We start from the raw sequence: 115343 nt of genomic DNA, 5'->3' as shown, positions 1-115343 counted from the left end.
CAGTTTAAAGCCATCACCAATAAGCATCCGTTGGAGTATCGGTCTTATTATTTGAATAAAGAACACCGGTTGATCGCCGTTTAACGCAATGAGTGAACGAAACCCAAATTGTCATTCCGACGGAGGAGGAATCTTCTTCGCAAGACGAAAGTCCTTTTCTGATAAAGAAGATTCTTCGCTATCGCTCTGAATGACAATCGGAAGGGAACCCGTTCATCAAAACTTCTTCACCGGCTCAATCGGCTTTTTAAAGTAATCATTATCTACAAACCAGTCTACCAATCTCGCGGGCCAGTTTTTGAGGGTTTGCAGTTTGGATCGATAACCCATGTTAAAAGCGTGGTTACCTTTAGAAAAAATGTGTGCTTCTACAGACACCCCTGCTTCGCGATACTTTTGCAGCAGCTTAATAACGGGTGGGGAACAACATTCGTCGTCATCGGCAACTACCAGGAAAGCAGGTGGCGAATCTGGTGGCACTACTTCGGGCACCCCTAGCGGGCCCGGGTAAACCATTATGGCAAAATTGGTTTTAAAACTCTCACGCTCAATTGGGTCAGCAGCTTTGGGGTCACCATCACCTTTTTCAAAGGCAACCCAATCCACTACTTCCCCTCCTGCCGAAAATCCCATAATACCAAGGCGATTAGCGTCGAAGCCCCATTTACCGGCATTGCTACGTACCGTTCTTATGGCGCGTTCGGCATCTTGCTTAGCATGCACCTGCAATTTATACGGCGAATTGGTGTCACGAGCTAACCTGTATTTCAACACGGCTACCACGAAACCCAGCTGCGTTAAAAAGTGGGCCGGTTCTGTACCTTCCGAATTAAATACCAGTATACGGTGCCCTCCACCAGGACAAACCACTATAGCCGCTCCGTTGGCTTTATCCTTTGGCGGCATATAAACTGTAATGGTTGGGTTATTTACATTGTAAGTGTATTTGCCACCTTTCTCGGGTTCATCCTTACGGTTTTCGAAACCCGGCGCACCGTTTTTCCAGAGCGGAATAATGGTCGAATCGCTTTGGGCAAAAACAGCAAAGGGCATTAAAGCGGCTATACATAAAATCAGCCTTAATAATCTGGTCATATCGCTATGGTTTATAACGGGCAGTGGGCTACAAATAACTACAATACCCTACAGCTAAAATTTTATTATCTAAGCATTTATTTGTAGTATATTGACTATAGCGCCGAACTCCATAAATATACATATTTCAATAATTCACAAGTCTGATAATTAACAAATTACGTATCCTGAAAGAACAACAAAAAAATATTAAAATTTTTCTCATTCGCCAGGCAACCTTTTGGAGCTTGCTTACGTGTTAACTACCGGATGAGTGTCATGAACCATAAAGCAGTAAGACCCCCTCTATGGGAGAAGCAGATTTACACCAACTAATTAGTGCCTGTATAGCCCAGGATAGAAAGAGCCAGAAAATGCTGTACAATGCATTTTACGGCTTTGCTATGGGCATCTGCTTACGATATGCCAATAATCGTTATGAGGCTTCTGAGATTATGAACCAGGGCTTTATGAAAGTGTTTACCAGTTTGCATAAGTACGATAGTTCGCGCCCGTTTAAGGCTTGGATGGGCCGGATAATGATGAACATGTCTATCGATTACTATCGCAGTAACCTCAAAATGGCCTATACCGACGACCTGGAAAAAGCCGAACATTTGGCCGACAGTGAGCTGCCCGATAGAAAGCTGAACTATAACGAATTACTGGCCATGATACAGCAATTGCCGCAGGCGGCGCGAACGGTATTTAACCTGTTTGCAATTGAGGGTTACTCGCACGATGAAATTGGCGAAATGCTGGGTATATCTGCAGGCACATCAAAATCCAACTTATTTAAGGCAAGAGAAAAACTAAAAAAAATGATATTGAAAGCTGCCGAGCTACCAAAAAACTTTAACGGCACAAGCGACACGCAGATTGTTGCAATAAGCAACGGCAATCTGTATCTGGGCTTCTTGAACAACGGAATAAGGTTATGAAAGACGAGGAAGACGACAATAACCTGGACCGGGTATTTAAAGAAGGCCTCTCCAAAGCCGAGGACAACATTGCCTTTCGCAATGATGACTGGGATGCTATGGAGCAACTTTTGGATGAGGAAAAGAAACGCCGCGGCATTATTTTCCGCTTGCCGGTTATTATTGGTGCAATTGCCGCCATGTTGTTGCTTGCCTTAGGGTTTTTCTTTTTACGCCCTGAGCTTAAACCAGATGCTGTTAAAAATACAGCTCGTGTAAAACCTTCAAAAGGTAACAGTAATCAGCCTACAGTTAATAACAATCCAATCGCTAGCAATCATGATAAAACGTCTACTTTAAACCCTACTAATACCGCGAAAAATACAACTAGCGTTGAACCGGAAAAAAGTCTGTCTGTTAAAGACTTACCTGCTACTCAGTTGACTGCTGCACAGCCGTTGCATCATAAAGGATTCAATGGAAATGGCAATACGCAACCCAAAAATAACGGCATAGATAAATTAACCGAGGGTTCATTAACAGTTGCTGAACAGCCAACAACCAACAATATAGGCAATACTAACCCGGGCGACATAAACACAGGAGATGAGTCTATTGCAAACAGAAAATCAACTGACCTACAAGCCGTTGCAGGCATAACTTTAGGCAATAGTACATTGAACAGCCAAAGTATTACCGATTTAAACCCAATAGATAAACAATTGGATGTTAGGTCTGACCGCTATGCCGCAGAGGTTAAGCAGAAACAGAAGATGGCGTATACTTCATCGTTTGGTTATAAACACCCGGTTGTATTAAGCGTATTGGCTGCGCCCGATTTTAATGGGGTAAATAGCTCTTTTGCCCGCACGCAAGTGGGTACTACCGTTGGCATGGCGCTATCAATCGGCTTAACCAAAAAGTTAACCATCAGCACCGGTGCACTGTATGCCAAAAAGCCATACATGGTGCCATTTAGCGAATACTCTACCAGCTATAACTTTAAAACCCAGCCGACAGATGTTTATGCCGACTGCCGTGTGCTGGATATCCCCATCAATATCGATTACAGCGTATATAATAAGGGAGCTAACCGGTTTAGCATAGGTACGGGCTTGTCATCTTACTTTATGCTGCGCGAAAACTACCACTTCGATTACGATAATACCGGCACTTACAACGGCCCGAGTGATTACGATATTAAAAACCAAAACAAGCATATCATGGGTGTGCTTAACTTAAACGCTGATTACCAAAGGCGTTTAAGTGCCAAGTTTGGCCTTAACATACGCCCTTATATGAAACTGCCGCTAACTGATATTGGTTACGGCAAGGTAAACCTGCAATCAACCGGTTTGGCGGTGGGCTTTAGCTGGTTTTTAACTTCGGCACAACCCAGATAAGATTATAAATATAGGTTCTCCATTACTTGCTTAATCAAGCAAGCCGGGAACACTTTTTTTAAATTTCGATAATAACAGTTGTGTATAACACCATTAAACATATTCGGTTGGCGCTTACACCGGCAGAAAGGCAAGGGTTAAATCGCCATGTTTTTTTTGGAATTTTAATCAGCGTGCTGGACATTGCTTTTTTGGGTGCTGTTGTTTGGATCGTAAATATTATCGCAAATCGCGGCCAGGTGGTGGGATTTGGTACGTCACTTTCCAATTGGATTACCGGCAATCTTTTAATGGTAGCCATAACAGCATTACTACTCTTCGCCCTGAAAAATCTGATTGGCTACTTGATCACACAATCACAATATCGCTTTAGTTACCGGGTTGCGGCGAGGCTATCCAATACCAAATTACTGCAATACCTGCATGGCGATTACTTCAACTTTGTTAATACCGACTCATCGGTGTATATGTACCAGATCGGGCAGCAACCGATAGAATTTTCTCAGTATATCCTATCGGGCTTGCACCAAATTATTGTGCAGGCCGCATTGATTGTGCTGGCGGTAGTAGCCATTTTGATTTATAATGCCAAGCTTTTCCTCATTATCACCGTATTTATTTTACCACCTGTTTTTATCGTGTCGTATTTTGTGCGTAGAAAGATCAAAACGGTACGCAGCACCACCCGCATTAATAGCGAGAAAAGCCTGCAGTACCTTAAAGAGTCGCTTTCGGCTTATATTGAAAGCCATATCTATAACAAATTCACTTTTTTCTCTGATCGATATATTAAACATCAGCAGCAATTGAATGCCAATCTTGCAGACCTGCAAAGCATCCAGGTTTTACCGTCGAGGCTGTTTGAGGTGTTTGCAATAGCTGGGATCTTCATTATCATTTTTATTAATTCGCACAATGGCAACGGCGATAACCTCATTGCCGTCGGCGTATTTATGGCGGCTGCTTATAAAATAATCCCAGGTTTAGTAAATATTATCAGTTATACCGGGCAGATAAGGGCTTACGAACATGTGCTGAACAACATGCTGCCTGAGGTTGAGCAAGCAGATATTACTGATTTTGAAGATCTAGAGCCAATCCACAAGATCGAATTTAAGGCAGTAAAATTCAGTTATAAAGAGCGTAAGATATTTGAAACCCTGAACCTCCAATTATCCGCAAGTGATTTTGCAGGTATCAGCGGATTTTCCGGCCGCGGTAAAACTACCTTAATTAATATGCTGCTGGGTTTTATTGAACCTCATGGAGGGCAGATCAGCTTCAACCAACAACCTGCCGACGCCTACCTGCGTGCCGCCTATCGCGAACGGATCAGCTACGTAAAGCAATCTGTTTTGCTTTTGCATGATAGCATTTTTAAAAACATCGTGTTAACCGACGGCTTATATAGTGAGGTGAGACTAAATAATGCCTTACGCATCAGCGGCCTCGATACGTTGATTGCCGAATATCCCGAAGGGATCCATAAACTAGTGACAGAGAACGGCAATAACCTAAGCGGCGGCCAGCGCCAGCGCATTATGTTGGCCCGCGCGCTCTATAAAAACTTCGACCTGCTGATACTCGACGAGCCCTTTAACGAACTGGACGATGAAGCCGAACAACGCATTTTAAACGCATTAAAACTATTGACACAAGACGGAAAAATGATCCTCTTCATTACCCACAATCAGCAGAGCCTTGCGTACTGCAACAAAATTATAACGCTCGATGAAGCCTAAAGCGCTGATAATATTAAGCCCCGGTTTTGCCGCTGATGAAAGTGATACTGCTTGCCTGCCGCCGCAGCAAGTATTTGTAAAGGCATTAAAACAAACCTACCCGGATACGCACCTAATCGTGCTCAGCTTCCACTACCCTTTTCGCAGGGATAATTATAACTGGCATGGTGTACAAATAGTGAGTTTTAATGGTAAAGATTGGGGCAAAGGATTCCGATTGCTTACATGGACCAGCGTTTGGCGACAACTGCAACTTCTGAATAAACAATATCGCCTGCTGGGTATCCTTAGTTTTTGGTTGGGCGAGTGCGCCTATGTGGGTAAGCGTTTTGCAAAAAAGCATCAACTCAAACATCATATTTGGCTATTGGGGCAAGATGCCAAAGCCGGGAACCGATTTTTTAAACGCGTTAATCCCATGGGCGACGATCTGATTGCACTATCTGATTTTGTAGCCGACAGCGTGGATCGCCACTACGGCATTCGTCCGCAACATACCATACCAGTTGGTATCGAAGCTGATTTATTTTCGGATACACCTGTAAAAAGGCACATCGATATTCTGGGAGCAGGCTCACTTATTCCTCTTAAACAGTACCATTTGCTGATAGAAACTGTCCGTCTTGCTGTACTTTATTTTCCTAAACTACGCGTGGTTCTCTGTGGTAAAGGACCCGAAGAAAACGCGTTGAGAGACTTAATATCGCAATATAAGCTCGAGAATAACATCAATTTGTTAGGTGAAGTTCCGCATCAGGAAGTGATCAGATTAATGGGGCAATCGCGGGTGTTTGTGCACCCTTCCGAATACGAAGGCTTTGGCTCCGTATTGGCCGAAGCCTTATATGCCGGCGCACACGTAGTATCCTTTTGCAAACCAATGAACGTTGTGGCCGATCAACATCACGTGGTAGCCGATATCAATGAAATGCAAAGGCGGGTAATTGGCCTGCTTCAACAACCAAAACTTAAACACGAACGAATCTTATTATATAGTATAGAAAGTATCGCACAGCAAGTTATGGAGCTATATCAAACAAATGACAAGTCGAGACAAACGAGCAAGGATACCGAAACCAATAACTCAATAACCTAGGAACCAACAACCATCCTGCACGCTTCATAAACATCTTCCGCTATCCTATCAAAAGAGAGACTTTCGTTAAAGTGGTTGATCACAGCTTCGGAAGTTAGCATTTGGGGCTGCTCCAGTTTGCAAAGCATGCGGTATAGATCCCAGCAATCTCCGGGTTTAAAAAGATACCCGTATTTGCCTTCAGCTGTTATTTTACGAAATGGTGGTATAGCTGTAACCACAGGGATGCATCCGCAGGCCATAGCTTCTAACAGGGCGTAACCACTGCCCTCCTTATGGCTGCCCGATAAATAATAATCTGCCGCACTAAACCACCATGGCAGGTCATTGTGCGTTGTTTTGCCCACCAATATAACTGCAGTTTTAAGCCGGGAATCATTTTCAAGCAACACGTTTATATCAGGAAGCAAATCATCCGTCTGGTAAATCATGTACAATAGTGCAGAGGGCTGCAGATTAAGATAGTGGCCAAATGCTTTTAATATACACAGCGGATCTTTATTGGCGTTAAGTCTGCCAACCCACAAAAATGTTTTAACACCCAGCGGAATATTTAGCTTTTTGCGGCTATTCTGTTTGTTGTAAGCCGAAACCTGCGCTGATGCCTCAAGCACTTCGAAAATCTGATGCCGTTTCTTGATTACGCCTTTATCCTGCCACGCCTCGGCATTACCTTCTGAGGTAAAAAGATATGCGTCTGTCATTTTCGCGGCCAACCTTTGCAGCCAGAGTTTGATGCCGGTAAAAGGTTGTTCGCCGTGGTGTTGTACCACAATTTTGCATCGCGATCCGCACTGCAACCGCAAAGCAATAACCTCCATCGGAAAACTCAGTCCCTGCACCAATACTACATCGGGTTCCTGATTGGCAATTAGCTTGTTGGCCCTTAAAGCCAGGTATCTGAATTTGTTAACACCCTTAAAAAAATAATAAAGCAGCCCATTATCGACACAAAATCCCTCAAACCCGGCATGTTTTAAAAACAGGATGTGCATTTTATCTTTCAACAAACCGGCGTAACGTGTAACCAGGTGATGGCGCTCTAATACCTGCTCGGGTTTTTGATACTCGAGGTGGCTATAATAGGTAACGTCGACCAGTTTTATCATTGTTGGTAGTGTTTTAATTGGCAATAACAGGAAATCGGGCTTCGGGATAATAAATTTTAATTTGCCCTATCAATGCGGCAATATTGCCCAGCACGTACTTGCTGGTATTACCAACATTAATGCAATTATATTGCTGCACCGGAAAATGCTGACCGGCCAGTTGCTGATATACTTCTTTATCAAACATACTTACGCGGCCGCGATGCATCACCAGCATTAACTGTTGAGGATCAATATCAAAAAGCGTATCTAATTGGTTATCCTTGGTTTTTGCAATTACAATATCAGCATCTTTTCCGGCATTAAGTACACCCGTGTTTAATTTCCATATCCATGCTGCGGTAGTGCTTAGGCTTTGCGCTAATTCTACCGCGGTTAATTGATTGGTTTTCAAACCCTGGCGCAAATGCTCCCAGATATTCCAGCTACCCGTAAGCGTAGAGTCCGTGCCTAACAATATGGGTGTATGTTGCTTCAGGGCTTCAATACCCGCTGTTTTATTCAGCAGAAAAAAGTTAGACTGCGGGCACCAAACCAATGCTTCAAGCTTTTCTGCCTGGTGCGTTTGCATGGCTACCCCATGTACGCCAATCAGTTTCTTGTTAAACAAATTCCATTTCAGCAATTCATCTATTTCCTTGCTTGCTGCATCATCAATGCCTTCGCCTGTATGAATCACGTAGGGCTTCCGCAAATTCATGGGATTGTTCAATCGCAGTTTCCAGCGCTTTTCAAACTTTACCGAATGCAGGCAGTGGTACTCGTTAACCACATGGATCAGGTCGCTTGTAAATTTGGTTCCGTCGCCGTGGTTAACCACTGTGGTTACCCCAGCCAAAAGGTTTTTATATATTCCCGATGCGGCCCGCAGAGGCTGCGGTACTTTTAACACCCGCTGAATTTCTTCTTGATAGTATTTATGAATATAGTTTCCCCATTCGGTATAGTTCTGATAATGCTTATCTCCAAGTTGCGGGAACAGGTTAAAATCCAGATGATCGTGCGAATTGATTAATCCCGGAAAAGCCAGTGCGCCATCAAAGTCGATCGACAGATCGTCCGTTCCCGAATTTTCGATAGAAACTTCCTTAATAAGGCGGCCTTCTACCTTTATATCAACAGGTGCGCTGCCGTTAATTAAGTGCAGGTTGCGGAGTATCATTTTTAGTTCTGCTTAAACACATGCCGTAAATAATAGGCCGACCTTTAAATTTTTCGTAAACCCCTAAAGCATTTTTCTTTTCGTAGTAATGCTTAACGCTTTCATCAACCAAACGCTCTTCCAGTGCGGTGATGCCAAAGCCATGAGCAGCCAATTTATTGATAAGCATGCTAACGGGATGTACGTTATTATGTATGGTGATTTTTTGGTTTTGTACACTAAAGGTACGTTTACCCCCCATGGCCAATGCTTCAGGATGGAAGTCGGTAATAATAACAGCAGCTTCCGGTTTAAGCGCTTTTACCCAGGCATTAACCACATCATCAATGTTATCAATATGCGCTACCGTAAGGGTCGAGACAATTATATCTAATGAGTTATCGTTAAGCTGAGGCACCAGATCGCCGGTTAATTTTACTATATCGGCCTGCGGATATTTGCGCTTCAATTCGTCGAGCATACCTCCCGAAACGTCGTAACCAGTTAAACGCGCAGGTTGCCCCTTAAACAATTTAGACCAGTGCCTGCCCGTACCGCAACCCATATCTGCCACTATTTTATCTTTCAGGTCGATGGTTTTCAGTAACGAGCCGAAGATCTGCTCGTCCAAAGCCAGCATCAGGTTATCGGGCTGACGGTCGTACTCGGCCGCCCACAAGTCGTAAGCTGTTTCAGATGGCGTGTCCGGAACAGGTTTAGTAAATCTGAAATGGTTAAGATAACCTTTGAGTTGAGCGATCATTTTATAGCGGCTTTACTCAAATAATACGACCCAAACGGGGTAATGGTTGCCATTTCAACGGCCATGGTGAAAAAAAGCGCGGCCTTGTGCGATTCCCTCCCTTGGGAGGGCAGGGAGGGGTGTCTGCACCAAGGCTGTTGAGAGACCCCTCCCTGCCATATTACGGGCCAACATACCCCTCCCCTGGGGAGGGAGTTTATTTAGGAGATTTGTCGCCCATTTTAATCATTCCACAAGGCAACCAATGCCAAAATCGCAGCGTAATCTTTATACAGAAGCTCGCTGAAAAATGAACAAAATATTGCTGTTTAACCCCCGTAGCGCCAATAACAAATATCGCATACCTAACTCCATCCTTAACATTGCCGCCTCTGTTGAAGGCAAGTACGAGTGGGTAATTGTAGATGGAAACTGCGAACACGATGCCCTTAAAAAAATAACCAGCTACCTAGATACCGGCGAATTTCGTTACCTGGGTTTCACGGTAATACCCGGCCCTCAGTTAAGGCAAGCAATACCCATTTCTAAACATATTAAAAAGCACTATCCTAACACCACCATGGTTTGGGGTGGATACTTTCCATCTATATACGATCAGGTTTCGCTAAACTCGGGCTATGTTGATTTTATTATCAACGGCCCTGGCGATCACGCCTTTTTGCAACTGGTGGATGCGCTGGAAAACTTTCAACCTTATGAGCTGATCAAAAACCTGATCTACAAGGTTGATGGCAAGATCTACAAAACCGCCAAAGCCGATCTGCTCGATCAGGACACTTTGCCGCCGCTGCCCTACGATAAGCTGAACGAATTTTATCCTATTCCGAAATTTCTAGGAAAAACCTACCTGGGCGATCATACGTTGGCCTATCACTCGAGTATTGGCTGTCCATTTACCTGTTCGTTTTGTTCTGTTGTGCCAATTTATGAGGCACGCTGGAAAGGGAAATCGGCCCAGAACATTTATAAGGATGTAAAATATATTAAAGAAAAATGGGGTGCCGATGCCATAGAGTTTCACGACAACAACTTCTTTGTTTCTGAAAAACGTGCGGTTGAATTTGCCAAACTGGTAATGAATGATAACATGACCTGGTGGGGCATGGCGCGCATTGATACCATGGATAAGTTTAAAGACGAGTCGCTGGAACTGATCCGACGGTCGGGTTGTAAAATTATTTTCTTTGGTGCCGAGAGTGGTAATGATGCGGTGTTGGAGCAGATGGATAAAGGCGGAACACAAAACGGCGCACAAATACTACGCTTTGCCGAGCGGTTAAAGAAATTTGACATTATCCCCGAATACTCTTTTGTGCTAGGCACCCCCGCCCCGACGCCCGAGGAAGTAATGAAGCAGATTGACTTCGATATAGACTTTATTAAAAAAGTAAAGGCTATTAACCCAAAAACAGAAATTGTGATTTATACCTATAGCCCGGTAGCCACAGAGGGGTCGGAATTGTATAAGCAGGTGGTGGAGGCCGGGTTTAAATTCCCCCAGGTTCTGGAAGACTGGATTAGCCCGGCCTGGGAGAATTTTGATCTTCGCAAAAACCCGTTAACGCCCTGGCTAAAGCCTGAAATGGTAGACAAAATCCGCAATTTCGAAACCGTACTTAACGGCTGCTACCCTACAGTTACAGATATTAAACTGAACGTTATTAAACGTAAGGCTATTAAGCTGTTGGCCAACCTGCGTTATCGCACCAGCTTGTACCACTACCCTTACGAGATTAAACTTTTACAAAAGGTTTGGCGCTACCGTCAACCAGAAATTCAGGGATTTTAACAACAGAACCCACATGCAACTCAAAAACATCTATCATACTGTGCAGCGCGTACGTACCCTCGAAACCGACAGGATACATGCCCTGCCCATTGCCATACTAATGCCTCATAGCGCCTGCAACTGCCGCTGCGTAATGTGCGACATCTGGAAGGACAACAAGAACCTGAAACAACTTACCGAAACCGATATTTCCGACCTGCTGGCTACTTTTAAAAAACTGGGTACGCAGCAAGTTGTAATGTCGGGCGGCGAGGCCTTGCTTAATCCACATTTTTTTAAGCTTTGCGAATTACTTAGGCCGCATAACATTAAAATTGTGTTGCTTACCACTGGCCTTTCTATCCGGAAACACGCCTATGATATTGTTAAGTACGTTGATGAAGTAATAGTTTCTTTAGATGGCGACGAGCAACTGCATGACCAGATCCGCAACGTGCCTGGCGCTTTCCGCAAAATGCGCGAAGGTATTGCCTTCTTGAAATCGTTAAAACCCGATTTCAAGATTACCGCCCGTAGCGTTGTCCACCGCCTTAACTTCCGTAAATGGCCTGATATTATCCAGGCTGCCCGGAGTATGGGGATACAGCAGATCAGCTTTTTACCTGCGGACGTAACTAGCCATGCCTTTAACCGCCAAATGGCTTGGGAAACACCGCGCCAGGATGAGGTATTGATACAAGAAAACGAACTGCCTGAATTGATTAAAGCCGTAAACAAGGTAGTGATCATCAGCCGCCGCCACCCAGGGCTGGTAGCCGAATCTGACGAGAAGTTGTACAACATATACCGGTATTACGCTGCGTTTTATGGCTTAAATCCATTTCCATTCAAAAAGTGTAATGCCCCTTGGGTATCAACCGTTATTGAAGCCGATGGCAGTGTGAAGCCCTGTTTCTTCCACGAATCTATGGGTAACATCCGCGACAAAAGCCTTAACGAAATCTTAAATACACCCGAGGCCATTGCCTTCCGAAAAATATTAAAGGAGGGGCAAAATGATACTTGTGCCCGTTGTGTATGCTCGTTAAACTTACCACCCACCGCTCATTTAAATTAAGTTATGGCTGCACATGTATTATTAACCCATTCCTATTTTCTGCGGTTTGATAAAAAACAGTGGCAGATCGGCCAGCCGTATGCTCCGCTGGCTACACTTTACGCGGCTTCTATTTTGCGTGACCGGGATTACGAGGTTACTTTTTTTGATACGATGTTTGCACACTGTCCGGATGATGTTGCCGCCTCGATACAAACCCGCCCCGATTATTTTGTGATTTACGACGATGGCTTTAACTATCTCACCAAAATGTGCCTCACCAATATGCGCGAGGCCGCTTTTGAGATGTGTAAAATGGCTAAAGCACAGGGCTGCACCGTAATTGTTTCCAGCTCCGACTCTACCGACCGTTATAAAGAATATTTAAACGAGGGTGCTGATTATGTTTTAATAGGCGAAGCTGATGAAACACTGCCCGAACTGATTGAAGCGCTTTCATCGGAAGAATTATTTAATCCACTGGATATTGCGGGCATAAGTTTCATTTTAAATGGTGCGCCCGTTAAATCGACGCCTCGCAAGGTTATCAAAGACCTCGACCACTTGCCCTTCGCTGCCTGGGATTTGATTGACATAACACCCTACCGAAATGCCTGGCTTAAAAGCAAGGGTTATTTCTCTATGAATATGAGCACCACACGCGGTTGCCCTTTCAAGTGCAACTGGTGCGCCAAACCGATTTATGGCAATCGTTATAACTCGCGTTCGCCAGAGCATGTGGTTAAGGAACTAACCTTGATGCAGCGGATGTTCAAATTTGATCATATTTGGTTCTGCGACGATATCTTTGGGTTGAAACCGGGTTGGGTACAAACCTTTGCCGATTTGATAGAACAATCCGGGCTTCAGTTTAAATTCAAGATCCAGTCACGAGCCGATTTACTTTTGGAAGACGCCGAAGTGGCTTCCCTTGAACGCGCGGGTTGCGAAAACGCCTGGATCGGTGCCGAAAGCGGCTCGCAGAAAATACTGGATGCTATGGATAAAGGTACCACCATAGAGCAGATCCATAAAGCAACTGCGCTATTGAAAAAGCATAATATTCATCCCTCCTTTTTTATCCAGTTTGGCTATCCGTCGGAAACTAAGGAGGATATTGGTAAAACGGTGCAGATGATCAACCAGTTGCTCCCTTACGAGATCGGCATTTCGGTATCCTACCCGCTGCCGGGTACGGTTTTCTTCGATCGCGTTAAAGAGCAGCTCAAAGATAAAACCAACTGGACTGACTCCGACGAGATGGCACTGATGTTCCGTAATACCTATCCGCCTGCATTTTATAAGCAGTTACATAAATACGTGCACCGCAATTACCACCGCCATCTGGCCCGCGCGGGGATGCTGCAGCTGCTGCGTTCGCCGCTAGCTGTTGACACGGGCACGATAAAAAAAGCGCTTTCTATTATCTATTACCTGCCGGCTACCTGGTTAGAAAAGATCAAACTTAACAACGCCGAAACTGCATGACATCCGTCTTACACGAACAACAAGCCGGTGCGGCATTCTCTAAGCAGTCGGCCATATTTGATGAGATCTATTCAGGCAATACCATTGTGCATTACAAGCGCAAACACGTGCGTGAACATTTTTTAAGCCGACTACAACCAGACAGCCACATTCTCGAACTCAACAGTGGTACTGGCGAAGATGCGATCTATTTTGCACAACAAGGCCATAGCATACACGCTACGGACATTTCCGAAGGTATGCAGCAAAGGCTAAAGCAAAAAGCCGCTTCGTTGATAAGCAATGCTCAAATCAGTACCGAGTTATGTTCTTTTACGCGTTTGGACAACTTGCAAAGCCGCGGCCCTTATGATGCCATATTCTCTAATTTCGGCGGATTGAACTGCACCGACGAATTAGATAAAGTACTGGCCTCTTTCAACGACTTACTAAAACCTGGCGGGATAGCAACCATGGTGATTATACCCAAATTTTGCCTTTGGGAGTCGCTGCTCATTTTTAAAGGAAAGTTTAGAACGGCAACCCGCAGATGGTTTGCCGGCAAAGGCCGTACCGCACATATCGAAGGTCAGTATTTTACCTGCTGGTATTATAATCCATCGTACTTAGTCAAACGAATGAAGAAAGACTATGATTTAGTGGGTTTAGAAGGACTTTGCACGTTTGTACCACCATCCTATATCGAAGGTTTTGCCGAGAAGCACCCCAAAAACTACCGCCTGTTGCAAAAGCTGGAAAACAGGTTTAAAAGTAGCTTTCCATTTAAATATTGGGGCGATTATTTTATTATATCGTTTAGGAAAAGGTAACTGAATGCGTTGTCGCATGCAGTTACCATGTTCGTTCCGCATAAGATCTCTCCTACTTCGAGATGACAAAATGTTATAATTGCGCAGCCTCAAAAAATATTCTGCTCCAGATCTTTAGTTACCCGCGCTACCTTTTCATTATAAAAAGTCATTATGCGGCTTTGAAAATTAACGGGATTAGGTTTTGCATAGCCTTTGGTAGCCATCATACTCATCAATACACCACGCTGATTTAAGCGGCCTTGTGCCGTCTTTTTGTTCCAGCTACGGGCGGTTAGGTTCATCAACCAGTTATCGAGCGCGTTGCCGATGGGATTGTTGAAGATAGTTTCGGTAAGTCTTTTTAGCCAGCCGCGTTTCACCGGTTCTGCATAGGCTACCCGCATCAGGTGATTAGGTAAATAGCTGCGCGTCCAGGTATTGGCATTAAAAAAGCGATTAAAGGTTACATCGCCTTGTAAGGGTATAAGGGTTACGGTTTCGGTTGCTGTAAACAGGTTTTGTTCCACAATTTCGGTACGCGCTTCATCCACAAAATAATTCATGCAGAAATAGTGCTGCTTGTTAAACAGAAACGTGAGCTTTTTAAACAGGTGCAGCAAGCTGCGGGCGATCCACAACCGGTTGGCCGCCGTTATTATGAAAAAATCAATATCCGACTGATCATCGGCATATTTTTTAGACAGCGAACCCGACACTGCAATCCCCCGCACATAGGGAAACTTCACCAAAAAACGACTTACTTTTTCGGCAATGCTTAAGAGCTCTTGCGCTTTTTTTGCGCCGACTTCGCGGCGGCTAACCATGTAGCTATCGTTCTTCAACGCGTAGTAATTACCCAACTGGTAAACAAGCCCATGATCTACCAGATATTCGAGGCAGTAGTGCACCTGCTCCAGTTTGCAGCGCACGGTCATAAATAAAAAAACCTCATCTTTTGTGAGCGGAAAGTTAAAAATATCATAATATGCCAGGGCCGATAAAACCTGTGTTTTAATGCCCGAAAAATCTGCGATATAACTGTGAGGTTTATACATAGATACTTGATTAGCAGCGTTACGATTGTATACTACTAACACGTTACTGCGGGCGTTAAGGTTGCCTCGCTTTGCACATTTTGCCTTTTAATATGCGCTTTGGGCGATGTTTTAATGCTTAGCAAAAGGAGTGAGAAAAACGCCCCGTAAAAGTAAATCCCTTTATTGGCATCAAGTGCATTCTCCGCTATAGATGTGCTGATCAGCAATATCACACATGTGGTTAAAAGTAAGTTATTATCCCTTACCGAAACAGTTAAACAATAGCCGAGCACAAATAGGTAAACGGCTAAACCTATGGCTCCACTTTTAATAAGGATACTTAGAAATTCGTTATGGGCATTCAGCCGGTGGATGAATGAGTGATATAACTTGTGTTTAAAAAATGCCTGTTGTACAACCTCATCTTCTGTACCTGTGCCGTAGCCCAATATTGGTTTCGCACGGGCGGTTTCCAGGGTAACTTTCCACCGGTCGAGCCGCGAATCAGTTACCAGTTCTATCCGGTTCATGTTAACGTCGGCTTCCATGTCAGAAAACAGCCTCGTTTTCAGGCTCTCATAGCGTAATACCAGCAACGCGCCCAATATAGTAAGCACTACCGAGCCAGCCAGCAACAGTACCCGCTTGCGGCCTTTAAACAGGTATAGCGGCACAAAAATATATCCCACAATTACGAGCGAAATAATGGCCGATTTGGACGACAACTGAATTAACGCCGCAAATAAAACGGCACCACCGAAAAGTAGTAGTGCCCTGGCTAATTTCCGCTTTTCATTTAGTAAATTCTGAAACAAGATGATTGTCGCCGCAACCAGCAATACCGAAAAAAATGTAGCGTGAATACCAACTGGTTTAGAGAAATTATGATTGACAAAACTAGATGAATACACTGCCCTTAACGGGAGATGAAAATATCTGATAGTACGAAACACCACCCCAAACAGCACCAATGATACTGCAACACAGCTAGCAGCAAAACCGTTTAGCAGTTGATCTTTATATTTTGTTACTAATGGCCGGTGCAAGGCAAACAGAAGGGGTATTAGAAAGATATCCACCTGCATTCCCCAGTCGTTAAATGCATTATGCAAATCGGTGGTGTAAACGGTACTGAACACGGTGACAAAGAATATAGACTGCAGCACCAAAACGCGACGATCATACGCGGCTTTCAAATCAGCTTTTTTGAGGTTGATAAACGTATGGATAGCCAGGCTGACAAGCACAATCTCGCTGAAAAAACGATCGAGCGGGAGGCAGATAAAAAAAAGCAGGATATGGTAGTAACTGATCTGGTTAACTGCCGAATCGTTAACACGCCAAAACTTTTTCATAATTCATGCTGCAATAACATTCACAAATAAACTCTTCGTAGGCGCCGATTATCTTATTCCAATTATAATGCTGACGGATTTTCCTGATGTTGTTCGCAATCATCATTTCTTCTGCGCTATTACGGCTAACCACTTCGGTAAGCCATGCCACATCTGCCGACGATCTGAAATAAAAAGCATTATGATTAAGCACCGAACGGTTAAAAGGGTTGTCGTGCGCGGCAATTAATGCCCCACCGGCCATGGCCTCTAAAAGCGACGGATTGGTGCCCCCCACACTATGTCCATGAAAGTACAGGTAGGCGTTATGTTGCAGGTGTTGTATGGTTTTGATATTAAAAATAGCATCGTGAAAGCACACGCGCTCATCATGGTTAAATTTCGCTTTAAGGTATTTGCCAAACTTGTTGCTGGTATTGCCAACCACTAAAAACTTTTTGGTTGATACACTTTTGGTAAAGCCTTCTAAAATAGTTTCGATATTATTCTCAGGCTCCATGCGGGCTACCATTAAAAAGTAGTCCTGCGGCTTCAGGTTAAACTTATTCATCAGCACACAATCATCGGCCACAAAGGGTTCGGCACCATAGGCTATAAAGGCACTGCCAATATTATATTTTTTTTTCAGGTACGATTGGATCACTGTTGAATCGGCAACGTAATAGTTGCTGTATTTTACGGCTAGGCTTTCGGCATATTTCAGAAACTGCTGCACGGGTTTTGAGTACTTAGAGCGCTTCCATTCCAACCCATCCATGTTAGATATAATGGTGGTATTGCGCTGAAACAAACTTCCCCATACCGAACTACTGGTATATCCCATAAACAATATCACATCGAAGTTGCGCTTGCGCATATCCTGTATACAATTATAATCGTACACAAACTGCCCGGCAGTGCCCAAAACATGTTCAGGATCGTAGCAGTGTACAATCTCAACCCCGCGCCAGGTATCACCCTGATATGGGTGGTTGTGCGAATTGTATACCGTTACCGAGTGGCCTTTTTCAACTAACCCTGGTGCCAGGTAGGCCGTGATCTGCTCAAAGCCACCATAATGATTAGGGATGCCGCGTGTACCGGCTACGGCAATTTTTAGCTTCATGATTGTAAAAGTTTATAGAGTGTATCTGCTGTTTGCTGCCAGTTGTATCGTTGTTGTATCTGTTCGGCAATATTTTCTAAAAAGGCAAAAGTTGGCGGGTTGCGTAATATGCTTTGCAGTTTAGCGGCAAACTCCTCTTCTTTATAGGGATCAAAGAAATAAGGTTCAAAAAAATCGAAGCTTTGCATGGCCGTGGCCGACGAGCACAATACCGGCACGCGGTGCATGGCCGCCTCCAGTGGCGGAATGCCAAACCCTTCTGCTACCGTAGGGTAAACAAACGCCCGGCAGGCCTTATAAAACATGGCCAGATCATTAGGCCCTACCTGTTCTATGGCATAGAAGTAGCGCTTTTGTTCTTCGGTCAGGCTGTTTACAATGGCTTGTAATTCGGCAACCGGCACAGATGTTTTACCAATAAACACCAGCGATATGTGCTGTTTATAAAGCTCGAGCTTTAACCAGGTTTTTAACAGCAGCTGATGGTTTTTACGCCCTTCTACACGGCTTACATATAAAAGGTAGTTTTTAATGCCATAGTTTTCGAACACATGTTTTGCGGCTATATCTTTATCAACCTGGTTAAAATTATTGACGGTTTCAACTCCGTTTGCCAGTATATTAATATCGCACTCATCGAGTTGATGGTAATTTGCAATACGCTCTTTAGAATATGCCGAAACCGTGGTTTTGATAGCCGCATTTTTAATGCTCCATGCAAAAAGATATTCTCTTCTTTTGCGATAGCGAAACGAGAAATACTGTTTAAAATCGTTAAAGACGTTATCGTGCAGGGTTACAATATAGCGGCAACGACCATTGCTGCGCGGAATGATATACTGGAAATGAGCAAAATCGAATTTATGAGTCTTAATATACCGGGGAATATCCGTGAGGTATCTGAGGATCCCCGGTTTAGCATTTTTGTAAGCTAGTATCCGGTCTTTCGATAGCTGCGGAAAAGCTGCAGCCAGTCTGTCGGGGTACGAAGTGCCAAAATAAACATCTACCTGAGGGTATTTAGCTAGCAGCGCCGTGTATAATCCATGCACAAACGTATAAGTACCCTGGTATTCTCTATCCATGGCATGTGCGTCTACAAACAATTTAATAGACTTAGTACTCATAGGTTGCGCCTCCTTTGGTTGTATGATATAAGCGGTGAACAACGCCGGCTGGCAGCAGTGTAAGCAACAATAACAAGTAGCTCTTAAAATGCAGTTTATTAATAGCTAATAGTTTAAACAAATTATACCGAGCTTTTTGCGGGTTATGATTATTCCATAGAAACTTTTTGGCGAGCAGACCATAGTAAGCTTCGTGGTTTATGTTGTTGTTTAATTGTTCGCTTCTAATGGATACCAACTCGCGGTACGCCTCAGGGCCGATATCGCCTTTGCGTAAAGCGTCAGATTTAATTTCGAGGAATCTCGGGTGGCACCATTTTTCGTCGATGGTAACCGATTCGGGATTTAGGCGCACCTTAATCAGTCGCTGCGGCAGGTTATACCCCGGATATTGTTTCAGCACCTTAAGCCACAGCAAATGATCTTCGAACGTATGGGCATAAATATTATAGCCGCCTTGTTCCAAAATGCTTGCTTTACGGTAAAATACACTCGAATGTATAAAAGGGCAGGTTTGATAACTGAGTTGGTCTACACCCTGCTTTGGTATTACCGGCGCCTTAAAATGGAAAATATGATTACCCTCCTTGTCTACATAATCGGTATCCGAACCGATAATATGGTATTGTGGACGGGCTTGCATAAAGTCATGCTGCACCTCTAAACGGGTTGGATAGCATATATCATCAGCATCAAAACGGGCTATAAACTGTGCCTTGGATAAACGGAGCCCGGTATTTAATGCACCAGCCACACCTTCATTTTTTTGATTGACGAGCCGGATGCGGTTATCTGCAAAGGAGTTTACAACCTCGATGGTATTGTCTGTCGAACCGTCGTTAATGATCAGCAACTCAAAATCGGTAAAAGTTTGCTCCAGCACCGATCTTATAGCCTCGGCAATGTAAAGCCCGGCATTATAGGCAGGCATTAACACAGATATTTGCGGGATATCACTCATGCCTGCATAGGTGTTAAAAGTTGATGTTCTTTAATATCTACCAGCAAAAGCAATTCAAACAGTACGACTATCGATAACTGCTCGAACCAGTAATCGGTAAAAAATACGCAGCCGATAAAAAGTAACATTGGTAACCCATAACTCAGGTAGCGGCGTTGTTTAAGAAAATATCCTACATAGAAAATCACAAATAACAGCCCCCCCGCAACGCCATACTCGCCTAATAATTGGTCATAAACCGAATCGGGACTGTTTGTTACCGAGTGCATGCCCGTGCGCCGGCTAAAGAAATTGAGGTAAACATCCAGGTGGTTCGACAAAAAATCGGGATTTATAGTGGCGTATTGTTGCGGATAGCCACCCGACATACCTAGCCCGGTTAGTTTAAAGGCCAACTTGGATGAGAAATTACCTACACCATCACCAGTGATCATTTTGCGTGGGTGGCTCGCAAAAAAATGAACCGTTTGTTTAAAAGTAATTAGCTTTCCGGGGATAATGCGTTGCGTGGTTTGCGGTTGGGTGGCTAAAGGCAGTTGAGCTTTATGAGTGACAATAAAAGCAATAAGCCTTTTCTGCATGCCATCTGTATCAGACCGTGGTTGAAAAGTTGCTGTATGGATAAGATCCTTAGGCAATTCGTATTTTACCATGCCTAATGGTTCCGGTACTTTAACGTGTTCTTCGCGGTATCGCTTCTCTAATATAACGCTGAGGCTGTCAAGATAAAGCTGAGCTATCTTATCCTGCTTCTCGCTTGGCGATAAGGTCGAATCGGGCCTATCGGTAATGCGTACTTCTTTCACTGGAACAGGGTCAAAAGACACGTTTTTATTGAACAGCATTTTGTTGTACATCTTATCGATGTAATACATATTCTGCGGTGTAACCTTCACCATAAATGTAACCAGCATCAGCAGACTGACCACAATCATGCTCTTTTGGGCGGCGGTACTACGGAAGATAAACACCAAAGCCAAAATCCCGAAAAGCATAATATTAACCGTATTACTTGTTGCCAATAGCAGGACCGCCAGGCAAAGCAACAGCATTTTATAATTATAGCGAAGGAGATAATAAATAACGCCCAAACCGGCAATCACGGCGTTGGTGATCGACACGTCGAAAGTAATACCCTTAATATAGTCGCCGGTATTTAAAAAGTACTGCTGATAATTCCCCTGGTAACTATAAGGGTTTATCTTCTTAATGTGAAGTATTATAAGCAGGATATTAACGAACGAAACTAAAGCATTGGCGAGAAAGAAAACGGTAATGGTTTTATGCAGTACAGAGGATTCTGTTCGTTCCGCCATCAGCTTAATTTGATGGATAGCCAGGATACAGAGACCCCAAAATAGTATTCCGGTTAAAAAGGCAAGATTATAAGGCAAAGAAAAAAAATAGCGGAACATCAGCCAGTTAATCATAGCAATTGCAATAACCCCGACGTAAAACAATGGTAAGCGCGAGTTCTTAATACGAAATCCGAACTTAAAATCGGGTTGCAGAATGTAGATAAATACAATGGCAAAAAGCTTCACAATTAGCTTTACATTCAGAAATAGCAAAAGGAAAACCAGCAACTGCCAGTTAATTCCTTTCACTAAATCCTTTAATTTAACTAAGACTAACTTTACCATTTAACCAACCCAACACAGCTTGTGTGAAGACCCTGTGTTGTATTAGAATTACGCCCGCACAAGCTTAATGGTTGCCTGTAGCGAAATCAAAACGCTAAATATTTATTCACTGACGGCAAGCCGCAAAGCATTCAGATTTTTAAAGGCAATTTGTTTGAAGATGAGAGACAACAGAGCATAGATAACCACAGCCGATAAAACGATTGGCACTACAGCATTGAATACCATACTTGCTATAAATCCACTTACCAAAGCGCAAACACAACAGATTAAAAGATTAAAAACCATTCGCATAGCTTGTTGTCTTTCTATCGCCAGTGCATATAAAACTGCCTGCGTAAGCATTGCAAAAAGGTAAGCTAATGCCGCGCCTACGTTGCCAATCAGCGGGATTAGCACTAAATCGCTAACCACATTTACCGCGAACGTTACGGCGAATACTTTGAAAATAAGCCGCAGTCTACCCTGAGCGAAACCGACAGTCCACAAAAAGTTGTTAAAGTACATGAGGGGCATACATATCGACAGCACCAGTATCACACTCGAATTCACTGCGCCGTACTTACCACCCGTAAACCAATCTACCAAGGGTGTCCAGCAGAGGTACATCACCATGGCAATCAGCATGGAAAACACTAACTCCAGTTTCAAAAGCTGAAAGATATGCGACGGAAAAAAGCCTCGCTCCTTAACAACCGATACAAACCGGGGCAGCAGCAAAGGCGCAACAGCTAATAGCGGCAGGGTGGAAATTTCGAATGCTTTGTAGGCAAAGCTATACTCGGCGAGCTTAGCGGCAGGAAGGTACAGCCCAATAAAGATCCAGTCGAACCGTGCCAGTGCCGATGTAAATAGTACCACACCTATTTGCGGCAGGGCTTCCTTCAGCAATTTGAAATAAGGTTTAGGGTTAAGATTTACGCGGAAAGGTAAGTGAATATTTACACGACAGAGGTAAAGGGTTGCCGCAAACTCTAAAGCATCACCTGCCAAAAAAATCAATACAACGTTGGTTAATGAAACAAGGTGCAATATGGCAAATACCATCAGCGCCACTCCCCTAACTATATTCGATACTACCGACATTTTAGCCAGCAACCCAAACTGCTCCTTACCGGAAGCCAGCTGCTTGTATGGCGTCGAAAAATAGATCATCAGCTTACCAGCTCCTATCAGCAGTAGCATCTGAAATATCGTCGATTGGTGAGGCATTACCCAACATACCAAAGCCAAAATCCCATAAAATACCAGTCCGGATAAAAGCAGGTGGCCGATGTAAATCGCCATAACCTGCGTTGCATCGTCGCCCTGGGCTATTTTTTTTATGGCGAGCTGGTCTATCCCGCAGGCCAGAATATTAAATGCAGTCATCAACACCGCCAGCACCCAGTTTAACTGACCAAAGCTTGTTTTATCCAGCCAAATGGATAGCACGTAAAAAATAGCCAGTCCAAAAACCTGGTTAACTATCAATTGAATAATATTGGCCGAAAGATTTCTGATATGCCGGGGTTTCACAGACTAATTTACTTTGCGTATTGCTTAAGCAATACGCGCCTGTTATGGAAACAGTTGCTTTTATTAATCAAGTATTTGCAGGGTTACAATGTTTATTCTAAATTGAGCGAAATATGCGCTCCCCAATTAATTCTGCTATTTCGTTCGGCATTTACAGCCTGAGCGAGCAATCCGTAACGCTCGAATTTGGGCACGAGATTAGCGAAGAGTTGCATCACCAAATCAGCAGTTTCGACAGGCTGATTCACAGTAATACATTTGCTGGTTTTAAGACCACTGTACCGGCTTACAGTACGCTTAGCATTTTCTATGACATATTGGAGGTTTCGCAATCAGATATGCCCGGCGAAGATTGTTTTACTAAAGTATCCAATTACCTCCACCAACTTCAAAGCGAACAACTAACTCAACCTAATACACCCAATAACTCAATAACCAATATCACCATCCCCACCTGCTACGGCGGTGAATATGGCGAAGATATTGCGGAGGTTGCCCAACTCAATAACCTGAGTATTGATGAGGTGATAAGCCTGCACAGTACCGCCATCTATAAGGTCTACATGATCGGTTTTGTACCCGGATTTGCCTACTTAGGTGGCATGGATCAACGTTTAGCAACACCGCGCAAGCCTTCACCCCGTAAGGCCATTCCTGCGGGATCGGTAGGCATAGCGGGCGAACAAACTGGCATTTATCCCTTAGAAACACCCGGCGGCTGGCAACTATTAGGCCGTACGCCCATCAAACTATTTGATGCCAACAAAGCTCAACCTTCCCTGCTCAAAGCGGGCGATCAAGTTAAATTTCAGCCCATAGATCACAACCAGTTTAACCAATACCATCAATAAATAATGCAGATCCGTATAGTTAAACCCGGTATATTGAGCACCGTACAAGATCTCGGCCGCATGCAATATCTTTCGCAGGCCGTGCCCGTTTCGGGTGTTATGGATAGCTTATCGGCCCGCACAGCCAACATGGCTCTTGGCAACCCCGATAATGCCGCTGTAATTGAGTTTACTTATGCCGATGCCGAATTTATTGCCGAAAGCGACTTGCTCCTGGCCTATGCGGGCGATGGCGCAATACTACAGGCCGGCGAAACGGTAATTCTCGAAGAACGCCCCTATTTTATCCCGGCCGGAACCTCGATACAACTCGTTAACAATCCCACTGGTAGCCGCACATACCTCGCTATTGCAGGGGGCTTCGATGTACCCGAAGTTTTGGGCAGCCGTAGCACTTACATCACGGCTGGCTTAGGAGGCTTTAAGGGCCGTGCACTGCAAATGGGCGATGTGCTGACTGCAAGCGATAACCTCAGCTATACCTCTACAAAAATATTAAGCAGCCTCAAAGGCGCTCATATCAATTTTGCGCACTGGAGCATCGCCCGCCGCATGTTTCAGCCCGCAGATAACAAGCGCATCCGTATAGTACCGGCGCACGAGTTTAACTGGTTTCACGGTATCTCTATTGTTAATTTTCTGTCCGAAGGTTATACTTTAGGACAGCGCAGCAACCGGATGGGTTATCATTTAGAGGGTGGACCAATTAACCGCATCATCAAAAACGAACTGCTTTCTACCGGCGTGACACCCGGCACCATACAGGTTGCAGGCGACGGCACCATGGTGATGCTAATGGCCGATTGCCAAACCACTGGTGGCTATCCGCGCATTGCACAGGTAGCCTCTGTTGATATGCCATTGTGTGGGCAGTTTAAACCCGGCGACACCATTTATTTTGAAGACATCAGCCGCCAAACTGCCGAAATGCTGTATATTGAACGTGAAGCCGAACTGCTGCAACTGAGAGAGGCCATACGGCTTAAATATTTATAATTATTGAAAAGTATACCATGCAAACCATCGACTTAAACTGCGATATGGGCGAAGCATTTGGCAATTACCCCATGCCCAACGATGAGATTTTGTTAGATCATATTACCTCGGCCAACATAGCCTGCGGTTTCCACGCCGGCGACCCGGAAGTAATGCAACGTACCGTAGCCATGGCTATTAAAAAAGGTGTGGCAATCGGCGCACATCCCGGCCTGCCCGATCTGCAGGGCTTCGGTCGCCGCGAAATGAAGATCACGCCTAACGAGGCTTACCAGATGACGGTATACCAGATTGGCGCACTGTATGGTTTTGTAAAAGCAGCAGGCGGCAAACTGCACCATGTTAAAGCTCACGGAGCGCTATATAACATGGCGGCAAAAGATGCAAGCTTAGCCAAAGCCATTGTAGAGGCCGTACATGATTTCGATCCGAGCCTCATTTTATACGGTCTTGCAGGCAGCCAAATGATCGATGCAGCTAAAAAAATCGGCCTGGCAACAGCATCTGAAGTATTTGCCGACCGCACTTACCAGGACGATGGTTTACTTACTCCCCGCTCGCAAAGCAACGCCATGATTACCGATGAAGCCCAATCCATTGCCCAGGTATTACAAATGGTGCAGCATCAGCAAGTGCAATCCGTCAGCAATAAAAATATCCCGCTAAAGGCTGAAACCCTTTGCTTGCATGGCGACGGCGCCCATGCGGTTGAGTTTGCCAAACTGATTAATGAACGGTTAAAGGCCGAAGGCATTATGATTAAAGCTCCGTCTGTATAAATGCTTAGGTTGAATCTTATATATAAAACATCGCAGCAAACTGATATGGAACAATCGGTTTTGATGAATAACATATCTAATTATGTCAGCAAAGAATATAGCATATTAAAAATTGATGACAACAAACTCGCAATCACTTTGATAAAACGGTTTAAATCGCGGTCTAAACAATTTAGAACAATATACAAGGGAAAATTCGAAGTTTACGATTCCAAAATCATATTGAGTTATGAGATAGATTTACTCATACCTCTAATAATTTCAATTATTGCAACCATATTCACCTTTCCGCACTTCTTCGGGTTACTGGTATTCGTTGCGCTCGGATTACAAGAGATAATCCGAATCAGCCTCTTACATGATACGAGCAAAAAAATGTTAAAAGGGATAACAAATAATACAAATCACCCCACAACCACTAAATTTAAATCCATTGCTTTCGGCTGAGAAAAAGTTTAACTGGAGTATTCTCATAGGCGCAGCTTTCCTGATGGCTAGTTCGGCTATTGGGCCGGGCTTTTTAACGCAGACTGCCGTTTTTACTGCTCAGCTTGGTGCAAGTTTCGGGTTTGTGATCTTACTCTCTGTTGTGTTAGATGCCATTGCCCAGCTTAACATCTGGCGTATTATTACTGTGGCCGATAAACCCGCACAGGATATCGCCAATGAGGTTTTCCCAGGGCTGGGGTATTTTATTTCTTTTTTAGTTTTTTTGGGCGGCATGGCTTTTAACATCGGCAATATTGCCGGGGCGGGCTTGGGGCTAAATGTGCTATTGGGGGTAAGCGTTGGTCAGGGGGCTATCATGAGCGCCATTGTGGCCATCGGCATTTTTGTTTACAAAGAAGCGGGCAAAGCCATGGATACCTTTGCTAAAACCATGGGCTGCATTAAAATATTACTTGCTTTATACATTGCTTACGTAAGTAATCCGCCACTGGCCGAGGCGGTTGTGCGCTCGGTTAACCCAACAAAATTCAGCTTTGGTGCGGTACTAACTATTGTGGGCGGTACGGTGGGTGGCTATATCACTTTTGCGGGGGCTCACCGTTTGTTAGATGCGCGGCAAACGGGCATCCAAAACCTGCCCGCTATTAACAAAGGAGCATTAAGCGCCGTTGGATTGGCTTCGTTAATGAGGTTATTGTTATTTATAGCTGCATTGGGCGTAGTGAGTGCGGGACATATCTTAAATCCGGATAATCCAGCTGCTTCAGTGTTTCAGTTCGCTGGCGGACAGATCGGATATAAATTATTCGGCCTGGTAATGTGGTCGGCAGGAATCTCATCTGTAGTGGGTTCTGCGTACACCTCGGTTTCGTTTATTAAAAGCTTCCATCCGGTTATCTTGAAATTCAACAGGCATATCATTATTGGATTTATTATCGTGTCGTGTTGTATATTTCTGGCAATAGGCAAGCCTGTAAAAACGCTTATTACTGTGGGTGCTATCAACGGATTGATCCTGCCATTGGCATTGGGTATTATGCTGATAGCCGCTTATCGTAACAAAATTGTAGCTAACTATAAACAACCGCTTTGGCTCACTATACTTGGTGTTGCGGTGGTAGTCACCATGACTTGGATGAGCTACGGTGCCATTGTTCAGTTAATGAATTGATATTAAAATGATCTCCAAACTAAAGATATACCTAACCTCGGCTTTATTATTAACCGGCTTAACTTCGGGCTTTGCACAGGGAGCTCGTCCCTTGGTAGAAACGGGAGTCTCCTTAAAACTGGCTACCTATAGGCGCACCGCCGTAAGTAATATTCAATACACTTTAAATTTGGATATCCCGGCTGATAAAGCACAGCTAATTGACGCTACGGAAAACATTAGCTTTACCTTAAAATCCCTAGTTCAGCCTTTGCAACTCGATTTTAAACAAGCGGGTGAGCGAATAACATCCCTCATAGTAAACGGAAAACCCATCGATGTAAATGCTTTTAACGAACATGTAATTGTCGACCAGCAACACCTTCATGCCGGTGTTAATAATATCGCGCTGAAATTTAAAACAGGCGACCAATCACTTAACCGCAACGACGATTATCTTTATGCGCTGTTTGTGCCCGACCATGCACGTACGGTATTCCCATGCTTTGATCAGCCCGATCTGAAAGCCCGTTTTTTGCTAACCATGCAGGTGCCTTCGGGATGGAAGGTATTGGCAAATGGCGCTAAAAAGGATTCAGTTGTGAATGGTAGTCGCACTACCTTTCATTTTGCTAATTCGGATAAACTGCCTACTTACCTATTTTCATTCACTGCAGGTAAATACGCGGATGTTAAGCAATCGGTAGGTAAGCATACGGCCGAATTTTTATACCGCGAAACCGATCCAACCAAAATAAAACTAAGTGTCGATTCGGTATTCATAGCCCATAAAAACGCCATCAGCTTTTTAGAGGGTTGGACAGGTATCCCCTTCCCTTTTCAAAAAGTAGGTTTTGTGGCAGTGCCCGATTTCCAGTTCGGGGGCATGGAGCATCCGGGCGAAGTGCAATACAAAGCATCGAGCTTGTTTTTGGATGATGGTGCTACGAAAGACCAGTTCATCAGTCGCTCGAACCTCATTTCGCACGAAACTGCACACATGTGGTTTGGCGATATGGTGACCATGGAGTGGTTTAACGACGTATGGATGAAGGAAGTTTTCGCCAATTTTATGGCCGATAAGGTGACCGAAAAAATGATGGGAACCGAAACTTTTAACCTCAAGTTTTTGCAAGACCACTATCCTGCCGCTTATGGTATAGACCGCACGCAGGGCGCTAACCCCATACGCCAACAGTTGGATAATCTACAGGATGCAGGCTCTATGTACGGCAACATAATTTATCACAAAGCCCCCATTATGATGCGCCAACTGGAGTTATTGATGGGGAAAGAAAACTTCAGACTTGGGATACAGCAGTATCTAAAAAAATACACCTACACCAATGCCACATGGAACGATTTGATCGCCATATTAAGCAAACACAGCAAAACCGACCTGTATGCCTGGAACAAGGTTTGGGTAAATCAGCCCGGCCGCCCGGTTTTTGATTATCATATTAGCTATGCTGGTAACAAGATTAGCCAGTTTACGATAACCCAGCATGCCGAATTTGGCGAACAGCGTGTATGGCCGCAAGCATTTAGCATTACATTGGTTTACCCCACCAACAGTAAAACTCTTACTGTAAACATGCAGGGCGATAAAGTGGCTGTTAAAACCGCAGAGGGCCTGGGCAAGCCACAATATGTAATCTTTAATTCTGATGGCATCGGTTATGGTTTGTTCCCTACCGACGTTAACGCTACAGGCAATTTATTTGAGATAGAAAGCCCCTTGCAAAGGGCTTCGCTTTATATTTCTGCTTATGAAAACATGCTGGCAGGGCGTTATTTCAAGCCCCATGAATTATTAAGTCTTTTTATGAAGGGACTTGTAGTTGAAAAAAACGAAATGAACCTGCGGATGCTTACCGGCTACATCGGCAGCATTTATTGGGAGTTTGTAACTCCAGCGACAAGGCAAAACCTATCGACCAGGGTAGAGCAATCTTTCTGGGAAGCTATGCAACAGCAGACAGCGGCCAATAACAAAAAGATACTGTTTAGGGCCTACCAGGATGTTTATTTGAGTGCAGCTGCCCAAAGCAATATCTACAACATCTGGCTGCAAAAACAACCACCTGCGGGGGTTAAATTAACCGAAGAAGATTATACCTCCTTAGCCTTTTCTGTAGCCCTGAAAAGCGACACCACAACCAGCATCTTAAAACAACAGGAAGAGCGTATTACCAACACCGATCGAAAAAAGCGCATAGAATTCATGATGCCTGCCTTGTCTTTAGACCCACAGGTGCGCGATAACTTTTTCAATAGCCTATCCGACCGAAAAAACCGGCAAAAGGAAGCCTGGGTTACCAGCGCATTATCTTATTTAAACCATCCGCTTCGTCAAAGCACATCAGTGAAATATTTGCCTAAAAGCTTGGAGCTATTAGAAGAAATCCAGAAAACGGGCGATATCTTTTTCCCTCAATCGTGGCTTGGATCTATATTCGGCAACTACCAAAGCAAGGAAGCGGTGCAGGTGGTAGCCGAGTTTCTGAAAAACAACCCCGGTTATAATCCGAAGTTAAGGGACAAGATCCTGCAGTCGACTGATAATTTGATGAGGGCAGAGCGGTTGCTGGGGAATTAACCCCGAACCTCAAAACATTGTCATTGCGAGGTACGAAGCAAACTCGTCGTAAGGTAAGCATATCCAACCTGTATAGTTACGAGATTGCTTCGTACCTCGCAATGACAAATTGGAATAAAAATGACTTAAAAGTAATTAAGAGTGGAACTTGTGCCGATTTTACCTACTTTAAAGTCATTCCCATAACTAATTAATTACCAACAAAATAAGCCAAAAAAAAATCAAAAACAATGACTTTTAAGTAGGAACACAGTGGTGCATGCGGTGCAATGCACCACATGCACCACTTTTAGGTGTGAATTACTCGTCGTTGGCGTAACGCATCCTTACCTTTTCTTCCTCAATATCAAGCAGGCTATGATACCGGCGAATCAGCTCTTCATCGGCCTGGGGCATTTTGTTAAGTTCTTCGAGGCAGGCCCGTTGGCGGTCGAGCAATTCATTATAAATGCGTTGGTATTCCTTTGATTTGCCGTCGTCGTCCATCGAGAAACATTGCTCATTTTCATACATGGTTTTCAACTGCTGCAAGGGCTTATTAGTTTTAAGCGCATCGGCATATTCTGCGTTGATGTAAGACAGGCTGGTCCGTGCCAGGGTTTTGCGGATAAGGGTATTGAGTTCGTTAGCAGGTAAAAGGTGGTCGGGGTCATCTAAATTAACCCATTTTACCACCCACGGAAGCGTTAACCCCTGTATCAAAAGCGTAAGCAAGATCACCGTAAAAGTGATAAACAAAATAAGGTTACGCTGCGGAAAGTGCTGCCCATTACTCAAATAAAATGGCACCGACAACGCCGAAGCAAGCGACACTACCCCACGCATGCCTGCCCAACCAAAAACCAGCGGCCCCTTCCATCCCGGGCGGTTATCAGCTGTGGTGATGTACCTGCTGATGAAAACCGTAAAAACAGATGCCCCAAATGTACACGCTACCCTTAACACCATTAAAAGCGCGGTTATAAGTACGCCATAACCGATAGCGGTCATTAAACTGATATCGCCCAACTGCCGGATGATTTCGGGTAGTTCGAGGCCGATAAGCATAAACACCACCCCGTTAAACAAAAAACCCAACGCCGACCATACGTTGCTAATAGCCAACCTGCTGGTGGTACTTAAAAACTGGTGACTTTTTGATGAGAGCAGCAACCCGCCGCTCACTACCGCCAACACCCCCGAAACATGCAGTCTCTCGGCCACGATGTACATCACATACGGAGTGGTGAGGGTAAGGATAATATCGATATTGGCATCGGTGGGTAACCATCTGTGTATGGCGTAGTAAATAAGCGCTATGCCTAAGCCAACGGCTACGCCCATTACCACAACCAGCACAAAGCTAAATGCGGCCTCATGAAACACAAACTGGCCTGAGGCCACGGCAATAAGCGCAAACCTGAATACAATTAAGCTCGAGGCATCGTTAAGCAGGCTCTCGCCTTCTATGATGGCCCTGGTGCGTTTGGGTACCTTAATATTCTTTAAAATGGCCGTGGCCGAAACGGCATCCGGAGGTGAAACAATCCCGCCGAGCAAAAAACCAAGCGCCAAGGTAAAGCCCGGTATCAAATTACTCGACACAATTGCCACCACCAATGCGGTAAGCAGCACAATTAAAAACGCAAAACTGGTTATGACCCTACGCCACTTCCAAAAGTCTTTCCACGAAGTTTGCCAGGCTGCTTCGAACAACAACGGAGGTAAAAAGATGATAAATATCAGTTCGGGGTTAATGCTCACCTTGGGTAAACCGGGTATCAGGCTTAGTACTAAACCACCAATCACCAAAACCATGGGATAAGCTAGTTTAAGCTTATGGGCGATCATTACAAAGGCAATAATAGCCAGTACCAATGCAATACATAAAATGGAGGTCTCTACTACCATATTTCGTAATCAAGGGTTTCAGTTAAGGCATAAGATACAACTTTGCTTTGCACCCAACAAAATTTACAGGGCATTGCTTACTTTCAAAAGCTCTTCGGCAAAAATTACCGCGGCCTTTTTGCGATAGGCTCCCTTGTTCCAAATGATGTAAGATTGCCGTGAAAGCTTATTACCCGTAATGGGTATTGCCACTAATTTATCCCAGCCTATGAGCGCCTTTTCATTAATAATGCTCACCTGTTCGCCGTTTTGCACTAATGATAAAAGTGAGTGCATATCATTTAGCTCCACTCGGATTGAGGGCTTGATTTTCTTTTTCTCAAACAGTTCGTCAACAAAATTGCGCGAGCTAAACCCTTTGGCCGGCAGGATAAGATTAAAGTCGAGCACATCTTTAAGGCTGATGCTTTTTAGCCTAGCCAGCTTATTGGTTTTAGCCACCACCATCACAATATTTGATTTAGAAAGTGGCTGCAAATCAAAATCGGGGTCGTTGCTTTGATTATGGAAAGCCAAAATAAGGTCTAACTCCGATTGCTTTAACTTTAACTCCAGATCTTCAGGCGCACCGTATTCGAGGTTGATCTTGAGTTTCGGGAACTTCTTGGAAAATATAGGCAGTACCGGCAAAATGAGTGACGTAAAGGCATAGGTTACCCCTATCCGCAGCTCACCGGCCAGCATATTGTTTAAATCGTTTATGGCCTGTCGGCCCTTGTCAACGTCGAGCAAAATGCGCCGGGCGTGGGTTAAAAATACGTTTCCGGCTTCTGTTAAACTTACATGTTTACCCAACCTATCGAACAATGGCATGCCTAGCTCCTGCTCCAATAATTTAATCTGTTGTGAGAGGGTCGATTGCGTGATATATACCGCTTCTGCCGCCTTTGTAAAGTGCAAAAGTTCTGCCGCCTTTACAAAATAACCTAATTGCCTTAGTTCCATTATTAATCGTTTTTACCTATCAATATCATTAAAACAATCTATTTTACAAATGTAATCATAATACCGATTTTTGTATCAACGAAAAGCAGCAACAAGCCCCCATTACCTCGCCGGCTTAAAGCTCAAATAAAATCGCTCGATATGAATGTACTCAGATCTTTAAAATACCGAAATTTTAAACTCTTCTTCTACGGTCAATCCGTATCACTTATAGGCACCTGGATGCAAAAAACAGCCGTTAGTTGGCTGGTTTACCGCTTAACCGGTTCGGCGGTATTGTTGGGTATTGTAGGTTTTGTAAGCTTAATCCCTTCACTGGTTTTATCTCCTTATGCCGGTAGTTATATAGAACGGCACAACCGTTTTAAGGTATTGGTATATACTCAGGTAATTTCAATGTTGCAGGCCGGTGCATTGGCTGCCATGATTTTCTTTAAATTTTATAGCATACCCGGGATTGTAATTTTAAGCTTAATTCAGGGTGTGATCAATGCCTTTGATATCACCTGCCGACAATCGCTAATGGTGGAAATGGTGGATAATAAAGAAGATTTGCCTAATGCCATCGCCCTGAACTCAACCATGACTAATATTGCACGTATTGCAGGTCCGGCGGTTGCGGGTATCATATTGAGTACGCTGGGCGAAGACTTCTGTTTCATTAGTAATTTCCTGAGCTATATCGCTGTACTCACTTGTTTATTTATGATGAAGCTGAACCTGACCGCTGTAGCTAAACCTCAAACAGATATCTGGACAGAACTTAAACAGGGCTTCAAATATGTTTCGGGAGATAAGGACATTAGCAGCCTGGTTATTATGCTGGGTATCAGCAGTATGTTTGTGATACCGTTTAATACCCTGATGCCAATCTTCGCCAAAGATATTTTTAACGGAAATGCCAAAACATTCAGCTGGTTTGAGAGTACCGCTGGCTTAGGCTCTGTAATCAGTGCCGTTTACCTCGCTAACCTCAAAAACAATAAGGGGTTAATGAAGATCATCACCATTGCCAGCCTCTTGTTCGGTGCAAGTGTACTATTCTTATCCTATGCTAAAATGCTCCCAGTGGCCCTCGTATTCATGACAATTACCGGCATCGGGATGATGGCGCAGACTTCGGCCATCAATACTTTTATACAAACTCATGCCGCACCTAACATGCGTTCACGAGCAATCAGTTACTACGTGATGGCTTACCAAGGCGTTATCCCGATAGGGAGTTTAATGATCGGCGTATTGGCCAGCTCAATGGGACCAAGAATAGCCATGGGGATTGAGGGTATTATCGGCATCCTATCTGCACTACTCTTTGTAGCTTACCGCAATCGCGCAGGCCAGGGTAATATATTTAGCAGAGCTAAAACAATGCTTGCGGGTAGATAACCGCAAGCATTACTTATTATATCAGATCCTGAAGTTAAAAGAAATATAAGGATACCAACCTTCCTTTGAGTGCCCTGCTAATACCTGAATAATAGTTACCCCGGCAGGCACAAAATAAAGCCCTCCGCCTGTGCCCTGGTGCCATTCGTTAGAGCTTTCTCCGTTTACCCAAACCCGGCCGACATCATAAAACCCGCCTATACCTAATTCGCCGGGTACAATGTAGCTTGCAATCTTAAATAGTTTTAACCTGGCTTGCAGGTTATTGTAAACCATATGCTGGCCTGCAAACCGATTTTGCAAATAGCCTAACAGGTTACCTTGGCCGCCCAAAAACATGGATTGATAAAACGCAGGTTTACCAATGCTCACACCACCACCAACACGGTCCGAGAGCACAAATGTGCCGCTCGAATTCAGTTTCTGATAGATAGTAAACTCAGGCTTGATCTGGGCAAAGGATTTCGCGTAATCATTCAATCCCTCATATCCTTGCAACAGAACGCTGAAATAGTAACCCTTATTTGGCAGCACCAGGCTATTTCTATGATTACTGATAAAGTTTACGATAACGCCCAAATGTGTTTTATTCTGATTAACGGTTGTGCTGTCGTACGAATTGATCCGGTTCGGAAAAGTGATCAGCCGGCCGGCATTCTTACTTTCGTCCATGTGATAGTATTGCAATGACGGACCAGCGCTAATGGTATTACCAACCCCTAAATGCCAGCGTAAAGCAGGGTCTACCTCATAAGTATTAAAACGCGTGCGGTAAAACCTGCGATAGTCATCGCCATCTTTATTCAGTGTAGTTTCGTTACCACGGCCGAAAAAGTTTGCTGTATTGGGTGCCTTGATAAACGCCGCTAGGGTAAAATCTGCCTTCCCGATAACCTGCGTCCATTCGCCAAGGTAGTTAATGCGGAATGCATCGGTAGCAAAAGCGTGAGTCAACATTAATTGCTGCACCGTAGTGTAGGGTACTTTGCGAAAGCCATCCTGACCGGTGTACTTAAAACCCAGACCTAACAAAAATCCATCATCAGCGTTGATAGAACCTGTTGCCAATGGCATCCACACGTTGTAGCCATTGCTTCGTACAAAATGCGTATTCGAGGTATCATTACTCAAATGCCTGTTCAGCCTGCTGGCATCCCCTGTAAATTGCACGCTATCTTTTCTGCTGTAAACATCTATGTTATTGCTCGCTTGCTTAACATCGTAAGTCTTGCTGCCATACTCGCCAACTATGCGTAATTTAACGTCGCAGGTATTAGTATTTACCTGCACCTTATCATCGCCTCCCGATATATATAATCTTACTTCCCTGGTAATTTCAGGAGCATAATTCGCATCCATAATTACTACACCTGGCTTGCCATTCTTATCCAGCTTGGTAATTACAACATGCATGCCGTTGTTCGGCCCATCAGATATGGTTACCAGCTCGTTTTTATCGCTGGTACGGATGTCGACATTTTTATTAACGAAATGATAGTACTCGTCCATCGCAACCGGGACATTGTCTCTACGTTTTTTAAGTTTGGCTATCAATTCATCGTGGCGCATCTTGTACACCTCGGGCGGTAGGCGGCGAAGCGCAGCCTCCAATACCTCATCAGTTTCTGCTTTTACAAACTCATTTGCCAATTGCATCCAATGCTCATAACCGATCTGGGCATCGGGGTATGGCCTCATAAAACGGGTTTTAAACAACGAGTATTGGGGACGAGGAATATCACCTTCAAAATCATCAAGCAAGGGGTCTATCCACGGCAAAGTTGCCAGGGTTGGGAATACACCTTGGGAAACGTGGAATACCTGATCACGGTCGCGCGGAACAGGTTCGTAAATTTTCTCTTTATTCTGTTTATGGCTTATCCATCGCCATTGATCTTCGTGGCGGTCCCAGTCGGCAACCAGCAGATCAAGCATACGGGCACGTAAAAAAGCATCACCATCGTAGCGTACATCATGATCGGCCTTGAGGTTATTTAACATCTTGATAGTATTATCCGATTCGCCTCCCGGTTCACGCTCCTCAAGCAAAACAACAAGGCCGGTAAACTTCGGGTTATACTCATGCAAAGCAGTGTCTGACGCTAAAACCCCTATCACCGGGTTTGCATGGCGCACATGTGCAGCTTCGGCCAATGGCGGCATCACTAAGGCCGAAAACGGGTGCTGACCGCTCATGGCGTCATCTAACCAGTCGATAGCAAAGGTTCCTCTAAAGTCTTCTGGTAATAGTTTATCGGGGGTTTTCTCTACACTGCGTATCACCCACTCGTCGCCTCTTTTATCTACCAATCGCAGCGATTTAGATTGCATGCCACCGCCCTCTCTTAGCGGATGCAGACCGCCATAAACCTGCGAAATATGTATCACAGGAAGTTTTACCGAAGCAGCCCACTCCTTACGATAATTTTCGCCAAAAAGCCAACGGTGTATGCCGGTTACATTATCGTAAGAGGGATGTACTTTAACAACAATACTATCGGGAAAAGCTTTGCCCGGAGCAGTTTGCGCCTGCACAGAAAACCATGCAAACGTTGCTATAATCAGTGTATATATTTTGCGCATAAGTAAGGTGTGTATTGTATTCCGAAACCATATTTCAGAGCGGGGTGCGCCACGGCGGCATCATCTATCGCAAGGCAAAATAAGTTTCGATGGATAATATTACGAATTTGTTTATCAAGGGTTAGTCCATTGCATTGAAATTAGCGTTTCAATTACATTGAGTTGATATTGGAGCTATAAATATTGACAATACGGTTTCCGGCCGCGCTTTTAGACACTAAACGTAAGACTCGCCACCGTTCATCTGGAAGATCACGGAGGCTACAATGAACGCGACAATAGCCACGATAAGGCCATACATAAAAATGTTGTATGCGTATCTGAGCAGGTGATATTTTCGTCCCAAAACCGCGCCTTGCGAGTACACATCTTTAACCAATGTACCATACAAAAAGTCCTTATCTTCCATAACCATTTTCATACCGTCGGCATACTTGTCGAGATCCATGCGATAAAAATTACCGAAGAATAAAAGGTTAACAGTATGGTTATCCAAATCATTTTGGTCAAAAGTTCCGTTGGGAACGGCAGGTCTTGTGGCCAGGATAGAGAACGTCATAGATGCCAAACTAACCAGCAATAATATTGACGAAGGAACCAGCAAAAAAGTACTTTCGTCCAGCTTCCTTAGCACCAGCGTAATAATAGCTGATAGAATAATAGAATTAACGGTGATCAGGATATGCGCTTTTTTATCTGCCATATCACTAAGTCGTTGATTATTGCTCGATGTTATCCTGAACATCGTTTCGATACCCTTCTCCGGGCGGTCTTTCTTTTTCTTTTTAGGTTGATCCTTCTCTGTAGCTATACCATCAGCCTTCAGTTCTTCTTCATGTTTTTGGTGAAGTTCTTCGATTTTGGTATTGGCTGCAATCTCTGCTTTCAGCAATGCCAGATTCTCAGCCTTTTTGTCTGCAAGTACCCTGCGGCCGTAATCGCTTGTGTAGGTATGGTGCTCCATAAAGGAAACCGTATCCGGCCACCATTGCTCCTGAGTTATGGTACGGTTAAGCACCGCTTCTAATTCCTGTCGAAGGCTTTCGCTTTTCTTTTTGAATGAATTCTTAGAAAGATGGTATAAGTCGGCATCGCACAAAATCTGGCCTAAAACCGTAGTTGGCTTTTGAGGCATACAAGTGGCCATAATTGTGGTTGATACCTGATCAATAATGGCGGGATCCACATCGTGTTTAGCTAAATACTCCTGTGCTACACGTGTGCTGCAATGTTCATGCTCGTGCTGTTGCACCAAATAGCCGGCATCGTGAAACCACGCTGCAGCGGTGAGAATAAACAGATCTTCATTACTTAACTGGTAGTGTTCTGCTATTTTGCAGGCCGCCTTAACCACGTATTCGGTATGCTCAAAGTTGTGATACGTTAATTCGGGACGAGGGTGCTCATCAAAATATTTCGCCACATATCTGGCTATTTTATCTACCAGTTTTTGATAGTTCATTCAGTTTATTTCGCTCTTAGGTATATATAAAGGATTACAACGGTTAGTTGTTTAAAATATCCTTTATTAATTGTGATGTGCTGTTCCGTGCTTTCTTTTACCGAAGCTATACACAAGGTAGAACAATGCAGGCAAAATAAACAAACTGCCGATCAATAATGCTATGCCAAGCGAATCAATTGTTTTTTGGGGAGCTTTATGATTTAAGAGCGACAGTTCGTCCCCATTTTTTAACAGTACGATGTTTGGGTAATGGGCATAAGTAACTGCAATAAGCAGCATAGTAACCATAAACCCGGCTATCAGACGCATAATCGCAACCTGGTCTTTAACAATAGCGATCCACAAAAACACTAAAGCGATTGCCGCGCTAATGATGGTGAGCAACGAAATAATATTGCCGAACAGCCAGTTTAAAAGCGGTATTCCATCTGCAATGGATGCTACAAACAAAATCACCGCCCATATCAACATTGCTACATTCATTTTCACTGCTTTACGACGGAAGGCTTGTTTAGAAATCTCATCCTTTACTTCGCCCACTAAAAATATGGCAGCCAAAAAGCCGCAAAGCGTAACGGTGAAGAATCCTACCGAAAATGAGAACCAGTTAAACCAATCGTATACATACGCCGAAAGGAAGGAATTTGATTCTGTATCAATTTTGCGCGAAACCGCGCTTCCTGCAATCACCCCCAAAAACAAAGGCGTAATAAAACTGGAGTACACATATATTTTGTTGTACACCCGCTGCATGTTGTCTTTAATAGCATCGTAATTCCGGAAAGAAAAGGCTGTGCCCCGGGCAATAATCCCCATCAGCATAATAACCAGCGGAATATGCAGATAAACCGAAACCGTTGTGTAAACCTGCGGGAAGCCAACAAATAATATAACTACAGCAATGATAAGCCACATGTGATTAGCCTCCCAAATTGGGCCAATGGCTTGATAAGATGTTTTACGCACGTGCGATTTATTATCTTTAGCGGTAAACAGCTCGAGGATACCGGCTCCAAAATCTGCCCCGCCCATCAGCAGGTATATTAATAGCGACACCCATAAAAAACCGATAATTACATAGATCATGACTGTAAGTTTAGGTTGGTGTGATCGTAAATTACTGGTACCATTTTAATTTGCCTTCCCAGCAAAAATGTAACCGCTACTGCCAGCGAAAAATATACCACGGTAAACAGATAGAATGAATACATAATACCGGGCATCGGCGTAACGGCATCGGCAGTGCGCATAACGCCTTGGATGATCCAGGGTTGGCGGCCAACTTCTGTAACCGTCCACCCGGCCTCTACAGCCAGGAAGCCTAAGGGTGTGGCCGCAACAAAGATCTTAAATAGCCATTCTTTACTGAGCCATTGCTTGAATTTAAATACGGCCAGTAGATACAATAAACTTATGCCCAGCATCACCATGCCAGCCGCTACCATAATCTGAAAAGCATAATGGGTAACTGCAACCGGCGGCTGATCTTTAACAGGTATTCTATCTAAGCCAATTACTTCCGAGTCAAACTTGTCATTCACCATCAAACTCAGCATACCCGGTAATTCAACCGCATACTTTACTTCCTGATTTTTGGTATCAGGTACGCCCCCAATAATTAATGGCGAATAAGTTTGGGTTTTAAAATGAGCTTCCATCGCCGCTAGCTTAGCTGGTTGATTTTTTGCCACAAATTTGGCCGAAATATCTCCGCTTAAAGGTTGCAAAATTGCTGCTACCACAGCAAACATCGCGGTAATACGAAACGCCGCAGCATGGAACCCTACGTTCTGTTTACGGATAATCATTAATGCATGGATGCCTGCAACAGCAAAACCGGTTGCGGCAAATGCGGCAATGGTCATGTGCAGGGCTTGCGAAAACCAGGCATCATTAAACATAGCTTTAATTGGATCGATATTGGTGTACTTACCGTTTATATAATCAAATCCCGAGGGACTGTTCATCCAGCTGTTAGCCGCTACCACCAATATACCCGATACAATACCGCTTACCCCTACCACTACCCCGGTAACCCAATGGAACCAGCGATTAAAGGTGTTCCAGCCGTAAAGGAAGAAACCGAGCGCGATGGCTTCTATAAAGAACGCAGTTCCTTCTAAAGAGAAAGGCATCCCGAAGATTGGTCCGGCGTGTTTCATAAACTCCGGCCACAGTAAACCTAGTTCGAAAGACAATACGGTACCCGATACTGCCCCGGTTGCAAAAAATATGGCAACGCCCTTGCTCCAGGCCTTGGTGATATTCTTATAGTTTTCGTTACCGGTTCGCAACCATAAAAAGTGGGCCACCGCCATAAAAAACGGCATAACCATACCGATACACGAAAACACAATGTGAAAGCCCAATGAAACGGCCATTTGCGAACGGGCGGCTAAAAAATTATCCATAGTTTAATGCGTTTAAGTGATGCCTCGTAAAGCCCATCCGGAACAAACCACTCACACACATCACCTTATTTTTAGCCCGAATAAATGGCTCTCGCTATTGCCGATAAATATAGTTGCTAATGTAACATAATGGCTACCGTAGTACAATTTGTAACGTATATAAATTATACACAGGTATTGATAATGCGTTAATTGATTTGCATTGAACAACCATCAAAACATTGATTATCAAACAACTCTCCTCCTACAGTAATACCATACAAAAATTTGTCGCGAAATAATAAATGACTAAGTTTTTGGTTTAATAGGAAAATTAACCTAAATCATGAAATCATCAACGGCGATTTTACTCGCCTTACTAACACTTTTCAGAACCGCGATAGCGCAAATACCCGATACGGCTAAACTTGTAATTCAGTATCAGTTTATTCATGTGTGCGATACCATGAACAGAGACAAACCCTACACCGAAAATATGATGATGCTCGTCGGTCGCAACGCTAGTGTATACAAAAGCCTGGATCGCAGGCGGAGGCTTGAGATGCTACAGGCAAACCTATTAAAACAGGGGACTGCAGGCGCATATTTTTCAAACGCTACAACTATGTCGTCGAACTCAACAACGGAGTGGTTCTATTATTTAAACGAGCACAAAACCTATCGAAAAGAAGTTGTCTTTAATACTTACCTAATTGAAGAATCTGCTAGTTCTCCCGTATGGAGAATAGCTAAAGATACCTTAAACATTGGAGGTTATAATTGCCAAAAAGCGAGCACCCATTTTAAAGGCCGCGAATATGTAGCCTGGTTCTGCGCCGATCTACCTTTTCATGCTGGCCCATGGAAGCTCAACGGCTTACCTGGATTAATTCTACAAGCCGCCGACTCTAAAAATGAAGTATTATTTAAATTTGACGGCATTTCACCAATTACAGCATCGATGCTAATCCCAGCAAGAAAACCTGCACCAATGCTAACCAGAACGCCGGGTGTAAGTGTAACAACAATTGTGCAGGGCATAGACTATAAAAATCCCGAGTATATTATTATGCTGCCCGAAAAAGGGATTAAAACCACTGAAAAGGAACTTGATCGACTTAAAAAGTTACGTGAAACAGATCCGGAAGAGTTTGTCAGAGCATCGATGATTGCATCCGGAGTACCTTCGCCCCCAGACGCTATGGTACAGTCGCTAGCCAAAATGCATTCAGATGAGACTAGTGCTCTAAAAATTAACAACCCTATTGAGCTATCCGAGAGGAAAAAGAAATAGCAAACACAGACCTTTCGAGCTAAACGAATTTCTTTTAACATTTTTTAACTAATTAATTAGTTGTATATAACTAAACAGTTAGTTATGTTTGATTATTCCTTAACTAATCAAACGTTATGAAACCGAAACATATCATTTTATCAGCTCTGCTACTGGCAGCTAAGGCAACATTTGCACAAAAAGCAGACACCGCCAAACTAATAGTCCACTACCAATTTACCCATGTGCGAGATACCCTGAATAAGGATAAGCCCTATACCGAAAACATGATGCTTTTAGTTGGTGCCAACGCCAGTGTATACAAAAGCCTCGACCGCAAATTGCGTTCGGCCCAAATGCAGGCCGACCTCGCGAAGCAGATGAAAGAAAGTGCCGGTGGACCGCAAAACTTCAACGTAAATATGAAAGGCAATGCCGGCACCACTACAGAGTATTTTTACTTTCTAAACGAACACAAGGCGTTCCGCAAGGAACAGGTGTTTAACAGTTACATTATCGAAGAACCCGCCGTCGCCCCTCAATGGAAAATAAGTAACGACACTTTAACCATTGGTGGCTACCATTGCCAAAAAGCAAGCACTCATTTTAAAGGCCGCGACTATACGGCCTGGTTCTGCGCCGACCTCCCCTTCCATGCAGGCCCCTGGAAACTGAATGGTTTACCGGGATTAATACTGCAAGCCGCTGACACCAAAAACGAGATTGTATTTAAGTTTGACGGAACTGAAACTGTAGACACTACCGTTAAAACCGCAGTTGCAGATGCAGCGCCTATGCCGGGCGTGAAAGTGTTTGTACTTGGCGACGCCAACAACGGCAACGGTAACATCCCAGATTATATGATTGCCCTTCCCGAAAAAGGCATCAGAAGTACCGAAAAAGAACTTGCCCGCTTAAAAGAAATGCGCGACAAAGATCCGCAGGCATTTATTCAGTCGGCAGTGGCGGGTTCTGGCATGGTGGTTCCGGGTGGCCAAGGTCCGGTAATTAAAATTCAGTCGGCGCCCAACTCCGTTAAACCTGTAAATAACAATCCTATAGAACTGGACGAAAAGAAATAATAACCTAAACCATAATCACTTTATGAAATCGCTATTTTATACGGTTATCGCCCTTTTATTGGCCGTCAGTTCTGTTTACGCCCAAAAACCAGAGCCTGCACAGGCTTTGGTTAAGTATCACTTTACGCATATTAGGGATACCACCCAGAGGGAAAAGCCTTACAAAGAGAATTTGGAGTTACTGCTCGGCCGCAACGCCAGCGCCTACATCAGCATTGATGCGCGGTTACAAATAGAGAGGATGAACAATGAGATCAGCCAGCAATTTAAAAATGCTCCCGATCCTAATCATGTCGACCTTACTATATCAGGTATGCGCACAGTTGCCGAGAATGAATACTTTCTGTTTACAGCAGAAAGAAAGATGTTCGTTAAGCAAAAACTGATCAACTTTTACCTGACAGAGGAGCCCCTCCCGGCTTTTAAATGGACAATAACTAATGATACAACAACCATCAATACCCTGCATTGCCAAAAAGCGACGGCACATTTTAAAGGTCGTGATTATGAGGCTTGGTTTTGCGCCGACCTGCCGTTTCATAGCGGGCCATGGAAATTAAATGGATTGCCGGGCCTAATTGTACAAGCCACCGACAGCAAAAAGGAAGTAATATTTGAGTTTGCAGGGATGGAAGATGTTAGCCAGAAAAATCTGACTGTTGCCCTGCCAAATGACGTAATCCGGACTACCGATAAAGAACTTGTTCGCTTAAAGGATCTGCAAAAAACCGACCCAGCGGCATTTAGCAAAATGCCATCTACTAAAAGCTCACGGTCACCAATGGATAATATTGATGTAAGCAAGATCAAGTCAATCAATATCACCAAAAGCGACAACACCTTTAGCCGCACTATTAATAATCCTATCGAATTACCTGAGAAAAAATGAAAGCGATAATCATATCGATCTTATTGTTTTTGTGGGCGCTTCTATCGGCACATACTATCTACGCGCAAACATTGCATGGAACGGTTAAAGATAGCCTGGGCAAGGTGGTATCGTTTGCAGGCGTTAACCTAAAAGCCGGTGGCAATACCATTATCGCCTATACGGTAAGTAATGATAGGGGTATGTACAGCCTCGCTGTACCTGCCGACGCAGACAAAAAGACCCTGATACTTGAAGTGAGTTGCATTGGCTTTACCAAACAAAGCAAACCTGTTACGGATCTTAACACACCCTATAATTTCGCCCTCTCGATGACTAACCATCAACTAAAAACGGTTACCGTCAAAGACAATCGCCCACGCTTACGCACCAGTGGCGACACGTTGAACTACAAGGTATCGGACTTCAGCGGTCCGCAAGACAGGGTGATTGGGGATGTGATTAAAAAGCTGCCAGGTATTGCGGTTGATGCCAACGGCAAGATCAGCTACAACGGCAAGTCTATATCCAATTTCTATATCGGTGGTGATAATTTACTAGATGACAAGTATAACATTGCCACAAGCACCATCCCCAGCGCCGCGGTTGATAAGGTGCAGGTAATGGAAAATCACCAACCGGTAAAGATGCTGCAGAACAAGGTACTGAGCGATGATGTAGCCTTAAATATCACCATAAAAAAAGAAGCCCAATTACAACTGATGGGACAGGCTACCATCGGAGCCGGCTTGCCGGGTAAATACGACGAAAATATTAACGCCATTATGCTGAAGGATAAATACAAGGCGATAAACTATCTGAAGGGCAATAACACTGGCAATGATGTGGCATGGGACCTCACATCGCATAATATGAGTGAGTATAACAGTCGTGTAGACAATAATAAACCTACTACTGAGCTTTCTTTGGGTGCGGCTGGTAACCCTAATCTGCCCACCAGCCGGTATCTATTCAATCAATCGGGCTTACTTAATCTCAACAACCTGGTGAACATTAAAAAAGATGTGCAATTAAAGGCTAATATATCTTACCTGCACGATACCCAAAAGCAGGACTACCAAAAGCTGACACAGACTTACCTACCCGGCGATACTATTACCTATACTGAAGTGCAGAAAAACAAGAAACGCCCAGACCTGCTGCATGCCCAGTTTAATTTGAACATTAACAAAGAAAAGTTTTACCTGAACGATGCTTTGATGGGCGATGTAAATTACAACACCAGTTACTCGGCACTAACTACTAACGGCAACAGCGCTAATCAAAAACTAAAGGATAACCTCCGCGATTTCTCCAACGAGTTAAGTTTTATGCAGACGCTGAAATCGGGCACTATTGTTAACCTCTACTCCTACATTGATCATATTACCGAACCCGAAATTCGCACCATTGAACCGGGGCTAAACGCTAGTATTTTTAACAACAGCCAACCTTATAAACAATTGGTGCAAACCGTTAACGTGCCTACGTGGGCAACTAACAACTATGTGCTATTTACACTACCCGGCGATTTGATCACGCAGAAATACAAGGCGGGTTTTAATATTCAGTCGCAGCAATTAAACTCTTTATTGTATACGGTTCAAAATGATCAAAGCACCCGTCCGGCGCTTGACAGCGCTGCCAACAATCTCGATTGGACCCGTAAAAAATTCTTTGCGGAAGCAGGGTTTGACATCCCTGGTAAAAAGTTAAAGCTTGCTGTTACCGTGCCTGTTACGCTACAGCAAACCAGCTATAAAGAACCGCTTTACCAGCTCGACGAATCGCTTACACGCTTATACGTAAATCCGCAGGTTTCCCTAAAATACTTAACCGGCATTGAAAACTACATCACCCTGAGCTACAATTATCGCAACAACATTGGCGACATAAATAACGTTTACCGGGGGTACATATTAACAAATTATCGCAGTCTGTATGCTAACAATGCCGGACTAACCGAAACCAAAACGCAAAACGCCGGGCTGGGCTTTAATTACCGTAAGGCTATCGATATGTTCTTCTTTGGCATTAACACCATCTACAGCCATACCGATGCCAATAATATTGCCTACAGCAACATTACGCCCAACTTTCAACAGCGAATTGTATTGCCTTATCAAAACTCGACTGATAGCTGGATGATTATGGGTAGCATTAGTAAATATAATTTCGATTTGCATACCACTTTTAGCGGCGGAGCATCATGGCAGTCGAGCCGCTCTAACCAGATCTTTAACGGTGAATTGTTACCTTATCAAAACAAGATCACAACTGTTAACGCAGGCATTGAAACCAAGGTAAGCAGCACCATAAATTTCAGCTACAAGATCAACTTCAGCCATAACGTCAGCCAATCATCGGCTGCACCGGGAAATGCTTTTAACCAGTTACAGCATAACGCGGCCATAACTTATGTACCGATAAGCAGTTTGTATTTCACGCTGTCGGGCGATAACTATTACACCCATCAGCCCAATATGAACGACCTTAATTATTCTTTCGCCGACTTTAACGGCCGTTATCGTTTTACCAAAAGTAAGATCGACATAGAGTTAAACGCACTTAACTTACTAAACACCAAAACATACAGTACAGCATACTTATCGGCTAATACCTATACCAATAGCGTATATAAAATTCCGGGGCGAATGATTGTAGCGAAGGTTACTTTCAATTACTAGCTTCTGTATCTATCCCTATGCGTTTGAGCAATAGCGATGCATTAAAGGTTTTACATTCACCATTCTTAATCTTGTAATCAAACAACATTTCACCATCTACCACCTGAATATCGAAATAGAAGTTACGCACATAATCGGGATATTTTTGTTCCAAATGGGCAATCTGTAAATCGTGGGTGGCAACAAGCCCCACTCCATTCTTGCTGATCAAACGTTCAATCACGGCCTTGGAGCCTAAATATTTATCTACTGAATTGGTACCGCGCAGCATTTCATCAATCAGGAAAAAGATCTTTTCGTCGCTTTCAACTGCGGCTAAAAGCATTTGTAAGCGGTCGAGTTCGGCTTTAAAGGTAGAGGTACTCTCGTTAAGCGAATCTTTGATACGCATATAACTTACCATAGTAATTACGGACACGGCCATACTCTCCGCACAAACAGGCGCACCGCATAAGGCCAGCACGGTATTGATGCCAATGGTTCGTAAAAAAGTACTCTTGCCGGCCATGTTAGAACCCGTAATAATATCGATCTTGTAGGTGTCCTCCAACTCATAATCATTTTTAACCGCGTAGTCGGGATTGATAAGCGGATGCGCGATCTGTTTGGCTGTTATGGAGTAGGCGGCACCATCGACAATAATAGGAAACGCCCATTGCGGGTTGTTAATGTGCATGCTCGATAAGCTGATCAGTGCTTCAAATTCAGCAATAACATCAAAGGCTTTCTCGAGGTTTTGGCGGTTGTTACGCTTCCAGTTTTCAATGGCGATAATCTGGCGAATATCCCAAAGCAGGAACAGGTTAAGGAAGAAACCGATATATGGATTAAGATGATAATTAAGCTTGTTGATCAGATGCGAAAGCTCCTTGATCCTTGCCGAAGTGCCGTCCTTTCCGATAAATGAAGCAAGATTGCTGTTGTAATCGGCATCCCAATCCTCCTGTTCTATCCCCTCAAATGCCGACGCATAGTTGCCCAATATCTTGCCTATTTTACCTGCAATAAGATCAGTTTTGGCAATTGCTTTGGCTCTCGAGAAGATGATACTCATGTTGGTAAGTCCTATCAGCACTGCCAGCATTTTAACCGGATAGTAAAACCAGGTACCAATAATTGCAGCCAATAATAACCAAGGGGCTATTTTAGCATATTTACTTAACCAGTTTTCACCCTTTAAATTGAGCGGAACGTTTAGATACGTAATCAGTTGCTCGAGGTGATTGCCCGGTTCCGCAATGGCGAAGACTAATCTTGCTTGCAGATCCAGTTTCCAGCTGTTTTTGGCGGCTATCTCTTTAACAGCATCCTGCCTATTTAAGATCACATATTTAACTGATGGCTTGCTCAACCAAAAGGCAAGCCTGCTCCTGCCCGCAAATGTAGCTGCCCTATTAAGCATTTGAAACAGGGATAAATGCCCGAAGATGTCCAGATCGGCCGTGTAGAAATGCTTATCGTCGCTAAAGCTGTTGCCGTTATCGTATAAGTTGGCACGGGTGGTTATCCCTGCGATTTCGTTCTCTGTTACTTTAGTAAGATCCTGATAATATTTTTTCTCCTCTTCGAAACCGCTTTGTTTTGATACCAACCAGGCAAAACCCAGGCCGAGGAGTATAAAGGCCACTATTACAATGGCAATATCATTGTAAACCACACCAAAATAAATGCCGACAACGATTAGCCCAAAAATTACCAATCGCAAAAGCGAATACTGGTTGGCCAGCTTTTCGTATCGGGTAAACTGGGTTTTGGCTTCGAGGGCACGCTGTTGGTAGTCGGCGATGATAGTAGGTTCCATATAAATTAGTTGGGGCTAAGTTAACATTTTGTCATTCTGAACGTAGTGAAGAATCTTCTGCGGTATAAAAGCGCGCAAGCATGGTTAAGAAGATTCTTCGCTGGCGCTCTGAATGACAAATTAGGCTTACAAACTAAAAAAGCGCCCTCATAACAGAAGGGCGCTTTTTCTCGATATATCTGGAGTTAATTTTGCTTATTTCCAACCACCGCCTAATGAGCGGTAAAGCTCAGACACAGCATTTAGCTGGTCTCTTTTGATGGTTGCCAGCTCCAGCTCACTTTGCAAAACGTTGCTTTGCGCGGTAATTACCTCCAGGTAATTTGCCAAACCATTTCTAAACAGCAGGTTGGCATTACCGGTGGCTTTTTGCAGCGTACTTACTCTATCAGCAGCGATAGCCTGTTGTGCTTTGAGTTTTTCGATACTCACCAAAGCATTAGACACTTCGCCAACAGCATTTAATACCGACTGGCGGAATTGCAACACTACTTTCTCACGATCAACCTTGGCCACTTTATATTGCGTACTCAGTTGTTTATGGTCAAGCAAAGGTGTTACCACGCTGGCGCCTACTATACCAAATAGCGAAGCAGGTATATTAAACCAGTTGCTGGATTTGAATGAGTTTAAACCTCCGCTCGCAGTAATCCTTAAAGCCGGATACATGTTCGCATTGGTAATACCAACGTTGGCGTTGGCTATATTCAACGCTAACTCTGCGCTGCGCACATCGGGTCTGCGGCTTACTACCGCCGTTGCTACGCCGGTACTGATATTGTCTGGAATAGTGATTTGATCCAAACTTGCAGTTCGTTCAATTTTATCTGGCAAGGCACCTGTTAAAATTCGAAGCGCGTTCTCTTGTATGGTAATGTTCTGCTCTAACTGTGGCACCAAACCTGCAGCAACTAATCGCTGTGCGTCGGCTTGTTGTACCGCTAACGAAGTAACCTGACCAGCGTCATATTGCAGTTTGATAATACGCAAAGTACTGTCGTTCAACCTTACGTTTCTTTTTGCAATGTCCAATTGTGCATCAAGCATCAGCAGGTTATAATATCCTTGTGATACCCCTGCCACAATATTGGTTTGGATCAGCTTTTTAGCCTCGTTAGTTTGCAAGTAACTTGCCAACGCACTTTTTTGCTGATTGCGGATCTTACCCCAAATATCTGCCTCCCAAGAAAGGGAAAGATTAGCAGAGTAATCCTCAATATGATGTGTACCAATGTTGTATTGATTAATACTTAAACCGGTGATACTATTATCAGATGGACGCTGCGAATTAGCTGTTACATTCAGCGCAACTTCGGGAACGTAATTCCATTTCACCTGTTTAAATAATAATTGTGACGACTCGATATTTTTAACCGCGATCTGCACATCATAGTTTCTGATGATAGCACTGTCGATCAGCTTTTGCAAAACAGGTTCGGTAAAAAATTGCCTCCACTGGATATCGGCTATGCTGCTGGTGTCGCCAGTAGTTACCGCCGCTGCGTTACGAAACGTAGCAGGTACCTCTGGTGCTGGTGCTTTGATATCTTTCGATACCGAACAGGCGCTTAATAACACTGCTACTAAGCCAAGCCCGCTTATATATTTTTTCATTTTCTTATTTCTTTATTTGATCAATACTGGGTTGATACCTCATCATTAACCGTTATACTCTTCTTGTAACCTGGCTGGCTGGCCATCAACGTGATTGGTATTTTCACCATCAAGCAATACTGCTACCGGCACACCACTTACTTTCTCTTGCAAAGCCTGGAAAATCACAAACAGAACCGGGATAATGAATAAACCAAGCAATACTCCCGACACCATCCCCCCGGCTGCACCGATACTGATAGAGTGGTTACCCTGCGCAGATGGACCAGTTGCAATACTCATCGGGAATAAACCGAATACGAATGCCATCGAAGTCATGATGATTGGCCTGATACGGAGCCTTGCTGCCTCGATAGCTGCATTGGCTAAACTGAGCCCTGCCTTTCGTTTCTGCACCGCGAACTCGACGATCAGAATGGCGTTCTTAGCTAACAAACCGATGAGCATAATTAAGGCTACCTGTACATAGATGTTGTTTTCTACACCGGTTAAACCTAATACAATAAACACACCGAATATACCTGTAGGGATAGATAAGATTACCGCCAGCGGAAGGATATAACTTTCATACTGCGCTGATAATAAGAAATATACAAACACCAAACACAGCATAAATATCACACCAGACTGTCCGCCTGATGAGATCTCCTCACGTGTTTGACCAGAGAACTCATAAGCAAAACCGGCAGGCAATTGTTCTTTGGCAGTTTCTTCGATAGCTTTAATAGCATCACCCGAGCTATAACCTGGTTTAGGTATAGCGTTTACCTCAATTGAGTTAAACAGGTTATAACGTGAAGCAGTTTCTGAACCGTAAACACGGGTTAGCTTAACCAAAGTGTTGATAGGTACGCTTTCCCCGCTTTTGTTTTTAACAAATACACGGTCGATAGCTGTAGGGTCGGTTCTGTCGGCAATATCAGCCTGAACAACCACACGGTAGTATTTACCAAAGCGGTTAAAGTCTGACGCCTGAGCTGTACCAAAGTAAGCCTGCATGGTTGAGAGGATGTCTTTAACGTTTACACCCAACTGGTTGGCTTTCTCATCATTAACCTCTAATTGCAATTGAGGGTAATCTGCCTTATAAGAAGTAAAGGCGTAAGCAACAGCAGGTTTCTGCATCAGCTTGGCAATAAAGTTATTAGCTATGCCGCTAAATTTATCTAGTCTGCCGTTGGTTTTATCCTGTAGCATTACGTCCAAAGCCTCTACGTTGCTAAAGCCCGGAACAGTTGGGAAACTGAACACGAAGAACGTACCGCCCGGGATGCCGCCTAATTTACCTCTTACAATATTCTGGATGGCATCGATATTTTTAACCGCGCCCCTTTCTTCTGTAGGTTTTAACAAAAGGAATATAACACCCGCAGATGGACTGCTTGATTGTGTAAGGAAGTTGAAACCAGATAAGGCCGTTACAAATCGGGCCGATTCTAAGGTATTCAACTGCGCCTCCGCTTGTTTAAATATCTTATTAGTACCGCTCAATGACGTTCCGGATGGGGTATTAACAGCAATCGCCACGAATCCCTGGTCCTCAGTTGGGATAAAGCCTGTTTTGGTTTTGTTAACCATATAAACAGTAGCCAGCAACACCACCAAAAGGCCGCCCATGCTTAACCATTTATGTTTTACCAAGAATTTCAGGCCACCAACGTATCTATCGGTAACATAGTTAAAGCTGCCGTTAAATCCTGCGTAAAACTTCTCTACAAAACCTTTCTTAGGCGCATCATGGCCACCTTCGGTATGTTTATTTTTTAAGAATAAGGCAGCCAAAGCCGGACTTAAAGTTAAAGCGTTAACAGCCGATATGATGATAGCAATAGCCATGGTTAAGGCAAACTGCCTGTAGAATATACCTGTAGAGCCCGTCATGAAACTAACCGGTAAGAATACCGCTGCCATAACCAATGTAATAGATATAATGGCGCCTGTAATCTCGTGCATGGCTTCTGTGGTTGCCTTTTTAGGTGTGAGGCTCGGGTTGTGCTCCATTTTAGCGTGTACCGCCTCTACTACCACAATGGCATCATCCACAACAATACCTATGGCCAATACCAATGCAAACAAGGTTAACAAGTTAACAGAGAAACCAAACAGGTTCATGAAGAAGAACGTACCGATGATAGCCACCGGAACGGCAATAGCAGGAATTAGGGTTGATCTGAAATCTTGCAGGAATATAAATACCACGATAAATACCAACACGAAAGCCTCTACCAAGGTATGTTCAACCTGGTTAATAGACTCATCTAAGTCGGTTTTGGTACGATAGAACTGATTGTATTTAATGCCGACAGGAAAATCTTTCGACGCTTTTTCCATCAGCTTATCAATAGCAATCTGAATTTCGTTGGCGTTTGAGCCAGATAGCTGGATGATACCGATAACAATACCATCGTGCCCGTTAAGATTACTGTAGCTGTTATAAGAGTAAGCTCCCAGTTCAACACGTGCTACATCTTTCAAGCGTAATACCGAACCATCGGCATTTGCGCGGATAGCAATGTTCTGATATTCTTCGGGTGTGGTAAGCTTCCCTTTGTATTTAATTACATACTCAAATGCTACGTCGCTGCGCTCGCCAAATTTACCGGGAGCAGCCTCTAAGTTCTTATCTTGTATAGCCGCGTTTACTTCGGCAGGTGTAACATTATAAGCTGCCATTTGAGTTGGATTAAGCCAAATGCGCATAGAGTAATCCTTAACCCCACCAAATATTGATGCAGAACCCACACCGGGAATACGTTTAATTTCAGGGATGATATTGATCTGTGCATAGTTGGCCACAAAGGTTTGATCGTATTTCTTCGGATCCTCTGTGTAAATAGCCATAGCTCCAATGAAGCTATTTTGCTGTTTAGTTGTGGTTATACCATACTGCACAACCTCTGCCGGTAACTGGCTGGTAGCTTGCGAAACACGGTTTTGAACGTTTACCGCTGCCTGATCGGGGTCGGTACCTTGTTTAAAATAAACGGTGATACCTAAGGTACCGTCGTTACTGGCGGTGGAAGTCATGTAGGTCATGTTCTCCACACCATTAATTGATTCTTCTAACGAAGGGGTTACCGAACGTAAAATCGTCTCGGCGTTAGCGCCCGGATAAACAGCTGATACCAACACCGCCGGAGGGGCAATATTCGGGAACCGCTCTAAGGGCAGTTTGGTTAAGCCGAGTATACCAACTATCACCAATAAGATGGAGATAACTGTTGAAAGTACCGGCCTTTCTATAAATTTTTGAAACATGACTTTAAAGTTTAAGAGTGTGTATTAGTTTTTTGCTACGGCTGCAACCTTCTCAGGCGCTTTTTCAGGATGTATCACCATACCCTCCTGCAACTTATCAATGCCGCTTAATACGATCTGGTCGCCAACTTTTACACCGTCTTTAACCAAATAATTTTCTCCGTTTTTACCAATAATGGTAATGGCTTGTTTTTTAACCTTGCTGCTATCGCCTACTGTAAATACAAATACTTTATCCTGCATATCAACCGTAGCTGCTTCCGGTACGATCAAAGCATCTTTATGTGCCAGGCTTAAACGTATTTTACCTGTGTTGCCAGAACGCAGCAAACCCTGAGGGTTAGCGAAATTTGCACGCACAGTAATAGCGCCGGTAGTTTTATCAAATTGGCCGTCGATAATATCGATTCTGCCTTGTTTGCTATATACTGTGCCGTCTGCCAGTAGCAGTGATACTGCGGGTAGTCTTTTCAACTTATCAGCCAGGGTTTCGCCTGCGTATTGCTCTTTAAAGGAAACAAAGTCTTTTTCGCCCAAAGAAAAGTAAACGTGCACATCGTGTACATCAGATAAATTGGTTAGGGCTGCAACATCAGTTGGGCCAACCAGGCTTCCTTGTTTCTTTTCTAAACGGCCTATGTAACCGCTTACCGGTGCTTTAATTAGCGTATAACCAAGGTTAATTTGTGCTGTTGATACATTCGCTTTAGCAGACTCGATATTTGCAGTTGCAACACGGTAGCTTGCTTTAGCGGTTTTTAACTGGTAATCTGATACCACCTTGTTTTCTACAAGCGGAGTTAGCTTATCTACCTCCAATTGGGCATTTGCCTGTGCAGCTTCTGCAGCGTGTAAAGCTGCAAGCGCGTTGTTTAAAGCAGCCCGGTAAGGCAATTCATTTATTTTAAATATGGGTTGACCTGCGCTTACAAAAGCACCTTCGTCAACAAATACTCTATCTAATGTGCCGCTAACTTGTGGCCTAACTTCAACATTAACAGTACCTTCTATAGATGCTGGATATTCTTGATAAGTGGTATCTGTGCCACTGGTAACACTTGCTACCGGCAATGATGGCGGCGGCGGAGCCTGCTGCGCCTGTTGCGGGTTACCGCAGCTGGCTATCACGATGCTAAGAAGTGCTATGGCTGTAATTATAACAGCGTTAGAATTCCTATCACTGTTAGTTTTTTGCTTAAATATGTTCATTGTGTGTGATGTTGACATTTTAAAAAGGGTGAAAAAATAGTATGCTATATGTGGTTATAGCAGTAGCCTTGTGTGTATTTAGTTGTTTTCGGTAACGATGTTAATATTTTTAACGCTGTTAAATATTCGTTAAAATTTTTTTTATCTCAGATTTTTAATGAAGCCATTGATGGCATCGTCTAAGACCATTTTATTTAATTCTGTATCTATCACAGAATTTCCATTTATTTTTATTGATATCAGTCCGTGCATTACCGACCAAAATGTGTGGTACTTTAAGCAGGCGCTTGTATTTTTACAACTCTTGTCAATTACGCTCTGGATAGATTCCATTACCGTATCTGCAAATTTCATTTGTTCGGGCAAGCATTGCGAAGATTCGCACTGGGCCATCCCAATGCCAAACATCAGCTGATAATGCTCGGTGTTGTTGAGTGCAAAGTTCCAGTAAGCATCGGCTATCGCTTTTATCTGATCGGCCCCATCTTCATGCTGTTCTTTTGCCTCTATTATTTCGTCAGTTAGTTTTTGAAACCCAGTTTGGGCAAATTCAATTAGGATAGCCTCTTTATTTTCAAAATGATCATAGATAACGGGAACGCTGTACTCAATTGCATCGGCAATTTTCCGGATAGACAAAGATTGCCACCCTTCATTTTTTACCATTTGCCATGCAGCGCAAATAATATCCTTCCTCACTTCATCCTTATGACGCTGTCTGCGTTCTACGATTCCCATTTTGCTTTTACCTAACGGTGTTAGCAAAAGTATCACTGTTTTACATAAAGTTCCAAATTTTTTGAGCTTAAAAGATTTCTTTTTATTTCATATTATACTTTGATGACAAAAGAGTGTCACTTGTACACAGTTATGACGTTTTACGGTGTTTTTACCATAGCCTACTGGTATAATAGTGTATAAAAATCGCAAAATATCACCTGTATAAATACTATATTGCTACCTGTAACAAAGTTTACTACCAATTATCTAATTGAAAACACTCTAATAATAACCAACACCTCATGCTAAGCATTCGCAATATTGTGAAACAATATGCCGGTCATACGGCATTAAGCGATGTAAGTTTAGAAGTAGAAAGCGGCAAAATCTTCGGCCTGCTTGGGCCAAACGGCGCAGGTAAAACTTCTCTTATTCGCATCATTAATCAAATCACCGCTCCCGACTCGGGCGAGGTTATTTTCAACGGCGAGCGCCTTAACCAGTCGCACATCGAACAGATTGGCTATTTGCCAGAAGAACGCGGCCTTTACAAAAAAATGGAGATCGGCGAGCAGATGATCTACCTGGCCCGTTTAAAGGGACTAAGCCGTGATGAAGCCCGCAGGCGTTTAAAATTCTGGTTCGAAAAACTGGGGATGGAAACTTGGTGGAAAATGAAAATAGAAGAGCTATCTAAAGGTATGCAGCAAAAAGCTCAGTTTGTGGCCACCGTTTTGCACGAGCCAAAGCTGATTATATTGGATGAACCATTTAGCGGCTTTGATCCGGTTAATGCAGAGATTATTAAAGAGGAGATTTTAGAGTTAAACCGCCAAGGCGCAACCATCCTCTTCTCTACTCACCGTATGGAAACGGTTGAAGAGCTTTGCGATTCGATAGCACTAATCCATAAATCGCACAAAATATTGGATGGTAAAGTAAAAAACATCCGTAACTCGTATCGTAACGAAACCTATTTGATAGAATACTCCGGCCCTCGTGTAGACTTTGACGAGAGCCAACCATTTACAGTCGATTCTGAAAAAAGCGAAGAAGAGGGAACTTACATTGTCAGAATTAAGCTTAAAGAAGGCTTTAACTCCAACAATGTTCTTCAATACCTTATTCCGCGGGTACGTGTTAATATGCTGCAAGAGGTTATCCCAAGCATGAACGAAATATTTATCGAAAAAGTAAACCTAATTCCTTAAGCCATGCAAAAAGTTTTACTCATTATACAACGCGAGTATTTAACCCGTGTACGTAAAAAATCTTTCATCATCATGATATTTGTGGTGCCCGGGCTTATTTTGGCAATGGGTGGGGTAATTACCCTGGTGAGCAAAAACAGCGATCAGATCAATACCGAGCAAACTGTTAAGGTGGTTGATGAAAGCGGCATCTTTAAAGGCAAATTTCATGATGTTCCGAAAATTAAATTTCAAACATCAACTCAAAGCCTCAAAGAAACCAAAGCCAGTACCAGCGCAGATAGTTTGCTTACCCTATACATCCCGGCCAATTACAGCGCAAAGCCTAACAGCGTACAAATCTTCTCAAAAAAGAAGCCTCCGTTTAAGCTAACAGGCGAGATAGAGAAGCAAATGAACGACATAGCGGTTAACACCAGTTTAATGGAGCACCATATAGATACCGCGTATATGCGCACACTTAAAAGTAACATTTCGCTAAACGCCGTCGAGATTACAGATTCGGGCGATAAAGACGCCAACGTAGGCGCTAACGTGGCCGTAGGTATTGCGTGTGCCATTTTAATTTACATGTCGTTGTTTATTTATGGCGCGCAAGTAATGCGGGGTGTTATTGAAGAAAAAACCAACCGTATTATAGAGGTCATCATTTCTTCTGTTAAGCCATTTCAGTTAATGTTGGGCAAAATTATAGGTGTGGGTTTGGTTGGCTTAACCCAGTTTGCTGCCTGGATTATATTATCTGTTGTATCCACCAAGGTTTTAGGCCAGGCTTTCCATGCGCCTCAGGGTAGTATGATGAGCTTTTTGGCAGTACTGCAAACTATACCGTTTGGCTATATATTAGGCTGCTTTATATTTTACTTTTTATCGGGCTACTTACTTTATAGTGCACTGTTTGCAGCTGTCGGTTCTGCAGTAGACAGCGAGACCGAAACTCAACAGTTTATGTTTCCTATCACCCTGCCCCTGCTATTTACCTATATCTTATCGGTAAGTATTCTGTTTCAGGCACCAGATAGCCCTCTGGCAGTTTGGTTATCCATGATTCCGTTTACCGCTCCGGTAGCTATGATGGTGCGGATACCGTTTCACGTGCCGGGATGGCAACTGGCGATATCTATGAGCTTAATGGTTGTCGGATTTTTAGGCACCACTTATGTAGCAGCCCGCATTTACCGCGTTGGCGTATTAATGTATGGCAAAAAAGCAAGTTTTAAAGAGATCATAAAATGGTTCTTCTATAAAGAATAATCTCGCCTACCACCTGAAGAGGAAGCATTTAAATTATTATACAGACTCTTCAAAAAATCCCACTCGTTAAAATCTTCGCAAATGCAGTGATTTTAACGAGTGGGATTTTTTAATTATCTAAATAGCCATAGCCTCTTTCTCGTATACAAAATATCACATGGTTGTAATGAATATGGAATTGTGCCGATTAGTTTTTACATTTAAAAACAAATCAGCCAATTCTACCTTTAGGGTTAGGAGATAAACCTATGCGAAAACGAGTAGCCGTAATGGACCTCGGCACCAACACGTTTCACCTGTTGATTGTTGAAGGCCATCCAAACGACTTAAAAGAACTACGTCATGACCACGTTGCCGTTAGGCTTGGCGAGGGAGGCATTAATAAGGGACTTATACAGCCCGAAGCCTTTGAGCGTGGTTTAAATACCATGAAGAGTTTTCAGCAATACATTGAATATTTTGATGTAAAGGAAGTTAAAGCCATAGCCACTTCGGCCATGCGGAGCGCTGCTAACGGTAAAGATTTTATGCAGCAGGTAAAGGCCGAAACCGGTATTAATATAGAAACCATTAACGGCGATAACGAAGCCAGCTACATATTTTACGGTGTGAAGGCTTCAGATATATTAGGAGAAAAAAACAGCCTGATACTGGACATTGGCGGCGGCAGCATCGAGTTTATAATAGCCAACGAAAGGCAGATCTTCTGGAAGCAGAGTTACGAAATAGGCGCGGCGCGGCTAATGGACAAATTTCACCAAACCGATCCAATACCCGAAGATGCTGTATCAGCAGTGCATCAGTACCTCGATGAAGTACTCGAAAGCTTTTACACGGCTGCGAAAAAATACCATATTGAAAACCTCGTTGGCTCATCGGGGGCATTTGAAACCTTTGCCGAAATAGCCGAACGAACGAAAGGCAACAACTTCGATCTAAAAACTTTAAAAAGCTATCGTTTTGACAAGCAGGAACTTGTTAAGCTAACCGATAAACTTATTCATTCCAATCATCAGCAACGCCTCGATAACCCTTACATCATACCCGTTCGAGTGGATATGATTGTGGTAGCCTCCATTGTTACCCGCCATCTTATGAAAAAGCTCAAGATCAATAGCATTTGCATGTCGGCTTACTCACTTAAAGAGGGCGTATTGGCCGAGATGCTGAGTTAAATCCGGCACTTCATTTTCGATCAAATCATAATAAAAACTCATATTGTGACATTTATTTGCCCAATCTCTGCCGATTTTTGATTGATCTTTGCAGTTTTTTACATAAATGTTAAAAACGTTTGTATATTGGGGCTTCTTTTTTCTCTACCTATGAAATTTGCACCGACCCTTTGCTACGGCTTCATGCTGCTTGCTATTTCTGTCAATGCTCAGAAACGACGCACTAGCGCTGCTGACACCGTTACATCTAATTATTACGCCCCCGATCTATTTGCGCCGATGTTTCATAAGCAAACAGGCAACACAGTGCATTCGCCAAACGGCAATCCAGGCCCTAAATACTGGCAAAACCGCGCAGATTATACATTAAAAGCAAATATCGATACCACAACCAAAATACTTAGTGCTACCGAAAATATCACCTACACCAATAATAGTCCAGACGAATTAAACTATCTATGGCTACAGCTTGATCAAAATACTTATCGTTCTGACGCCCGCTCAAACCATGTCACCGCGTATAGTTCGCCAAAACATACAGATGGGTATCAGTTTTCGTCAGTACAAATAATGGTAAACGGTAAGCCGGAAAAAGTAAACTATACGGTTACTGATACCAGGATGCAGTTGAGGCTTGGCAAAGCTTTGGCTGGCAATGGTGCTAAAATTAGTATTCTGATAACCTATAAATATACCATCCCCGGTACCTTCGGTAATCGCACAGATTACAGCGACACCAAAAATGGAAAGATTTACGAAATAGCACAGTGGTATCCACGCATGTGTGTTTATGACGATTCGCAAGGCTGGGACACGCTGCCCTTTTTAGGTGCTGGCGAATTTTACTGCGAGTACGGCGATTTTGATTATGAAGTTACTGTTCCCGGCAATATGATCGTAGCCGGATCGGGCGAATTAGTAAACCCTGCTGATGTTTTGACGCCAACTCAAATCAGCCGTTTAAATGCGGCCCGCAACAGCGACAAAACCGTAATGATACGCTCGGCAGCCGAGGTTACCGACAAATCATCGCGCCCGGCTAAACCTACCCTTACCTGGCATTTTAAAATGGCCAACACCCGCGACGTTGCTTTCGGAGCATCTGCGGCCTATGTGTGGGATGCCGCACGCGTTAATTTGCCCGATGGCAAAAAATCGCTTGCCATGTCTGTTTATCCCGTTGAAAGCGTGGGTGTTGACAAATGGGATCGCGCAACTGAGTATCTCAAAAAATCAATCGAATACTTTTCGCAAAAATGGTTTGTATACCCCTACCCGGTGGCTATTAATGAGGCCGGCGTAGCCGGTGGTATGGAGTATCCCGGTATCGTATTCGACGGTATTACCGATAGTGGCAAAGACCTATTTTGGATCACGGCACACGAAATTGGGCACAACTGGTTCCCGATGATTGTAGGATCTGACGAGCGCCGTTTTGGTTGGATGGACGAAGGCTTTAACACATTTATCGATGTTTACGCATCTGACGTGGTGAATCATGGCGAATTTGGCCCTAAACGCGATGGCGAATATGCACCAAACGGTGGCAACCCTGCCGATGAAGTTGCAGCCATTATTAATGACCCGGATGCTCCGGTTATTATGACCAACGCAGATGCCGTACCCGAAAAGTACCGTCACCCTATTGTTTATTTTAAACCTGCGTTTGGTTTAATATTATTACGCGAGCAGATATTAGGTAAAGATCGTTTTGACTATGCCTTTAAAAATTACATACAACAGTGGGCCTATAAACACCCACAACCCGAAGATTTTTTCCGCTCGATGGAAAACGGTGCGGGTGAAGATCTTGCCTGGTTCTGGCGCGGCTGGTACTTTAACAATTACAAGCTGGATGTTGCCCTTATAGATGCGCAATATGCCGACAGGGAAACTAAAAAAGGCCTTAAAATAACCATCGCTAATAAAGAGCAAATGGCCATGCCTTTAACCGTTGAAGTAACCTACAAAAATGGCGGACAAGCCCGCATGCAGCTCCCGGTAGAAACATGGCTTCAAAATCGCGTACACGTGTTAACTATTCCTACTACCCGCGAGGTAAACTACGTAAGATTAGATCCGGATGCAGCTTTGCCAGATGCTAATAGGGCTAATAACACTTTTAAAATTAAATAATGCTTATTGGAAGAAACGATATAAAAGAGAAGGCCGGGTTAACTAACCCGGCCTTCTCTTTTATATTTTGATTGGTATTATTTGATGACTCTTAATAATTGCTGATAGAGCTTTTCTGTAGGTAAACCTACCACATTGGTGTAAGAACCGTTGATCTTCTCAATACCCGTTAAACCAATCCATTCCTGAATCCCGTAGGCACCGGCTTTATCGAGCGGCTTATAGGTTTCCACATAAGTTCGGATCTCAGCATCCGTAAGCTTACGGAAGAACACTTCAGATACGTCAAAAAACTTGTTGTATTGGTGTTTATACAAAATACAGACCCCTGTTATCACCTTGTGCACCCGTCCGGAAAGCAGTTGCAGCATTTCGATAGCATGTTCGATAGACTCGGGTTTGCCCAATATCTGATTATCTATACATACAATGGTGTCGGCAGTTAATACAATTTCGTCGCCAACAGTTTCGTCATAAGCCTTAGCCTTTTTTTCGGCTATGTAAACTGCTACTTCCTCGGGGCTGAGATGATCGGGGTACGATTCATCCACTTCTTTCAGAACCACTTTAAAGTCGGCATCCATCAAACGCAGCAGATCCTGCCTGCGGGGCGATTTAGAAGCTAATATAATTGGGGGAAGATTGTGTATGCTTTTCATCGTTATTTAGTTCATGGTTCATAGATGACAGCTCATAGTAAGCGCCTAAAAAAAGTTCCGGCTATGGACTATGAACCAATTACTATGCGCTATTTTCTACCAGCTATAAGCCTGTTCGCCCATCCAGCGTTGTTGAATTTTGAGCACCTTTTCTATAATATCGCGAACGCAGCCCCTGCCGCCCGGGTATGCCGAAATATAGGTACTAACCGCTTTAATTTCTTCGGCAGCATCTGCAGGGCAAACTGGTAAGCCAACTAACTTCATCACTTCCAAATCGGGTATATCATCGCCCATGTATAATACATTTTGGGGGTTAATACCTTTTTCTTCGATGTAGCTTTTAAAGTTTAGCGTTTTGGTATGCGCGCCAATATGCACATCCTGCACACCCAGGCTGTTTAAACGGTGCAAAGCAATTTTAGAACGGCTGCCCGATATTGCACAAACATTATAACCGCATTTTACAGCAAGCTGAATAGCATAACCATCTTTGATATTAAACTGACGCCCCTGCTCGCCCGAGTCTGTTACATAAACAGAACCGTCGGTAAGTACACCGTCAACGTCGAAAATAAAGGTGGTTATGTCTTTAAGTTTTTCCAGCATTGTATTAGTAAGCTAAGCGTGTATTATTGGTTATCACGCCATTCGTAAACCCAGGCGCTTTGAATTTGCTCCAGGTGGCCTTCCGCACTTTCTTCGCGGGTGCCTTTAAAGTTAGGGATCGATAATACCCATTCTAACAGGTCGGTAAACCTGATGCGGTAGATTTTCGATTCGTCAAAATCATCGCCAAACTTTTCGTAAAGTCCCATGGCAATATCTTCATAATCATTCCAGTGTATCGGAAGAGCAAATTTATCTTGCATATTTTTTAGGTTATACGTTTAACGTTGTACGTTTTACGTAAATGTATTTAGTAAATTGAAAATCGGAAACATATAACGTTAAACGTCACACGTCTACCATTAATGGCCCAGAAATTGTGATTGATCCGGCAGGGTAACTTCGATATCGCCGTCTATCACACACTGGCAACCCAGGCGAGAGTTGATACGCGGGTTAACGGCACGGTCAATAAAATCTTCTTCTTTATCAGATATTTCCTGCACATTGTCCATTCCCTTGTTTACATATATATGGCAGGTACTGCAACCGCAAACACCACCACAATTATGCTGAAGCTCAATACCGTTCTCCAGGCAAACATCCAAAACCGATTCTCCTTCGGCTATTGGCAGCACCACAGATTCATGGTCCTTTTCTTCAAAATTTATTTTAATGTTATAAACATTCATCGGGGCAAAAGTAACAAAATTACTCAGGCTGAAGTTCAGTTTTTAACCATTTTCGTCACCCCTTCGCTGAGTAATTGGTAAAGCTTTTGTAAAAAAACATCATTATCCAATAATTGCAGGTGCGCGGCCATGGTTTGCTGGTCGTTACGCACGGCAGGTCCGGTCTGTACCGAAGCAGGGAAACGATGTTGCACCTTCTCGGCCGTTTCCATAATTAACGGCCTTAACAGATTAAAATCAAGCTGATGCTCGGCCAATAAATTTTGCGCCACATGATAAAGGTAATTAGGAAAGTTACAGGCAAATACAGCCGAAAGGTGCAGTATCTTACGTTGCTCACTGTCAACACGATATATGTTATTGCTGATGGTTTGTCCTAATTCAACTAATTGTGAGGTAATTACTTCGGTGGCTCCTTCTATACACAACGGCACAGATCGAAAATCAAGTTCCTTATCCTTGCTAAAGGTTTGTAGCGGGTAAAATACGCCGGCAAGCGGTGTTACACTTTTTAATACATCCAGAGATGTCGCGCCCGAGGTATGAACAATAAATTTGCCGTGTACAGCTAATTGCCTGGCAATGCCCTCAATAGCATCATCCTTAACCGCTATAATATACAGATCGGTTTCGGCGTTTATTGTGCTTATGTCGTCAGTCGGCTCGGCGCTAACATGGTAGGCTAACAGCGATGCATGCCCGATATTGGGGCTATACACCTGCATAATACGGTGACCGGCATTTTTTAAAGCAGCAGACAAATGTGTACTTACATTGCCAGATCCGATCATGGTTATTCGCATAGTTATTTTTTCAAGTTTTTAAATATCAAAATTAGCTTTTAAAAAGTGCTATATTGAAAACGCAACCTAAAATTATATCGTCACAATTTAAATTTACATTACATGAAGATCTTTAAGGTAATTGCCGTTACTATCCTGTTTCTATTGATAACCGTTGGCATATTGATGGGGGGCCTATACTTTTTTAAGGATAAAGAGAAAAAGGAAATCACCGACACAGACCGCAAAAATGCTGGCGGCCAATATGTAAAACTCGGTCAGGGAATTACGCATTATCAAATAGCCGGACCGGATACTGGCAAAACCGTAATACTACTACACGGCTTCAGCGTCCCCTACTACATTTGGGATGGTACATTTGAATATCTGGTTGGCCAGGGCTTTAGGGTGATCCGTTACGATATGTATGGCCGAGGTTTTTCTGATCGCCCGTATATCACTTACAACAAGCAATTATATATGGATCAGCTTACTCAACTAATCTCCACCCTGCATTTACGTACGCCAATTAGCATAGCCGGTATTTCATTTGGCGGCGAGGTAAGTACTGACTTTACTTGCCTGCACCCCGAACTTGTTGACAAAGTGATATTGATAGACCCAGGCTATGCAAATAAAAGGCCGGTTGTTCCGCAGTTTGTGACTATATTTCAGGAAGCTATCACGGCAGATGATCGTGCCTTAGGCCAACTAAGCGATTTCAAATACCCTAAGCAATATCCTCAATGGGTAAGCCGATACAAACCCCAAATGCAGTATAAAAACTTTAGGTGGGCCATTGCTTCTACCGAGTACAATTACGCCTACAATGGCTTAGAAAGCAGCGCCTGCCTTAACAGCAAGAATAAACCCGTGCTATTAATCTGGGGTAAGGAGGATCACACCGTACCGTTTAAATATAGCGACTCGATAAGGAGTGTGCTAAAGGCTGATTTCTTCCCGGTTGATGATGCTGCCCATTTACCTTCTATTGAAAAAGCCGATTTGGTGAATGCGAAGATCGGGGCATTTTTGAAGCAGTGATGATTAGTATCATAAGCTTCATTTCACTGTTCTGCCATTTATGGCTGCAACAACCATCCCCTGTCAAACGCAAGCATTTATCTGAACCCACAAAACAACGGTTCGATCGCCAAAAAAGGCATAAAGACTATTATGATGATTGCGTTTTTACGAAGCAATATTCAATTCGGCAACGTTTAAAGAAATATCCATTTGTTAAAACATCCGTAGTAGTTGCTGTCTCTTATCACGCTGAAATGCCTGAGCCAAGCACATACGTTGATAACAATGGGAAAGTGACAAGTGTAGATTCTGCCTGGGTGCGACCATTGGCAGGCCTACATATTAAAAATGGCAAAATTGACACAAAAACCTTAACTGAATTTGTTGCTTTAAATAAACAGCAGATTGATGCTCTAACAAATATTATTTACAATACGGATTTCCGAATAAACAAAGATTTTAATATGATATCACAAGGTTCCTGTTTTGAACCGAGAAATGCATTAATTTTCTTGGATAAAAACGGAAACGCTTTTGACTATATTGAAATATGCTTTCAATGTAAGGATTCAAAGTCATTTTCACAAAAATTAAACATAGGCACACCGTGTACTCAGAAATACGATATTCTGAAAAAATACTTTATTAGGTTGGATATTAAAACCGGAACATTACAAAAATAAAGAAGCCCGATCAATTTAATTGATCGGGCTTCTTTATAAGATTTTTAAAACGAGTCCCCTCTTTAAGCTTTCTGCAATTTAGGCTTTGCCTGAGGTTTAGGGGCTTCAACTCTTGCCAGTTCCTTGTTTCTACGGAATATTGACATCAGGAAGCCGATAACCATAATAATAGTACCCGACCAGAAGAAGTTGATGTAAGGAAAATCTATAGCCTTCATTACAATATACGGTTTCTTGCTTTCTGGTTGTTGCAGCACCTGTATTTCTACTTTATTTTGTTCAGGGATAATTTTTGAGAAACGTAGTTTCAAACCCGCATCATCAACCTTTTTTGCAAAATCGAACGCGTTACCGTCTTTGATCATAAATATCGGTTCGGCTTTATAAGCGCTGCCATGTGAAGTAATCTCGAAAGCAGCGCCAACTGCCACGTCATTCGCCTTAAGTGCTATGTTTTCTACGTGGCTCTCTTTGTTAAGGCTCTTTAAAACCATAAAGCCTTCTCTAAAGCGTATCGTGTCACCAACAGCAACCTCATGGGCTACCGGTGGATCGTAGTTCTTATCATCATCCTCGGCGGTGTGATCAGCGTTTTCGTCCAGATCGCCTTTGATAGGCGCCATGGTAACATGCGTATATAAATCGTGGAAAAGGTAGTGTTTGGTATCAGGAGATGAAACCAAACCCATTTTGTTATTGGCTTGCGAGTTAGGCTTCAGCATAAACTCCTCGGTGATTTTGCCCGAAGCATCTATCTTTTTATAATCAACCTTAAAATAGTGGTTAGGAGAAGCCAGCGAATCGCCAACATATGTTACGGTATACCCGCCCATTTGGATAGGCTGGTTTTTGTAAAGCATAATATTTTCTTTCGGGTTCGAGGTTTTAGCAAACTCATCGCCATAGCCGATGCCGCTGTTATTTTGCGAAACCACACTGCTTGTACCAGCCGCGATAACTGCACCTATCAGTATCAATCCAAAACCAATATGCGCAACTGCCGAACCGGCCAGTTTAATCTTACCTTTAAAAACATCGGCCAATACTTTGGCGTTAGCCATAACAGTATAAATAGCGCCAATGGTTACCAGCGAGAATATAAAGTGCAACTTGTAAACACCTGTTGCATAAACCACCACACCGCCAATTAACGCCGAGCACGCCAGGTAAACCAGTGTTGTGATGAAGAAGCGGGTTGTATCTGTCTTTTTATATTTCAAAAACTGGGTAAAACCTGTAAGCAAAGTAATAACCACAGCAAACGAAGCTTGTATTACATTGTAGTGTTTAACCGGTTCAGTCGGTGGGGCAAGTTTGGTGCCGAAGATCCAGTTCCATACCGGAATAGATGTAACCAATACCAGGTGGAAGCAAGACAAGCCCAAGAAGATAGCACCCACAAACATCCAGAACTCGCGAGAGTAAGTTTCTTCGTCTTTTTTAGTGATAGGAAGCTCTTTCCAACGGGCAATAACCAATGCGGCTGCAAGGCCCAGGAAAATCAACACATCGATAACCAAATGCCATTTTAAACCGGCATCTGTAAACGAGTGAACAGAGGTTTCGCCCAAAATACCGCTACGGCTCAGAAAAGATGCGTATAGTACCAGCACGAAGCTGATCAATACTAAAAATGTAGCCGTGAAATAAGAGTGACCTGTATTTTTGTAAACCACCAATACGTGTACCGCGCCGATAAGCGTGATCCAAGGTAGCATCGAAGCATTTTCTACCGGGTCCCAAGCCCAGAAACCGCCAAAGTTAAGCGACTCATAAGCCCAGAAAGAACCCATTATAACGCCTGTACCTAAAATCATACAGCCAAACAGCGAGTAAGATAAGGCAGGCTGGATCCACTCTTTATATTTGCGTTCCCACAAACCGGCAATGGCATAAGCAAACGGAACCACCATTGATGCGAAGCCCAAGAACAACGTAGGTGGGTGGATAACCATCCAGTAGTTTTGCAATAATGGGTTTAAGCCGTTACCATCTTTAATGTAGGTAAGGTAATCCGGGCGACTGAATATCGGCCCTTCTATAGCCTGACGCAGTAAAATAAATGGTGAGCTGCCAATTCTGGTGCCCAATACTTCAACACCCAGCAGCATCGAAGCGATAAGCGTTTGGGCAAGGCCAACAACACTCATTACAGGGTTTTCCCAGCTCTTGGCTTTCCAGATCAGGATGTTTCCTAAAACTGCCTGCCAAAAGGCAAACAGCCAGAAACTCCCCTCCTGGCCTTCCCAGAAACAAGAAATGATATAGTAAACCGGCAACGTGCGCGATGAATGCGCCCATGCATAGTGATACTCGAAAAGATGATTAAAGATGATGTAAAAAAGGCAGGCTGCTATGCTAACTGTAGAAATACTGTTAACAAAAAAACCTATCCTGCCCAACCTTTGCCACGATTTATCGAGCTTGTTGGTGTTGGTAGTTGCAAAGAAGTAACTGATAGCCGATAAAAGCGCAGAACCAAATGCTAAAATAACAAAGAACTGGCCTAACTGGCCGGGTAAAAGGTGTTCGCCTTTAAAAGCTGTATCCATTCAAATTAAATATTAGCCGTTTTGGCTTTGGTTTCTGTGATCTCTACTTTATCCTGAGTGTATTTAGACGGACATTTCATCAAAATTTTAGAAGCATGGAACTCCTTACCTACCATCTGGCCGGTAAGTACAATTTGCTCCGAACGCTCAAAATCCTGCGGTTTAGTACCCGTAAAAACGATCTTGCACTCCTGACCTTTGTTGTCGGTCATGTAAAAAGAGAAGTAGTTGGCATCTTTATGCGCATCATAATACAGCTCTTTATCCTTAACCAAATGCCCTACAACCTGTAAAGAACTGGTGGTTTTGCTGGCATCGTTAAATGAACCATAAGTACTTGAGCTTGAATATGTGCTGATAATAACTGCAATAGCTACCGCAATTACTATAATGCCGATGATTGAACTTTTTTTCATGAATAATTAGTCTTCCCGAAAACTGAACTACAAAAATACAAAACGTGTAGCTAATAATGTTTATTACAACACATATATGTTATTTAGAATCATTCTTCGGAAAAGAGAATCAAGAATCGAGAGTCAGGAATCGAGACTTTGGGGATGAAATAGCCCGGTCGACTTTCAGCCGGCCGGGCTTGAATGCTATTCGGAACGTAGGCTTTTAACGGGGTTTATCAGCGCGGCCTTAATACTTTGATAACTTACAGTAACAAGCGTAATGAGTATTATAGCCACCCCTGCCGCAACAAACACCAAGGCGCTGATATGGATGCGATAGGCAAAACCAAGGAGCCAATTATGCATTAACCACCAGGATATCGGGAAGGCGAATAACAATGAAATAAGCACTAGTTTCAAGAACTCTTTAGATAACATCATAGTGATACCACTTACCGAAGCGCCAATTACCTTGCGGATACCAATCTCTTTCTGACGCCTTTGTGCGGTAAAGGCGGCTAATCCAAACAAGCCAAGACAAGAAATTAAGATTGCAAGACCAGAGAAATACCTGGATAAAGTAGCTACCCGCGTTTCGGCTTCATATTGCTTTTGATAGGCTTCATCTAAAAATCCATAAGTAAAAGGGAAGCCTATGTTATAGTTCTGATACAACTCTCCTATCCGTTCAATAGTTTCTTTTTGATCACCGGGCTTAATCCTCACCATAATTTTATACCATGGGTTGTTGCCTTGGTGCACTAATTGAACGTATGCAGGCTTAACAGTTTCATGTAGTGATTCGAAATGAAAATCCTTCACCACGCCGATAATTTGTTTCGGTTGACCGAAAAGCCTTACGTTTTTTCCGACAGGGTTTTGGAGGTGCATAGCAGCGACGCCCGCTTCATTAATGATAATTTTGTTATCCTCATCCCCATAGTTTTTGGAGAAGCTTCGTCCTGATGCCATTTTCATATTCATGGTTTCGATAAAATTAGGGCCACCGCCAAAACCTTCGAAATAAAGCTCTTTGTTACCTTTACCCTCCCAATCGAGGCCATTAGTAGCAAAGTTTCTGCCTACTACATTGTTTAACGTAAAGGTGGCGTTGACAACTCCTGGAATGGTTTTAAGTTGGTCTATAAATGTTTCTTCTGTACCCTGAAGCCTGCCTTCAGAATCAAAACGGATCACATTGTCTTTATTATAACCAGGGCTTGTAGATTGGATATATTGAACTTGCTGATAGATAATAAATACCGAGATAATCAATATCACCGACACCGTAAACTGAAACACCACTAATCCTTTGCGGGATAGCATAGCCGAAAACGAAGTATGCACCTTGTTTTTCAGCACAGTAAGCGGACTAAACTTAGACAAGTAAAGCGCCGGATAACTACCCGACAATACACCCGTGAACAAAGTAATGGCTATTAACGAAATAACTAATTGCAGATTAAAATGTAGGCTCAGATCCCGGCCGGTGATGAGGTTAAACTGAGGCAACAGGAAGAAAGCCATACCAATGGCCAGTATTACAGCGAATGTGGTGATTAGTAAAGCCTCGGTTAAAAACTGAATAACCAGTTGACTGCGCGCTGCCCCGACTACCTTACGTACACCCACTTCTTTCATGCGTCTTGAAGCCTTTGCTGTAGAAAGGTTCATGAAATTGATACAGGCGATAACTAAGATAAAAATGGCGATAAGCGAAAACAGCTTAACATACTCCACTTTGCTACCAACTTTAGCGCCATGGCTAAAGGTATTAAGCAAATAGTTATCCGAAAACTTCATGGCTATGGCAGTCCGGGTGCTGTCGTTGCTGTCTCGTTCACGAAATACGTTTTTAATCTTTTGATTAAATACGTGAATATCCGTTCCCTTTTGTAGCAGCACAAAATTGTGCGGGCCTGTATTATCCCAGGATTTAACCCAGGGTTGGGTATCTTTCAAATATTCGAAAGGCAGCACAAAGTCAAATTGTTGTGAGGAGTTGTATGGCGTCTTTTCGAATACACCTGATATAAAGAAATCGGTTTGATGTTGGAAATGGATTACTTTTCCAACCAAATTGTCGGTTGTATTGAAAAGCTTTTTTGCCAGCTCGTCGGATATAACAATGGAATTCTTATCGGCCAGTACTTTGTCTTTTAACCCTTCGAGCAGTTTAAAAGAAAAGATATTGAAATAATCTTTACCGGCATATTGCCCACTTGCTTTGATATTTTTATCGCCTGTAGAAAGGGTAAACTTCTGAAACCAATCTGGCGGGGCAACCGAAGCCTGATATTTAATCTCGGGCACTTTAAGGATCAACGTTTCGCCCAGCATTCCCGATGATTCGTCGGACAACATTTTGTCGGGGCCGCGTTGTTCCATAAGCTGGTACAACTGATCGTCATTGGCAAAAAACTTATCGAAGCTTAACTGATCACTTACCCACACGTAGATAAGCAAAGCGCAGGCAATACCCGTAGCCAAACCGGCCAGGTTAAGAAAACTAAACTGACGGTCTCTTAAAAAACCGCGCCAGGCAATTTTTAAGTTGTTCTTGATCATAATAAAGGCCTTTAATTGGAATCCACACCAAATAATGTAAATTTAATGCCAATTATATAACATACTAATAAACAATAATTTAAGTAACATAAAATTAAAATCTTGTATCAAAACCGAACAGCCGATTGTTCGGTTTCGAAAGGCACAAAAAAGCCGCTTTGAAAAATTCAAAGCGGCTGTCTTTATCTTGATTCTTGTCTCTCGATTCTTGATTCTAATTGATCACGGCCAAACACCTAAGTTTTGGTATGAAACAGCAATTTTGTTAATAGAACCAACCAGCGCAGCAGTACGCAGAGTATCTATTTTGCTGTTGTTCTTATAGGTCTCACGTATCTCGTGGTAAGAGCGAATCATGGTATCTTCTAAACCAGAGTTCACTAACTCCAATTCCGATGCACCTTTAATAATGGTAGTACGTTGAATCGGAGTTAAAGCTACTCCTGTAATACCTTCAACCATGTTAACCAGGTTAAGGTTAGAATTTTCCTCGAAACGACGGTTCATACGGCCAAATGCTACGTGCGAAAGATTTTTTAACCACTCGAAGTACGATACGGTAACACCACCGGCGTTAGCATACATATCCGGGATAATGATACCGCCAGCTTCGTAAAAAGCAGCCTCAGCTTCCGGACTAGTTGGGCCGTTAGCACCTTCTGCAATTATTTTGGTTTGTAAACGGCCAACGTTTTCGATGGTGATCTGGTTCTCTAAAGCGGCGGGCACCAGGATATCGCATGGTTGCTCCAAACCTTCGCCAGAGTTTTTAAACTCTTTAGCACCCGGGTAACCTAAAATAGATCCGGTTTCTTTGCGGTGATTAAACACGGCTTCAACATCTAAACCGCTTTCGTTATAAATGGCACCTTCGTATTCGCAAAGGCCAACAATAACGGCACCAAACTCAGATAAAAATTTAGCCGAGTAGAAACCTACGTTACCTAAACCTTGTACAATTACCCTTTTACCGGCAATACCAGCAGTAAGGCCAATTTTTTGCATATCCTCACCAACGCTTACGCACTCGCGGATAGCAATAGCAACGCCACGGCCGGTAGCTTCTCTTCTACCTGCAATACCGTGCAGCGCAATTGGTTTACCTGTAACGCAACCTAAAGCATCCAGCTGACCTGGGTTCATGGTAGCATAAGTATCAGCAATCCAACTCATTTCGCGTTCGCCCGATCCGTAATCCGGAGCAGGTACGTCGATGCTTGGGCCAATAAAGTTCTTTTTGATCAACTCTACGGTATAACGACGAGTGATATTTTCGAGCTCCTGTACGGTATAGTTTTTAGGGTTGATCTTGATACCACCTTTAGCACCACCAAATGGTACGTTTACGATAGCACACTTGTAAGTCATTAATGCAGCAAGTGCCATTACTTCGTCCTCATTAACCATTTCGCTATAGCGGATACCGCCTTTGGTTGGCGACTGGTGATGTGAGTGCTCTACACGCCAGGCATCAATTACCTCGAAACCATTTCCTTTGCGGATAGGGAAACGAAAGCGGTAAACGCTGTTGCATGATCTGATCTGATCTAACAGACCGGCATCGTGCTTGGTAAACTGGGCGGCATGATCGAAATTTTTACATACGTCTCCAAAAAAATGGGTGTCCCCGTATGCGACATTATTGTTAGTAGCCATAATTTAAATATTGAGTATAATATAATTGGATTAGTACAATTGAAAACTACTTATCGTTTTCAAGTTTTTTTAAACGTCTGTCAATGGCGAACAGATAGATGGCCAAACCTATAAATACGATAGCTATAGTGGCCACAACAACATATATCCGACCATTGCTACGCAGGGTGTCTGCCATCTCCACATCCCTACCCGATTGAGCAAATACCGGGATAAAACTGATAAGCAGAACGATGATCAGTGCAAGTTTCTTCATATTAATCAATTGCATTTTTTTTGTATTCAATTAAACTGATGCGGTAGCGGATTGATGCTATCCATACGCCCATAAAGCTCCAGGCTATAAAGGCCGGGTAAAGCACTACACGCATACGGTTATCCAGATCCAGCTTACCAAAGGCAGGGTTACCACCATTACCAGGGTGAAGCGAATCTGTCATCCTTGGCAGGATCATGATCAGCACGATCATTACCGGGAAGGCGAAGATGTTATAGATGGCCGAAATTTTGGCTCGTTTTTGTTCCTCGTCTATAGAGTTACGCAATACCAGGTAAGCGCAATAAAGCAAAAATGCTATTGCGGCGCTGTTTTGTTTAGGGTCGTTGCTCCAGTATTCGCCCCATGTATATTTGGCCCACATCATGCCGGTTACTAAGCCGATTACGAAGAAGAAAACGCCCGTATTAGCACATTCAACCGCAATAAGGTCATGCTCTGGCTTGCCGCTCATTAAGTATTTGATGCTGTAAACTACCGATATGGTAAAAACCGTAAACATAGCCATCCACATGGGCACGTGAAAGTATACATTGCGGATTGTTTCGTGCATTATCGGCAGTCGGGGTACGCCCAAAAGAAGGCCGGCGAAGAGTGTGTATAGGATGACAAGTACTGTGAGTACTTTCCACCAGGTTTGATAAATAAACTTCATTTGTTTTAAAAACGCAGCAAAGTTAAATAAATAACACAGTTTTATTATGCGTGCATAGAAGATTTACAATAGTATCATTGTTCTACGCCTAATGCTGTGTAAGTTTTAAAGAAAGTTAGTTTTTACTGTCACCCGGCACATAATCTACGGGCAGCAATTCGGCAACTTTAGCCAGCGACCAGGCACCTTCATGCAGTACACTATTAGGCGATATCACTACGCCGTTGCGGTCGAAAAGCGCATATTCATGGTAAAGGGTGATGATACTGGTCTCGAAGTTTTCCATATCCAGCGGGCGGTAAATATCTTTAAAATAAACTGTCTCCCTGCGTTTGGTGTAAACCACATAAAGGTATTTCGGGAAAGTTATGGCAAAGATATCCGGATTTTCAGTCCGGCGCACTACGTCTTCAATGTTTAACGGCTGGCGGATCAGTGTTTCGTTAAACTTATTCATGTTCTCCTGATCTATCCAGTAACGGGCGGAATCGCGGTTGGTATTAATAAACTTATCGATCTTTTGCGCAATAACATCTTCGGGGGCTCGGTAAGGATTAGGCTTACGCTGCAATACGCGAATTACAAAACCGTCCTTATCCATCGTGTTATTCAACAGCGACCTGAAAAAGTGCATGCTCGACCCGTAGTAAAGTTCTTCGCGGCGGGCAGCCCATTTCTTTTTCTGCTCGGCAGATCCTGTCATTTCCTGAAACAATACCTTGCCACTCCACGAGATAATGTGGTTTAAGTTATCACTCTTGAAATCCTTCAGTAGTATTTTAACCTTGTAGCCAAGGGCATAGTTATCGATATTCAGAAAGTCGTAAGAGTAACCTTCCAGATATTTCTTGGTTTTATGATTGAGGAGATTAAGATCGGTTGGATTTAGGATACGGCATTTTTTGGCATCGTCAGACACCCCTAAAAAGTCGCGTACAAAGTTTTCGTAATTACGCTTCCAGCTTCCTCCACTCGTTATCACTACTTCGCGAAGCTCCGTTACTTTGGGCACCATTTCGGCCTCTACCTTTACAGGGGTTGGCCCAACCAGTATGGTTTGCGTATAATCCTCATACCCTACTGTAGTTACTACCAATTCGTACTGCCCGGGGCGAACACCGTTCAGCGTAAACGTACCATCGTCGCCGGTAACAGTACCAAATGTAGCATTACTTAAAAATACGCTGGCTTTGGCTAAGGGCGCATGGCTGCTTTTAATGGTGACTTTGCCTGTAACAGTTCCGCTTTGTGCCTGGCAATTAACCACCAGAAATAAACCCACAAAAAGCAGCAGTATTGAACGCATATAATAACCGGAATTTACTACAAGTATACTTATTGAAAATGAAGTGTTGGTGAACCTTAACGTAACAATTACAAAAAATGTTATGCCACGTTTGCGCCTAAAGATTTAATAATCAATCCTGCCACAAATACGGAAACAATATCAACGATGTTCCGATAACGATTACGTTGATAGCGCACAGTATTCCCACATTTCCATAAGTAAGGCCGCGCTCCAGGCCATCCATCGCCACTTTGCTACTGCGGATCAATAGCAAAATAACCGGAATAACAACCGGAAAGCTTAAGATAGCCATCAGCGTACCACCATTACCCGCCTTAGCTGCTATAGCCGATATCATGGTAAATACAGTAGCAAAGCTGATGCTGCCCAATAGTACAATTACAAAGTAGTACAGAGCGTCGCCCAGTGTGTTGGTGAAAAACAGCATGTAAACCAGCAAAGCCAAGATACTAAGCAACGACATTAACAGGATGTTGTAGATGATCTTAGAAAGGATAATGGCCTGCGGACTGGCTATAGAATAGTAATACAGCAGGCGGCTCTTGCTCTCCTGCAAAAAGCTTTTCGACATGGCGTTAACCGCTGCAAACAGCATAATGATCCAGAACAGCACGTTCCACACTATGGGATAGCCTTTGCTTTCGGTAAATCCCGCGCTAAGGTTAAATGCTATATAACATACAAACACCGTTGATACGATGTACAGCAGCACCCCGTTAAACGCATATTTTGACCGCCACTCGAGCAGAATTTCTTTCTTTAGTAAATGCCTGGTTTGGCTGAGCAATGACATGGCGCAAAGATGCAGAAAAGAGAGACAAGAAGCCAGAAACAAGAAACAAGATATTTAACTACAAATTCCAGGTGAGCCTTGATTCCTGATTCCCGTCTGTTGATTCTCTTGCTTATCTTTACAAAATGTATGTAGCGCATTATCTTTCGCCTTTAGGAAACGTGCAGATCACGGCTGATGATGAGTATATTACCTCGGTATTGGTAGAGCCGGGAACTCCACTTGAGTCTACGGGTAATAACACGCTTTTGAATTCGGCAATTGAACAACTCGAAGAGTATTTTGCCGGCGAACGAACTGAATTTGAACTTCCGTTACAACAAGCAGGCACCCCCTTTCAACAGGAGGTTTGGCGGGAGCTGTTAACCATTGGTTATGGTAAAACCATGAGCTACGCGCAGCTATCCAAACAAATGAAAAATCCGTTGGCTATACGGGCAATTGCCTCAACCAACGGAAAAAATAAGTTATGGATTATTGTGCCCTGCCACCGTGTAATTGGCTCCGACGGCAGCCTCACGGGCTACGCCGGCGGGCTTTGGCGCAAGCAATGGTTACTGGAACACGAGGCCCAGGTTAGCGGGCAAGGCCAAACCCGGTTAGCTTTTTAAGCTTCTTCTGCTACCTTTAAAAACTTGCGCATTTTCTCATGCAGCTGATAAGGCTGGAAAGGCTTAGCCAAAACATCATTCATACCCGACGCCAATGCTGCCTCCTGCTCGTGATCAAATGATGCTGCAGAGAGTGATATGATCGGAATACTGCGTTTCGGTTCTTCTAATTTTGAGCGGATATATTTGGTAGCTGTGTAGCCATCCATTTCGGGCATGTGGGTATCCATCAATATCAGATCAAAATCGCCGACAATTAGTTTATCAATAGCTTTTTGGCCACTGTCTACCAATTCGATCTCAATTTTCCAATCCTTTAATATTTTCGAAAGCATAAACTGGTTCACCAGGTTATCTTCGGCTACCAGCACTTTCACATTGTTAAACGGTTGCAGATCTTTAATGCTTGTTTTGTTTTGCTTTACTTCGCTTGGTTTTGCAACCAGGCTATACCAATTAGTAAAGCTAAACACACTACCCTTTTGAGGCACACTGCTTACATCCAGTTCGCCGCCTTTAAGCTCAATCAGCTTTTTAACAATGGCAAGGCCTAAACCAGTGCCACCGTATTTGGCAGCAGTATCATCTTCAGCTTGTTCAAATGAGTCGAATATACGGTCGATACGATCTTGAGAAATACCTATCCCGCTATCCTCAACACTAAACTGAATTTTATACTTATCTAAATGGGTTTGGATCACCTTAACACTCAGCTTGACAAAACCACTTTCGGTAAACTTAATAGCGTTGCTTAGTAAGTTCATTAAGATCTGGTTCAATCGTAGCGAATCAACCATGATATAGTGCGGTACATCTGAGGCGATATCTAAAACAAACTCGATATTTTTCTCGTCTGCCTTGTATTTAAGCAGGTCGTAAACCGATTTGATAATGCCATGCACATCATGTGGCGCACGAACAATACTAAATTTGCCCGCCTCTATTTTAGATATATCGAGTACGTCATTAATAACGCCCAATAATGATTGCGAAGTGGTTTCCAGCAAGCTGATCATCCCCATTTGCTGATCGTTCATCTCCGTTTTGCGCAACATATCGCTTAAGCCGATGATGCCGTTTACTGGTGTGCGAAGCTCATGGCTCATGTTAGCCAAAAAGTTTTCTTTTACCTTACGGCCATACTCTGCTGCCTCTTTAGATTTGATCAGTTCAGACTGATAGTTCTTCTGATTTGTAATATCGCTGATATTAATAAACAGCGTTTGATTGCGATAACTTACGCGGCATTCAACCCAAACCAGGGCCTTTTCAGTAGTTTCAAACTTACACTCAAATGCGCCATACGCAGTACGATCGGCAATTACATTTACCAAATGCTCGCGGAATGAGGCACTCTCGGCTTCGGAAACCAGTGAGGTTATATTTTGGCCTACAAGCGAAGCCGGAACATGGCCGGTAATTTTCTCTACCGCCGGATTGATGGATTGAATTTTAAGCGTTTCGGCGTTAACCGTACAAATAATATCGGCAGAGTTTTTTACCACGATGGCGTAATTCTGCAACTCTTCATTTTTCCGTTTAAGGTCGGCCTGGCTGCGGGCCAGTTGTATAAATGAATCGACTTTGGCCGAGGTTATGTAAGGGTCTAATGGTTTAAACAGGTAATCAACAGCACCGGCACCAAGTCCTTTAACCGCATATTTGGTTTCTTTAGATATGGCAGTAACAAACAACACGAGAATGTCTCGCGTGCGCGGGTTAGACTTTAGCATTTCAACAAGCTCAAAGCCATCCATCTCAGGCATCTGGACATCCACCAGTGCAATAGATATCTGGTTGTCCCAGGCTAATTTAAGTGCTTCGTTCGGCGATGTGGTCGTAAACAATTGTATGTCATCCCGCTGAAGCAAAGCCTCGAGCGCAACAATATTTTCTTCACGATCGTCAACGATCAGTATGTTGATTAAAGACATTATTTATGTGATGGGGCGGAAACAAGTAATGGTGATAATTTTAGTTTAGTAAAGATATTAAATCTGTTACTGGCCAACTAACACAACTCCCTGATTTTTAAATATTTGTTTAATATATTCCTGTATGTACGATATTTTATCAATAATGGTTTCCAAAAATTGCGATTTTTTAAATTTAACGCATTTTCCTTAAACGCCAATTTTTTGATAAATATTTTCTTTTTTGTTAATAACCTTAAATTTTCGCTTAAAATTATCCGATCTGATCGTCTCTTTACTACCCAGGCATAAAAAACCCAGGGGACAAAGGCTTCGATAAAAAAGATCTAATATGCGCTCTTGCAACTCCTGCTCAAAGTAAATAAAAACATTACGGCAACTGATTAGCTGAAACTCATTAAACACCTGATCCGAGATCAGATTATGTAGCGAGAACAGCGTGTTTTGCTTCAGTTCTGTACGTACACTTGCTGCATCATACATCATCGTAAAATGATCTGTTATAGAACCTGGCAAATCTGTTGCCTGGTAGTTTGCAGCAAAACTCTTAATCTTTGGTAAAGTATATATGCCTTTACGGGCTGTATTCAACACGTCGGCATTAACGTCGGTACCGTAAATAAAGTATTTACTTTTTAAGCCGGCTGCATGCAGCAAAATAGCAAGCGAGTACACCTCCTCCCCTGTAGAGCAACCGGCACTCCATAATTTAATGTGCTGATACGACGATAGGTAAGGCAAAACATCGGTATAAATGGACTTATAAAACTGCGGATCGCGAAACATTTCTGTAACGTTCACCGTGATCTCCTTCAAAAAATCGTGGAAGAAGTCCTCGTCGTTCACCAATAGCCGTTTCAGGTCAACATAATCCAGCTTTTTAAGCTGCATTATACGCACCAACCTGCGTTTAAAAGACGCCTTTGAGTATTGTGAAAAATCAAACCCATGGATCTTTTTAACAACGTCTATCAGCTCGGCTATTTGAGCGGCAGTAATGGTATCCGGTAACTCCGTATTCATTTTTAACTCTCCATCCACAACTGCATCAAAGATATTAGCCTGTCTACATCAACCGGTTTGGTAATGTAATCATTGGCACCTGCGGCTATACACTTATCGCGATCGTCTTTCATGGCTTTTGCTGTAAGTGCTATTACGGGTAATTTCGCCCATTTGTTCTGTTTTCTTATCAGCTTCATGGCCTCGTAACCGTCCATTTTCGGCATCATGATATCCATCAGCACAATATCCACATCGGGTGTAGCCTCCAGTTTTTCCAAGGCTTCTTCTCCGTCGTTGGCAATTTCCACTTCCAGATCAAATGATTGTAGCGCACTGCTCAGCGCGAATATGTTACGCATATCATCGTCAACTAGCAGCACCTTCCGGCCTTTAAGCATCGCCTTGCTACCATTTACGGCAGCACGTGGTTTAGGCGCAGCTGCCTGAACTGGTGCCGAAGTATTTAATTTGTGTAAGAAGAGGTTAACCTCGTCTATCAGCCTGTCCGACGATTTGCTGGTTTTTACTACCATCGCATTGGCATACTGCATCAGTCGGCTAACCGAATTTTTATCCAGTTCCATGGCTGTGTTGATGATAATTGGCAGCGATGCAAATCTTTCAATGGCTTTGATCTTATCCAAAAGATCCAGGCCAGAAATATCTGGCAAATTTAAATCCAACACTACGCATTGATATTCATTATGCTGCAGCATTTCAAACGCCGATTCGCCGTTGTATGCCTGCGCTACAGTAATACCCTGCTTTTGCATCAGCTCTTTCAAAGCATCGCTTTGGGCTTCGTGGTCTTCAACCAGCAGTATTTGTTTTACGCCGGTGGTGCTTTGCTGTATAATATCGCCAAAGAGTTTATTAAGCGCCTCGGTGTTAATCGGCTTTTTCATAAAGCTGATCGCACCTTCGCTCTTCACCTTTTTATCAGCGGCTTCGCCGGCCGACATCAGGTGTACCGGGATATTTTTGGTATCCGGGTTATGTTTAAGCTCTTTTAATATTTTCCAACCATCTTTACCCGGCAGCATAATATCCAGTATTACAGCATCGGGCTTATTTTCTGCAATAATTTCTGAAGCGTGCGTACCTTCATTAACCAATATGGCTTTGTAACCATATTCGGCCGCGTAGTTTTCGAGGATCTCGGCAAAATTGCGGTCATCTTCAACAATAACCACTAAAGGCTGCCTGTTCGGATCGTCCGAAAGTACTTTAGCCAATTTTGGCATCTCTACCGGCACTGTGAAACTTTGTACAGTAGGTAAATCTTCCTCGTCGACTACTACCGGACTTACGGCCGCGGTGACAGGCAAATTGAAAGTAAATTCACTACCCTTGCCTGGCTCACTATATAAGGTAATAGAGCCCCCCAGTAAACCAGCCAACTCACGGCTGATGGATAGGCCTAAACCAGTGCCACCGTATTTGCGGCTGGTTGACCCATCCTCTTGCTGAAACGCTTCGAAAATGAGTTTTTGCTTATCGGGCTGGATGCCAATGCCGGTATCCTTAATACTTAAAGCAATAGTATCAGCCAATGCACCCGGCATAGCTTTAATAGTGATAGTGCCACCTTCTGGTGTAAACTTGAAGGCATTAGAAAGCAGATTTTTAAGAATCTGCTCTACCCTTACCTTATCAGCAATAATATGCTCTGGCACGTCGCCTATTTCTGTAGCAAAACTAATCTTCTTGTTGCGGGCAACTTCGGCAAACAGCAGCTCCATATCACCCACGATACCCTTTACTGAGGTGCGCTCGTTTTGCAGTTCGAGTTTACCCGACTCAATCTTAGCCAGATCGAGAATATCATTGATCAGCGTAAGCAAGTCATTGCCCGCGTTGAAAATCACGCTGGCGTATTTAATCTGATCGTCAGACAGGTTAGCCGCTTTATTATCTTTCAGTATCCGCGCCAATACCAGGATACTGTTAAGCGGTGTGCGTAGCTCGTGGCTCATGTTAGCCAAAAACTCCGATTTGTAACGACCGGTAGTTTCCAACTCGTGTACCTTCTGGCTAATATCTTTACGGGCTTCTTCAACAGCCTGGTTCTTTTCTTCCAGTAAGCTGGCTTTTTCCTCCAGTTCGGCGTTGATGGTACGAAGCTCTTCCTGTTGTACGCGTAACTCTTCTTCAGATGCCTGCAGCATTTCTGTCTTGCTCAGCAGCTCCTCGTTGGTTACACGCATTTCTTCTTGCTGCGCTTCCAGTTCTTCGGCCTGCTGTTGGGTTTCCTCAAACAGATCCTGCATAATGCTCCGGGCCTGAGCCGTATTAATAGCTACGCCGATAATGCCCGATACCGCTAAAATATATTCTTTAATTGACTCGGTTAATTGCTCTTGATAGGCAATTTCCATTACACCTTTAAGTTGCTTGTCAAAAAACAACGGCACAATGAAAATCTCGGCCAGCTCCTGGCTAATAATTGAAGTTTCGAGTTCGAGTTTCTGATTAACGTTGCCCTTAATAGTGGCTGCCTTTTCGTCTTTGGCTACCTGGCCCAACCAGCTTTCTGATAGTTTAACGGTCTTCTTAATTTGGCTCAGATCGTGGAAAGCATACCAGGCGTTCAGTTTTAAAACTTCCTCTTTCGGCTCGTATAAGTAGAAGGTACCAGTAATGGCGCCTGTATAACTGCAAATCTCGGCCAATACCTTTTGTGCCAATTCGGCTTCTGTTAACTGGCCCTGCATTCTTTCGTTCAGGATTCCGCCGCCCGTTAAAAGCCAGTTTTTTGCTTCGTTTTCCTTTAGTACTGCTGCAAGATCAGCATTTGATAGCTTGATCTCGTCCTCAATCAACTGCTGCTTTCTGAAGGTCCCCAGTATATAATACAGCATCACCATCAGTATCAGGAAAAACACACCCGAACCACCAATAATAGTTACAATGGTATAGCTTACAGCTTTTTCTGTTGATGCTTTTCTTTCGTTGAGCGCCTTCTCTTCCCGGGTATTAATTCGATCGATCGTGTTGCGGATGCTATCCATCACATCCTTGCCGTTAAGCAATTTGTTTTGGGCAACCATAGCTTCCAAACCCATCTTATCGCGGTTATCCACGTTGGCCTTAAGCAGGTCTAATTGCTTGTACGATAAGGTTGTCAGCAAATTAATATCAGCCGTTTGCGATTGATCATCAAGCTCCAACGCTTTAATCTGATTAAGATCGTTATTGATGCGTGGTAAAGCAGCATTGTAAGGATCTAAAAACACTTGTTTATCAGTAGCCACAAATCCACGCATACCAGTTTCCGCATCAATCAATAATTGCAGTACGTGATTGGTAGTTGTGATTAGTTGTTGGCTGGACTCCATATCGGCTTGATTTTGTTCCAGCTGCTTAATGCTCCGGTAAGAAAAAAGCGCTACAAACAGAACCAGCAAGATAGATACAGCAAAGCCGAGGAAAACCTGCTGACGAAAGGATAGTTTAAGCATCGAATAAATTGAGGGTTAACCGTATTAAAGTTTACTAATATAGCAAAGTGTTGTTATATTAATAATTCGCCTTATGTACGCAAAAGCGCTACTATAAGTTCTGGTATTGGATGTTTTTTGCGCGCTCTTTGCTGCCCGCTAAAGTGGCAATAGCACCCGCAAAAAGCACAAACCAACCCCATTTAAACTTGATGAGCCGGGTAAGGCTTTTAGAGAGGCCTTTAAATGGTATAAAACTAAAAGTAGTGTTTACCTTCAAAATGGCTGCAATAAGCAAAAGGGTAATCAACACCAGCGACGTCCATGCGGTTGCCTTTACGATAGCATTTGCGCGGGCAATTACCGCAGCCAAACCGGCTATGGCTACAATTAGCACTACAATGCCGTAAGGTTTATTTAAATCGTAAACGTTCCAGTTGAAGAGATGGAAAGGCCTCAACAGGGGACAGTATGTGCCTGCAATGACAGCCACAAAGCCGGCAAATGTGATAAAAGATCGGGGTAACATCTTTGCAGGAAATAATTATTTAATGATCTCCATTTTTTCGGCAAAGTGGGCACAGTAATCGCGCAGGTCTTCTACTATATTGGTTTCGCCGGTGGCGCGCAAAAAGCTATCGCCCATAGTTTGCAGTGTTTCGTAAAAGAAACGTTTCATCTCATCAACCGGCATATCTTTGGTCCACAAGTCAATGCGCAGCGTGTTTTTATAGTTATTATCCCATAAAGCCAGCATCATAGATTTTACGGGCAGCGCCTCTTTGTTTTCGGCGTCTGTAGATTCCCAGGTGATGTTTTCCGGAACGTTATGATCGTCTAATTCGATAGTCAGTTTTATTTCTGCGGTCTTCATTAAAAGTATTTACTTCTTAAGTATTAAAAATAATATTGCCGTCAAAGTTATAAAGCTTAGTTCCACAATCCACAATTTTTTGGTCTCGGGAAAGAAATTACGCAGAATTATATCAAGAAATGACACAACAAAGGCAAACAGCAAAAAGATGAGCGCAATGGTGTTGGTAAAATGAGTGTAAACGCCGCCGGTAACCTTACCGCCACCGTATATCCAAACGTAACCTGCCAGAAGGATAAAAAGTGCCGTACAAAAATTTAACGGCGTAATTTTAAGTTTCATTAATACTTATTTTCTTTTGGGCTTGTAATATTTCTTTTTGGAGGCATCTTTAAGCTTTTTCTGATAGGCTTTACGGGCATCAGCGCCCTCTTTGGTGTTAGAGAGTTTCTTTTCGTGGAAAGCTCCTTTAAAATCGGGGTTCTCTTTACGCTTCTGCAAATCAATTTCGCGGGCCTGTGCCTGGCGTTCTTCGTAACCGGGTTGTTCTACAAATACATCGGCAGGCAGCTCGTTAACCAAAATAGTTTGTTTGATAAGGCGCTGCACCTTTTTCATGTAGTAATCTTCAGACGGCGTACAAAAAGTTATTGCCTCACCTTTATTATACGCACGACCGGTACGACCAATGCGGTGCACATAATCTTCGATAACCACAGGTACATCGAAGTTAATCACATGGCTTACGTTACTTACGTCGATACCACGGGCAGCCACATCCGTAGCTACTAAAATTTTAACCTCATCGTTTTTAAAGGCGTTGATAGAATTGATACGCGTATTTTGTCCCTTATTGGCGTGCAATACCTTAACCTGTTGGTCGTCAAACTTGCGTACCAAAAACTTGTAAACATCTTCTGCCGAAACACGGGTTCTGCAAAAAATGATCATCTTTTGGATGTTTTCGGTATGATCCAGCAAATACCTTAATAGGTTGATCTTGGTTTTTACCCCGGGCACCATATAAATGCTCTGCTCAACCGTTTGTGCCGGCGTGGCTTGTGGTGTAACTTCAATAACCGTTGGAAACTCCAGGAAATTACCTGCCAGGGTTTGAATTTTTTCAGACATGGTAGCCGAAAACAGCAGGTTCTGGCGCTTGCGTGGAACAACCTCTAAAATGCGGTTGATCTGTGGCATAAAGCCCATATCCATCATTTTATCGGCCTCGTCCAATACCAAAATCTGCAAAGGTTTGGTGTTGATATGCCCCTCTAAATAAAGGTCCATCAATCGGCCTGGCGTGGCCACAATAATATCAACACCTTTTTTTAAAGCCTCAATTTGAGTTTTTGGCCCCAAGCCACCGTACAATATCACCGTGCGCAGATCGGTATATTTAGCATATGCTTTAATATTTTCCTCTATCTGCATAGCCAGCTCGCGCGTGGGGGCAATAACCAGGCCCCGTGCATGCTCGCCTTGTGCGTACTTCAGCTTCATAATCATAGGCAGCACATAAGCAGCGGTTTTACCCGTACCGGTTTGCGCAATACCCATCACATCCTGCCCATTCAATATCGGCGGGATGGCTTTCTGTTGAATAGGCGTAGCCTCGGTGTAACCGGCATCGGCAATTGCATTCAATATCTGCCGGTTAAAATCAAAATCTTCAAAAACTACAGCCATGGGTGCAAAGATAGGGTTTTTCAAGGGAGTCAAGAATCGAGAATCAAGAGTCGGGACGAGAACTTAAAAGAATTGAAAATCGAGCGTCCAGAATCGGGGCAAATTCTTCCTTTTAATAGATTGGGTTTTCAAAAATCTTGATTCTCGATTCTCGATTCTTGACTCTCTTAAACTATCTTTGCTTCTATGTCATCTATCCTCATAAAATCAGCCACCATTGTTAACGAAAACAAACAGTTTACTACCGACCTACTTATAAAGGAAGGCCGCATTGAACGTATTGACAGCACAATTGATGTGAAGGCCGATGAGGAAATCAACGCCGAAGGTTTGTATCTACTACCAGGTTGTATTGACGACCAGGTGCATTTCCGCGAGCCGGGCTTAACCCACAAGGGCGAAATTTATACCGAATCGCGCGCTGCCGTTGCCGGGGGGATTACATCTTTTATGGAGATGCCTAATACCGTGCCCAATACCCTAACACAGGAATTATTGGAGCAGAAGTATCAGTTAGGAGCTGAAAAATCATTGGCGAACTACTCGTTTTTTATGGGTGCATCTAACGATAACCTGGAAGAGGTTTTAAAAACCGACATCACTAATGTTTGCGGCATCAAGGTGTTTATGGGATCATCAACCGGTAATATGCTGGTGGATAATCCTAAAACACTGGAGCACTTATTTGCCGAAGCGCCAATGTTGATAGCCACACATTGTGAGGATGAAGCCACCATACAGGCAAACCTTGCCCACTATAAACAATTAGTTGGCGAGCAAAACCTCACTATAAAATTTCACCCAAAAATTCGCAGTGCCGAGGCTTGCTACCTGTCGTCGTCAATGGCGGTGGAGCTGGCTAAAAAGCATAACACCAGGTTGCATATTCTGCATATTTCTACCGAGCGCGAAACGCATTTATTTGATAATACTACCCCGCTTGCCCAAAAACGCATTACTGCCGAAGCGTGTATACATCACATGTGGTTTAGTGATGCCGATTACGCTACCAAAGGGAACCTTATTAAATGGAACCCGGCTGTTAAAACTGCCGAAGACCGCGACGGTATATTGAAAGCTGTGCTCGACGGCCATATCGACGTAATAGCTACCGACCACGCTCCGCATACCGCCGAAGAAAAAGCGCAGGCTTACCTGCAAGCCCCATCGGGCGGCCCGCTGGTGCAACATGCTTTGCCCGCTATGTTGGAACTACACCATCAAGGCAAAATCAGCCTGGAGCAGATTGCTGAAAAAATGGCCCACAATGTGGCTATCTGTTTCAATATCGAAAAACGCGGCTTTATTCGCGAGGGTTACTGGGCCGACCTGGTGCTGGTAAACCTGAACAAGCCTTGGACAGTAAACAAAGACAACATTCTTTATAAATGTAAATGGAGCCCGTTTGAAGGCACCACATTTAAATCGGGTATTACGCACACTTTTGTGTCGGGCAATTTAGCCTACGAAAACGGCAAGCTGGTAGAATATGGTTCGGGTATGCGTATGCGTTTCGAACGGTAAGTTTATTGTACCGTATCTTTCTTGTGATAATTTTTCCGTTGCCATCCTATATTATATCTTAGTACACTATGTTAAACCGTCGTAAGTTTATTACTGTTGCCGCAGCCGGCGCATACCTTTCATCAGTTGCCAACAAAGTAATGGCAAAAACGTCCGAACCCTTAAAATCAACCTTACCTGTGGTGATTTCCACCTGGGATTTTGGTGTAGCTGCTAACCAGGCAGCCTGGTCGGTTCTTAAAAACGGCGGTCGCGCGTTGGACGCTGTTGAAGCCGGCGCACGTATCCCCGAAGCAGATATGAATAACCACAGCGTAGGCAAAGCGGGCTATCCCGACCGCGACGGACATGTAACCCTCGACGCATGCATTATGGACGAACAAGGCAACTGCGGTGCTGTGGCAGGCATTGAAGATATTGACCACCCTATTTCTGTTGCTCGCCTAGTAATGGAGAAAACCCCGCACGTAATGCTGGTAGGCGATGGTGCACGCCAATTTGCGGTAGAACATGGCTTTAAAGCGCAAAAACTGCTAACGCCCGAATCTGAAAAAGCCTGGAAAGAGTGGCTGAAAACGGCCAAGTATGCCCCTGTAATCAACAGCGAAAACAAAGATTATAAACTGGGTAACAAATACAATCACGATACCATCGGCATGCTGGCGCTTGACGCTAAAGGCAACATCTCTGGCGCCTGCACCACCAGCGGCATGGCCTGGAAACTTCACGGCCGTGTGGGGGACAGCCCTATCATTGGCGCAGGCTTATATGTGGATAACGAAGTGGGCGGCGCAACCTCTACCGGTGTGGGCGAAGAGGTGATCCGTAACGTAGGAAGCTTTTTAGTGGTTGAACTGATGCGCCAGGGCCATTCGCCGCAGGAGGCTTGCGAGGAAGCGGTTAAACGCATTATCAAAAAGAAACCGGAGACAGCTAAACAAATACAAGTAGGCTTTTTAGCCATTAACAAAAAGGGCGAATATGGTGCTTATGCCATACAGGAAGGTTTTAGTTATGCTGTGTGCAATGCAGAGAATCAAAAAACTCTGATTAAAGGCGAAAGCTTTTATAAATAAACCTACGTATATTAGTATAACTACTTTTAAATCTGCCCTTTATGCACAACCCTATCACGCTCGAAATATGCGCCAACTCTGTTGCGTCGGCATTGGCCGCCCAGCAAGGCGGCGCCTATAGAATAGAGCTTTGTGAAAATCTTAACGAAGCAGGCACTACCCCATCGTATGGCCAGATTTTATTAGCGCGAAAACTTTTAAATATAAAGATCTACACGTTGATACGCCCCCGTGGCGGTGATTTCCTTTACAGTGATTACGAGTTTGAGATTATGCAGGCCGATGTTACCAACTGTATTAAAGCAGGCTGCGATGGTGTTGTAATTGGCTTGCTGAAAAAAGACGGCAGCATCGACAAAGAGCGTACCGGCGCACTGGCAGATCAGGCAATTAAAGGCGGGCTTGGCGTTACCTTCCACAGGGCGTTTGATATATGCTCGGATTATTATCAGGCACTGGAAGATATTATCGATATCGGCTGTGAACGGATACTGACATCTGGCGGCAAAACCACGGCCATTGAAGGTGCCGGAACATTAGCTCACCTTGTAGAGAAAGCCGCAGGCCGTATCACTATTATGGCTGGCAGTGGCGTTAACGAACATAATGTGCATGATCTGGTCCGCTTTACGGGCGTTACCGAAGTGCATACATCGGCCAAAATGCGCAACGCCAGCCGCATGGATTACCATAACGACCATATTATGATGGGCAACCGTTATCATGATCTTTATACCTTCGAAAGCACAGACGCAGATCGTGTAAAAACGATATTGGCCAATGCTAACGAAGCCTAATTAGAATATCGTTAACGGCACAACCAACTCAAGCCTATTAGATCCGTGGCTCCCCAAATCTTCATCAAGCAAATGGGTATATCTTAAACCAAACGTAATTGGCGACTGGTTAAACCACTGCGTATCAAAAAACACTTCCAATCCCGTCGATCGAAAATTACCTTTAAAGGGTGAGCCGTTGGTGTAAAAATCCTGCCCTTTGGTATAATCAAAAAAGGCATTACCACGAATCCGCAGAAAATAAACCAGGTTAGCAAAACCTGCATCAGGATAAGCAATCGGGAAATGATAATTCACCGCCACCTTATCCATTTTGTAGAGGTTGTAAACAGTATATCCTCTCGAGAACGGGAAATTATTGGAAAAATCGATCACCGTATTTTCGCTACGCTGTTGATGAGCCAGCCCAACCACAAAGTTGTGATTAGTAGCCAAACCTGGAAAGTAAAAATTACCTGTGGCTAAAAACTGGTAGTTGCTGGCGTTAATTACCCCCTTTTTATAACTCAACGATACTGATTGCGCCAGGTGCGGATAAATATTCTGCACGGCAGACTGCATGCTGTTGCTAAAGTTGATATAGTTGTTGAGGTAGGTATAATTCTGATCTGCAAACCGGCTACGGTAGGCTTCCTGAAAATGGGTGCTGTTGTAATAAACAGAGCTACCAACACTTAAATATCTGCTAAACCGGCCTTCGCTAAAGTTAAATGGCAGCTGTAACCCGGCATGTAGGCTGGCCTCGTTCCAGTAAATGTTCTCGCCCCGATAGTAGCCTTTACGATCAAAGGTGTAATCTACTCCTCCGGATATAAAAGGAAACAGCGCTCCATAAACCGCATTGTAACCTACTTCTTTATAGCCCTCGTTACGATTGTAAGTACCCGATAAGGATGATTGAAATGTATTCAATACGTTTTCTCCAGCAAGTGATAGCGTGTAATTCGGATCTTCAAAATCGGGCAGTAAGCTGTGAAAGTTAAAAAAGTTATGCAGCTTATTATACTTACTTATCTTCAAGGGTTCCGGCTTTATCTTAGCCATCAAATCGGCTGCCGAATCCTTTTTCAATACCGTAATCTTATAATCTGGTAAAACCCGCACTGATGGCGCTTCCACGGGTTGCCATGTCACACTTTGCTTATCAGCCCGATGAACCTGGTAACCATACGCACTGAAACTGGTCCATGCCAGCTTGTTACCTGCAACAGCTGGTTGATAATTGCCTATGCCGTATTGCAGGGTATCATTTTGTAACTTGTAAAGTTTTTTATCGGTAATAGATAAAGCATACAATCGATCATTAGTGCCCTCTGTGGCTGTAAAATAAATGGTGTCTCGTTGTACGGCTGTAAATCCAACCGGTGCTATATTATACGCCAATAGGCTCTCAACATTACCGGTTTTTAAATCTATCGAAGCAATGGTCATTTTGCCCTGCGGATTTCTTACGGCTGCAATGATCTTATTCTCACTATAAAATTTGGGGTAAGTGTAAAAGATACCGGGTTGTGCCGGCACTTCTTCTAACAACTTCCCGGTTTCAGCATCAAGGATGTGCAATTTGCTTTTGCCCGATACATCAACCTGCACAGCCACAATTTGCTTACCATCATCACTAAAGGCGGGCGAAAAATATTTGGAGCTATGGGTTAGCTTCTTTTGCTTACCTGAAGCTACATCGATCACCTTTAATTCGTTGTAGTTACGGTTACCCCAGCGAATGTCTGGCCTGTACGAAGCGTATACAATTTTGCCGTTATAATAGTTAAAATACCTATCGAGCGATAGATCTTTAACTCTAATCTTCGATTCCTTATTTCCCCTTAGCACCACAAATGCTGGGATCTTTTTATACGAACTCTTTACGTAGATCAGTGTACTATCATTTACAACGGCCGGATACTCCCTATTGGCGATAAAATGCTGGTTTTTATCATATTTTGGGCCTACAACTTTATCAGCCGGAGTAGCTATCTGTTGTTTAAAATAGTTTAAAGCATTGTTTCTAAATTCGGGATAGCTTACGCCCGAATATCTTTTAACACCCTTTGCGAAAGGATAAAAGAAACCGCGGTAAGCCGCAGCATCGTGCGTTACGTTTCGCCAAAAAGTTTGTCCGTACTGTTGCCGACCGTAGGCGTTCATCATATAGCCAAGCGGGTACCAATCGGGCACGTAATCACGGTACGATCCGTTGCGAAGCTTCATCCAGCTGTAGTCTTTCCCGGCATCCCACAAGCCATGGAAGCCATTAAAAAAATACGGCAATCGGCCTCTACCCTGGTCACTTACATAGGTTTCGTTATAAACGGCATCTCCCTCAAAAAACCAGTCGGGCACGGCAATAGTGTTTCCCAAAAGCTGGCCGCTTTCACCAAACACAACGTGAAGGGCTTTAGACAGGCCAACGTTAAAATTATTGTATTGCTGCACGTGCCTAAACTCGTGTATGGCCAATTGCTCGGCCCAGCTCAGGCTACCCAGTTCAAAACTATTTTGGTCGGGGGTTAAATAAAATTCGCTGCGGAATGGCGCCAGCATTACAAAACCATTGCTAATAGTGGTTTGGTTTTGCAACACAATGTTTACCTGCTTTTGCCTGTAACCAATACTGGGCTTAATAACGCCATTCATTTGCTGGATGATATTAGCCACTTGCAAGCCCACAGAATCCAACCCGTTGGGGAAGATAACCCGTGCCGCCGGGATATTTACCTGCCGCCATTTAATTGATGGCGGGTTGCCACCAAATTCCTGCGCTTTTGCAACTAAGGCACAGGCCGAAAACAAACCAACAAACAGTATTTTTTTAGGGGAAATGGCTTTAAACATCAGTATATCTGAACCCGAATTTACAGAATTATAAAATGATCGGAATTTAATATTTATAATTCTGATAATCCTTTAATTCTGCAAATTCTGATTCAGACCCAATATACACTGCTATGACAGTGCATACGACAAAACTCATTACATTTGCCGCTTGTTAATGTAGTTTTACACCATGGCTAAAGTTTCTATCAACCTGGCAACAGGTTCATTGCAGAAAGAGGATATTATCGTAGGTATTGATTTGGGTACAACCAACTCGTTGGTAGCCTTTATCAACCCCGACAAGCAACCGCTGGTAATTAATGATGCCGGTAAAGGCGTGTTAGTGCCCTCGGTTATCCACTTTGGGCAAACGGGCGATATTACGGTTGGAAATGAGGCTAAAGATTATTTAACTACAGACCCTACAAATACCATCTTCTCTGTAAAGCGCCTTTTAGGCCGCTCGTACAAAGACATTGAAAACTATCAGGACTTTTTCTCATACAAGGTAATTGATGACGATACGGAAAGCCTGGTAAAAATTAAAGTCGGCGATAAGTTCTACACCCCTATCGAACTATCGTCGCTGATTTTAAAAGAACTGAAAGAGCGTGCCGAGCATGCCCTTAAAACCCCGGTAACACGCGCGGTAATTACCGTGCCTGCTTATTTTAACGATTCGCAACGCCAGGCCACCCGCGATGCCGGTAAACTGGCAGGGTTGGATGTATTGCGTATAGTTAACGAGCCTACCGCGGCGAGCCTTGCCTATGGCATCGGCTTAAACCCCGAAGAAACTAAAACCGTTGCCGTATACGATTTAGGTGGTGGTACGTTTGATGTGTCTATCCTGCAAATTCAGAATGGCATTTTCGAAGTACTGTCTACCAATGGTAACACATTTTTGGGTGGCGACGATTTCGACCGTGCCATTGCCGATTACTGGATTGCAGAGAACAAGATTGATAAAGCCACCCTCGAAAGCAATAGCGAGCTGGTTCAGCAAATACGTTTAAAAGCCGAAGAAGCTAAAAAGTCATTTGCGCACCAAAGCATTTTCATCGAGAAGATCGGCGAGATCTGGTGCACCATTGATCGTGCTAAGTTTGAAGAACTGATCTCGGGCAAAGTGAATGAAACCATTGATGCCTGCCGCAATGCGCTGAAAGATGCCGGTTTAACAATAACTGACATTGATGAAGTGATTATGGTGGGCGGATCAACCCGCACGGCTTTGGTTAAGCAAAAAGTTGCTGAATTTTTCGGCAGAGCTGTACACGATGATGTAAACCCCGACGAAGTAGTTGCGCTTGGCGCTGCCTTACAAGCCGATATTTTAGCCGGTAACCGCAGTGATATTTTATTGCTGGATGTAACCCCCCTCTCTTTGGGTATCGAAACCATGGGTGGTTTAATGGATGTTATAGTTCCGCGTAACTCTAAAGTGCCTACCAAAGCCGGCAGACAGTATACTACATCGGTTGATGGCCAGGTTAACATGAAGATCACCGTTTACCAGGGCGAACGCGACCTGGTAAAGGAGAATCGTAAACTGGCCGAGTTTGATCTGAAAGGCATCCCAGCTATGCCGGCAGGTTTCCCTAAAGTAGATATTAACTTTTTGCTGAACGCGGATGGCATCCTGAAAGTTCAGGCCGTTGAACTACGATCTGGCACTAAACAAGAGGTTGAAGTAAAACCAACCTATGGTATTACCGACGATCAGGTAGAGCAAATGCTGATTGACAGTATTACCCACGCCAAAGACGACGTTGCCCAGCGCATGCTGATTGAAGCCCGTACAGAGGGTGAACAACAAGTATATACCGTTAATCGATTTATCGAGAAAAACAGGGAACATCTTTCTATAGCTGAAATTACGCAGACAGTTGAACATGTTAAAGCCCTACAGGAAGCGTTAACCGGTGGCGATAAAGATATCATCCACCAAAAACTGGATGAATTGAATGATTATACCCGCCCATTTGCTGAGCGCGTAATGGATGTGGCCATTAGCCACGCCATGAAGGGTAAGAGTATAGAGTAAATATCTGATCAAAATATTAACCGTAGAGACACAAAGTACTGTGTCTCTACTTGTTTATGGCCTATCCTCCTCGCAGAAGCTCTGAGCTTTATGTTTTTGCGAAAAAAATAAAATAATTTTCTTGCGATAACGATTTATAACTAATAATTTAGTTATAAATCATCGTAAAATGAAAAACCTACTATTCCTTATTATTCTTTGCACTATCACGCTGCAATCTCTCGCTCAACAGAAGGATGCAAAAACAGATTCATTACTGGTTGAATATTACCAGACTCAGCGATATGCCGAGGCAGCAGATTACTTAAAGAAGATCTATCCCGAGCCGGTAGAGAATCCTAAGATCATCTCGCAATTGGCCTACACTTCTAACATGGCTGGCCGCTTACCCGATGCTGAAGGTTATTATCAGCGACTTTATAGTGTAGATTCAAACAATGTAGCTACATTAATTAATATAGCCAGCATCAACTCCCGCCGAGGCAATAACCCGAAGGCAATTAAATACTATAAGCGAATTTTAAAAATCGACAGTACAAACTTTAGTGTTTACCGTCAGCTGGCGACATTATCAAAAACTACCGGCGATATAACAGCCAATCTCTTATATCTGCAAAAAGCCAACGCGCTTAATCCGGAAAGTGGCGATGTCGCCTACGACCTTTCTTCAGCTTTAATTCTATTCGGTCAGAATGCACAAGCAGAAAAGATTTTGGACCGCGCATTAAGCGCAGATACTGCCAATATATTATTACTAGATGGAAAAGCGCAGGTTTGTTATACGCTCAAAAAGTATCCGGAAACCATTAGCATTTGTCAGAAATTGATAGATATGGATGCCAAGACATCACAAATAGTTAGCTACAAGGGGGTATCTGAATTTAATTTGAAGAAATATGCCGACTGCCTGATAACCTTTCATGCGCTCGACTCAAGCCAGACCCAATCAGAGACTTCACATTACTATATGGGCATGAGCTACAAAGCCCTAAAGCTAGATACCAAAGCAATATACTATCTACAACTTGCTATCGACGATGCGATTTCGCCAAACACCAATAGTTATTATAGCGAGATTGCTGATTGCTATGACAGGCTACATCTGCCAAGAAAGGCCCTTACAGCCTACCAACGCGGTTTAACTTTTGGCGAATTGCCAATGGTTTATTACTCCATGGCTGCCATATACGACACCAACCTGAAAGATACTGCACAAGCTGTGAAGTATTACAAAAAATACCTTACCGCCAAAAAGGATGCCGACAAGCAGAAAAACTATATCGACTTTACCGAGAAACGTATCGTAGACCTGAAGCGTTAGCGTTGCATTAAACGCGCAACATATTTGCCTATAATGTCGAATTCGAGGTTAACGTTATCTCCGGCTTTAACGCTGTGCAGATTGGTATGCTCGTGCGTGTAAGGGATAATGGCGACTGAAAAACCGTGCTCAGTTGAGTTAACAACGGTTAGGCTGATGCCGTTTACACAGATCGAACCTTTTTCTACAGTAACATTGCCAACAGAAGGGTCATAATCGAAGGTGTAGATCCAGCTGCCGTCCATATCTTCTACTGAAGTACAGGTAGCAGTTTGGTCAACGTGGCCTTGCACAATGTGACCATCCAGACGGGCATTCATTTGCATACAACGCTCGAGGTTAACTACCTCGCCGGTTTTAAGGCTACCGAGATTGGTTTTGTTCAGGGTTTCTTCAATAGCGGTAACCGTATGCAGGCCATCAGCCAAAGCCACAACCGTAAGACAAACGCCGTTATGCGCCACCGATTGGTCGATCTTTAATTCGGTTGATATGGTTGATTGAACGGTGATGTGCAAATTACCCTGATCGTGTTTCAGATCGGTTACGGTGCCTAAAGTTTCGATAATTCCGGTGAACATAATATGGAGCGCCGCGAGGCGGATTGATTTGTTGCAAAACTAAATATAATCACGTTAGTTTATCAATCACTAATTTGTCATTTCGAATGATAGGAGAAATCTTATACGGTAAATAAAGTTAAAAAAGCAGGGCGAAGAAGATATCTCGCTAGCGCTCGATATGACAAGTTTTATATTTAGTAATAAAAAAACATGCCCAAACAAAGCGCCGGAATACTAGTCTACAAAAATATTGATAACCAACTGCAAGTTTTCCTGGTGCACCCGGGAGGGCCTTTTTGGGCTAAGAAAGATGGGGGCGCTTGGTCTGTTCCTAAAGGCGAATTTTTGGACGATGAAGATCCGTTAGCCGCCGCGCAACGAGAGTTCACCGAAGAAACCGGGCAAAGTATAGACGGTAATTTTCTCGCACTAAAACCTGTAAAGCTCAAAAGCGGCAAGCAAGTATATTGCTGGGCGGTAGAAGGCGATGCTGATGCCGACAATATTGTAAGTAATGTTTTCCAACTGGAATGGCCGCCTAAATCAGGTAGGTTAATTGATGTACCAGAAGTTGATAAAGCAGCCTGGTTTGATCTGAATACAGCAAAAGAGAAGATTAATATTGCTCAGGTAGCGTTTATTGAAGAGTTGGAGGCACTGGTGCTTTAATTTGTTAATTTGACGATTTGGTAATTTGTTTATGTTCAGTAACGATCCGCCCGATTATCGAACAATCCAGCGCGGTGGCCCAGACAGAAAAAAGCTTCCATGCTCAAGCCCTACGCTGGGCCCGCTTTTCTGTCTGGCCACCGCGCTCACTAAACTCGTTGGGCATTCTAATAGGCGTTTCTTTTTCTATCCTTGATCTGACTACATTAACAAATTGCCAAATTAGCAAATCATTAAATTAAATCGCTCTCCTGTTCTTAACCCAATTACTACCACCACCATTATGTACAACGTTAACCGGGGCTGTCGACTTTTCGCCCAGCAATCGCTCCGTCAACAATGCAGCTATTAGCACTTCATCATCTTTGTGAACATCCAATACTTCCGGATTAAAATACTTCTTAACAAAATGTGTATCAAACTGTCCGCTGGTAAATGCCTCGTGCTGCATTACAAACTTACCGAAACCAAGGGTAGTTTTAATACCGGTGATCTGGTACTCGTCTATAGCACGGATCATACGTTCTATAGCTTCCTCGCGATTGGCTCCGTAGGTAATCAGCTTGGCAATCATTGGGTCGTAATAGATGGGGATTTCCATACCTTGCTCAAAACCATCGTCTACACGTACACCGGGACCTTTTGGCGTAGTGTAGGTTTGCAGGGTACCAATATCGGGTAAAAAATTATTCGCCGGGTCTTCAGCATAAACACGCAGTTCGAGTGCGTGGCCGCTTATTTTAAGATCCTCTTGTTTAAAGCTAAGGGTTTCGCCGCGTGCTATTTTAATTTGCTCCTTAACTAAGTCGAGGCCGGTGATGAGTTCGCTTACCGGGTGCTCTACCTGCAAGCGGGTGTTCATCTCCAGAAAGTAGAAGTTTAACTGCTCATCCAAAATAAACTCCACCGTGCCAGCGCCGGTATAGTTTACCGATCGTGCAACGTCCACCGCACAACGGCCCATTTCGGCGCGAATTTCTTCAGTTAGTACCGAAGACGGCGCTTCTTCTATCACCTTTTGGTGGCGGCGTTGCACCGAACACTCCCGCTCGAACAGGTGGACAATATTGCCATGCGTATCGCCCAAGACCTGGATCTCGATATGCCTTGGCGATGATACATAACGCTCTATAAAAACCGAACCGTCTCCAAAAGCCGAAGTGGCCTCAGAAACTGCCAGTTGCATCTGCTCTTCAAAATCATCGGCCTGCTCTACAATGCGCATCCCCTTACCTCCGCCGCCTGCGGCGGCTTTAATTAGTATCGGAAAACCAACTTCAATGGCGCGGAGTTTGGCATCGGCTACATCTGTAATGGCCTCTTCCGTGCCAGGCACCATCGGAATATTGTATTTCAAAGCCGCAGCCTTAGCCGAAAGCTTGTTACCCATAATTTCCATAGCCTCGGGCGATGGGCCGATCAATGTTAAACCAGCCTCACGTACCATAGCTGCAAAAGCTGGATTTTCTGATAAGAAACCATAACCGGGGTGGATAGCCGTAGCACCGGTTTGCTTACATGCAGCAATAATTTTTTCGCCAACCAGATACGATTGGTTTGCCGGGGCCTCGCCAATAAAAACGGCTTCGTCGGCATAACGCACATGCAGTGCGGTACGGTCGGCGGCCGAATAAACAGCCACAGTTTTGATCCCCATTTCGCGTGCAGAACGCATTACCCTAATGGCAATTTCGCCTCGGTTAGCTACCAGAATTTTTTGCATGATAGTTTCAAAGTTAGCAGAAGAGATTAAAGAAACAAGAGCCGCTGGGAGAATCAAGAGACAAGAATCAGGAATCAAGATTTTACCTTCTATGTCATATTGAGCGTCAGCAAAATATTTTCTTCCCCATGTTAATTCGAACCTGCATATTGAAGAAGATCCTTCACTACGTTCAGGATGACAATTATTATTATAGCCCTCTCCCTTGGGGAGGATTGGGAGGGGTTAACTCCAACTGAAAAAACTTCAGATCTAACCAACGGTCGAACTTATACCCTACCTGTTTAAAGTGGGCAACTTCGGTAAAACCTAAAGAAAGATGCATGTTAATGCTGGGAAGTGTATCTGCGTCGATACCCGCAATTAGGATATGCAGGCCGCTTTGGCGTGCTATCTCGATAAGCGCTTTAATAAGCGCTTTGCCAATGCCTTTGCCACGATGCTTTGAAGTGATATAAACAGAATGTTCTGCAGTGTAGCGATAACCGGCACCGTTACGGAAAGGCCCGTAGCTGGCAAACCCGGCAAACTCATTGTCCCATTCGGCAACAATTACGGGATAGCCTGCCTGCACCCGGTCGCGGTACCAGGTACTGCGTATATCAGGCGTTTGCGGAACGTCCTGATATACGGCAGTGGTATGGATAATGGCATCGTTGAACACCTCCAGGACGTCGGTAAGATCAGCTTCTGTGGCCTGCCTTATTGTTAATGCCATTGGTTTAATGTTAGCGTCCGTTGTTAGGCGGGGTTGTTGGCGGCGGCGTACCTGGAGGAGGCATAGGCGCTCCGTTTGGTGCTCCACCCGGCGGCGGGCCCATACGCGGTGGCGCAGGTGCATCAACCACTTCAGGATGTGCTTTACCGTTATGGCAGGTATAGCAATTGATGCCGGTATTGGCAATCATACCCAACGAATCCTTCTCGGCCTTGAAATATTTTTTGTTGATAGAAGCGGTCATTTTATACATCTCGCGGGCCATGTTCTTCTCTGGTTTAGCGTCACTTGCCCAATCCATTTTCTTGGTCTCGGGATTTGGCGAATGACAGAAATTACAGCGAACACCTAATGAGTGAGCCCACTCATCCATAATATGATCAACCTGGCGGAAGGTAAGGTTTTTAGGCAATACCTTAATGTTGGTCAGCTTAGGCTCCTCTTTCGGCGGACCGGGTTGCACGGCCGTCATGGCAGAAAGCACCACTACAGACGACAGTCCGAGTGTTACCATCAATTTCTTGTTAATAGGGATCATAACTATGTTTATCAGTTGAAACACCTAAATTAATAAAACGGTTTCACATTACATTACTATGACAATATAATATTTTTATTACAAGAGGGCATTAAATACCTGTTAACCTTTTGCTCATATCCCACAAACGTTCGCGGGCTTCTATATCTTTAGCAGCGGAAGACATGGTAGCGGGCTTGCTTTTTATAAAGTATTGACCGGTGAATTGCTCAATTCCCTGCTGACTTGCCAGGTAAATAGACGTCTCCGCTCCTTTTGCAGGGCTAATCATAAATGGCCTCGAAAGCCATTTGATCAACTCACTAAATCCGGATAAGCCCTCGCCGAAGTTTGTGTATACAACACCTGGATGCAATACGTAGCTGGTTATCCCCTGGGCGCCGTATTTATCAACCAGTGATTTAGTAAAATAAATATTAAAAAGCTTTGATAATGCGTAGGCCCTTATCTCGCTATATTCTTTATGCTCAAACTGGGCATCGTTAAGCCACTCGGGTTTAGCAAGGCGATGCGCGGCCGAACTTACATTAATAATACGAGCCTGTCCGTTTACGAGCAGCGGCATTAAACTCATGGTAAGCAAAAAATGCCCGAGATGGTTGGTAGCAAATGTTTTCTCGAAACCTTCGCTTGTTTTTTGGTGCTGATCAAAAATTCCACCTGCGTTATTGATCAATACATTAATAGCGGTAAGCTTTTTTACAATACTACTCACTGCGGTGCGTACACTTTCCAATTCAGACAGGTCGCAGGGAATAACATACACAGATCGATTACCGGTTTGCCCAATAATTTCATCCTTTAATTGTTCGCCCTTAACCGTGTTTCGCACCAATAAATACAACGCATGATCCTTTTTTGCTAGAGCCAGGGCAGTTTCTTTACCAATACCCGAAGTAGCCCCCGTAATTAAAGTAGTTTTTATAGACATAGAGGTGCGTTTAAAATTGGATCGAATTCTTTGTACTTTTTGTTTGCCTTGTTAGGGGCACAAAATGCACGCCATTATTAAACCACACTAAAAAAAAATTTAAAATGAATAGCCTGCCCAGCATAAGTCGGGCGACAGAATGGATAGTGAAACAAATACACTTTTAAGGGAAATACTTACACAATGATTAGCTGGCTACGGCCAACTTTTCATGTTCTAATATTTTCAGTAAAGCCCTCTCGGCATTATTAAGCTCCGAGGCTTTTATATCTTTTTCTTCGTCCAGATCTTCAATGTATTTGAACAAAGTGCCTGCCTCGTAACTTTGTATCACCGTTGGGTGTACGTAATACTTTTTACATACCGTACGGGTATTGCCCAGGTTAAGCGCAACTTCATCCAACACACTGATTATCTTTTTTCGGCATTCCGACTGGTTATTAAACTCCCCTGCTTCTTTAAAAGCATATAAGCTGCTCACACTGCCGGCCCAGGTGCGGAAATCCTTGGCGGTAAAATCTTCGCCGGTAATGTCTTTAAGGTAAGTATTAACATCGCCCGATCCTACAGAACAGCGTTTGCCTTCTTCATCATAATATTGAAACAACTCTTTGCCGGGTATATCGCGGCATTGCTTAACCAGTCGCGCCAGTTTTCTGCTATGAAGATCTATTTTATGGTAAACACCCTTTTTACCCTTAAACTCAAACTTAATTTGTGCACCTTCAATCTTTACATGCCTGTCTTGCAGGGTTGTTAAGCCAAACGATCCGTAGAGTTTCTTGTACGATTCGTTACCTACCCGGATGCTGGTTAACTCCATCAGCCGAACGATGAGCGCTACCACTTTATCATGATCGAGGTTACGGCGGGACAGATCTTTATCTACATGTTCGCGTATAGTTGGCAAATAACCCGCGAAAGCCTGCAGCCGATGGTATTTAGATTGGTTGCGGATCTGATTCCAGCCCGCATGGTATCGATATTGCTTACGCCCGGCTGCATCAACACCGGTAAATTGCAGATGACTGTTTTCGAAAGGAGAAATCCAAACGTTAGTATATGCAGGCGGAATTACCATTTTGGTAAAACGCTGTACTAATTCCTTATCTTTTACCAGCTTACCATCGGCATCGTAAAAGCTAAAGCCCTTGCCGCTCTTTTTGCGGGTGTAACCAGGTGCGCTGTCGGATACATAACGCAGGCCAATAGCTTTGGCTGTGACTTTGGGGTCGCGGCCTATTTTTTCGAGTTTTTTTACGAGGCGATTCATAATGGTAGTGTAGTGAGAGAACAACAAAGTATAGTAGCATAAGTTTCACCGTTATATAACCCTTTCCTCAAAGATTATTCCGCTGAAGTATTATCATGATTATGCAGTTTTTAGAAATTTTGGAATATATATTATTATTATATACATTTAAAAACCAGTCATAACCGATAGATTTCTTATAACCTGCTATAACGGATGTAATATTGTTATCCTTTCGGCGTGCGACTGGTTAATTAACTATACCTAAAATTTATCACTACATGCGTGCTATCAATTGTGCGTAATGTTCAGAAGATTACCCATATGCGAAAATCTTTAGAAATCCTCCGGTTTAGATTGATATACTGCTTTCAAGCGCAACACATTTACAAGGCCAAGGCTGCAACTAAACCTAAATCCACTCTATATATTTCATTTATTAACATATGCGTTTTAATTATTTTTCTCGGCACTTACTGCACTCCCGCATTTTGCCAATCAAGATTTCTGCGTAGTGAGCTTAAGGAATTATCGATAAGGTCGGACAGTTTAAACAATTTAACCCCCACAGAAAAGCTTTACCTCCAGTTAGATAAACCTTATTATGCCCTGGGCGATACCATCTGGTTTAAAGCGTATTTATTAAACGCTGATCTATTACCATCTAACAAAAGCCGCATCATTAATCTTGATATAGCTAACGATAGTAATAAGGTTATAAAACACTACAGGTTTGCGGTGGCAAATGGCATTAGTTATGGTAACATCAGCCTCAACGAAAAAGACGGATTTACATCTGGCACTTATACCATTCGTTCTTACACCAACTGGATGCGCAATTTTGGCGACAGCTATTTTTTTTATAAAAGCTTCTACGTCGCCAATGCTCTCGAAAACAAATGGCTGGTAAATAGTAAGGTAAATACGTCTGCCATAAATGGAATCAGTACCGCAGATGTAAAATTGCAGCTTAGAGATATTTATAACAGACCAGTAATTGCTGAAGATCTTCAGATAAGAGGAATAAATGAGTACAAGGACTTATTCAACCAAAAATATCAGACAGTACCCAATGGGGAGTTAGATGTAAAGTTTGCTATTCCTCAAAAAATAAATGGGTTAGCTATAATAGCCGAAAGTAAAAAAGTTAAGAATAGGTCAGTTATCCCGGTTATTTTAAATCGCGTCGAGAATATAGACGTTCAATTTTTACCAGAGGGCGGCAATCTTGTAGCTGGATTGCCTGCTCATATTGGGTTTAAAGCAATTGGGGAAGATGGAAAAGGTGTAGAAATCTCGGGAATGGTAATCGATAATGATCAAAGACATGTGGCTTCCTTTAAAACATTGCATAAAGGTATAGGATCATTTTACTTCGATATAAAACCAGGACAACGCTATGTAGCCAAAGTAAATTTACCGGGTGGAATAATTAAAGACTACTTGCTACCGGCAATAAAAAATTCGGGAACAGTTTTAAGTATTAAAAACCTCTTAAATAGTGATTCTTTAGATGTTATTGTTTCCGCTACCAATGATTTAATGCAAACCGGCAACAGTTATTTTTTAACTGCCAATGCGAGGGGCGTAATTTGTTACGCGGCCGTAGTAAGCTTCAATAACGAAGAACATAGAATTAAAATTGCGAAAAGCTTATTCCCCTCTGGTATAGTACATTTCACGCTTCTAACTACTACAAAACAGCCCTTAAATGAGCGGCAAGTATTTATAGACCATCACGATGATTTGAATATAAGTTTTGTTGGGGACAAGCCCGAATACATTTCGAGGGATAGTGTCGCCTTATATATCAAAGTAAGCGACCATGATGGTAAACCGGTTTCGGGTAATTTTTCACTCGCCGTTACCGATGATGCGCAAATTAAGATTGATACACTAAACTGTGAAAACATACTTACCCGGATGATGCTGACGTCCGATCTAAAAGGACATGTTGAAAATCCCTTATATTATTTTAATTCAAAAACAACAGAAAGCTGGCAGGCACTTGACAATCTGCTGCTTACCCAGGGCTGGATTGGATATGATTGGCAACAAGTTCTTGCGCCTCCGCCCATAAATTATCAGCCAGAAACAGAATTTACCGTTAAAGGAGGCGTCTACAATTTTTTTAATAAACCAGTTAGGGGCACTAATGTACTGTTGCTTTCCAAATCGCCCGCTATATTAATGGAGACTAATACTGATAAAGACGGCAAATTTATTTTTAATAATTTTCCAAGGGTGGATACAGCCGTATTTGTTTTAAAGGCTGTAAATAAAAATGGAAAAAGTTTTAATGTGGGCATTAAAATGGATGATAACGCGGACCCGGCGCTAACCCAAACAAATTCACCATTAATAACGCCATGGTATGTAAACAGCGATACCACCTTGTTAAATTATATCCGTAATAGCGAATTAGCAGAACAGCAACGTGATTTACCTCATAGTGGACAATTATTGAAAGAGGTAAAAATTACCGCAAAGAAAATAGTAAATGATTCGGAAAATTTAAACGGCCCGGGAAACGCTGATGTGGTACTTGATGAGAAAGACCTGGAAGCGGCCGGAAAAAAGAACTGGTTGCAATTATTGCAAGAGAACATTAAAGGGTTTAGAGAAGGTGCATCTAATACCAGCGAGCATAAAACGGTTCATGAAGGCGGTTTAGCAAGAGACATTGTTGTGAATAAAACCTCAATTTCATATTTTGCCGGATATAAAAAAATAGTTTTTATTGTTGATGGAATGCAGCTGGATTCCGTTTTGTCATTAGAGACACTAGCAGATTACAGGAATTTTTTCACATCGCACGATGCGGAAGATATTAAAGGGATCGAAGTAATTGTTTCTGGTAAATACACCTCTAATTACTTGAGAAGGTTTGTAATTTCGGAAACCATATATGAACCTTGGAAGCTGGACTATGCCTTTGTGGAAATCACTACCCGTTCGCGCAGCGGTCCATTCTTCAGCTACACCCCTGGTTTATACTTATACAAGCCGGTATCCATTAGCTGGCCTAAACAGTTTTATAAGCCCAAATATTCAATAAAAGATCCAGCCAGGCAGTTAAATGATCTGCGTTCCACCATCGACTGGGAACCCTTTATAACTACAGATAACACAGGCGAAGCCGTCGTCTCTTTTTATACCGGGGATAGATCTGCAAACTACACTTTAATAATTGAGGGTATCGATAGAAACGGAAATTTGGGTTATAGGATTGGCAAGATGAGTGTTACGAAACCAAAGGAGATCAATTAAGAAAGTATTAATTGATCTCTTTTGAAATTTATTGAGAGCAGTCTCCATTTTCCCGACTGCTACGGCAACTTTAAAACTGTTGCTACAAACTCTTCAGCACCTGCACCGTATACTCCACCTGCTCGGGGTGAACATCTAAGTGGGTTACAAAACGGATGCGGTTTTTATCGGTACTATTGGCTTTGATACCTTTTTCTTCGAGTTTAGCCAGTATATGATCAGCCGGCTGAACGGTATCGAATAACACGATATTAGTTTCGGCGGGCATTACGTTGGTTACCCAATCGCATTTAGCCAGTTCTTCCGCCAGAACTTGTGCATGTGAATGATCTATTTTTAAACGCTCTACATGATGATCGAGCGCATAAATGGCTGCGGCGGCCAGAAAACCGGCCTGGCGCATGCCCCCGCCCAATACCTTACGGATACGGCGGGCATATTTAATAGTTGCTTTATCGGCCAGTAACACTGATCCTACAGGCGCACCAAGTCCTTTGGATAAGCAAACCGAAACACCATCGAAGTATTTACCATAATCACCCGCCTTATCGCCAGTATGGGCAAGCGCGTTAAAAATACGGGCACCATCGAGGTGTAATTTTAAATCGCGCGACTGGCAAAGCTCGGCAATGGGTGCAATCTGATCTAAGGTATAGCAACTGCCGCCCCCTTTGTTTACGGTATTTTCGAGCACCACCAGGCTGGTGTGCGGATAATGGATATTTTCGGCGTTGATCTCTGGCTCAATCATATCGGCAGTAAGGATGCCCCGGTAGCCATTTAGCAAACGCGTTGATACGCCCGAGTTAAAGGCTATACCCCCACCCTCGTAACGGTAAACGTGTGCAGTTTGATCTGCAATCAACTCATCGAGCGGTTGGGTGAAGCATTTAATGGCTATCTGGTTGGTCATGGTGCCCGAAGGGCAGAATATGCCGGCCTCCATCCCAAACATGGCTGCAGCTTTTGCTTCTAGGGTATTTATTGTTTCGTCCTCCCCAAAAACGTCATCCCCTACCTTGGCGCTCCACATGGCTTCAAGCATGCCGGGGGTAGGTTTGGTTACGGTATCGCTGCGCAGATCAACAGTTATCATAATTATTATAAAAGTGCGTTATTTGTGTATGTTAAAGCTTATGCGTCCAATTTTAATCATTTTATTTTTCATGCTGAGCGTTGTATCAGCAAAATCACAAAAATGGCAACCCGGTACTTTTACCGATAATAAAGATAACCAAATGACCGGGCTTATCCAGCCCTATCCATCGGGCAAGGGGCCGGTTAAAGGCCAGGCATTTATTGTTTTTAAATCAAACAAAGACGCCAACGAAATGAAGTTAAGCGCGGGTGAACTCAAATCGTTTACAGCGGGTAAAGATAGCTTTGTGGTGGCGCACCCTTCCATGGGCGAAGTTTGGCCCAACGAGTTTGATTTTGTACGCGTGGTGCTCGATGAAGACCTTAAACTGTACGCCTATCAAGGCAGCAGCAAAGGCGGTAGCGGTGTACATGTTGCTCCGGGTTTGGGTGTTGGCCTGGGCACCGGAGGCTTTGGCAGCTATGCGGGTGGTGGCGTGGGCATTTCATTTGGCGGCGGTGGCGGTAGCCGACGCACGCTAACCTATTATTACGGTGCTAACCCTGCCGAACTTGTTTCTGTTACCCCAATGAATTTTGAAGATATTATGCAGGAAATTATGGGCGACGAACCGGACGTGGTAGACCGTATTCGTGCCCATCAATACAATTTGGGTAACATCAATAAGTTAATCGATTACTTTAACCAGGTAAAGGCATCGCACAAGTAGGTTAGGCAGCAACCATATCTTCTTCGCGTGTTTCAAGAACCCGCTCCATGTCTGCGTTATCCTCGTTTGGTACAAAGTCTTTAAACAGTAGTTGGTACGAGATCATCCCCCAAACAATAATGCAAGGCCATGCTTTCATCACGTATCTGTTGATATAACCTCTGCGGATAAGTGCAGGCATAGCATCAGTTGGCCCGAGGCCGGTAATAACTAATAACAGCACCAGTAAGGTAATATTAGTTCGGCTGAACGGTTTATCCTGCATCAGCATCCATAAAAATGCGCCCGGAACGGCTATAATATACGTAGGGTGCTCAGATCCTGTACTAAAGATCACTACCACAATCAGAGCCGAGCATAATACCTGCATCCTGAATTTCAACGATGCATATTGTTTAAACCTCAGCAGTGCGGCTCCGAAAATGGCAGCTCCTAGTATTAAGAAAGGGGTATTTGGAATGTTTTCGTTTCGGGTGAGATGGCGTACGGTCCCCATCAGGCAGATGTCCTGCGATGAGCCTAGTCCAACATTGAACCCATTTTTCTCGTGCAGCGAGTGAAACCAGTCGGCATAAGATTGTATTATGAAGTGTGGACTGGAGATAGCCATTGGCAGTGCCAGAAATACGACAAACCATAGGGCTGTACTCCAAATAAACTTCCACTTGTTTTCTGCGAACAAGAAGAATACGAAGCCCACTACAGGGTAAAGCTTTATAAGCGTACCCAACACAATAAACAGCGTTGCCCACTGCTCCTTTTTACGTTCTACCAGTACAAAACTGAAAAATATAAAGGCCGTGACAATCGGATTAAATTGGATATAGTGCTCGGCATTGGCAAATTCTATGGCACAGAGCAGCAAGAGCAGGTTTCTATTTTTTTGGCTAATGGGGAGCAACTGGATGGCCCAGATCAGGATAACGGCATTAAGTACCGACCACAACAAGAAGCCCCATGCATCGGGCATTACAGCCATTGGAGCTACCAGCACGCTAAATACCGGGCCGTAATGGTTAGAGTCGACATACTCGGGATAGTAGTTGTATAAGTTCTTTTCTGCTACCGTGTGATGGTATACATACTTAAAAATCAGGTAGTTATTGTACCGATTATGGAAATATTTGTATTGCCAGCAGAACGCAGCTACTGCGATCCAAAGCAGGCACACCAATCTATAGTTGGTTAAAAAGGGGATTTTTTTAGTCACTGTAACGAAACTGTGACAAAAATAGAAATCGTTTTTAATCTCGCAATGCCAATCGCAACTTTTTCGTTACATTTTTTATAACTATAAATTTTGAGCAATTACAAAGCCGCTTGCCCAGGCCCATTGAAAGTTATAGCCACCCAGCCAACCCGTAACATCCACACATTCGCCCCCCATAAATAATCCGGGTACTTTCTTAGCTTCGAGAGTTTTAGAGGATAGCTCATCGGTTGAAACGCCACCACGCATCACCTCCGCTTTATCGTAACCCTTGCTTCCTGCAGGCGTCACCTTAAATTCGTGGATAAGGGCATTAACACTTTCCAAATCGGCCTTACTTAAAGTGGCTAAGTTTTTACTGATCGGTAGATATTCGCCCAGTGCTTCCGCGAATTTGCGTGTAAACAATCCGGATAGTAAAGTCTGCAGCAACTGTTTACCGTTATTTCTTTGTTCTGTAGCTATCAGATCAAGTATCGATTGGTTGGGCAATAAGTCGATATAAATACTTTCGCCTTGTTTCCAATAAGAAGAGATCTGCAATATGGCGGGGCCGCTCAATCCCCAATGCGTAAAAAGAATGTTTTCTTCAAAACTAATTTGATCATTCCAAACCCTGCAAAAAATGCTGCTGCCCGAAAGTTGCTCGTACCAACTTTGCTGTTTACCTGTAATGGTAAGCGGCACCAATGCGGGGAAGGTTTCCACAATCTTCATCCCAAATTTACGGGCGGTGCGCAGGCCAAAATCGTTTGCCCCCATTTTGCTGATAGGTAAACCGCCTGTGGCAATTACAACCTTATCGGTGGTAATAGAAGCTGTTTTGCCATGGCGTTCGTAAGTAAGGGTAAAACTTTCGTCGTCGTTTTTACTCACATCGGTAACCCGGGTGTTGCACCACAGCTCCTGATCTAACTGCTCGCACAAATCGGTAAAAATTTGTACCACATCTTTAGCCTTACCATTTGCGGGGAAAAGCTGGCCAAGGGTTTTCTCAGCGCCTTCTATCCCATAGGTTTCAAAAAAACTGATGGTATCCTCAACCGTCCATTGCGCAAAGGCCGATTTGGCAAAGTGCTCGTTCTGCGAGATAAACTGTGCTGCAGAGGCATACATATTGGTGTAATTGCAGCGCCCGCCCCCACTTATCAGGATCTTGGCACCGGGCTTATCATTGTGCTCTATTACGAGTGTACGCTTGCCTAAATAGCCGGCTTGTACAGCGCACATTAGTCCGCATGCACCGGCACCGATAATTATAGCGTCAAACTGGGTTTGTTTTGTTATTTTTGCTGCCATGGGCGAAGTTGCGCAAATATCAGAATTTGGAAAGATACTTATCTTTTTAATTATAGGTATTGTTATGACCGGGGCTGCTTTTTTTGCAAACAAGCTGGTTGCACCCAATAATCCCAATCCCGAAAAGCTAACCTCATACGAGTGCGGCGAAGAACCAACCGGCAACGCATGGCTCCCATTCAACTCCCGTTTTTATGTTATAGCACTTATATTTTTGCTCTTTGATGTAGAAATGATGTTCATTTTTCCATGGGCTACCGTTTTTGGCGATAAGCAAATTGCTGCTGTTGATTCGCGCTGGACAGTATTAAGCATGGTTGAAATGTTTGTATTTGTAGGCATCCTGATATTAGGACTGGTTTACGTTTGGATAAAAGGAGACCTCGCCTGGATAAAACCGAACCCGATTACGCCTAAGGTTGATGTGAATATCCCTGCATCGGTTTACGCAAAACTTAATCTGGAGCAAAGCGAATTTAAAGTAAGGCCGTTCTCAATAGAAAACGAAACGCCTGCAACTATAAGTGCTACTGCAGCTGCTACTTCCCCGGTAACTGCCGCTACAGATACTGTTCCTGTTAAAAGACCTATGTTTAAACCAGCATTTAAAAAAGCCAGCGAATGACCAGCGAAATGAACGAAAATGGCGGTATAGTAATTACCAAAGTAAACGACCTGCTTAACTGGGCGCGTTTATCATCGCTATGGCCATTGAGTTTTGGTATTGCCTGCTGCGCTATAGAAATGATGGGGTCTTTTGCATCTACGTACGATTTCGAACGTTTTGGCGTTTTTCCGCGTCCCTCAGCCCGCCAGGCAGATGTGATTATCATTGCCGGTACAGTCACCTTTAAAATGGCCGAGCGTATTAAACGCCTGTACGAGCAAATGCCCGAGCCTAAATATGTGATCTCTATGGGATCGTGCTCTAACTGCGGCGGCCCATACTGGCAGCATGGCTACCATGTTGTTAAAGGCGTAGATCGGGTAATACCGGTAGATGTTTACGTACAAGGTTGCCCTCCCCGCCCCGAAGCCCTCATCGGTGCCGTGCTCGAACTTCAAAAGAAAATTGAAGGTGAGCGGGTGTTGGAAATGTAATTTTTATTCTGAATTTATATGGGCTGTCATCCTGAGGCACTCGAAGGATGGTGCAGAGGCCTTTGCCCGCATGTTTCGAGTACCTCAACATGACATTCCCTTCTTCATCTAAAACCACCGCTGTCGCAAGTTTAGCGTAGCGTAACTTGTGACTATGACTAGTGCAAGCTTCCAGTTTGCGGTAGCTTAAGTTTTAAAGCCCTCTCCTCCGGAGAGGGTTGGGTGAGGCATCCGCAATTATTTGAATTTCGCAAATAATGGATTGATTACTACAAACAGTCCAATCATTTGTACACCATCTTTGTATTATAAAAAAGAGAATACAATGGATAACAAAAATAAAATAGCCCTGGTAACCGGCGGCAGTCGCGGATTGGGTAAGGATATGGCTTTACGCCTGGCAGAAAAAGGGCTTGATGTGGTTTTAACCTATCATAGCAAAGCCGAAGAAGCACAAAATGTGGTAGCTCAGATTGAAGCCATCGGAAGCAAAGCCGCTGCACTACAGCTTAACGTGGGCGACATCAAAAGCTTCGGAGCATTTGCAGATCAGTTGAAAGCTACCTTAACCAGCAAATTCGATACAGAACATATCGACTTTCTGATTAATAATGCGGGTACTGGGCTTTACACGGCTATAGCCGACATGACAGAGGAATTGTTTGATGAAGTATTAAACGTGCATTATAAAGGCGTTTACTTTTTAACGCAAAAATGTATCCCGCTGATGAGCGATGGTGGTGGTATCGTTAACATTTCATCAGGATTAACCCGCGTTAGTGTACCCGGCTCATCTGCTTATGCGTCAATGAAAGGTGCTATAGAAACGTTTACTAAATACCTGGCCAAAGAATTGGGCGAGCGGAAGATCAGGGCTAACGTGGTTGCTCCAGGCGCTATCATGACCGATTTTGGCGGCGGGCATTTACGCGAGGACGAACAACTACAGAAATTTATAAGCAGCATCACTGCTTTGGGTCGTCCTGGGGTAGCTGAAGATATTGGCGGCGTGGTTGCCTTTTTATGCACCGAAGATGCCCGTTGGGTAAATGCGCAACGCATAGAGGCATCGGGTGGCATGGCAATTTAATTGCCCTACATTTTTTAACCGGCAGCAGACTTGTTTAAAGCCTGCTGTCGGTTTTGTATTTAATATTAACTTTGAATTATACAAACCAGCAATGACCAGTCTCACTTCTATAGACGATTTTTACCGGAGAAATTCGGCCCCGCTTCCTGAGGGTATTGCAAAGGAGATTGGGCATTTTAATGTTTTTGATACGGAAACGCTATTTGATGAAGCAAAAAAAAGCGGACAACGTATTATGCCCTACAGCAGGCGCACCTATTATAAAATCAGCTGGTTAAGAGGCCGCAGCCGTGCCGAGTACGCCGATAAAGTAATAGATATCGAAGCTAATGCCCTATTGTTTGCAACGCCCAAAATCCCCTATCATTGGGTGCCGCAGGATACGGATCAAACCGGGATGTTCTGCATATTTACACCCGATTTTCTGTCGACCCAAAAATCTGGCGTGAGTTTGGAAGAACTTCCGCTCTTTCAACCGGGCCAGTTACCTGTATTTCAACTTACCCCCATCGAAGTCTCTGAAATTGAATATATTTTCCGTAAAATGGAGAGGGAGCTGGCCTCAGATTATAAATACAAATACGATCTGCTGCGCAACCTGGTGCTCGAACTGATCCATTACGGACAGAAACTACAACCGCTCTCGGCACTCGGTACAACTCAAAACGCCTCTCAACGTATATCGTCATTGTTTGTTGAACTACTAGAACGACAGTTTCCACTCGATCAGCCGCATCAGCGGCTAAACTTAAGATCGGCCAAAGATTATGCAGACCGTCTTGCGGTACATGTTAACCACCTTAACAAAGTGCTAAAAGAAGCTACGGGCAGCACAACAACTGCCATTATCAGTAACCGCATACTACAGGAAGCCAAGATTCTTTTAAAGCAAACCCAATGGAGCGTAGCCGACATTGGGTACGCGTTAGGCTTTGATGATGTAGCGCACTTTTCCAACTATTTTAAAAAACAAACGTCATATACCCCATTGGCGTTCCGTGCTTAGGTTGATGTGTAAAAGTGTATAAACGAACAATAATACGGCAAATTTATTTTAGCATAAATGTCTCATAGGCAGTTTGTAGATTAGCGATTCAATCACCCTATACACAATTTATGTTAGACGATTTACTCACCGCAGGTGCTGAACCCAACGCCATAACCCTCGAATATCCGGCACTCGTTGAAAGATTACAATCCGTTTTTATAGATATGATGCTTATCATCATGTGTATGGGCATTTTTTCAGCCTTGCTGGATAGGCTCACCTTTGCTCCGGTATGGGTGAGGCCAACCCTATTTTTTACTCTATTTTTTATTTACGAACCGGTTTGTATATGCTACGGATGCACTTTGGGCAACTACATTAAAAAGATAAGGGTAAGAAATGTAGACGATATTAATGAGCCCATTAATTTACTGCAATCTTTTATACGGTATACGCTTAAACTCGCCTTGGGATGGTTCTCCTTTTTAACCATTCACGGCACACCACAACGACGCGCCATACATGATATAGCTTCCGGGAGTTTAATGATCAAGAAAGCCTAAAGCATATTTTATCGATATAGTACTGCCATGTGCGGGATCAGCAACCTGCTTTTGCTGCAAATTTCATAGCTTCGGGCAATCTTTTGCAGGCTAACTTATGCGCAGAAAACTATACCTCACCCTGTTTTTAACTTTTTTGCTCACCGCCACGCTCGATGCGGTTGCGGCTATACTACTTAATCACGGCGTGCCTGCCGAACGCATTGCCCGTTATATAGCCAGCGGTGTTTATGGCAAGCGTGCATTTACCGTACCCGGCCCTACCATGATTATTTACGGCGTGATGTTTCATTATATGATAGCTTACGCCTTTACAGCCGTTTGGTTTATCAGCTACCCGGCGCTTAAACGCGCAGGGCTGAACAAATGGATCATTGGCTTCGGATATGGCGTGGTAACCTGGCTGGTTATGACGTTTATGGTATTGCCAATAAGCAACATTATCAAATCAAAAGCCCCCATGACCTTGTATGGCATTGGCACAGGTATAGGCACGTTGGTGATCTGTATCGGTTTGCCTACGGCATTGATAGCGGCGTGGTATTACGGAGGAGCCGGGAAGCCCGCAAGACGAAAAGTCCGAAAGAACTAAAGGTATAATTGGCGCTTCCTCGCTGACACACGCTTGTCGTAAAAACACTTAAAAGTCATAAAAAGTGGTGCATCAATATGTTATCGCTATCTAACAATAAAATCCTTTACACTGATTATCAGTATATTAAAGTTTAAAATAATTAAAAAATGACTTTTAAGTAGGAACACAGTGGTGCATATGGTGCATTGCACCACGCACCACTTTAATATATCTATTTCAATTATCTCTAAATTGCAGCCGTTATGAATACCAAATATCTGCTTCAACTAATTTTTAAAGCGCTTGCGTTTTCGTTTGCCTTGTCTTTTATACTAGGCTCTGCATACTATATCAAAACGGTTAAATTTGACAATTACATACCGGCGGTCCCATCTATCATTGCCGGTTCGTTATTACTTACGCTGATACTTACTTTAATGGAATTTGCCGTATTGTTTTTCCAATACCATAGCATTTATACCAGCACTATCGTTAGGCTTATATTATTTTTTGGCGGTACTGTGGGCTTTTTGACGTCTATATACTTTCGCCATTTGAGCGAATCCAACATCATATTCTACGCCATTACGGGCATTTCCTTTTTAGGGGTGCAGGTTATTTTATATGTGAGGATGTTGAGAAAATACCCGCCGTCGGCAAAAATGGGGTAAGCATAATTCCGTTATGGAATTATTTAAAAATTTGCGGTAAACTTGCATCAGCAAATGAAAGCATTTTACGGAGACCTGCGATTAGGAATTTTAGGCGGTGGCCAGTTAGGCCGCATGCTTATACAACAAGCTATAAACTACAATGTTACGGTTAAAGTTCTAGACCCGGACCGGGAAGCGCCATGCCGTAAGCTTTGCGACGAATTTGTAGTTGGCTCGCTGAGCGACTACGAAACCGTTTATAATTTTGGTAAAAAGGTAGACCTGCTTACCATCGAAATTGAAAAAGTAAACGTTGACGCCCTGGAGCAACTGGAGCGCGAAGGTGTGCTGGTTTATCCGCAGCCACGCGTGATCAGGCTGATACAGGATAAAGGGTTACAAAAGCAATTCTTCAAAGAAAACGATATCCCTACGGCCGAATTTCAAATCATATCCTCCCCTGCCGAATTGAAAAACGCCAGTATCCCATTCCCTTACATTCAAAAATTAAGACGCGACGGTTACGATGGCAAAGGTGTTTACAAGGTGGTCGACGAATCGTCTTTAGCCAAAGCCTTTACCGAACCAAGCCTTATTGAGCGCTGGGTTGATTTCGAAAAGGAAATTGCGGTTATAGTAGCCCGTAATGAAAGCGGCGAGATCAAAACCTTCCCAATGGTGGAAATGGAATTTAATCCCGAAGCTAATTTAGTTGAGTTTCTGATTGCGCCATCCACCCTGCCTCACACCGTACAACAAGAGGCCGAAGAAGTAGCTAAAAATATTGCTTCGAAACTAAAGATAGTTGGCCTACTGGCTGTCGAGATGTTTTTAGATAAGCATGGCCGGATACTGGTTAACGAATTGGCACCACGTCCGCACAACAGCGGTCATCAAACTATTGAGGGCAACGTGGTATCGCAATTCGAACAACACCTTAGAGCGATATTTGACCAGCCACTTGGCGAAACTGATTGCCTGAACAACGCTATAATGATAAATCTGCTAGGCGAAGCCGGCCACGAAGGCCCTGCGGTTTACAAGGGTATCGAGAAGGCCTTGAAATGTCCGGGTGTATACATCCACCTTTATGGCAAGGCTTTAACCAAACCTTTCCGCAAAATGGGCCATGTTACCATAGTTGATTCCGACCGCGAAAAAGCTATTGAAAAAGCCCGCTATGTTCAGGAAATTTTAAAAGTAGTTTCTTAGGAAGAGAATCGGGAATCAGGAATCAAGAGCCCTTGAATGAAATAAAGCTATATAAATCACGCTGGAAGGCTATACGGTTAATGCTACTTTGCCTGCCTTTCATAATCGTGGCTTTATGGGATTTAAGATACGAAACAACCTTAATGCCCGATTGGGTTTCATGGCTTTGTCTCTGCTTCTTTGGCTGGGGTGTCCCGATTGGTATCTTCAATTTACTAGATAGGAAACCTCAGATCATCATTAACGAAACGGGCATTTTTGATCGTTCGGCATATAAAGATTTCATTAATTGGGATATTATCGAACATGCTTACTGGAATACATCCTATAAGCAAACCTTTGTTTGCCTGATTATTAAAGACCAGTTTAAGCACCTCATCCAGATAAAAAGCAAGTTAAAGGAAGTCTCCTTGGCTATGGGCTACTCTGAGATAAACATCAACCTTGGTCCTATAAGAAACATTGATCACCAAAAATTAACGGCATTAATCGTAAATTTGGCCAAGGCAGATCCGTCGGCAAGGGCAACCCTTCTTAGCCAGTCGAACAATTTGCCGGTTAAGCATTAATAAAACAA

95 protein-coding genes (1 of these 95 cut by a window edge) are annotated in these 115343 nt (G+C 43.4%); 43 read left to right on the top strand and 52 right to left on the bottom strand.

Annotated features, from left to right (window positions below):
* On the top strand, positions 1-84 hold the 3' end of the coding sequence (locus tag GSY63_RS06830) for an AraC family transcriptional regulator (protein ID WP_166585043.1). 807 nt of this gene lie to the left of the window's left edge; 84 of the gene's 891 nt are visible here — the last part of the coding sequence; its start codon lies beyond the left edge, outside the window; it ends in the stop codon at positions 82-84.
* A gap of 132 nt (positions 85-216) precedes the next feature.
* Here GSY63_RS06830 and GSY63_RS06825 read toward each other — a convergent pair whose 3' ends face one another.
* Complete coding sequence (locus GSY63_RS06825; protein ID WP_166585042.1) at positions 217-1095, bottom strand: alpha/beta hydrolase; 879 nt, start codon at positions 1093-1095, stop codon at positions 217-219.
* 287 nt (positions 1096-1382) lie between these two features.
* On the opposite strand from GSY63_RS06825, the gene GSY63_RS06820 reads away from it, so the two are divergent.
* From GSY63_RS06820 to GSY63_RS06805, 4 genes are all read left to right on the top strand, one after another.
* Positions 1383-2015, top strand: coding sequence for an RNA polymerase sigma factor (locus tag GSY63_RS06820; RefSeq protein ID WP_166585041.1), 633 nt, complete (start codon positions 1383-1385; stop codon positions 2013-2015).
* Positions 2012-3397, top strand: a complete 1386-nt coding sequence (locus GSY63_RS06815; RefSeq protein WP_166585040.1) for an outer membrane beta-barrel protein — start codon at positions 2012-2014, stop codon at positions 3395-3397. Before GSY63_RS06820 ends, GSY63_RS06815 begins: the two co-directional genes overlap by 4 nt.
* Positions 3398-3477: 80 nt before the next feature.
* Positions 3478-5139 (top strand): ATP-binding cassette domain-containing protein, encoded by a 1662-nt coding sequence (locus GSY63_RS25060; protein WP_166585039.1) that lies wholly within the window; start codon positions 3478-3480, stop codon positions 5137-5139.
* Positions 5129-6235 carry a glycosyltransferase family 4 protein gene (locus tag GSY63_RS06805; protein WP_166585038.1) on the top strand — a complete coding sequence of 369 codons (1107 nt, stop codon included), beginning with the start codon at positions 5129-5131 and terminating at the stop codon, positions 6233-6235. Before GSY63_RS25060 ends, GSY63_RS06805 begins: the two co-directional genes overlap by 11 nt.
* On the opposite strand, the gene GSY63_RS06800 is transcribed toward GSY63_RS06805, so the two are convergent.
* The 3 genes from GSY63_RS06800 to GSY63_RS06790 are packed head-to-tail and all read right to left on the bottom strand — an operon-like array spanning position 6232 to position 9248.
* Positions 6232-7344 (bottom strand): glycosyltransferase family 4 protein, encoded by a 1113-nt coding sequence (locus GSY63_RS06800; protein WP_166585037.1) that lies wholly within the window; start codon positions 7342-7344, stop codon positions 6232-6234. The genes GSY63_RS06805 and GSY63_RS06800 overlap by 4 nt on opposite strands.
* Positions 7345-7357: 13 nt before the next feature.
* Positions 7358-8506, bottom strand: coding sequence for an amidohydrolase family protein (locus tag GSY63_RS06795; RefSeq protein ID WP_166585036.1), 1149 nt, complete (start codon positions 8504-8506; stop codon positions 7358-7360).
* Positions 8478-9248 carry a class I SAM-dependent methyltransferase gene (locus tag GSY63_RS06790; RefSeq protein ID WP_166585035.1) on the bottom strand — a complete coding sequence of 257 codons (771 nt, stop codon included), beginning with the start codon at positions 9246-9248 and terminating at the stop codon, positions 8478-8480. The genes GSY63_RS06795 and GSY63_RS06790 overlap by 29 nt, the downstream gene beginning before the upstream one ends.
* Positions 9249-9537: 289 nt before the next feature.
* Here GSY63_RS06790 and GSY63_RS06785 point away from each other — a divergent pair, with 289 nt between their 5' ends.
* From GSY63_RS06785 to GSY63_RS06770, 4 genes are read left to right on the top strand one after another with little or no spacing between them, the layout of a single operon-like run.
* The gene (locus tag GSY63_RS06785) at positions 9538-11037 is read left to right on the top strand and encodes a B12-binding domain-containing radical SAM protein (RefSeq protein WP_166585034.1); all 1500 of its coding nucleotides are present in this window, start codon (positions 9538-9540) and stop codon (positions 11035-11037) included.
* A gap of 13 nt (positions 11038-11050) precedes the next feature.
* On the top strand, positions 11051-12094 hold the full coding sequence (locus tag GSY63_RS06780; RefSeq protein ID WP_166585033.1) for a radical SAM protein: 1044 nt from the start codon (positions 11051-11053) through the stop codon (positions 12092-12094).
* Between the two features lie 3 nt (positions 12095-12097).
* Complete coding sequence (locus GSY63_RS06775) at positions 12098-13561, top strand: B12-binding domain-containing radical SAM protein (RefSeq protein WP_166585032.1); 1464 nt, start codon at positions 12098-12100, stop codon at positions 13559-13561.
* Positions 13558-14370 (top strand): class I SAM-dependent methyltransferase, encoded by an 813-nt coding sequence (locus GSY63_RS06770; protein ID WP_166585031.1) that lies wholly within the window; start codon positions 13558-13560, stop codon positions 14368-14370. The genes GSY63_RS06775 and GSY63_RS06770 overlap by 4 nt, the downstream gene beginning before the upstream one ends.
* A gap of 89 nt (positions 14371-14459) precedes the next feature.
* On the opposite strand, the gene GSY63_RS06765 is transcribed toward GSY63_RS06770, so the two are convergent.
* The 7 genes from GSY63_RS06765 to GSY63_RS25055 form a co-directional block, all read right to left on the bottom strand.
* Entirely contained in the window at positions 14460-15407 is a 948-nt protein-coding gene (locus tag GSY63_RS06765; protein WP_166585030.1) for a hypothetical protein, read from the bottom strand.
* Positions 15408-15442: 35 nt separating this feature from the next.
* Positions 15443-16744 carry an O-antigen ligase family protein gene (locus GSY63_RS06760; RefSeq protein ID WP_166585029.1) on the bottom strand — a complete coding sequence of 434 codons (1302 nt, stop codon included), beginning with the start codon at positions 16742-16744 and terminating at the stop codon, positions 15443-15445.
* Complete coding sequence (locus GSY63_RS06755; protein WP_166585028.1) at positions 16722-17849, bottom strand: DUF1972 domain-containing protein; 1128 nt, start codon at positions 17847-17849, stop codon at positions 16722-16724. The genes GSY63_RS06760 and GSY63_RS06755 overlap by 23 nt, the downstream gene beginning before the upstream one ends.
* Positions 17846-18976 carry a glycosyltransferase family 4 protein gene (locus GSY63_RS06750; RefSeq protein ID WP_166585027.1) on the bottom strand — a complete coding sequence of 377 codons (1131 nt, stop codon included), beginning with the start codon at positions 18974-18976 and terminating at the stop codon, positions 17846-17848. Before GSY63_RS06750 ends, GSY63_RS06755 begins: the two co-directional genes overlap by 4 nt.
* The gene (locus GSY63_RS06745; protein WP_166585026.1) at positions 18966-19937 is read right to left on the bottom strand and encodes a glycosyltransferase family 2 protein; all 972 of its coding nucleotides are present in this window, start codon (positions 19935-19937) and stop codon (positions 18966-18968) included. The genes GSY63_RS06750 and GSY63_RS06745 overlap by 11 nt, the downstream gene beginning before the upstream one ends.
* Positions 19934-21580 (bottom strand): hypothetical protein, encoded by a 1647-nt coding sequence (locus GSY63_RS06740; RefSeq protein ID WP_208094478.1) that lies wholly within the window; start codon positions 21578-21580, stop codon positions 19934-19936. Before GSY63_RS06740 ends, GSY63_RS06745 begins: the two co-directional genes overlap by 4 nt.
* 102 nt (positions 21581-21682) lie before the next feature.
* Complete coding sequence (locus tag GSY63_RS25055; protein WP_166585024.1) at positions 21683-23098, bottom strand: oligosaccharide flippase family protein; 1416 nt, start codon at positions 23096-23098, stop codon at positions 21683-21685.
* 113 nt (positions 23099-23211) lie between these two features.
* Here GSY63_RS25055 and pxpB point away from each other — a divergent pair, with 113 nt between their 5' ends.
* From pxpB to GSY63_RS06710, 5 genes are all read left to right on the top strand, one after another.
* A complete protein-coding gene (gene pxpB / locus GSY63_RS06730; protein ID WP_166585023.1) occupies positions 23212-23949 on the top strand; it encodes a 5-oxoprolinase subunit PxpB in 738 nt (245 codons plus the stop codon).
* Between the two features lie 3 nt (positions 23950-23952).
* Positions 23953-24945: a 5-oxoprolinase subunit C family protein gene (locus tag GSY63_RS06725; RefSeq protein WP_166585022.1), complete on the top strand. Its 993-nt coding sequence runs from the start codon at positions 23953-23955 to the stop codon at positions 24943-24945.
* Positions 24946-24962: 17 nt separating this feature from the next.
* Positions 24963-25724: a LamB/YcsF family protein gene (locus GSY63_RS06720; RefSeq protein ID WP_166585021.1), complete on the top strand. Its 762-nt coding sequence runs from the start codon at positions 24963-24965 to the stop codon at positions 25722-25724.
* Positions 25725-26157: 433 nt separating this feature from the next.
* A complete protein-coding gene (locus tag GSY63_RS06715; RefSeq protein WP_243749170.1) occupies positions 26158-27345 on the top strand; it encodes an NRAMP family divalent metal transporter in 1188 nt (395 codons plus the stop codon).
* Positions 27346-27352: 7 nt separating this feature from the next.
* Positions 27353-29923 (top strand): M1 family aminopeptidase, encoded by a 2571-nt coding sequence (locus GSY63_RS06710; RefSeq protein WP_166585020.1) that lies wholly within the window; start codon positions 27353-27355, stop codon positions 29921-29923.
* 300 nt (positions 29924-30223) lie between these two features.
* Here GSY63_RS06710 and GSY63_RS06705 read toward each other — a convergent pair whose 3' ends face one another.
* Positions 30224-31813 (bottom strand): Na+/H+ antiporter, encoded by a 1590-nt coding sequence (locus tag GSY63_RS06705; protein WP_166585019.1) that lies wholly within the window; start codon positions 31811-31813, stop codon positions 30224-30226.
* Between the two features lie 63 nt (positions 31814-31876).
* On the bottom strand, positions 31877-32758 hold the full coding sequence (locus tag GSY63_RS06700) for a LysR substrate-binding domain-containing protein (RefSeq protein ID WP_166585018.1): 882 nt from the start codon (positions 32756-32758) through the stop codon (positions 31877-31879).
* Positions 32759-32899: 141 nt separating this feature from the next.
* Between GSY63_RS06700 and GSY63_RS06695 the strand changes: the two genes are divergently transcribed.
* Entirely contained in the window at positions 32900-34144 is a 1245-nt protein-coding gene (locus GSY63_RS06695; protein ID WP_166585017.1) for an MFS transporter, read from the top strand.
* Positions 34145-34165: 21 nt separating this feature from the next.
* On the opposite strand, the gene GSY63_RS06690 is transcribed toward GSY63_RS06695, so the two are convergent.
* From GSY63_RS06690 to GSY63_RS06675, 4 genes are all read right to left on the bottom strand, one after another.
* Positions 34166-36727, bottom strand: a complete 2562-nt coding sequence (locus tag GSY63_RS06690) for a BamA/TamA family outer membrane protein (RefSeq protein WP_166585016.1) — start codon at positions 36725-36727, stop codon at positions 34166-34168.
* Between the two features lie 217 nt (positions 36728-36944).
* Positions 36945-38189, bottom strand: coding sequence for a Pycsar system effector family protein (locus GSY63_RS06685; protein WP_166585015.1), 1245 nt, complete (start codon positions 38187-38189; stop codon positions 36945-36947).
* 66 nt (positions 38190-38255) lie between these two features.
* Positions 38256-39278: a cytochrome d ubiquinol oxidase subunit II gene (locus GSY63_RS06680; protein WP_166585014.1), complete on the bottom strand. Its 1023-nt coding sequence runs from the start codon at positions 39276-39278 to the stop codon at positions 38256-38258.
* Positions 39275-40603 carry a cytochrome ubiquinol oxidase subunit I gene (locus GSY63_RS06675; protein ID WP_166585013.1) on the bottom strand — a complete coding sequence of 443 codons (1329 nt, stop codon included), beginning with the start codon at positions 40601-40603 and terminating at the stop codon, positions 39275-39277. The genes GSY63_RS06680 and GSY63_RS06675 overlap by 4 nt, the downstream gene beginning before the upstream one ends.
* Positions 40604-40928: 325 nt before the next feature.
* Between GSY63_RS06675 and GSY63_RS06670 the strand changes: the two genes are divergently transcribed.
* The 4 genes from GSY63_RS06670 to GSY63_RS06655 all read left to right on the top strand — a co-directional run bounded on the left by GSY63_RS06670 (position 40929) and on the right by GSY63_RS06655 (position 46492).
* Complete coding sequence (locus GSY63_RS06670) at positions 40929-41876, top strand: GLPGLI family protein (RefSeq protein WP_166585012.1); 948 nt, start codon at positions 40929-40931, stop codon at positions 41874-41876.
* A gap of 116 nt (positions 41877-41992) precedes the next feature.
* The gene (locus GSY63_RS06665; protein ID WP_166585011.1) at positions 41993-42937 is read left to right on the top strand and encodes a GLPGLI family protein; all 945 of its coding nucleotides are present in this window, start codon (positions 41993-41995) and stop codon (positions 42935-42937) included.
* A 22-nt stretch (positions 42938-42959) separates the two neighbouring features.
* Positions 42960-43826 carry a GLPGLI family protein gene (locus tag GSY63_RS06660; RefSeq protein ID WP_166585010.1) on the top strand — a complete coding sequence of 289 codons (867 nt, stop codon included), beginning with the start codon at positions 42960-42962 and terminating at the stop codon, positions 43824-43826.
* On the top strand, positions 43823-46492 hold the full coding sequence (locus tag GSY63_RS06655) for a TonB-dependent receptor (protein ID WP_166585009.1): 2670 nt from the start codon (positions 43823-43825) through the stop codon (positions 46490-46492). The genes GSY63_RS06660 and GSY63_RS06655 overlap by 4 nt, the downstream gene beginning before the upstream one ends.
* Here GSY63_RS06655 and GSY63_RS06650 read toward each other — a convergent pair.
* From GSY63_RS06650 to GSY63_RS06630, 5 genes are all read right to left on the bottom strand, one after another.
* Positions 46482-48293 (bottom strand): MutS-related protein, encoded by a 1812-nt coding sequence (locus GSY63_RS06650; protein ID WP_166585008.1) that lies wholly within the window; start codon positions 48291-48293, stop codon positions 46482-46484. The genes GSY63_RS06655 and GSY63_RS06650 overlap by 11 nt on opposite strands.
* Before the next feature lie 195 nt (positions 48294-48488).
* Positions 48489-49907: an efflux transporter outer membrane subunit gene (locus GSY63_RS06645; RefSeq protein WP_166585007.1), complete on the bottom strand. Its 1419-nt coding sequence runs from the start codon at positions 49905-49907 to the stop codon at positions 48489-48491.
* Between the two features lie 45 nt (positions 49908-49952).
* Positions 49953-53165: an efflux RND transporter permease subunit gene (locus GSY63_RS06640; RefSeq protein WP_166585006.1), complete on the bottom strand. Its 3213-nt coding sequence runs from the start codon at positions 53163-53165 to the stop codon at positions 49953-49955.
* A 24-nt stretch (positions 53166-53189) separates the two neighbouring features.
* Positions 53190-54374, bottom strand: a complete 1185-nt coding sequence (locus tag GSY63_RS06635; RefSeq protein WP_166585005.1) for an efflux RND transporter periplasmic adaptor subunit — start codon at positions 54372-54374, stop codon at positions 53190-53192.
* 141 nt (positions 54375-54515) lie between these two features.
* Complete coding sequence (locus GSY63_RS06630; RefSeq protein ID WP_166585004.1) at positions 54516-55112, bottom strand: TetR/AcrR family transcriptional regulator; 597 nt, start codon at positions 55110-55112, stop codon at positions 54516-54518.
* Positions 55113-55396: 284 nt separating this feature from the next.
* Here GSY63_RS06630 and GSY63_RS06625 point away from each other — a divergent pair, with 284 nt between their 5' ends.
* The 4 genes from GSY63_RS06625 (at position 55397) to GSY63_RS06610 (ending at position 60870) form a co-directional block, all read left to right on the top strand.
* Positions 55397-56305 (top strand): ABC transporter ATP-binding protein, encoded by a 909-nt coding sequence (locus GSY63_RS06625; protein ID WP_166585003.1) that lies wholly within the window; start codon positions 55397-55399, stop codon positions 56303-56305.
* A 3-nt stretch (positions 56306-56308) separates the two neighbouring features.
* The gene (locus GSY63_RS06620; RefSeq protein WP_166585002.1) at positions 56309-57559 is read left to right on the top strand and encodes an ABC transporter permease; all 1251 of its coding nucleotides are present in this window, start codon (positions 56309-56311) and stop codon (positions 57557-57559) included.
* Positions 57560-57807: 248 nt separating this feature from the next.
* Positions 57808-58734 (top strand): Ppx/GppA phosphatase family protein, encoded by a 927-nt coding sequence (locus GSY63_RS06615; protein WP_166585001.1) that lies wholly within the window; start codon positions 57808-57810, stop codon positions 58732-58734.
* A 150-nt stretch (positions 58735-58884) separates the two neighbouring features.
* On the top strand, positions 58885-60870 hold the full coding sequence (locus GSY63_RS06610) for a M1 family metallopeptidase (protein ID WP_208094477.1): 1986 nt from the start codon (positions 58885-58887) through the stop codon (positions 60868-60870).
* 77 nt (positions 60871-60947) lie between these two features.
* Here the strand turns inward: GSY63_RS06610 and GSY63_RS06605 are convergent, their stop codons facing one another.
* From GSY63_RS06605 to GSY63_RS06585, 5 genes are all read right to left on the bottom strand, one after another.
* Entirely contained in the window at positions 60948-61529 is a 582-nt protein-coding gene (locus GSY63_RS06605; RefSeq protein WP_166585000.1) for a Maf family protein, read from the bottom strand.
* A 96-nt stretch (positions 61530-61625) separates the two neighbouring features.
* Positions 61626-62138: a KdsC family phosphatase gene (locus tag GSY63_RS06600; protein WP_166584999.1), complete on the bottom strand. Its 513-nt coding sequence runs from the start codon at positions 62136-62138 to the stop codon at positions 61626-61628.
* 23 nt (positions 62139-62161) lie between these two features.
* The gene (gene iscX / locus GSY63_RS06595) at positions 62162-62401 is read right to left on the bottom strand and encodes a Fe-S cluster assembly protein IscX (protein WP_166584998.1); all 240 of its coding nucleotides are present in this window, start codon (positions 62399-62401) and stop codon (positions 62162-62164) included.
* A gap of 99 nt (positions 62402-62500) precedes the next feature.
* Positions 62501-62830 carry a 2Fe-2S iron-sulfur cluster-binding protein gene (locus GSY63_RS06590; RefSeq protein WP_166584997.1) on the bottom strand — a complete coding sequence of 110 codons (330 nt, stop codon included), beginning with the start codon at positions 62828-62830 and terminating at the stop codon, positions 62501-62503.
* 35 nt (positions 62831-62865) lie between these two features.
* Positions 62866-63633 (bottom strand): Rossmann-like and DUF2520 domain-containing protein, encoded by a 768-nt coding sequence (locus GSY63_RS06585; RefSeq protein ID WP_166584996.1) that lies wholly within the window; start codon positions 63631-63633, stop codon positions 62866-62868.
* Positions 63634-63735: 102 nt separating this feature from the next.
* On the opposite strand from GSY63_RS06585, the gene GSY63_RS06580 reads away from it, so the two are divergent.
* Both GSY63_RS06580 and GSY63_RS06575 read left to right on the top strand, forming a co-directional pair.
* Complete coding sequence (locus tag GSY63_RS06580; RefSeq protein ID WP_166584995.1) at positions 63736-64656, top strand: alpha/beta fold hydrolase; 921 nt, start codon at positions 63736-63738, stop codon at positions 64654-64656.
* Positions 64656-65321, top strand: coding sequence for a hypothetical protein (locus GSY63_RS06575; protein ID WP_166584994.1), 666 nt, complete (start codon positions 64656-64658; stop codon positions 65319-65321). Before GSY63_RS06580 ends, GSY63_RS06575 begins: the two co-directional genes overlap by 1 nt.
* Before the next feature lie 62 nt (positions 65322-65383).
* Here the strand turns inward: GSY63_RS06575 and ccsA are convergent, their stop codons facing one another.
* From ccsA to GSY63_RS06535, 8 genes are all read right to left on the bottom strand, one after another.
* Positions 65384-67873: a cytochrome c biogenesis protein CcsA gene (gene ccsA / locus GSY63_RS06570; RefSeq protein ID WP_166584993.1), complete on the bottom strand. Its 2490-nt coding sequence runs from the start codon at positions 67871-67873 to the stop codon at positions 65384-65386.
* 5 nt (positions 67874-67878) lie between these two features.
* Entirely contained in the window at positions 67879-68289 is a 411-nt protein-coding gene (locus GSY63_RS06565; RefSeq protein ID WP_166584992.1) for a cytochrome c maturation protein CcmE domain-containing protein, read from the bottom strand.
* 186 nt (positions 68290-68475) lie between these two features.
* Positions 68476-70839 (bottom strand): ABC transporter permease, encoded by a 2364-nt coding sequence (locus GSY63_RS06560; protein WP_166584991.1) that lies wholly within the window; start codon positions 70837-70839, stop codon positions 68476-68478.
* 222 nt (positions 70840-71061) lie between these two features.
* Positions 71062-72495, bottom strand: coding sequence for a Glu/Leu/Phe/Val family dehydrogenase (locus tag GSY63_RS06555; RefSeq protein WP_166584990.1), 1434 nt, complete (start codon positions 72493-72495; stop codon positions 71062-71064).
* A 46-nt stretch (positions 72496-72541) separates the two neighbouring features.
* Positions 72542-72751 (bottom strand): CcmD family protein, encoded by a 210-nt coding sequence (locus tag GSY63_RS06550; RefSeq protein ID WP_166584989.1) that lies wholly within the window; start codon positions 72749-72751, stop codon positions 72542-72544.
* Position 72752: 1 nt separating this feature from the next.
* Positions 72753-73466: a cytochrome c biogenesis protein gene (locus GSY63_RS06545; protein ID WP_262887343.1), complete on the bottom strand. Its 714-nt coding sequence runs from the start codon at positions 73464-73466 to the stop codon at positions 72753-72755.
* 76 nt (positions 73467-73542) lie between these two features.
* Positions 73543-74733 carry a carboxypeptidase-like regulatory domain-containing protein gene (locus GSY63_RS06540; RefSeq protein ID WP_166584987.1) on the bottom strand — a complete coding sequence of 397 codons (1191 nt, stop codon included), beginning with the start codon at positions 74731-74733 and terminating at the stop codon, positions 73543-73545.
* Between the two features lie 112 nt (positions 74734-74845).
* Entirely contained in the window at positions 74846-75529 is a 684-nt protein-coding gene (locus GSY63_RS06535) for a heme exporter protein CcmB (RefSeq protein ID WP_166584986.1), read from the bottom strand.
* Positions 75530-75654: 125 nt separating this feature from the next.
* Between GSY63_RS06535 and GSY63_RS06530 the strand changes: the two genes are divergently transcribed.
* Positions 75655-76140, top strand: coding sequence for a methylated-DNA--[protein]-cysteine S-methyltransferase (locus GSY63_RS06530; protein WP_166584985.1), 486 nt, complete (start codon positions 75655-75657; stop codon positions 76138-76140).
* Here the strand turns inward: GSY63_RS06530 and GSY63_RS06525 are convergent.
* The 7 genes from GSY63_RS06525 to GSY63_RS06495 all read right to left on the bottom strand — a co-directional run bounded on the left by GSY63_RS06525 (position 76137) and on the right by GSY63_RS06495 (position 85022).
* Entirely contained in the window at positions 76137-78074 is a 1938-nt protein-coding gene (locus GSY63_RS06525) for a hybrid sensor histidine kinase/response regulator (protein ID WP_166584984.1), read from the bottom strand. The genes GSY63_RS06530 and GSY63_RS06525 overlap by 4 nt on opposite strands.
* A 189-nt stretch (positions 78075-78263) precedes the next feature.
* Positions 78264-79097, bottom strand: coding sequence for a CheR family methyltransferase (locus tag GSY63_RS06520; RefSeq protein ID WP_166584983.1), 834 nt, complete (start codon positions 79095-79097; stop codon positions 78264-78266).
* A 2-nt stretch (positions 79098-79099) separates the two neighbouring features.
* Positions 79100-82540 carry a response regulator gene (locus tag GSY63_RS06515; RefSeq protein ID WP_166584982.1) on the bottom strand — a complete coding sequence of 1147 codons (3441 nt, stop codon included), beginning with the start codon at positions 82538-82540 and terminating at the stop codon, positions 79100-79102.
* A gap of 91 nt (positions 82541-82631) precedes the next feature.
* Positions 82632-83048 carry a hypothetical protein gene (locus GSY63_RS06510; RefSeq protein WP_166584981.1) on the bottom strand — a complete coding sequence of 139 codons (417 nt, stop codon included), beginning with the start codon at positions 83046-83048 and terminating at the stop codon, positions 82632-82634.
* A 15-nt stretch (positions 83049-83063) separates the two neighbouring features.
* Positions 83064-83393 (bottom strand): gliding motility protein GldC, encoded by a 330-nt coding sequence (gene gldC, locus GSY63_RS06505; RefSeq protein ID WP_166584980.1) that lies wholly within the window; start codon positions 83391-83393, stop codon positions 83064-83066.
* A 9-nt stretch (positions 83394-83402) separates the two neighbouring features.
* Positions 83403-83675, bottom strand: coding sequence for a hypothetical protein (locus GSY63_RS06500; RefSeq protein ID WP_166584979.1), 273 nt, complete (start codon positions 83673-83675; stop codon positions 83403-83405).
* A 6-nt stretch (positions 83676-83681) separates the two neighbouring features.
* Positions 83682-85022 (bottom strand): DEAD/DEAH box helicase, encoded by a 1341-nt coding sequence (locus GSY63_RS06495; protein WP_166584978.1) that lies wholly within the window; start codon positions 85020-85022, stop codon positions 83682-83684.
* Positions 85023-85208: 186 nt separating this feature from the next.
* On the opposite strand from GSY63_RS06495, the gene GSY63_RS06490 reads away from it, so the two are divergent.
* The 3 genes from GSY63_RS06490 to GSY63_RS06480 all read left to right on the top strand — a co-directional run bounded on the left by GSY63_RS06490 (position 85209) and on the right by GSY63_RS06480 (position 88419).
* Positions 85209-86546 (top strand): dihydroorotase, encoded by a 1338-nt coding sequence (locus GSY63_RS06490; protein WP_166584977.1) that lies wholly within the window; start codon positions 85209-85211, stop codon positions 86544-86546.
* A 68-nt stretch (positions 86547-86614) separates the two neighbouring features.
* Positions 86615-87622: a N(4)-(beta-N-acetylglucosaminyl)-L-asparaginase gene (locus GSY63_RS06485; protein WP_166584976.1), complete on the top strand. Its 1008-nt coding sequence runs from the start codon at positions 86615-86617 to the stop codon at positions 87620-87622.
* Positions 87623-87663: 41 nt separating this feature from the next.
* Positions 87664-88419, top strand: coding sequence for a copper homeostasis protein CutC (locus GSY63_RS06480; RefSeq protein WP_166584975.1), 756 nt, complete (start codon positions 87664-87666; stop codon positions 88417-88419).
* Here the strand turns inward: GSY63_RS06480 and GSY63_RS06475 are convergent, their stop codons facing one another.
* On the bottom strand, positions 88420-91254 hold the full coding sequence (locus GSY63_RS06475) for a TolB family protein (RefSeq protein WP_166584974.1): 2835 nt from the start codon (positions 91252-91254) through the stop codon (positions 88420-88422). It abuts the gene before it with no gap.
* 172 nt (positions 91255-91426) lie between these two features.
* On the opposite strand from GSY63_RS06475, the gene hscA reads away from it, so the two are divergent.
* A complete protein-coding gene (gene hscA, locus GSY63_RS06470; RefSeq protein WP_166584973.1) occupies positions 91427-93283 on the top strand; it encodes a Fe-S protein assembly chaperone HscA in 1857 nt (618 codons plus the stop codon).
* 169 nt (positions 93284-93452) lie between these two features.
* The gene (locus GSY63_RS06465; protein WP_166584972.1) at positions 93453-94604 is read left to right on the top strand and encodes a tetratricopeptide repeat protein; all 1152 of its coding nucleotides are present in this window, start codon (positions 93453-93455) and stop codon (positions 94602-94604) included.
* Here GSY63_RS06465 and GSY63_RS06460 read toward each other — a convergent pair.
* Complete coding sequence (locus GSY63_RS06460; RefSeq protein WP_166584971.1) at positions 94601-95185, bottom strand: riboflavin synthase; 585 nt, start codon at positions 95183-95185, stop codon at positions 94601-94603. The genes GSY63_RS06465 and GSY63_RS06460 overlap by 4 nt on opposite strands.
* Positions 95186-95377: 192 nt before the next feature.
* Between GSY63_RS06460 and GSY63_RS06455 the strand changes: the two genes are divergently transcribed.
* Positions 95378-95836, top strand: a complete 459-nt coding sequence (locus GSY63_RS06455) for an NUDIX domain-containing protein (protein WP_166584970.1) — start codon at positions 95378-95380, stop codon at positions 95834-95836.
* A gap of 238 nt (positions 95837-96074) precedes the next feature.
* Here the strand turns inward: GSY63_RS06455 and accC are convergent, their stop codons facing one another.
* From accC to GSY63_RS06430, 5 genes are all read right to left on the bottom strand, one after another.
* Complete coding sequence (accC, locus tag GSY63_RS06450; RefSeq protein WP_166584969.1) at positions 96075-97559, bottom strand: acetyl-CoA carboxylase biotin carboxylase subunit; 1485 nt, start codon at positions 97557-97559, stop codon at positions 96075-96077.
* 190 nt (positions 97560-97749) lie between these two features.
* The gene (locus GSY63_RS06445) at positions 97750-98277 is read right to left on the bottom strand and encodes a GNAT family N-acetyltransferase (RefSeq protein WP_166584968.1); all 528 of its coding nucleotides are present in this window, start codon (positions 98275-98277) and stop codon (positions 97750-97752) included.
* A 10-nt stretch (positions 98278-98287) separates the two neighbouring features.
* Complete coding sequence (locus GSY63_RS06440; protein ID WP_243749168.1) at positions 98288-98815, bottom strand: c-type cytochrome; 528 nt, start codon at positions 98813-98815, stop codon at positions 98288-98290.
* Between the two features lie 91 nt (positions 98816-98906).
* The gene (locus tag GSY63_RS06435) at positions 98907-99746 is read right to left on the bottom strand and encodes an SDR family oxidoreductase (protein WP_166584967.1); all 840 of its coding nucleotides are present in this window, start codon (positions 99744-99746) and stop codon (positions 98907-98909) included.
* A 187-nt stretch (positions 99747-99933) separates the two neighbouring features.
* Positions 99934-101019, bottom strand: coding sequence for a DNA topoisomerase IB (locus GSY63_RS06430; RefSeq protein ID WP_166584966.1), 1086 nt, complete (start codon positions 101017-101019; stop codon positions 99934-99936).
* 303 nt (positions 101020-101322) lie between these two features.
* Between GSY63_RS06430 and GSY63_RS06425 the strand changes: the two genes are divergently transcribed.
* On the top strand, positions 101323-104268 hold the full coding sequence (locus GSY63_RS06425; protein WP_166584965.1) for a hypothetical protein: 2946 nt from the start codon (positions 101323-101325) through the stop codon (positions 104266-104268).
* Positions 104269-104350: 82 nt separating this feature from the next.
* Here the strand turns inward: GSY63_RS06425 and GSY63_RS06420 are convergent, their stop codons facing one another.
* Positions 104351-105364 (bottom strand): threonine aldolase family protein, encoded by a 1014-nt coding sequence (locus GSY63_RS06420; RefSeq protein ID WP_166584964.1) that lies wholly within the window; start codon positions 105362-105364, stop codon positions 104351-104353.
* A 70-nt stretch (positions 105365-105434) separates the two neighbouring features.
* Here GSY63_RS06420 and GSY63_RS06415 point away from each other — a divergent pair, with 70 nt between their 5' ends.
* Entirely contained in the window at positions 105435-106076 is a 642-nt protein-coding gene (locus GSY63_RS06415; RefSeq protein ID WP_208094476.1) for a hypothetical protein, read from the top strand.
* Between the two features lies 1 nt (position 106077).
* On the opposite strand, the gene GSY63_RS06410 is transcribed toward GSY63_RS06415, so the two are convergent.
* The gene (locus GSY63_RS06410) at positions 106078-107286 is read right to left on the bottom strand and encodes a glycosyltransferase family 87 protein (protein ID WP_166584962.1); all 1209 of its coding nucleotides are present in this window, start codon (positions 107284-107286) and stop codon (positions 106078-106080) included.
* Positions 107287-107367: 81 nt separating this feature from the next.
* A complete protein-coding gene (locus tag GSY63_RS06405) occupies positions 107368-108585 on the bottom strand; it encodes a BaiN/RdsA family NAD(P)/FAD-dependent oxidoreductase (RefSeq protein WP_166584961.1) in 1218 nt (405 codons plus the stop codon).
* Between GSY63_RS06405 and GSY63_RS06400 the strand changes: the two genes are divergently transcribed.
* The 9 genes from GSY63_RS06400 to GSY63_RS06360 all read left to right on the top strand — a co-directional run bounded on the left by GSY63_RS06400 (position 108584) and on the right by GSY63_RS06360 (position 115335).
* Complete coding sequence (locus GSY63_RS06400) at positions 108584-109210, top strand: NADH-quinone oxidoreductase subunit A (protein ID WP_166584960.1); 627 nt, start codon at positions 108584-108586, stop codon at positions 109208-109210. The genes GSY63_RS06405 and GSY63_RS06400 overlap by 2 nt on opposite strands.
* Positions 109207-109686 carry an NADH-quinone oxidoreductase subunit B gene (locus GSY63_RS06395; RefSeq protein WP_166584959.1) on the top strand — a complete coding sequence of 160 codons (480 nt, stop codon included), beginning with the start codon at positions 109207-109209 and terminating at the stop codon, positions 109684-109686. Before GSY63_RS06400 ends, GSY63_RS06395 begins: the two co-directional genes overlap by 4 nt.
* 325 nt (positions 109687-110011) lie before the next feature.
* Positions 110012-110776, top strand: coding sequence for an SDR family NAD(P)-dependent oxidoreductase (locus GSY63_RS06390; protein WP_166584958.1), 765 nt, complete (start codon positions 110012-110014; stop codon positions 110774-110776).
* A gap of 91 nt (positions 110777-110867) precedes the next feature.
* A complete protein-coding gene (locus GSY63_RS06385; RefSeq protein WP_166584957.1) occupies positions 110868-111782 on the top strand; it encodes a helix-turn-helix domain-containing protein in 915 nt (304 codons plus the stop codon).
* 110 nt (positions 111783-111892) lie between these two features.
* Positions 111893-112327: an RDD family protein gene (locus GSY63_RS06380; protein ID WP_166584956.1), complete on the top strand. Its 435-nt coding sequence runs from the start codon at positions 111893-111895 to the stop codon at positions 112325-112327.
* 97 nt (positions 112328-112424) lie between these two features.
* Positions 112425-112919 (top strand): hypothetical protein, encoded by a 495-nt coding sequence (locus GSY63_RS06375; protein ID WP_166584955.1) that lies wholly within the window; start codon positions 112425-112427, stop codon positions 112917-112919.
* A 245-nt stretch (positions 112920-113164) separates the two neighbouring features.
* Complete coding sequence (locus tag GSY63_RS06370; protein WP_166584954.1) at positions 113165-113572, top strand: hypothetical protein; 408 nt, start codon at positions 113165-113167, stop codon at positions 113570-113572.
* A gap of 54 nt (positions 113573-113626) precedes the next feature.
* Positions 113627-114766: a 5-(carboxyamino)imidazole ribonucleotide synthase gene (locus GSY63_RS06365; protein WP_166584953.1), complete on the top strand. Its 1140-nt coding sequence runs from the start codon at positions 113627-113629 to the stop codon at positions 114764-114766.
* 32 nt (positions 114767-114798) lie between these two features.
* Positions 114799-115335, top strand: coding sequence for an STM3941 family protein (locus GSY63_RS06360; RefSeq protein ID WP_317168549.1), 537 nt, complete (start codon positions 114799-114801; stop codon positions 115333-115335).
* Positions 115336-115343: the final 8 nt, after the last annotated feature.

The organism is Mucilaginibacter agri, from assembly GCF_009928685.1.
Taxonomy (GTDB): Bacteria; Bacteroidota; Bacteroidia; order Sphingobacteriales; family Sphingobacteriaceae; genus Mucilaginibacter; species Mucilaginibacter agri.
The sequence above is the reverse complement of the archived record's forward strand: the minus strand, read 5'-3'. Positions and strand labels throughout refer to the sequence as shown.

Bases quoted from the DNA above. Each gene is read 5' to 3' on its own strand.
- GSY63_RS06605 (WP_166585000.1), bottom strand. From the start codon at position 61,529: ATGAAAAGCATACACAATCTTCCCCCAATTATATTAGCTTCTAAATCG.
- GSY63_RS06365 (WP_166584953.1), top strand. From the start codon at position 113,627: ATGAAAGCATTTTACGGAGACCTGCGATTAGGAATTTTAGGCGGTGGC.
- GSY63_RS06390 (WP_166584958.1), top strand. From the start codon at position 110,012: ATGGATAACAAAAATAAAATAGCCCTGGTAACCGGCGGCAGTCGCGGA.
- GSY63_RS06425 (WP_166584965.1), top strand. From the start codon at position 101,323: ATGCGAAAATCTTTAGAAATCCTCCGGTTTAGATTGATATACTGCTTT.
- GSY63_RS06385 (WP_166584957.1), top strand. From the start codon at position 110,868: ATGACCAGTCTCACTTCTATAGACGATTTTTACCGGAGAAATTCGGCC.
- GSY63_RS06695 (WP_166585017.1), top strand. From the start codon at position 32,900: ATGAATGTACTCAGATCTTTAAAATACCGAAATTTTAAACTCTTCTTC.
- GSY63_RS06745 (WP_166585026.1), bottom strand. From the start codon at position 19,937: ATGAGTGATATCCCGCAAATATCTGTGTTAATGCCTGCCTATAATGCC.
- GSY63_RS06680 (WP_166585014.1), bottom strand. From the start codon at position 39,278: ATGATCTATGTAATTATCGGTTTTTTATGGGTGTCGCTATTAATATAC.
- GSY63_RS06825 (WP_166585042.1), bottom strand. From the start codon at position 1,095: ATGACCAGATTATTAAGGCTGATTTTATGTATAGCCGCTTTAATGCCC.
- gldC (WP_166584980.1), bottom strand. From the start codon at position 83,393: ATGAAGACCGCAGAAATAAAACTGACTATCGAATTAGACGATCATAAC.
- GSY63_RS06815 (WP_166585040.1), top strand. From the start codon at position 2,012: ATGAAAGACGAGGAAGACGACAATAACCTGGACCGGGTATTTAAAGAA.
- GSY63_RS06465 (WP_166584972.1), top strand. From the start codon at position 93,453: ATGAAAAACCTACTATTCCTTATTATTCTTTGCACTATCACGCTGCAA.
- GSY63_RS06430 (WP_166584966.1), bottom strand. From the start codon at position 101,019: ATGAATCGCCTCGTAAAAAAACTCGAAAAAATAGGCCGCGACCCCAAA.
- iscX (WP_166584998.1), bottom strand. From the start codon at position 62,401: ATGCAAGATAAATTTGCTCTTCCGATACACTGGAATGATTATGAAGAT.
- GSY63_RS06475 (WP_166584974.1), bottom strand. From the start codon at position 91,254: ATGTTTAAAGCCATTTCCCCTAAAAAAATACTGTTTGTTGGTTTGTTT.
- GSY63_RS06485 (WP_166584976.1), top strand. From the start codon at position 86,615: ATGTTAAACCGTCGTAAGTTTATTACTGTTGCCGCAGCCGGCGCATAC.
- GSY63_RS06395 (WP_166584959.1), top strand. From the start codon at position 109,207: ATGACCAGCGAAATGAACGAAAATGGCGGTATAGTAATTACCAAAGTA.
- GSY63_RS06550 (WP_166584989.1), bottom strand. From the start codon at position 72,751: ATGAAGAAACTTGCACTGATCATCGTTCTGCTTATCAGTTTTATCCCG.
- GSY63_RS06710 (WP_166585020.1), top strand. From the start codon at position 27,353: ATGATCTCCAAACTAAAGATATACCTAACCTCGGCTTTATTATTAACC.
- GSY63_RS06370 (WP_166584954.1), top strand. From the start codon at position 113,165: ATGAATACCAAATATCTGCTTCAACTAATTTTTAAAGCGCTTGCGTTT.
- GSY63_RS06565 (WP_166584992.1), bottom strand. From the start codon at position 68,289: ATGAAAAAAAGTTCAATCATCGGCATTATAGTAATTGCGGTAGCTATT.
- GSY63_RS06480 (WP_166584975.1), top strand. From the start codon at position 87,664: ATGCACAACCCTATCACGCTCGAAATATGCGCCAACTCTGTTGCGTCG.
- GSY63_RS06725 (WP_166585022.1), top strand. From the start codon at position 23,953: ATGCAGATCCGTATAGTTAAACCCGGTATATTGAGCACCGTACAAGAT.
- GSY63_RS06795 (WP_166585036.1), bottom strand. From the start codon at position 8,506: ATGATACTCCGCAACCTGCACTTAATTAACGGCAGCGCACCTGTTGAT.
- GSY63_RS06765 (WP_166585030.1), bottom strand. From the start codon at position 15,407: ATGTATAAACCTCACAGTTATATCGCAGATTTTTCGGGCATTAAAACA.
- GSY63_RS06760 (WP_166585029.1), bottom strand. From the start codon at position 16,744: ATGAAAAAGTTTTGGCGTGTTAACGATTCGGCAGTTAACCAGATCAGT.
- GSY63_RS06520 (WP_166584983.1), bottom strand. From the start codon at position 79,097: ATGAATACGGAGTTACCGGATACCATTACTGCCGCTCAAATAGCCGAG.
- GSY63_RS06590 (WP_166584997.1), bottom strand. From the start codon at position 62,830: ATGAATGTTTATAACATTAAAATAAATTTTGAAGAAAAGGACCATGAA.
- GSY63_RS06700 (WP_166585018.1), bottom strand. From the start codon at position 32,758: ATGGAACTAAGGCAATTAGGTTATTTTGTAAAGGCGGCAGAACTTTTG.
- GSY63_RS06805 (WP_166585038.1), top strand. From the start codon at position 5,129: ATGAAGCCTAAAGCGCTGATAATATTAAGCCCCGGTTTTGCCGCTGAT.
- GSY63_RS06405 (WP_166584961.1), bottom strand. From the start codon at position 108,585: ATGGCAGCAAAAATAACAAAACAAACCCAGTTTGACGCTATAATTATC.
- pxpB (WP_166585023.1), top strand. From the start codon at position 23,212: ATGCGCTCCCCAATTAATTCTGCTATTTCGTTCGGCATTTACAGCCTG.
- GSY63_RS06620 (WP_166585002.1), top strand. From the start codon at position 56,309: ATGCAAAAAGTTTTACTCATTATACAACGCGAGTATTTAACCCGTGTA.
- GSY63_RS06435 (WP_166584967.1), bottom strand. From the start codon at position 99,746: ATGTCTATAAAAACTACTTTAATTACGGGGGCTACTTCGGGTATTGGT.
- GSY63_RS06495 (WP_166584978.1), bottom strand. From the start codon at position 85,022: ATGGCTGTAGTTTTTGAAGATTTTGATTTTAACCGGCAGATATTGAAT.
- GSY63_RS06645 (WP_166585007.1), bottom strand. From the start codon at position 49,907: ATGAAAAAATATATAAGCGGGCTTGGCTTAGTAGCAGTGTTATTAAGC.
- GSY63_RS06750 (WP_166585027.1), bottom strand. From the start codon at position 18,976: ATGAGTACTAAGTCTATTAAATTGTTTGTAGACGCACATGCCATGGAT.
- GSY63_RS06690 (WP_166585016.1), bottom strand. From the start codon at position 36,727: ATGCGCAAAATATATACACTGATTATAGCAACGTTTGCATGGTTTTCT.
- GSY63_RS06650 (WP_166585008.1), bottom strand. From the start codon at position 48,293: ATGGAACCTACTATCATCGCCGACTACCAACAGCGTGCCCTCGAAGCC.
- GSY63_RS06820 (WP_166585041.1), top strand. From the start codon at position 1,383: ATGGGAGAAGCAGATTTACACCAACTAATTAGTGCCTGTATAGCCCAG.
- GSY63_RS06740 (WP_208094478.1), bottom strand. From the start codon at position 21,580: ATGGTAAAGTTAGTCTTAGTTAAATTAAAGGATTTAGTGAAAGGAATT.
- GSY63_RS06585 (WP_166584996.1), bottom strand. From the start codon at position 63,633: ATGCGAATAACCATGATCGGATCTGGCAATGTAAGTACACATTTGTCT.
- GSY63_RS06420 (WP_166584964.1), bottom strand. From the start codon at position 105,364: ATGATAACTGTTGATCTGCGCAGCGATACCGTAACCAAACCTACCCCC.
- hscA (WP_166584973.1), top strand. From the start codon at position 91,427: ATGGCTAAAGTTTCTATCAACCTGGCAACAGGTTCATTGCAGAAAGAG.
- GSY63_RS06490 (WP_166584977.1), top strand. From the start codon at position 85,209: ATGTCATCTATCCTCATAAAATCAGCCACCATTGTTAACGAAAACAAA.
- GSY63_RS06515 (WP_166584982.1), bottom strand. From the start codon at position 82,540: ATGCTTAAACTATCCTTTCGTCAGCAGGTTTTCCTCGGCTTTGCTGTA.
- GSY63_RS06510 (WP_166584981.1), bottom strand. From the start codon at position 83,048: ATGTTACCCCGATCTTTTATCACATTTGCCGGCTTTGTGGCTGTCATT.
- GSY63_RS06675 (WP_166585013.1), bottom strand. From the start codon at position 40,603: ATGGATAATTTTTTAGCCGCCCGTTCGCAAATGGCCGTTTCATTGGGC.
- GSY63_RS06610 (WP_208094477.1), top strand. From the start codon at position 58,885: ATGAAATTTGCACCGACCCTTTGCTACGGCTTCATGCTGCTTGCTATT.
- GSY63_RS06625 (WP_166585003.1), top strand. From the start codon at position 55,397: ATGCTAAGCATTCGCAATATTGTGAAACAATATGCCGGTCATACGGCA.
- GSY63_RS06640 (WP_166585006.1), bottom strand. From the start codon at position 53,165: ATGTTTCAAAAATTTATAGAAAGGCCGGTACTTTCAACAGTTATCTCC.
- GSY63_RS06525 (WP_166584984.1), bottom strand. From the start codon at position 78,074: ATGTCTTTAATCAACATACTGATCGTTGACGATCGTGAAGAAAATATT.
- GSY63_RS06755 (WP_166585028.1), bottom strand. From the start codon at position 17,849: ATGAAGCTAAAAATTGCCGTAGCCGGTACACGCGGCATCCCTAATCAT.
- GSY63_RS06790 (WP_166585035.1), bottom strand. From the start codon at position 9,248: ATGATCGCTCAACTCAAAGGTTATCTTAACCATTTCAGATTTACTAAA.
- GSY63_RS06445 (WP_166584968.1), bottom strand. From the start codon at position 98,277: ATGGCATTAACAATAAGGCAGGCCACAGAAGCTGATCTTACCGACGTC.
- GSY63_RS06455 (WP_166584970.1), top strand. From the start codon at position 95,378: ATGCCCAAACAAAGCGCCGGAATACTAGTCTACAAAAATATTGATAAC.
- GSY63_RS06770 (WP_166585031.1), top strand. From the start codon at position 13,558: ATGACATCCGTCTTACACGAACAACAAGCCGGTGCGGCATTCTCTAAG.
- ccsA (WP_166584993.1), bottom strand. From the start codon at position 67,873: ATGGATACAGCTTTTAAAGGCGAACACCTTTTACCCGGCCAGTTAGGC.
- GSY63_RS06560 (WP_166584991.1), bottom strand. From the start codon at position 70,839: ATGATCAAGAACAACTTAAAAATTGCCTGGCGCGGTTTTTTAAGAGAC.
- GSY63_RS06600 (WP_166584999.1), bottom strand. From the start codon at position 62,138: ATGCTGGAAAAACTTAAAGACATAACCACCTTTATTTTCGACGTTGAC.
- GSY63_RS06660 (WP_166585010.1), top strand. From the start codon at position 42,960: ATGAAATCGCTATTTTATACGGTTATCGCCCTTTTATTGGCCGTCAGT.
- GSY63_RS06530 (WP_166584985.1), top strand. From the start codon at position 75,655: ATGTATGTAGCGCATTATCTTTCGCCTTTAGGAAACGTGCAGATCACG.
- GSY63_RS06775 (WP_166585032.1), top strand. From the start codon at position 12,098: ATGGCTGCACATGTATTATTAACCCATTCCTATTTTCTGCGGTTTGAT.
- GSY63_RS06460 (WP_166584971.1), bottom strand. From the start codon at position 95,185: ATGTTCACCGGAATTATCGAAACTTTAGGCACCGTAACCGATCTGAAA.
- GSY63_RS06635 (WP_166585005.1), bottom strand. From the start codon at position 54,374: ATGAACATATTTAAGCAAAAAACTAACAGTGATAGGAATTCTAACGCT.
- GSY63_RS06580 (WP_166584995.1), top strand. From the start codon at position 63,736: ATGAAGATCTTTAAGGTAATTGCCGTTACTATCCTGTTTCTATTGATA.
- GSY63_RS06655 (WP_166585009.1), top strand. From the start codon at position 43,823: ATGAAAGCGATAATCATATCGATCTTATTGTTTTTGTGGGCGCTTCTA.
- GSY63_RS06720 (WP_166585021.1), top strand. From the start codon at position 24,963: ATGCAAACCATCGACTTAAACTGCGATATGGGCGAAGCATTTGGCAAT.
- GSY63_RS06380 (WP_166584956.1), top strand. From the start codon at position 111,893: ATGTTAGACGATTTACTCACCGCAGGTGCTGAACCCAACGCCATAACC.
- GSY63_RS06500 (WP_166584979.1), bottom strand. From the start codon at position 83,675: ATGAAACTTAAAATTACGCCGTTAAATTTTTGTACGGCACTTTTTATC.
- GSY63_RS06440 (WP_243749168.1), bottom strand. From the start codon at position 98,815: ATGATCCCTATTAACAAGAAATTGATGGTAACACTCGGACTGTCGTCT.
- GSY63_RS06375 (WP_166584955.1), top strand. From the start codon at position 112,425: ATGCGCAGAAAACTATACCTCACCCTGTTTTTAACTTTTTTGCTCACC.
- GSY63_RS06670 (WP_166585012.1), top strand. From the start codon at position 40,929: ATGAAATCATCAACGGCGATTTTACTCGCCTTACTAACACTTTTCAGA.
- GSY63_RS06540 (WP_166584987.1), bottom strand. From the start codon at position 74,733: ATGCGTTCAATACTGCTGCTTTTTGTGGGTTTATTTCTGGTGGTTAAT.
- GSY63_RS06535 (WP_166584986.1), bottom strand. From the start codon at position 75,529: ATGTCATTGCTCAGCCAAACCAGGCATTTACTAAAGAAAGAAATTCTG.
- GSY63_RS06685 (WP_166585015.1), bottom strand. From the start codon at position 38,189: ATGAACTATCAAAAACTGGTAGATAAAATAGCCAGATATGTGGCGAAA.
- GSY63_RS06630 (WP_166585004.1), bottom strand. From the start codon at position 55,112: ATGGGAATCGTAGAACGCAGACAGCGTCATAAGGATGAAGTGAGGAAG.
- GSY63_RS06575 (WP_166584994.1), top strand. From the start codon at position 64,656: ATGATTAGTATCATAAGCTTCATTTCACTGTTCTGCCATTTATGGCTG.
- GSY63_RS06415 (WP_208094476.1), top strand. From the start codon at position 105,435: ATGCTGAGCGTTGTATCAGCAAAATCACAAAAATGGCAACCCGGTACT.
- GSY63_RS06800 (WP_166585037.1), bottom strand. From the start codon at position 7,344: ATGATAAAACTGGTCGACGTTACCTATTATAGCCACCTCGAGTATCAA.
- GSY63_RS06705 (WP_166585019.1), bottom strand. From the start codon at position 31,813: ATGGTAGTAGAGACCTCCATTTTATGTATTGCATTGGTACTGGCTATT.
- accC (WP_166584969.1), bottom strand. From the start codon at position 97,559: ATGCAAAAAATTCTGGTAGCTAACCGAGGCGAAATTGCCATTAGGGTA.
- GSY63_RS06665 (WP_166585011.1), top strand. From the start codon at position 41,993: ATGAAACCGAAACATATCATTTTATCAGCTCTGCTACTGGCAGCTAAG.
- GSY63_RS06400 (WP_166584960.1), top strand. From the start codon at position 108,584: ATGGGCGAAGTTGCGCAAATATCAGAATTTGGAAAGATACTTATCTTT.
- GSY63_RS06615 (WP_166585001.1), top strand. From the start codon at position 57,808: ATGCGAAAACGAGTAGCCGTAATGGACCTCGGCACCAACACGTTTCAC.
- GSY63_RS06780 (WP_166585033.1), top strand. From the start codon at position 11,051: ATGCAACTCAAAAACATCTATCATACTGTGCAGCGCGTACGTACCCTC.
- GSY63_RS06555 (WP_166584990.1), bottom strand. From the start codon at position 72,495: ATGGCTACTAACAATAATGTCGCATACGGGGACACCCATTTTTTTGGA.
- GSY63_RS06785 (WP_166585034.1), top strand. From the start codon at position 9,538: ATGAACAAAATATTGCTGTTTAACCCCCGTAGCGCCAATAACAAATAT.